The sequence below is a fragment of the Streptomyces sp. NBC_00207 genome (assembly GCF_045160965.1).
In the GTDB taxonomy this organism is placed as follows: Bacteria; Actinomycetota; Actinomycetes; order Streptomycetales; family Streptomycetaceae; genus Streptomyces.
The window spans coordinates 6,039,150-6,152,656 of record NZ_CP130715.1; the positions used below are offsets into that span (position 1 = coordinate 6,039,150).

Sequence of the window (113,507 nt, forward strand, 5' to 3'; positions counted from 1 at the left end):
CAGGGCAAACCGTGTCACTGCCGTCCTACCCGAAGCGGAAGAAAGGGAAACGGCCCGGTGGAATCAACCACCGGGCCGTTTGCGACAGTTCTCAGAGCGCGCCGAAGCCGACCTTGCGCACGCTCGGCTCACCCAGGTCGACGTACGACAGGCGGTCGGACGGCACCAGGACCTTGCGGCCCTTGTTGTCGGTGAGGCTCAGCAGCGGCACGTTGCCGGACAGCGCCGCGGTGACGATGCTCTCCAGCTCCTCGGCGCTCAGGTCGCTCTCCAGCACGATCTCCCGGGGTGCGTGCTGCACGCCGATCTTGACCTCCACGGCTATGTCCCTCCGACGATCCGGTTCGCGCGATCAGCCGCGCCGTACGCGGTCCACATTAGCCCGGAGAGGGGATGCGGACCGCGCAGAGCGGACACGCTGGCAGCGAACAGCGGCCCGCGACGGGCCGCGGGCCGGTCAGGCCTGGTCGGGGCTCGGCTCGGCGCCGTGCAGCGGGAAGCCGGCGATGCCGCGCCAGGCGAGCGAGGTCAGCAGACCGACCGCCGTGTCACGGGCGACCGGGCTCTCGCTGGAGAGCCAGTAGCGGGCCACGACCTGCGAGACCCCGCCCAGGCCCACGGCCAGCAGCATCGACTCGTCCCGGGACAGGCCCGTGTCCTCGGCGATGACCTCGCAGATGGCCTCGGCGCACTGCAGCGAGACGCGGTCGACGCGCTCGCGCACCGCCGGCTCGTTCGTCAGGTCGGACTCGAAGACCAGGCGGAAGGCGCCGCCCTCCTCCTCCACGTACGCGAAGTACGCGTCCATCGTCGCGGCCACGCGCAGCTTGTTGTCCGTCGTCGACGCGAGCGCGGTGCGCACGGCGAGCAGCAGGGCCTCGCAGTGCTGGTCCAGTAGCGCCAGGTACAGGTCGAGCTTGCCGGGGAAGTGCTGGTACAGCACCGGCTTGCTCACTCCGGCACGCTCGGCGATGTCGTCCATCGCCGCAGCGTGGTAGCCCTGCGCGACGAAAACCTCCTGGGCCGCGCCCAGGAGCTGGTTGCGCCGGGCTCGGCGCGGCAGTCGCGTGCCCCGCGGACGCGCTGCCTCGGTCTGCTCGATGGCTGTCACGCCGCCTCCCACTTTCTCTAAGAACACAGTGCGCTCTGCGCCGCGCCCGCCATCGTACTTTTCGGTAACCGAATCTGGAGGGTTCAAGCCGAGTTTTCTCGCGGTACGGACGGCCCGGAGGCGCTGGTCAGCGGTCGGTCGGAGGCCGGTCAGCGGTAGTCGTCCTCGTCCAGCGGCACCACCCGCGCCTGCTCGGCGGCATCGCCGTCCGCGGCCTCGCCCACATCCGCACCGGTGATCGGGTCGTCCTCGTCCGGCCGGAGACCGGCCAGCTGCTCCGCCACATCCGCCTCGGGCGCCTCAGGATCGAGGGTTTCCGGGAACGGCTCCCGGAAGGTGTCCGGCTCCGCAGGGTCGACAGTCATGCCGCTCCCCTCGCTTCCTTGCTCTCACCTATGAGCCTAGGAGGATCGAGGATGAGCCGCTATGCGGATCGGGATCCTGTTGTGTCTGTGACCGCGAACACAGGAAGTGGAACGTGATCGTCTCGTAACATTGCCCGCATGTCTTCGACCGAGCTGCCGGGCGTACGGTCCACCGCCGAGCCGTCCTCCCTGGTGGGAGCCGTCCGGGTGGCCGAGGGAGAGCAGCTGCGCACCGCCGCGCTGCCCGGGCTGGAACTGGCCGTGCGGGTGCGCCCGCCCCTGCGCACGGGCCTGCCGCCCGCGCTGTTCGTGCACGGACTGGGCGGTTCCTCGCAGAACTGGTCGGACCTCATGGCCCAGCTGGCCGACACCGTCGACGGCGAGGCCGTGGACCTGCCCGGCTTCGGCTGGTCCCCGCCGCCCGCCGACCGGAACTACTCCGTCACCGCGTTCGCCCGCGCCGTCATCCGTCACCTCGACGCCGCCGGGCGCGGCCCGGTCCACCTGTTCGGGAACTCCCTCGGCGGCGCCGTCTCCACCCGGGTCGCGGCCGTCCGGCCCGACCTCGTGCGCACCCTCACGCTGATCTCGCCCGCCCTGCCCGAACTGCGCGTGCAGAAGTCGGCCGTGCCGACCGCGCTGCTCGCCGTACCGGGGGTGGCGGGGCTCTTCAGCCGGCTGACGCGCGGACTCAGCGCCGAGCAGCGCACCCGTGGAGTGACGGAGCTCTGTTACGGAGACCCCTCCCGGGTGACGCCCGAGGGGTTCCGCAACGCCGTGGAGGAAATGGAGCGGCGGATGGCCCTGCCGTACTTCTGGGACGCGATGACCCGTTCCTCGCGCGGCATCGTCGACGCCTACACCCTCGGCGGCCAGCACGGGCTGTGGCGCCAGGCGCAGCGGGTTCTCGCGCCGTCCCTGCTGGTCTACGGTGGCCGGGACCAACTGGTCTCGTACCGTATGGCGCACAAGGCCGCCGCCGCCTTCCGGGGTTCGCGGCTGCTGACCCTGCCCGAGGCCGGGCACGTGGCGATGATGGAGTACCCCGAGGTGGTCGCCGCCGCCTTCCGGGAGCTGCTGCGCGACACCGGCACGGGCGAGGGCGGAACCGACCGAGATACCGAAGACGGCAGAGGCTGACGACCGTGGGACGACATAGTCGCAAGGCCCCGGGCACAGCCCCGGCCCCGGCTCCTGCCGAGGCCCCTGCCCCGCTCCCGCCCCGGGCGGAGCCGGCGCCGTGGCCGCACGAGGAACCGGCCGCCGCGTACTGGCCCGAGCCCACCGTGACCCACCAGGGGTACGTCTCCCAGGACGCGCCGTTCGCCGGTGCGCGGGCCGGCGGCCACCCCCAGCAGTACGAGCCCGGCGGAGCCTGGGGGGCCCGCCCCGACTCCGTGTACGGGGACTGGCACGGGGTACCGCGCCCCCGCCGCGCCACCCCCGGCGCGGCCCTCCTGGACTCCGACACCCCGGCCTTCGGCACCCCCGCGGTGGGCTTCCCGCAGGTGGTCCTGGAACCGCCGGCCCCGGCCCCGACCCGTGCCCCGGCCCCGGCCCCCGTGCCCGACCCCTTCACCTCCACCGGGTCGCACCGCCGCGTGCCCGGGCCGCGAAAACCGGTCGATCCCGTCGCGGAGCCGCCCGGCTCCGGCCGCGGCCACAAGGTCCGTACGTACACCGGCATGGCGGCCGCGGCCGTCACCACCGTCCTCGCCGTCGTCGTCGCGGGCCAGGTGCTCCCGGACGGCGACGCGGCCAAGACCGGCGCGGCGGCCGCCCCCGACGAGGGCCGGTCCGACACGGCCGCCTCCCGCTCGGACGGCCGCCCCACCCCGGAGGCCCCCGCGGCCGCGCCCGCGGCGCCCTCCGCCGCGCCCGCGCCGGAGCTGACGTACGAGCAGCAGATGGCCCAGCAGCTGCCGATGGACGCGAAGCTCGCCGGGCCCGGGAAGTTCGACACCGTGCCCGGCGTGGCCAAGGCCCCCGGCAAGGGCAAACTCGTGCGCTACCGCGTCGACGTCGAGCAGGGCCTGGGGCTGGACCCGCAGCTCTTCGCCGAGGCCGTCCAGCGCACCCTCAACGACCCGCGCAGCTGGGCCCACGGGGGCGCGATGACCTTCGAACGGGTGCCGGGCGGCGAGGCCGATTTCGTGATCACACTGGCCAGCCCCGGGACCACCGGGGTCTGGTGCGCCAAATCCGACCTCGACACCACCGTCGAGAACGTCTCCTGCGACTCCGCGTCGACCGACCGGGTCATGATCAACGCGTTCCGCTGGGCGCAGGGCTCCGCGACCTACGGCCCGGACCAGATGTTCGCCTACCGCCAGATGCTCATCAACCACGAGGTCGGCCACCGGCTCGGGCACGGGCACGTGAACTGCCAGACCCCGGGCGCGCTCGCGCCGATCATGCAGCAGCAGACGAAGTCCCTCGACATCGGCGGAATCGAGTGCAAGGCCAACCCCTGGGTGTTCCCCGGTAGTTGATATCCCGGACTGCCGCCGCGGCGGGAACCCGCGTTGACAATCCGTCCGATCATCGGCGATGGTTCTCCGCATGTCGCAGCACCACACCATGACCGCGAGCGCCGCCATTGAGCTGGCGCTGCTTGGTGTGACCGCGCACAGCGTGGCCGACATCTTCTGTCGCTGACGCCTGCCTGAAGCGCCGCGACCCTTTTCCGCAATTCGCCGCGCCCGGGTGTACGCATGCCCGCAGGCGCGGCTCTTTCGTTATCGGCGACCCCTTTTCCGGCGCCGACCGCTGCCCCTGGCGTGGCCTTTTCCTCCCTTTCTTCCTTCACGCCGAGAGGTCCTTCTCCGATGTTGCGTCAGTCCCACATATCGCGCCGCGTGGCCGCGGTCGCCGTCAGCCTCGTACTGGCCGGGGGCGCCGCCGCCTGCGGGCCCAAGGACGGCGCGGACAAGGCCGGTTCGGGCGACAAGCCGGGCGCAGCCGGGGGTGCGCCGCAGAAGGGCGGCACCCTGACCGTCCTCAACTCCGAGCCGCAGAGCGACTTCGACCCGGCCCGGCTCTACACCTCGGGCGGCGGAAACGTTCCCTCGCTGGTCTTCCGCACGCTGACCACCCGCAACCGCGAAGCCGGGGCGGCCGGCACCAAGGTCGTGCCCGACCTGGCCACCGACACCGGCAGGCCCAACGCCGACGCCACGGAGTGGACGTACACGCTCAAGGACGGACTGAAGTACGAGGACGGCACCCCGATCACCACCGCCGACATCAAGTACGGCATCGAGCGGTCCTTCGCCGGCGAGCTGTCGGGCGGCGCCCCGTACCTGCGCGACTGGCTGGTCGGCGGCGAGACGTACGAGGGCCCCTACAAGGACGGCGGCAAGGGCCTCGACTCGATCGTCGTACCCGACGCGAAGACGATCGTCTTCAAACTGCGCAAGCCCGAGGGCGAGTTCCCCTTCGTCGCCACCCAGACGCAGTTCGCGCCCGTCCCCAAGGCCAAGGACACCGGGGTCAAGTACGAGGAGCACCCCGTCTCCTCCGGCCCGTACAAGGTCGTCAAGAACGACAACGACGGCGAGCACCTCACCCTGGAGCGCAACGAGCACTGGGACGAGAAGACCGACGAGGAGCGCAAGGCCTACCCGGACAGGATCGACGTCCGCTCCGGGCTGGACTCCGCCGTCATCAACCAGCGCCTGTCCACCAGCTCCGGCCCCGACGCGGCGGCCATCACCACCGACACCAACCTCGGGCCCGCCGAGCTCGCCCAGATCGGCAGCAACAAGGAGCTCGAGGGACGCATCGGCACCGGCCACTTCGGCTACGTCAACTACCTGGCCTTCAACCCGAAGGTGGCCCCCTTCGACAACCCGAAGGTGCGCCAGGCCGTCTCCTACGCCATCAACCGCACCAGCGTGGTCAACGCCGCGGGCGGCTCCGCGCTCGCCGAGCCCGCCACCACCTTCCTGCCCGAGCGCGAGGCCTTCGGCTTCACCCCCTACGACCACTTCCCGGCGGGCAAGACCGGCGACCCGGCCAGGGCCAGGGAGCTGCTCAAGGAGGCCGGCTTCCCCGACGGCGTCACCGTCACCCTGACCCACTCCACCGCGCAGAACCGCCAGACCAGCCCCGAGGTCGCCACCGCCGTCCAGCAGGCGCTCGCCGCCGCCGGGATCACGGTCAAGCTGGAGGGCCTGGAGAACAACGCCTTCAACGAGAAGCGCTGGGACGCCAAGAACACCCCCGGCTTCTTCCTCTCCCGCTGGGGCGCCGACTGGCCGTCCGGCGGCCCCTTCCTCGCCCCGATCTTCGACGGCCGGCAGATCGTGGCCAACGGCTCCAACTACAACCACGCGCAGCTGAACGACCCGGCCGTGAACGCCGAGATCGACGAGATCGCCAAGCTCACCGACCTCGCGGCCGCCGGCAAGCGCTGGGGCGCCCTCGACAAGAAGATCGGCGAGCAGGCCCTCGACGTGCCGCTCTTCCACCCGGTCTACAAGCGGCTCGTCGGCAAGGACGTCAAGAACGTCGTGATCAGCGACTGGACGGGCGTCCTCGACATCTCGCAGGTCTCCGTCAAGTGACCGTCACCGCCGAACCGTCGGTGCCCGCGCCCGGGATCCTCACCCCGGGCGCGGGCACCGCGCGCCAGGTCGGGCGGCGCCTGCGCCGCCGCCCCGCGGCCCTCGCGGCCGCCGGCGTCCTCGCCCTGCTCGTCCTGCTCGCCCTCGCCGCGCCCCTGCTCGCCCAGCTCACCGGCCAGGACCCGAACGCGTACCACGACGACCTCGTCGACTCCGCGCGCGGCGGCGTCCCGTACGGCTCCTTCGGCGGGATCTCCGCCGACCACTGGCTCGGCGTCGAACCGGGCACCGGCCGCGACCTGTTCACCCGGCTCGTCCACGGCGCCCGGATCTCCCTGCTCGTCGCCCTCGGCGCCACCGCCGTACAGACCGCCGTCGGAGTGGCCGCCGGACTCGCCGCCGCCCTCGGCAACCGTTTCGCGGGACAGCTCATCGGCCGGTTCACCGACGTGATGATCGCCCTGCCCATGCTGGTGCTCGGCATCGCGCTCACCGCCGTCGTCCCGCCCGACTTCCCGCGGCCGCTGCTGCTGATCCTGATCATCGGACTGCTCGACTGGGGCGGCGTCGCCCGGATGGTGCGCGCCCAGACCCTCGCCCTGCGCGACCTGGACTTCGTGGACGCCGCCCGGCTCTCCGGCAACAGCACGCTGCGGATCGCCCGCCGGGAACTGCTGCCCTCGCTGGCCGCCCCCGTCATCACCCTCGCCGCGATCAAGGTCCCCACCGCCATGGTGGCCGAGGCCTCGCTGTCCTTCCTCGGGGTCGGCGTGAAACCGCCCACCCCCTCCTGGGGACAGATGCTGTCCAGCGCCCAGACCTGGTTCCGCGCCGACCCCGCCTACGTCCTGCTCCCCGCCGGGCTCCTCTTCGTCACCGTGCTCGCCTTCACCGTGCTCGGCGACGCCGTCCGCACGGCCCTCGACCCGCGCGAAGACTCCCGCCTGCGGGTCGGCACCGGAAAGGAGCGCAAGCAGTGACCCTCTTCGTGCTCAAACGGACCGGCGGCGCACTGCTCGTGCTGCTCACGCTGTCCGTCCTCGTCTACGCCCTCTTCTACCTCGCCCCCGGCGACCCCGCCCGGCTCGCCTGCGGGGAGCGCTGCAACCAGGCGCAGATCGCCCAGGTGCGCGAACAGCTCGGGCTGAACGAGTCGGCGGTCGCCCAGTACCTGCACTTCCTCCAGGGGCTGCTGGCGGGCCGGGACTACTCCGGCGGCGCCGGCCTCGTCCTGCACTGCGACGCGCCCTGTCTGGGATTCTCGTACCAGAACGACCAGCAGGTCACCGAGCTGATCCTGGAGCGGCTGCCCGCCACCCTCTCGCTCGCGCTGGGCGCACTCGTGATCTGGCTGGTGGTCGGCGTCGGCACCGGGCTGCTGTCCGCGCTGCGCCGCGGCGGCATCACCGAACGGGTGCTGACCGTCCTCACGCTCGCCGGGACCGGCACCCCCGTCTTCATCCTGGGGCTGCTGCTGCTCATGAGCGTCTGCGCCTACCTGCAGTGGCTGCCCTTCCCGACGTACGTGCCGCTGACCGAGGACCCCGAGCAGTGGGCGTGGAACCTGCTCCTGCCGTGGGTGACGCTCGGCCTCTTCGAGAGCGCCAAGTACGCGCGCCTGACGCGCAGTTCGACCCTGGAGACGCTCGCCGAGGACCACATCCGCACCTTCCGCGCCTACGGGGTGGGGGAGCGGGCCGTCGTCACCCGGCACGCGGTGCGCGGCGCCGTGGCCCCCGTGATCGCGCTCAGCGCCGTGGACTTCGGCACGATGATCGGCGGCGCCGTGCTGACCGAGTCGCTGTTCGGGATCCCCGGCCTCGGCAAGACCCTCATCGACGGGGTGCGGGTCGTGGACCTGCCCGTCGTGGTGGGCGTCGTCCTGGCCATCGGCACGGCCGTGGTCCTCGCGGGCGCGATCGCCGACCTGTTGTACGCCGCCGCGGACCGAAGGGTGACCCTCGCATGACGCAACCACTGGTGGAGGTCGACGGCCTCGTGGTCGACTTCGCGGTCGGCGGTGCGGGGAAGTACGTACGGGCCGTGGACGGGCTCTCCTTCACCCTGGACGCCGGACGCGCCCTGGGCATCGTGGGCGAATCCGGCAGCGGCAAGTCCACCGTGGCCGCGGCCCTGCTCGGACTGCACCGCGGAACGGGCGCACGACTGGCCGGGACCGTCCGGGTGGGCGGCACCGACGTGGCCGCGGCCCCGGCGGCCGAACTGCGCCGGCTGCGCGGCGGGACCGCCGCCATGGTCTTCCAGGACCCGCTGAGCTCCCTCGACCCGTACTACGCCGTCGGCGACCAGATCGCCGAGGTGTACCGGGTCCACGCGGACGTCTCCCGGCGGGCCGCCCGCGCGCGGGCCGTCGAGGTGCTGCACAGGGTCGGCATCCCGGACGCGGTACGCCGCTCCCGGGCGCGGCCGCACGAGTTCAGCGGCGGCATGCGGCAGCGGGTCCTCATCGCGATGGCGCTGGCCTGCGAGCCGCGGCTGCTGATCGCCGACGAGCCGACCACCGCGCTGGACGTCACCGTCCAGGCGCAGATCCTGGACCTGCTGCACGGGCTGCGGGAGGAGCGGGGGCTCGGGCTGCTGCTGGTCACCCACGACGTGGGGGTGGCGGCGGAGAGCGTGGAGGAGCTGCTGGTCATGCGGGGTGGTCACGCCGTGGAGCGGGGGGAGGTGGGGGCGGTGCTCTCCGCGCCCGCCGACCCCTACACCAAGGCCTTGCTGGCGGCGGTGCCGAGGCTGGACGGGCCGCGGGCCCCCCGGGCTCTGCCCGGACCCGCGCCTCAAACGCCGGCGGGGCTCAATGATCGGGGCTCCGCCCCGGACCCCGCGCCTCAAACGCCGGCGGGGCTCAATGATCGGGGCTCCGCCCCGGACCCCGCGCCTCAAACGCCGGCGGGGCTCAATGATCGGGGCTCCGCCCCGGACCCCGCGCCTCAAACGCCGGCGGGGCTGGATTTGGCGGGGCCGAAGGGCGCTGGGGAGCCCGTCGTCGAAGTGTTCGGGTTGCGGCGGGAGTTCGGGCGGGGGAAGCGGCGGGTCGTGGCCGTCGGCGGGGTGTCGCTCGCCGTGCGGGCCGGGGAGACGCTGGGGATCGTGGGGGAGAGCGGCAGCGGCAAGAGCACGCTCGGGCGGATGCTCGTCGGGCTGTTGGAGCCCACTTCCGGGCAGATCCGCCGGGACGGCGTGGAGGCCGGCGGGATCGCGGACGGCGTGCAGATGGTCTTCCAGGACCCGGTGTCCTCCCTCAACCCGCGCCGCTCCGTCGGCGAATCCATCGCCGACCCGCTGCGCGCGGCCGGCGAACGGGACGAGGCGGCCGTGCGGGCGCGGGTCGGCGAACTGCTGCTGCGCGTCGGCCTGGAGCCCGGGCACTACGACCGCTACCCGCACGAGTTCAGCGGCGGCCAGCGCCAGCGGGTCGGCATCGCCCGCGCCCTGGCGCCCCGCCCCCGGCTGATCGTCTGCGACGAGCCGGTCTCGGCCCTCGACGTGACCACGCAGGCGCAGGTCACCGCGCTGCTGGCGGAACTCCAGCGGGAGCTCGGCATCGCCCTGGTCTTCATCGCGCACGACCTGGCGGTGGTCCGGCAGGTCAGCGACCGGGTGGCCGTCATGCGGGCCGGCGAGGTCGTGGAGGAGGGACCGGTGGACGAGGTCTACGACCGCCCGGCCCACGACTACACCCGCCGGCTGCTGGCCGCCGTCCCGGCACTGGATCCCGTATTGGCCGCCGAGCGCCGCAGCTCCCGGCAGGAGGCCTTCGCCTAGGCCGTACTTCTAGCGTGCTCGAACGCGAGCCGTACGGGAAAGTTACGACTCTTCACCCCTTCCGGTGGCGCGACGGACAACCGTCCGTCGCGCCTTCGGCATATCCGCTTGAGTTCTCCCGCGGCGGGTCGCCTGACCGACGGCGACCGCCTGAACGGGAGATCGGGGGTGCCACTCGTGCGGATCGGACTGGTCACGGAAGGTGGTTATCCGTATGCGACGGGAGAGGCGAGGCTGTGGTGCGACCGGCTCGTGCGCGGGCTCCCGCAGCACGAGTTCGAGCTCTACGCCCTGAGCCGCAGCGCCGAGCAGGAACGCGCACGGGTCCCGCTGCCCGAGCACGTCACCCGCGTCCGGACGGCCCCCCTGTGGGCCCCCGCCGACGACGGACGGAGCTACTCCCGGCGCGAGCGCCGACGGTTCGGCGAGTGCTTCCGGGAGCTGGTCCACGGGATCTGCGCCGGTGCGCCCGACCCCTTCGCCTCCGGGCTGTACGGACTCGCCGAACTCGCCCGCGAACAGGGCGGGCTGTACGCGGCACTGCGCTCCGAGTCCGCGGTGCGCGCGCTGGAGTCCGCCTGCCGGGCGCCGGGCGCCAGCGGCACCGTACGGGCGGCGCAGGTGACCGACCTGCTGGAGTTCGTGGACGAACTGGAGCGGATGCTGCGGCCGTTGTCCCTCGACTGGTACGAGGATCCCGGCGGTCTCGGCGCAGCCGACATCTGCCACGCGGCGGCGGGCGGGCTGGCGGCCCTCCCGGGGCTGCTGGCCAAACGCTTCTGCGGAGTCCCGCTGCTGGTGACCGAGTACGGGGTCCAGCTCCGGGCCCACTACCTCGCCCAGCTCGACGCACGGCGCGAGCCGGCCGACCGCCCCGCCGTACGGGCCCTGCTCGGGGCCTTCCACCTGCGGCTGGCCGTCGAGATCTACGCCCGGGCCGACTTCCTCACCCCCGGGAACGCCCACGCCCGGCGCTGGCAGGAGAAGTGCGGAGCCACCCGGGAACGGCTGCGCACCGTCTACCCCGGGATGGAGGCGGACCGATTCGCCACCGTCGGCGAGGCCGTGGACTGCGGGGATCCCGACACGCTCGTGTGGGTCGGCCGGATAGAGCCCGCCAAGGACCTCATCGCCCTGCTGCACGCCTTCGCCGAGGTCCGCAGGGCCGAGCCCCACACCCGGCTGCGGATCTTCGCCACGGCCGCGGCTCCCGGCTACCTCGCCGACTGCCGCTCCCTGGCCGCCCAGCTCTTCCCCGACGAAGCCGCCGACGCGGTCACAGCCGGGGAGAACCCCGTCACCTTCGAGGAGATCGGCGGACCCGACGCGCCCTCCTCGGCCGAGGCGTACGGCGCCGGGCGCGTCGTCGTGCTGTCCTCCGTCATCGAGGGCTTCCCGGTCACCCTGGCCGAGGCGATGTTCTGCGGCCGGGCCACCGTCTCCACCGACGTGGGCGCGGTGTTCGAAGTCATCGGCGGCACCGGGCTCGTCGTCCCGCCGCGCAATCCCCGGGCGCTCGCCGACGCCTGCCTGTCGCTGCTGCGCGACCCCGAGCGGGCGCAGCGGCTGGGCGCGGCCGCCCGGGCGCGGGCCCTGGAGCTCTTCACCGTCGAGCAGAACGTGGCGGCCTTCCAGGAGATCTACCTGCGGCTGCTGGCCAAGGGCTCCGCCCGGCCGGCCGGGGAGGTCCCCTTCGCCCGGCCCCCGGAAGCGCGGGTACCGGGCCACTGGACCAGCCCCACGTGGGCCGAGCCCCTGCCGGACTCGACCCCGGAGGCCGCCGTATGACCACCGTCGACCCCCAGACCGCAGCCCCGGCCAACCCGGCTCCGCCAACGCCACCCGAGCCCTGGCCCCTCGCAGCCCCGGCAACTCCAGCCCCGCCGGCGGCACCTGAAGCCTGGCCCCTCGGAGCCTCGGCAATTCCAGCCCCGCCCACGGAACCAGAGGCCTGGCTCCTCGCAGCCCCGCCGGGGGCAAATCCAGCCCCGCCGGCGATTGAGGCGCGGGGTCCGGGGCAGAGCCCCGGCAGCGGAGCTGCAGGTGTGATGGGGTCCCCTGGTGCACGGTCCGGCGCGGCGCCGCTGCCAGGGGCGCTGCCCCCGGACCCCCGCGCCTCAAACGCCGGCGAGGCTGGATTTGCCCCCGGCGACGCTGAAAGTGCGGGCTCCCGCGCCATGAATGCCGATGAGGCCGAGTTGGCCCCCGGCGAGGCTGAGTTCGCGCCCGGCGGGGCTGGAGGCGCGGGAGGGCTGCGCGCAGCGGAGGTGGCTGCGAAGCCCGTGCGGCGGCGGGGCGGTGGGGATCCCGTCAAGGCCTTGCTGCACCGGCACCGGGAGTTGTGCGAGCGGGCCGTGGACCCGCTGGAGATCGCCGCCGGGCTGGAAGCCCACGGCATCACCGACCGCACCGCCGCCCGCTTCCGCCACCGCGACGTCTTCTCGCTCGCCGAGGAGCTGTACGCCCGGAGCCCGCGCGGGGAGCACCCCGGCGCCCGGCCCGGCCGGGCCCCCGCAGGGGCTTCCGCCGGGGCCCGCGCCTACCGGGGCTACGGCTACGCACTCCTGCCCGGGGCCCTCGCGTTCGGCGCGGCCGCCGCCGGGCAGGCATGGGCCGGGCCCGTCGCCGTGGCCGTCACCGTCGCCGCCCTGGTGTGGCCGGGGCGGACCGCCGGGGGCCGGTTCCCCTACGCCGCGCACCTGCTGGCCGCGGCCCTCGTGGCCTGGGCCGCGCACCGGCACGGCGCCGCCCTCGCCGTCGCCCTCGCGCTGGCCGTCGCCCCCGGGCACCTGCTCGCCGCCGCGTTCGCCGCGGGGGGCCGGGCCCGGCTCGGCGGGAGCCGCGCCCTGGAGGACTTCGCGGACCGGGCCCGGCCCCTGCTCGTCGCGGCCGTCGCCGTGTTCACCGCGGCCGCCGCGGGGGCGGCCGCGCTCGCCGGCACCCCACTGCGGGTGGCGGTGCCGCTCGCCCTGCTGCTGTTCCTGACCCGGCTCCTGCTCCGGCACGGCGCCCACCGCGGTCCCGTCGGAGCCGCACTCGCCCTCGCCCTGATCCCGGTCCCGCCGGCGGCACTCGCCGCCGCGGCCGGACTCCTCGTACACGCCGTCCTCGCCCTGTCCCGTGCATCCGCGCATGCGCGGCTCTGACGGCGCGGGGACGACCACCGACCTCCGGAGCCGACGCCGAGGCGCTTTACCCGTACCCCGCCCCATCCATCCACCCGTCCGCAAGGAGAAACAGACATGACCGGCCAGCCAACCAACCAAGGGGTCACGCGATGAGGGTGCTGCTGATCGGAGCCAACGGATACCTCGGCCGCTACGTCGCCGACCGGCTGCTCGCCGACCCCGCCGTCCAGCTCACCGCGCTCGGCCGCGGCGACGACGCCGACGTCCGCTTCGACCTCGCCACCGGCAGCCCCGGCGCGCTCACCCGCTTCCTGGACGCCGTCCACCCCGGCGTCGTCATCAACTGTGCCGGCGCCACCCGGGGCGGGGCCCGGGAGCTCACCCGGCACAACACCGTCGCCGTCGCCACGATCTGCGAGTCGCTGCGCCGCAGCGGCTGCGGGGCGCGCCTCGTCCAGCTCGGCTGCGCCGCCGAGTACGGGCCCAGCCAGCCCGGGTCCTCGACGGCCGAGGACGCCGTGCCGAGACCCGGCGGGCCGTACGGCGTCAGCAAACTGGCCGCCACCGAGCTCGTGCTCGGCTCCGGGCTGGACGCCGTCGTCCTGCGGATCTTCTCGCCCGTCGGCCCCGGCACCCCCGCCGGATCCCCCCTCGGCCGGCTCGCCGAGGCCATGCGCCGCGCGATGCAGTCGGGCGACGGCGAGCTGAAGCTCAGCGGGCTCGGCGTGCAGCGCGACTTCGTCGACGTACGGGACGTGGCGCGGGCCGTGCACGCCGCCTCCCTGTCCGCCGCCCAGGGCGTCGTCAACATCGGCACCGGCCGGGCGGTCCGGCTGCGGGACGCGGCCGCCGTCCTGGCCCGGGTCGCCGGGTACGGAGGCGCCCTGCACGAGCTGGACGTCCCGCACGGCGGATCCCCGCAGGGGCACCCGCATCCCGGCCGCCCGGCCGGGCTCGCCTCCATCGGATCCCCCCGCTCCGAGGCCACCGCGGAGCAGCTCTCGGCCGCTGCCCCCCAGCCGTACCCGTACCCCGACGGCTGCGGGGCCTGGCAGCAGGCGGACGTCCGTACCGCCCGAGACCGGCTCGGCTGGCGGCCCCGGATCAATCTGGAGGAATCCCTCGCGGACATCTGGATGGAGGCGGCGTGCCGCATCTGACCACGCCGCCAGGGGCGATGACCGCCGCCGCGACCGAGGCCGGCCGCCTCGGCCTCGGCATCCCCGGCTACGCGCACCCGCTGCTCGCGCCGGTCGAGTGGGCCGAGCTGACCCGCCCCGGCACCCCGCTGCACTGGGCCGTCCTCAACGTCACGGACGGTCCCGGCGGGCGGCCCGACCCGCACTGCACGGACGCGGCGGCGAAGCTGCGCGGCGCGGGCGGCACGGTCCTCGGTCATCTCGCGATGCGAGACGGATCGCGGTCCTTCGGGGAGCTGATCTCCGACGCCCACCGCTTCCGCGACTGGTACGGGGTCGGCGGTTTCTACCTGGCCGAGGCCCCGGCCGACAAGGCGGATCTGCCCTCGGTGTCCCGGGTCGTCGATTCCCTGCGGGGGCTCGGGGCGGACCTGCGGATCGTGCTCGGGCACGGCACGCACCCGTACGAGGGCTATGCGGAGGCCGCCGACCAGCTGGTCACCTTCTCCGGGGCCTGGGCCGACTACCGGTGGTCGCAGGTGGCGGAGTGGACAGCGGACCATCCGGCGGAGCGGTTCTGCCACCTGGTCCACGGGGTGCCGCGCACGCACCTGGAGGAGGCGATGCGGATCGCCCGCTGGCAGGGCGCGGGCACGATCTGGTTCACGGACCGGCGGGCCGTCGGCGACCGTGACCCGTGGGCTTCGATGCCCGGGTACTGGGACGAAATCGTCTCACGAATTGGGACAGGTGTCTTGGAATGAAGACGGGCGTGGCAGTGTTACGGAGAGAACCACCGTTAAGACGTAACCATCTACGGAGTCCCCGTGTCGCTGCCACCCCTGGTCGAGCCAGCTGCTGAGCTCACCGTTGACGAGGTCCGTCGGTACTCCCGCCACCTGATCATCCCGGACGTCGGGATGGACGGCCAGAAGCGCCTGAAGAACGCCAAGGTGCTGGCCGTGGGCGCGGGCGGCCTCGGCTCGCCCGCCCTCATGTACCTGGCCGCGGCCGGCGTCGGCACGCTGGGCATCGTGGAGTTCGACGAGGTCGACGAATCGAACCTGCAGCGCCAGATCATCCACAGCCAGGCGGACATCGGCCGTTCCAAGGCCGAGTCGGCCCGCGACAGCGTGCTGGGCATCAACCCGTACGTGAACGTGGTCCTGCACGAAGAGCGGCTCGAAGCCGAGAACGTGATGGAGATCTTCAGCCAGTACGACCTCATCGTCGACGGCACGGACAACTTCGCCACGCGCTACCTCGTCAACGACGCCTGCGTGCTGCTGAACAAGCCGTACGTGTGGGGCTCGATCTACCGCTTCGACGGCCAGGCCTCGGTCTTCTGGTCCGAGCACGGCCCGTGCTACCGCTGCCTCTACCCGGAGCCGCCCCCGCCGGGCATGGTCCCGAGCTGCGCCGAGGGCGGCGTGCTGGGCGTGCTCTGCGCGTCCATCGGGTCCATCCAGGTCACCGAGGCCATCAAGGTCCTCACCGGCGTCGGCGAGCCGCTGGTCGGCCGTCTGATGATCTACGACGCCCTGGAGATGCAGTACCGCCAGGTCAAGGTCCGCAAGGACCCCGACTGCGCGGTCTGCGGTCCGAACGCGACCGTCACCGAGCTCATCGACTACGAGGCCTTCTGCGGCGTCGTGTCGGAGGAGGCCCAGGAGGCCGCGCTCGGTTCGACGATCACTCCCAAGCAGCTCAAGGAGTGGATCGACAACGACGAGCCCATCGAGATCATCGACGTCCGCGAGATCAACGAGTACGAGATCGTCTCGATCCCCGGCGCGAAGCTGATCCCCAAGGGCGAGTTCCTGATGGGCACGGCCCTCCAGGACCTGCCGCAGGACAAGCGCATCGTCTTGCACTGCAAGACGGGTGTCCGTAGTGCGGAAGTCCTCGCGGTCCTGAAGTCCGCGGGCTTCGCGGACGCGGTGCACGTCGGCGGCGGCGTCATCGGCTGGGTCCACCAGATCGAGCCCGAGAAGCCGGTCTACTAGCAGTCACCCGGAGGGGCCGTACCGCGCGCGTCGCCCGGTACGGCCCCTCCGGCGTTCTCCGGCTCAGGCGCCCGCCGGATCCTCCGGCGCGACGGGCGTCCCCGTGGCGTCCGGGCTCGCGGTGCAGACGGTGCCCGTCTTCGGCGTCTTCCCGTCCAGCAGGTACGTGTTGACGGCCTCCTGCACGCAGGGGTCGCCGCTGTTGTACGCGCCGTGCCCCTCGCCCTTGTACGTGAGCTCCACGCCCACGCCGGGGCCGAGCCGCTCCACCATCTTGCGGGCGCCCTCGTACGGGGTGGCCGGGTCGCCGGTGTTGCCGATGACCAGGATCGGGGCGGAGCCGGGGGCGGAGACGTCCGGGGTCTCCCAGGTGCCGGGCACCGGCCAGCCGGTGCACGTCATCATGGCCCAGCCGAGGAAGTCCCCGAAGACGGGCGAGGCCGAACGGAACTCCGCCAGCTTGGCCTTGGTCTCCTCCAGGCTGTAACGGTCCTTGGAGTCCACACAGTTGATGGCGGTGTTCGCGGCGCCGATGTTGCTGTAACGCCCTTGCTGGTCACGGCCGTTGAGTGCATCGGACAGGGCCATCAGCAGCTGCCCCTGCCCGCCCTCCGCCTCGTCGAGGCCCTGCTCCAGCAGCGGCCACAGCTCCTTGGAGTACAGGGCCTGCGCGATGCCGTTGGTGGCGGCGCTCTCGGTGAGCTGCCGGTCCCCGATGCCCGGGATGGGCTTCGCGGCCAGCTCCTTCTGGAGCTTGATGATGTTGGCCTCGATCTCCTTGGGCGTGCTGCCCTGGAGCCGGCACTCGTCGCCGCGGTCCACGCAGTCCTGGGCGAAGTTGTCGAGGGCGAGCTGGAAGCCCTTGGCCTGGCCCATCGCCCCTTCCTCGGAGTTCTTGGTCGGGTCCACGACGGCGTCGAAGACGGCCCGGCCGACGTTCTTGGGGAAGAGGTGGGCGTAGACCCCGCCGAGCTCGGTGCCGTAGGAGACGCCGAAGTAGTTCAGCTTCTCGTCGCCGAGGGCCTGGCGGATGCGGTCCAGGTCGCGGGCGGCGTCCGGGGTGCCGACGCGGGGGAGGAGCTTGCCGGACTTGTCCTTGCAGGCCTGCTGGTACTTCTTGATGTTGTCGACGTAGGTCTTCTCCTCCTGCGGGGAATCCGGGGAGGAGTCCTGCGCGTAGTACACGTCCAGCTGCTTGTCGTCCTCGCAGTGGACGGGAGCGCTCGCGCCCACCCCGCGGGGGTCGAAGCTGACCAGGTCGTACCGGGCGCGCAGGGCCTCGTACTCCTTGGCGGCGCCGGGGAGGGTCGCGACGCCGGAGCCGCCGGGGCCGCCGAAGTTGAAGACCAGGGAGCCGAGACGATTCTTCTGGTCGCGGGCCTTGGCGCGGATCAGGGCGATCGGGATCGTCTCGCCGCCCGGGTCGGCGTAGTCGAGGGGGACGTCGAGAGTGGCGCACTGCCAGTCCTTGGGCGGGACCGGACCGCTGCCCTGCGCGGGGGTGGGGGCTTCGCAGTCACCCCACTTGAGGGGCTTGGCCGGCTGCGTGCCGTCGGCCTTCGGCTGCTTCCCCCCGCCGTCGTCGGAGCACGCGGCCGTGGAGAGCAGTGTGGCGGCGAGTGCGGCGGCGGCGGTGACCCGCCAGGCGTTTCTCGGCATGCCTCCATCCTGTGCGCCCTCCGCCACCCCCGCCCCCGCGCTGACCCAAACGGGTCCCCACCGCTCCGGCTGCGCCGCGCACATCCAGCCCCGCCGGCGTTTGAGGCGATCTTTCAGCCCCTCCGGCGTTTGAGGAGCGGGGTCCGGGGCGGAGCCCCGCTCTTGAAGCCCCGCCGACGTGTGAGGCGCGGGCGCGGAGCGCCGTAGGGTCCGGGGCGGAGCCCCGGTCTTCGAACCGCAGACCGAGCCGGAGGCTAGATGGCTTCCTTGCGGGTCAGGAAGTTGAACGAGATCCACCCCGGCAGCACCGGCAGCCAGAACGTCATCAGCCGGAACAACAGCACCGCCGAGATCGCGACCTCCTTCTCCAGCCCGGCCGCGATCAGCCCCAGCGTCAGCGTGGTCTCGACCGCGCCCATGCCGCCCGGCGTCGGAGCCGCCGAACCCAGCGCGTTGCCCGCCAGGAAGACCACCGCGATGCTCGCGTAGCTGATGGCCTCGCCGCCCCCGAACGCGCGGATCGACGCGTCCAGGCACATCACGAAGCAGCCGGTCAGCAGCAGCATCCCGCCGATGCCGGTCATCAGCTTCTTCGGCCGCTGGAGCACGTCCAGCATGCGCGGCACCACGCCCGCGAACAGCGCCCGCACCCGCGTCACGACGAACTTCCGCATGAACGGGACCGCCGTCACCACCAGCACGAGCACGGCGACCGTCAGGAGCCCCGCGATGACCGCCCGGGAAGGGGTCATCTCGGGGGTCTTCTCGGTTCCGGTCAGGTAGCCGAAGGACAGCAGCAGCAGGATGTGGCTGGCCAGCCCGAAGAGCTGGGAGGCTCCCACGCTCGCGACCGCCAGCCCCGGCCGGACCCCCGCCCGCTGCAGGAAGCGGGTGTTCAGCGCGACACCGCCGACCGCCGCCGGAGCCACCAGCTTCACGAACGAACCGGCCACCTGCGCGACCACGGTCCGCAGGAACGACACCCGCTCCGGCACGAAGCCCAGCAGGCTCATCGCGGCCGCGAAGTACGTCAGCGCCGAGAAGGCCAGCGCCGCCCCGACCCAGCCCCACTGCGCTTCGGCGATGATCGTCGCGAAGTCCACGTGGGCGAGCTGCGTGAGCAGGAAGTACGCACCGAACGCGCCCGCGATGAACGACACCAGCGTGCGCGGCCGGATCCGCTCCAGCCGGGCCGGCTCCACCGGAGCCTGCGGGCGGATCAGCAGCACCTGCTGGCGGATCTGGCTCAGCAGGTCCTCCTCGCGGGCCCCGTCCAGTGCGTCGTCCAGGGCCCTCTTCTCGGCCTTGCGGTCGGCCGCCGCCGAGGCGGGCACGGAGGTCGCGGACTCCGCCTCGCGCGCCGCCTTCGCCGCCCGCGAGGACTCCAGTACGGCCTCCCGCTGCCGCTCCGCCCGCTCCCGGGCCAGCTTGCGCAGCGTCGCCCGGGTGGAACGGCTCAGCGCGATCGGCTGCAGCAGCGGCAGGCAGTCCGCCACCGCGTCCGGGCCGAGCACCGACACCGCCGAGGCCACCGACCGTTCCGCGCCGACCCGCAGGCCGAGCGTGGTGAGCAGCTGCGCGATGTCCATCCGGAGCACCAGATCGCCCGCGGCGATCTCGCCGCCCCGCAGGTCGGTGAGGATGACATTGCCGGAACGATCCACCACCAGGGCGTCCCCGGTCAGCCGCCGGTGTGCGATCCGCCGCGACTGGAGGGCCCGTACCTGCTCCCAAGCGTTGCGGCTGAGCTCGTCGGTGATCTCCTCGTCGGGGACGGAGTCCAGGGTCCGGCCGCCCAGGTGCTCGTACACGAGCATCACCGCGTCCGGACCGAGCTCGGAGGTGGCGATCAGCTTCTGCGCGTTGGCGCCGGCCGCGATGGCCGCGTACGCGAGGAGCGCCTCCTGCTCCAGCGCCTGGCGCAGCGACTGCAGGCTGCGTCCCGTGGTGATGCCGCGCAGGGTGAGGCGGCGCCAGACCCGGTAGAAGAAGCCCTGGGCCTGCTGCTCGCGGTCGACGACGGTGACGTCGAGCGGCGGGCCGTCCTCCAGGGTGACGTGGTAGCGCCTGCCCCGGTCGCTCACCTCGGTCGCCTCGGGGCCCTCGGGCATCTCGGCGCGCATCGCGCTGACGGGCTGGAAGCCGACCCGGCGCAGTCCGGCGAGGAGGTTCTGCCCGGTGGGGCGCACGTTGGGCGAGCCGACGGCGTACAGGGTGCCGTAGGCGACGCTCCAGCCGATCAGCACGGTGAGGATGATCGAGAAGGGTGTGGTGTAGCCGTTGACCAGCATGGTGAGGGCGTTGAGCAGCAGGACCACCCACAGCGCCACGCGCCAGTGGGGTCTGCGGGTCATGCCGACGGCGGTCATGTACGCGATGACGGGCGCGAGGTAGCCGTGCACCGGGTCGGTGAGGGCCCCGCCGCCCGCGGGGCGGGTCAGGGCGTCCTGGATGGTGTCGGGGGCGGCCTGGGAGACCCACAGGTCGGTGGCGAGGGTGACGCCGTGCGCGAGGACGGCGGCGAGCACTCCGTCGGCGATGCGCAGCCCGTCGCGTTTGATCAGCCGCTCGATGGCGAAGGCGACGGGCAGCAGCAGCACCGCGATGCTGGACACCAGCGCCGCGACCTTGATCAGCAGGTCCGGCGCCTGGCCGGTGCCCTTGCTGATGTCCTCCTCGAGACCGACGGTCGTGCCGTGGGCGAAGGCGGCGATGGCGAGCAGGACGGCGATGCCGAGGATGCCGACGAGGAGGCGTACGAGGTCGGACGGCCGGTGCACACGGGCGGCGAGCAGCGGTTCGTCGACCTCGACGCGGTCGGCGGCCGTGGAGGCGTGGCCGTGCGGCCCCTCCGCGTCGCCGCTCTCGCCGTCGGTGCTGGTGTCACCCTCGGGGCGCGGGGCCTTCGGCGGGACCTTCGACAGAGCCTTCGGCGGGGTCTCCGGGCGGGTCGCCGGAACGGGGTCGGGGCGGGGGGCGGCGCCGTCGTCTGGGCGCGCGCCGTCGTCAGCCGCCGCGCCGTCCGGAGGGCTCACACCCTGCTCCTTCGTCGTCACATCCGTCTCTTCTTGATCACGTATCACCAGTCACCGCCCGGAAGATGGTGGCACGGACCGACGGGCCAGCGGGGCATCAGGGTGCGTGCCGGTCCGGAACCCCGACTTCCGCCGACCGGCCTCCGGCGTACTGCACCATGTGCTGAATGAGTGAGGAGCTGCCCGCGTATGCGGAGCACGTGCTTGAGGTGGCAGAGCGTATTCCGCCCGGCCGGGTGATGACATACGGGGACGTCGCCGAATGGCTCGGTGAGGGAGGCCCGCGCCAAGTCGGGCGTGTCATGGCCCTGTACGGGGGAGCCGTGCCCTGGTGGCGCGTGGTGCGGGCGGACGGCGTACCCCTGCCCGGCCACGAGCTGCGCGCCCTTGAGCACTACCGGGCCGAGGCCACTCCGCTGCGCCTGACGGCGGGCGGTGAGCCGCGGCTGGACATGCGCCGGGCGCGCTGGGACGGGGCCGCGGGAGACCCCGGACAGGACGGCACGCGCGACGAGGCTCACACCTGACAGCTTCGGCCATGTGCGGCCTGGACGGGCGATCGGGCGACCGTGCGAACGTCCGTACGGGCTACCCGGGGGGACTGCGCGGCGTCGGCCGGTTGCCGTAGCGTTGCCTCTTCGGCTTCTCCGCGAGCCGGCACGGCAGCACCCGCAGACCCACCAGGACCGGCACCCCACGTGATCACCTCTTCCTCCGAAAGCCGCCGCACCGAGCGGCGGCGTACGCGGACCCCGGACGCGTACCGCCTCGTGCGCACCGGGCCGGAACGGGTGGATCCCCCTGTGCTGGACGCAGCGCAACGGGCGGTGGTTGACCACGCCGGCGGACCACTCCTGGTGCTGGCCGGACCGGGCACCGGAAAGACGACCACGCTGGTCGAGGCCGTCACCGCCCGGGTGGAGGCGGGGGCGGACCCCGCCCGCATCCTCATCCTCACCTTCAGCCGCAAGGCGGCGGTGGAACTGCGCGACCGGGCCGCCCTGCGGCTGGGCGGTGCGCGGGCTCCGCAGGCCACCACCTTCCACTCCTTCTGCTACGGCCTGGTCCGCTCCCACCAGGACACCGACCTCTTCGCCGACCCGCTGCGGCTGCTGTCCGGCCCGGAGCAGGACGTGATGGTCCGCACCCTGCTGGAAGGCCAGCGCCGGATCCGGTCCATCCGCTGGCCCGACGACCTGCGCGCGGCGCTGACCACGCGCGGGTTCGCCGACGAGGTCCGTGCGGTGCTGGCCCGCGCCCGCGAACTGGGCCTCGGCCCGCAGGCCCTCTCCTCGTTCGCCGACCGGATCGGCCGCCCGGACTGGAAGGCGGCGGCGGCCTTCCTCTCCGAGTACCTGGACGTCCTGGACCTGCAGGGCACGCTGGACTACGCGGAACTCCTGCACCGTGCGGTCCTCCTGGCGGAAGGCACCCCTGCCCTGTCCTCCTCCTATGACGCGATCTTCGTGGACGAGTACCAGGACACGGACGCCTCGCAGCTGCGGCTGCTGCGGGCGCTGACCGGGCGCGGCGGCACGCTGGTCGCCTTCGGCGACCCCGACCAGTCGATCTACGCCTTCCGCGGCGCGGACATCAACAACATCCTGGACTTCGAGTCCGCCTTCCCGGGAGCGCAGGTCAAGGCCCTGACGGTGGGCCGCCGCTCCGGCGCGGCCCTGCTGACGGCGACCCGTCTCCTCACCACCCGGATGCCGGTCCCGCGGCTGCCGGCCGCGGCGGTACGCGCCCACCGCGGGCTCCAGGCCACCCGCGACGGCGGCCGGGTGGAGGTGTTCACGTACCCGACGGCCGGCGCCGAGCTGGACAACATCGCCGACATCCTGCGCCGGGCCCACCTGGAGGACGGCGTCCCCTGGCAGGACATGGCCGTCCTGGTCCGGGCCGGCGGCCGCACCCTCCCGGCGATGCGCCGCGCCCTGATCTCGGCCGGGGTCCCCGCCGAAACGGACGGCACGGACACCCCCCTCCGCCACGAACCCGCCATAGCCCCCCTGCTGACGGCCCTCCGCCTCACGGCCACGGCGACCCTGACCACCGAAGCACCGGCCGAGCCGGCCGCCACCGCCGAAGCCGACGCGACCGCCGGGGCCCCGGCCGGCGTGACCGCCGCAGCCGCAGCCGAGGCCGCCGCAGCCGAGCGGGAACCGGCCCCGAGCCCCGACGCGGCCGTCCCCGGCTCCGCCGGAGCGGGCGGGGCAGCAGCCCCCGGCGCGGCCGGCACGGGTGCCGCCGCGGACGGCGGGGAGCCGGGGCCCGGTGCGCCCGACGGGGCGGCCGAGGCCGGCGAGGCGGGACCGGGGCCGGGCCCCGACACCGCCGACCCCGCCGGAGGCGTCACCGTCGAGGCCGCCGTCACCTTGCTCACCTCCCCCCTCGGCGGCATGGACGCCGCCGACCTGCGGCGGCTCGGCCGGGCGCTGCGGGAGGAGGAGCGCGCCGCCGGCGTCAAGGTGCCCGCGCCCTCCGACGTGCTGCTCGCGCGCGCCCTGGCCGAGCCGGAGCGGCTCACCGCGCACGACCCCGCGTACGCCCGCGGAGCGCAGCGCCTCGGCCTGCTCCTGCGCAAGGCCCGCGAGCTGCTCCAGGGCGGCGGCACCGCCGAAGAGGCCCTGTGGATCCTCTGGGACGGCACCCCCTGGCCCCAGCGGCTGGAGCGCAGCGCCCGCCGCGGCGGCGCCGCCGGCCGCAACGCCGACCGCGATCTCGACGCCGTCTGCGCCCTCTTCGACACCGCCGCCCGCGCCGAGGAGCGCACCGGCGGCCGCGGCGCGCTCAACTTCCTCGAACAACTGGAGGCGGAGGACATCGCCGCCGACACGTTGACGGCCCGCGCCACCGGCTCCGAAGCCGTCCGCCTGATGACCGCCCACCGTTCCAAGGGCCTGGAGTGGTCCCTCGTCGTCGTCGCCGGTGTCCAGGAGGGCCTGTGGCCCGACCTCCGCCGCCGCGGCTCCCTCCTGGAGGCCGACCGCATCGGCCGCGACGGCCTCGCCGAGCCCCTCACCGCCGGCGCCCTCCTCGCCGAGGAACGCCGGCTCTTCTACGTCGCCGCCACCCGCGCCCGCGACCGCCTCGTCGTCACCGCCGTCAAGGCCCCCGCCGACGACGGCGACCAGCCCTCCCGCTTCCTGACCGAGCTCGGGGTCACCCCGAAGGACGTCACCGGCCGCCCCCGCCGTCCCCTCGCCGTCCCCGCACTCGTCGCCGAGCTGCGCGCGACCACCGTCGACCCGGACGCCTCGCCCGCCCTGCGCGACGCCGCCGCCCGGCGCCTGGCCCGCCTCGCCGCGCTCACCGACGACGAGGACCGCCCGCTGGTCCCGGCCGCGCACCCGCAGCGCTGGTGGGGCCTGTACGAGCCCACCCGCAGCAGCGTCCCGCTCCGCGACCGGGACCGGCCCGTCGCCCTGTCCGGCAGTGCCCTGGAGCAGCTCGCCAACACCTGCTCCCTGCAGTGGTTCCTCGGCCGCGAGGTCAAGGCCGACACCGCTTCCACCGCCGCCCAGGGCTTCGGCAACGTCGTCCACGTCCTCGCCGACGAGGTCGCCTCCGGCCGCACCCCCGCCGACCTGGCCGTCCTCATGGAACGCCTCGACTCGGTGTGGGACGCCCTCGCCTTCGACGCCCCCTGGAAGTCCCGCCAGGAGAAGGACAACGCCCGCGCCGCCCTGGAGCGCTTCCTGCGCTGGCACACCACCGACCGCGGCGGCCGCGAGGCCGTGGCCACGGAGCACGAGTTCGACGTCACACTCGAAGCCGGCGAGGTCGCCGTCCGCATCCGGGGTTCCATGGACCGGGTCGAATCGGACCCGCAGGGGCGCGCGTACGTCGTCGACTTCAAGACCGGCAAGTCCGCGCCCACCAAGGACGAGGTGGCCCGCCACCCCCAGCTCGCGGTCTACCAGCTCGCCGTGCGCGAGGGCGCCGTCGACGAGGTCTTCGACGGGCTGCGCCCCGCGCCCGGCGGCGCCGAGCTCGTCCAGCTCCGCCAGGGCGCGGCCCAGCGCGACGGCGGCGACACGGTCCCCAAGGTCCAGGCCCAGCAGCCGCTCGACGGGGAGTGGGTCGGCGACCTGCTCGCGACCGCCGCCGGCCGGGTGCTGGACGAGCGGTTCGCGCCCGCCACCGGCAAGCACTGCGACCACTGCTCCTTCCGCAGCGCGTGCAGCGCCCGTCCCGAGGGCCGCCAGACGGTCGAGTGAGCGGCCTCCCGGCCGGCCCCGGAGGGCCGGGACGGTCGGGGCTGTCGGTGGGGGCGGCTAGCCTTTTTACGTGTCCGCGCGTGCGCCCGTCCTCACCGATCCCGAGCAGCTCAAGGAGCTCCTCGGGATCCCCTTCACGCCCGAACAGATGGCCTGCGTCACCGCCCCGCCCGCCCCGCAGGTCATCGTCGCCGGCGCCGGATCCGGCAAGACCACCGTCATGGCCGCCCGCGTGGTCTGGCTGGTGGGCACCGGCGCGGTCGCACCCGAGCAGGTCCTCGGCCTGACCTTCACCAACAAGGCCGCCGGCGAACTGGCCGAGCGCGTACGGAAGGCCCTCGCGCGGGCCGGGATCACCGACCCGGACCCTTCCCCGGCCGAAGCGGGGGCCGAGGGAGCCGGCGGGGAGCCGCGCATCTCGACGTACCACGCCTTCGCCGGCCAGCTCCTGAAGGACCACGGCCTGCGCATCGGCCTGGAGCCCAGCTCCCGCCTCCTCGCCGACGCCACCCGCTTCCAGCTCGCCGCGAAGGTGCTGCGCGAGGCCCCCGGCCCGTACCCCTCGCTCACCAAGTCCGTCCCCGACCTGGTCGGCGACCTCCTCGCGCTCGACGGCGAGCTCTCCGAGCACCTGGTCGAGCCGGACCGGCTCCGCCTCCACGACACCGGGCTCCTGGACGTGCTCGCCGGCACCAGGCTCACCAACGAGGACCTGCGCAAGGTCCCCGAGGCCGTGCGCGGCCGCCTCGAACTGCTCGAGCTCGTCGTCCGCTACCGCGCCGCCAAACGCGCCCGCGACCTCTTCGACTTCAGCGACCAGATAGCCCTCTCCGCGCAGCTCGCCACCACCCGCCCCGAGGTCGGCGCACTGCTGCGCGAGGAATTCAAGGTGGTGCTCCTGGACGAGTACCAGGACACCTCGGTCGCCCAGCGCCTCCTGCTCTCCGGGCTGTTCGGCGCGGGCTCCGGCCACGCCGTGACCGCCGTCGGCGACCCCTGCCAGGCCATCTACGGCTGGCGCGGCGCCTCCGTGGCCAACCTCGACGACTTCCCCGAGCACTTCCCGCACGCCGACGGGAGCCCCGCCACCCGGCTCTCCCTCAGCGAGAACCGGCGCAGCGGCGGCCGGCTCCTGGACCTGGCCAACGGGCTCGCCGCCCCGCTGCGCGCCATGCACGAAGGCGTGGAGGCGCTGCGCCCCGGGCCGGGGGCCGAGCACGCGGGCCAGGTCCGCTGCGCCCTGCTGGAGACCCACGCCCAGGAGCTCGACTGGCTCGCCGACTCCGTCGCCCACCTGGTCCGCACGGGCACGGAGCCGCGCGAGATCGCGGTCCTGTGCCGTTCGGCCGGGGACTTCGCGCGGATCCAGGCCGTGCTGGTGGACCGGGACGTGCCGGTGGAGGTCGTCGGCCTGTCCGGGCTGCTGCACCTCCCCGAGGTCGCGGACCTCGTCGCCGTCTGCGAGGTCCTCCAGGACCCGGGCGCCAACGCCTCCCTCGTCCGGCTCCTCATCGGCCCGCGCTGGCGGATCGGCGCGCGCGACCTGGCCCTGCTGGGCCGCCGGGCGCGGCTCATGGTGGGCCGCTCGCCGGCCGGGGCGGACCCGGACGAACGGCTGGCGGCGGCCGTGGAGGGCGTGGACCCTGCGGAGATCGTGTCCCTGGCCGACGCGCTGGAGACCTTCCTCGACGGCGCCGGACAGGCCCCGGACGACCTCCCCTTCTCGGCGGAGGCCCGGGTCCGCTTCGCGCACCTCGCCCAGGAACTGCGCGACCTGCGCCGCTCCCTGGCCGATCCCCTCATGGACGTCCTGCACCGCGTGCTGTCCGCGACCGGCCTGGAGGTGGAGCTGTCCGCCTCCCCGCACGCGCTGGCGGCCCGCCGCCGCGAGACGCTCTCGAACTTCATGGACGTCGCGGCCGGTTTCGCCGCGCTCGACGGCGAGGCCTCGCTGCTGGCCTTCCTGGCGTTCCTGCGCACGGCCGCCCAGTACGAGAAGGGCCTGGACCACGCCCTGCCGGGCGGGGAGAACACGGTCAAGGTCCTGACGGCCCACAAGTCGAAGGGCCTGGAGTGGGACGTGGTCGTCGTCCCCGACCTGTGCGCGGGGTCCTTCCCGAAGGAGAAGGCGCCCGAGGCCTGGACCTCGTACGCCAAGGTGCTCCCGTACGCGCTGCGCGGCGACGCCCCCACCCTGCCGGCGGACCCGGACTGGACCTCGGCCGGCCTGAAGGCGTTCAAGACGGCCCTGAAGGACCACAAGGCGACGGAAGAGCTCCGCCTGGGCTACGTGACCTTCACCCGCCCCCGCTCCCTCCTCCTGGCCTCGGGCCACTGGTGGGGCCCGACCCAGAAGAAGCGCCGCGGCCCTTCCGGCTTCCTGTCGGCCCTCTACGAGCACTGCGCGGCGGGCTTCGGCGAGATCGAGGCCTGGGCGGACGAGCCGGACCCGGCCGCCGAGAACCCCTCCCTCGCCGACGCCTCCACCCCGGACCACTCCTGGCCCCTCCCGCTAGACCCGCATTCCCTCACCCTGCGCCGGGCGGCGGCCGCCCTGGTGGAGTCCTACCTGGCGACCCCGCCCCCGCCGGAGGACGAGTCCTACCTCTGGCCCCCGGACTGCGAGGAACCGTCCTACGAGGAGGAGCCCTGGCCGGACGACGACGCCTGGGCCGACACCGCGTGGGGCGAGGCCCCGGCGGCCCTGCCGGCCGGCGGCGCAGCCGTGCCCCTGCCCCAGCAGCCGCGGCCCGGCGCCGCCCACCCGGCGGCGGAGCAACCAACGGACACCCCCGCCCCGCAGGGCGATGCCGCAGCCGTGCCCGGCCGGGCACGGGGCGGAGCCGCGGATACGGCGGATCCGCACCCCGGCTCCCGGCCGGACGACGACGCCCGGGACCCCGCCGGCGTACCCGCGCCCAGGGCCGGAGGCCCGACCCCCCGCGGGGTCCGGGGCAGCGCCCCGGATGCGGGGAGGGGCGGGGCCGGGGAGGAATCCGGCCCGGCCGGCCCGGCCGGGCCGCTCGACGACGGCCTCCGGCCGGAGGCCCACGCCCGGCCCGCGTCCGGCGGTGGCGCAGCCGTGCCCGCGGGTACGGATCCCACCGCGGACCCGGTCCGGTCCACCGGCCCGGTTGACGACGAGCTGTGGCCGGAGGCGGCCCACTGGGCCGTCGCCGAGGACCAGGGCGGAGCCCGCCGCCCGGCGCAGCCGCGTACCGGCACCACCGCCCCGGAGGGCGATGACCCCTGGGCGGGCGAGGCGTGGGCCGGTGGGGCCGGGCCCGGGTCGCGGGGCGGAGCCCGCCGCCCGGCGCAGCCGCGTACCGGCACCACCGCCCCGGACGGCGATGACCCCTGGGCCGGCGAGGCGTGGGCCGCGGAGGCGCGGCCCGCCGCCCGCCCGGGCGGCGGCGCAGCCGGTCTCGCCCCCGAGGACGCGCGCGCCATCGCCTCCTGGGACCGGGACCTCGACGCCCTGGAGGGCGAGCTCCGCCGCGCCCGCGCCGCCGTCCGCGACGTCGAGCTGCCCGCCGCCCTCTCCGCGAGCCAGCTGCTCCGGCTCGCCGCCGACGAGCAGGGCTTCGTACGCGACCTCGCCCGCCCCATGCCCAAGCCCCCGCAGCCCGCCGCCCGCCAGGGCACCCGGTTCCACGCCTGGGTCGAGTCCCGCTTCGACGAGCTCCCGCTGCCCTTCCTCGACGTCCTCGACCCCGTCACCGACCTCCCCGGCGCCGGCTCCGACCAGGAGATCGCCGACGAGGCCGACCTCGACTCCCTCAAGGCCGCCTTCGAGCGCAGCCCGTACGCCGACCGGCCGCCCCACCGGATGGAGGCCCCGGTCCAGCTCACCCTCGCCGGCCGCGTCATCCGCGGCCGGATCGACGCCGTCTACAAGACCAGCACCGCCGAGGACGGCGACTCGTACGAGATCGTCGACTGGAAGACCGGCCGCACCACCGAGGCCGATCCCCTCCAGCTCGCCGTCTACCGCCTGGCCTGGGCCGAGGCCACGAACACCCCGCTCAGCCGGGTCACCGCCGCCTTCCTCCACGTCCGCAGCGGCCGCGTGATCCGGCCCCGCAACCTCCCCGACCGGGCCCGCCTTGAGCGGATCCTCCAAGGCAAAACGGACACCGGCGGTGCCCATCAGGCGGACGGCTAGGCTCGTGGGCATGAGCGACACCCCGCCGGACAACGTCGTCCGCACCTACATCGACACCCACCGCGGCGACTTCCTCGACGACCTCGCCGAGTGGCTCCGCATCCCCTCCGTCTCGGCCCAGCCCGAGCACGCGGGCGACGTGCGCCGCAGCGCGGAATGGCTCGCGGCGAAGCTCAAGGAGACGGGTTTCCCGGTGGCCGAGGTCTGGGAGACCCCCGGCGCCCCCGCCGTCTTCGCGCACTGGCCGAGCGAGGACCCGCAGGCCCCCACCGTCCTGGTGTACGGGCACCACGACGTGCAGCCCGCCGCCCTCGCCGACGGCTGGCACACGGACCCCTTCGAGCCGGTGGTCCGCGACGGCCGCATGTACGGGCGCGGCGCCGCCGACGACAAGGGGCAGGTGTTCTTCCACACCCTCGGGGTGCGCGCGCACCTGGCGGCCACGGGCGCCGCCGCCCCCGCCGTGAACCTCAAGCTGATCGTCGAGGGCGAGGAGGAGTCCGGCTCCATCCACTTCCGCGAGCTCGTCGAGGCCCGCGCCGGTGAACTCGCCGCCGACGTCGTGATCGTCTCCGACACCGGCATGTGGTCCGAGACCACCCCCACCGTCTGCACCGGCATGCGCGGCGTCGCCGACTGCGAGATCGACTTCCACGGCCCGGACCAGGACATCCACTCCGGTGCCTTCGGCGGGGCCGTGCCCAATCCGGCCGCCGTCGCCGCCCGCCTGGTCGCCGCCCTGCACGACGACGACGGACGCGTGACGATCCCCGGCTTCTACGACGGCATCGCCGAGCTCACCGAGGCGGAGCGCGCGCTCATCGCCGAGCTGCCCTTCGACGAGTCCGAGTGGCTCCGTACGGCCAGGTCCCACGCGGCCTACGGTGAGGCCGGCTACTCCACCCTGGAGCGCGTCTGGGCCCGCCCGACGGCGGAGGTCAACGGCATCGGGGGCGGCTACCAGGGCCCCGGCGGCAAGACCATCGTGCCCGCCTCCGCCCACCTGAAGCTGTCGTTCCGCCTGGTGTCCGGCCAGGACCCGTACGAGGTCGAGGCCGCGGTCAGGGACTGGGTCGCGGCCCGGATCCCGGACGGCATCCGGCACTCCATCACCTTCGGGGCCCCGACCCGGCCGTGCCTGACCCCGCTGGACCACCCGGCCCTGCAGTCGGTCGTACGGGCCATGGGCCGCGCCTTCGGCCAGAAGATCCGCTTCACCCGCGAGGGCGGCTCGGGACCCGCGGCGGACCTCCAGGACGTCCTGGACGCGCCCGTCCTCTTCCTCGGCATTTCGGTACCGTCCGACGGCTGGCACTCGCCGAACGAGAAGGTCGAGCTGGACCTGCTCCTCAAGGGCGTCGAGACGACCGCCTACCTCTGGGGAGACCTGGCCGCCACCCACCGCGCAACCGCCTGACACCCGACGCACGCACGCCTGCCTTGTCCCACCACCGGGGGAGTTGGAAGTACCTGTGAGCACCCATACCGAGCGACCTCTCGCCGAGCGGCCCCTCTCGCTCGCCGCGCCCAGCGGGATCGACCGCGCCGCGCACCACCGCCTCGACGAGGCGTGGCTCGCCGCCGCCTGGAGCCACCCGACGACCCGCGTCTTCGTCGTCTCGGGCGGTCAGGTCCTGATCGACGACACCCCCGACGGGGGCACCGCCATCGTGATGACCCCGGCCTTCGAGGCCCCGGTCACCGAGACCCACCGCTACTTCCTGGGCACGGACGAGGACGGCGTACGGTACTTCGCGCTGCAGAAGGACGCCCTGCCGGGCCGCATGGACCAGTCGGCCCGCCCGGCCGGCCTGCGCGAGGCCGGACTGCTGCTCTCCCCGCGCGACGCCGGGCTGATGGTGCACGCGGTGGCACTGGAGAACTGGCAGCGGATGCACCGCTTCTGCTCCCGCTGCGGCGAGCGCACGGTGGTCGCCGCCGCCGGGCACATCCGCCGCTGCCCGGGCTGCGGCGCCGAGCACTACCCGCGCACCGACCCGGCCGTGATCATGCTGGTCACGGACGAGCACGACCGCGCGCTGCTGGGCCGCCAGGTGCACTGGCCGGAGGGCCGCTTCTCGACCCTCGCCGGGTTCGTGGAGCCGGGCGAGTCGATCGAGCAGTCCGTCGTCCGCGAGGTGTGGGAGGAGGCGGGCGTCCGGGTCGGCGAGGTCGAGTACGTGGCCAGCCAGCCGTGGCCCTTCCCGTACAGCCTGATGCTGGGCTTCACGGCCCGCGCCACCACCTCCGAGATCACGGTGGACGGCGAGGAGATCCAGGAGGCCCGCTGGTTCTCGCGCGAGGAGCTGCGCGCCGCGTTCGAGACGGGCGAGGTGCTGCCCCCGTCGGGCATCTCCATCGCCGCCCGGCTGGTCGAGCTCTGGTACGGCGAGCCGCTGCCGAAGATGGCGGCGTAACGTTCGTCACAGCAGAAGGCCCCCGCCTCGGCGGGGGCCTTTCTGGTGCTCGCGGGTACCTGCGGGCGCTCGCGGGTGAGGCTGCCTCAGACGGCGAGGGCCTGCTTGACCTGGGCCAGGCTCGGGTTCGTCATGACGGACTCGCTGCCGGCGGCGGACTTCACGAGCACGGTGGGAACCGTCTGGTTGCCGCCGTTGGCCTTCTCCACGAACGCGGCGGACTCCGGGTCGAGCTCGATGTTGATCTCGTTGTACGCGATGCCTTCCCGGTCCAGCTGGGTCTTCAGCCGACGGCAGTAGCCGCACCAGGTCGTGCTGTACATCGTGACGGTGCCCGTGTCCTGCATGCTGCGCTCTCCTTCGTGAAGGCTCGGTGATCCGAGTACTCGAACGTACGGGACCCCGCCGCCATTCCCGTACGGCGCCCCCGCACGGCCGGTGTGACTGATACGACGGATACGTGCCGCCTGTGGACGGTTTTCCCGCCCGACCCACGAGACCTGGCAGCATGGCGGGGTGACATCAGCAACGCACTCCCCATCGTTCCCCGCCTCCGCCGACTCGGCCGACGCGGTGCTCCTGGGCCTGGACCCGGAGCAGCGCGAGGTCGCGACGACCCTGCGCGGGCCGGTGTGCGTGCTGGCGGGCGCCGGTACCGGCAAGACCCGCGCGATCACCCACCGCATCGCCTACGGCGTCCGGTCGGGCCAGCTCATGCCGGCCAGCGTGCTGGCCGTCACCTTCACCAACCGCGCCGCGGGAGAGATGCGCGGACGCCTGCGCACCCTCGGCGCGGGCGGGGTCCAGGCCCGGACCTTCCACTCCGCCGCCCTGCGCCAGCTCCAGTACTTCTGGCCCAAGGCGGTCGGCGGGGACGTGCCCCGGCTCCTGGAGCGCAAGATCCAGCTCGTCGCCGAGGCCGGCGCGCGCTGCCGCATCCGGCTCGACCGGGGTGAGCTGCGCGACGTCACCGGTGAGATCGAGTGGGCCAAGGTCACGCAGACGGTGCCGGCCGACTATCCGGCCGCCGCCCTCAAGTCGGGCCGCGAGGCACCCCGGGACATGGCCGAGATCGCCCAGATCTACGGGACGTACGAGCAGCTCAAGCGCGACCGGGGCATGATCGACTTCGAGGACGTGCTGCTCCTCACCGTCGGCATCCTCCAGGACCGCCACGACATCGCCGAGCAGATCCGCACCCAGTACCAGCACTTCGTGGTCGACGAGTACCAGGACGTCAGCCCCCTCCAGCAGCGGCTGCTGGACCTCTGGCTCGGCGAGCGCGACAGCCTCTGCGTCGTCGGCGACGCCAGCCAGACGATCTACTCCTTCACCGGCGCCACCCCCGACCACCTGCTGAACTTCCGCACCAAGTACCCGCAGGCCACCGTGGTCAAGCTGGTCCGCGACTACCGCTCCACCCCCCAGGTGGTCCACCTGGCCAACGGGCTCCTGAACCAGGCCAAGGGCCGCGCCGCCGAGCACCGGCTGGAGCTGGTCTCCCAGCGCGAGACCGGTCCCGACCCGGTCTACGCCGAGTACGCGGACGAGCCGGCCGAGGCCGAGGGCGTCGCCCACCGGATCCGGGACCTGATCGCCGCGGGCGTCCCGGCCGGCGAGATCGCCGTCCTCTACCGCATCAACGCCCAGTCCGAGGTCTACGAACAGGCGCTTGCCGACGCCGGGGTCCCCTACCAGCTGCGCGGGGCCGAACGGTTCTTCGAGCGCGCCGAGGTCCAGAAGGCGATCCTCGCGCTGCGCGGAGCCGCCCGCTCCGGCGGGAACGACCCGCTGCTCGACGACGTCGTGGAACTGGGCTCCCAGGTCCGGGCGGTGCTCAGCTCCACCGGCTGGACCTCCGCGCCGCCGGCCGGCTCCGGCGCCGTACGCGACCAGTGGGAATCCCTGGCCGCGCTGGTCCGGCTCGCCGAGGACTTCGCCCGGACCCGGCCGGGAGCCACCCTGGCGGACCTCACGGTCGAGCTGGACGAGCGCAAGGCCGCCCAGCACGCCCCGACCGTCCAGGGCGTCACCCTGGCCTCGCTGCACGCGGCGAAGGGCCTGGAGTGGGACGCCGTGTTCCTCGTCGGCCTCACCGACGGCATGGTGCCGATCACGTACGCGAAGACCGACGAGCAGGTCGAGGAGGAGCGCCGGCTGCTCTATGTCGGCGTCACCCGGGCGCGGCTGCACCTGACCCTCTCCTGGGGCCTCTCCCGGGCTCCGGGCGGCCGGGCCTCCCGGCGGCCCAGCCGCTTCCTGAACGGCCTGCGGCCGGGCTCCGCGGTGCCCCGCAGCGGGCCGGGCTCCGCGGCCGAGAGCGGGCCGCGCAAGCGCGGCCGCCGCGGCCCGGTGCGGTGCCGGGTCTGCGGCAAGACGCTGACCGAGGCCGGCGAGCTCAAACTGATGCGCTGTGAGGACTGCCCGTCCGACATGGACGAAGGGCTCTACGAGCGGCTGCGGGACTGGCGCGCGGGCCAGTCGAAGGAGCAGGGCCTGCCCGCCTACTGCGTCTTCACGGACAAGACTCTGATGGCGATCGCGGAGGCCGCGCCCACCGAGGCGGGCGAGCTCTCTATGATCTCCGGAGTGGGCGGGCGCAAGCTCGACCGGTACGGAGCCGAGGTCCTGGCCATATGCGCAGGTCAGGAGCCCGGGCCCGAGGATCCTGCCGACGCGTAGAAACTCGTCGGAAAAATAGTTTGCACATGCCCAGCGAAGACCCATAGGTTCTTAGCAACGGAAACGGTGGCTTCTCCGAAGCCCTGGATCCGTGCTGTACTTATCCGAATACGCATGGGACAGGCCCTCGGGCCGAGTCCCCGAGACGCCGAGAGGAGGCGAGACCAGTGACCAGCTTCATGACCTTCACCAAAATGACCGATCGCTCGGTCGACGCTTCCTGCCTGCTCGGTTCCGTCTCCCTTCTGGGTACCGGTGTGTCCGCGATTTCCGCCGACCGCCCCGCCCTGCTGGCGACCCTTCCGGTCAGTGAGCGCAATGAGCGACCGACCCAGGCACCGGTGGCAGTACTGGCAGCAGAAGCTCAGGCGCATGGCGCCTATGGCTTCGCGGCCGCAGCCGGTGCCGGAGCCAAGACGAAGCAGACGAAGCAGCAGCACCACCTGATGTGGGCCTTCCGTGGGCTCGAACCCTGGAGTGATCCAGTCTGATCGCATGATCAGGCCGGCGCCTTCAGGGCCGCGGAACCCCACCCGGGATCCGCGGCCCTTCTGTTTGCCCCCGAACGGGGGCGAACGCAGCAAAGGGGCCTCGGGACTGGCAGAAGCAGGTGACAGCCGAACCCGGCCGACCGGCCGGAACGACTAGCCGACCAAGACGACGAGGAAGAAACCACCGTGCAACTCGAAGCGCACGCCCCGTCCGTAACGCAGACCCACACGATCTCCCCGCCCGCAGTCCCGGAGGACCACGCCTTGACCCCGCTCACCGCGCTCACCGCGCTCGACGACGCCATCGAGAACCTCGGCGTACCCGTTCCCTGCCGCACCTTCGACCCCGAGGTCTTCTTCGCCGAGTCCCCGGCCGACGTCGAGTACGCCAAGTCGCTCTGCCGCACCTGCCCGCTGGTCGAGGCCTGCCTCGCCGGAGCGGTCGAGCGCCGCGAGCCCTGGGGCGTCTGGGGTGGCGAGCTCTTCGTCCAGGGTGTCGTCGTCGCCCGCAAGCGGCCCCGTGGCCGTCCGCGCAAGAACCCGGTTGTCGCGGCATGACCGCCATCGGAACCATCGACCGCCCCCTGACGCACGACCCCCTGAAGCAGGCCCTCATGACCTCCTACACCACGAGCGAGCAGCCCCACGGCGCCGCCCACGCAGACTTCATCACCGCCGGCGCGATGACCTCGCGTCAGAACAGGACCCGCGAAATGCAACTCATCCCAGAAGCCCTGGCTCGTGCCCATATGGACGAGCGCATGCGTGAGGTGGACGCCGAGCGTCACGCCGTGCGCCTGGTCGCCGCCCGCCGCATGCAGCGGCGTGCCGAGCGCGTCTCGATGCGCGCCCGCCGTGCGCTGGCCATGGCCGTCATGCACTAAGAGCTGAAAACAGCGTCCCCGGGGGGACCGGTCCGAACGGACCGGTCCCCCCGGTGCGTTGCGGACGGCAGTCCACCCCCTGCGGGGATATCGTCTGGAGGTGGACCAGCCGACTCCCCACCCCGTCCCGTCGGGATCCGAGGCCCAGCCCGTCGTCTGCGCGCGCTGTGGCACGGAGTCCCCCAACGGCGCCCCGCCCACCTGGACCTGCTCGGTGGAGAACGGGACCAGACAGTACTTCTGCGTCGACTGCGCGCGGGCCAACCTGCGGGCGATCGAAGGCAGGCTCGACTCGTCCTGGTGGTGACGCCGCGGACCCTACGGAGTCACTCGGCGGAAGCGAACCCGGGCAGCCATGCGTCCAGTTCGTCCCGCAGCCGCACCGTCGCGCCCAGCTGGCACAGCACCCCGATCGTGCTCAGCGTGACCCGGTGGATCAGCAGGTACGAGGGCGGCAGGTTGATCTGCCGGCCCAACTGGTGCGCGGGGGAGCGGGGATCGGCGATCCGCGCCGCCTGGCCGCGCAGCCACGGCCGGGTGAAGGTGAACTCCTCCGCCTCGGCCGGCTCGATGATCGGCTTGAGGTAGTCCAGCACCGCGTCGGGGTCCAGCTCTATGGACTCCTTCACGAACCCCTCGGCGCGCAGGTGCCCGTAGACCCCTTCGGCGTCACCGTCCAGGGTCATCCGCAGCGACCTGCCGATGGGCTTGGGCCAGCCGCCGGGCAGCCGGTCGACGGTGCCGAAGTCCAGGACGCCCAGCCGCATCCCGCCGTCCGCCCCCGGTATCAGCCGGAAGTTGCCCGGGTGCGGATCCGCGTGCAGCAGACCCGTGCGCGCGGGACCGGAGAAGAGGAACCGGGCCAGCAGCTGCCCGGCGCGGTCGCGCTCCTCCTGGGTGCCGTCGGCTATCACCTCCGACAGCGGGGTCCCCTCCATCCACTCGGTCACCAGCACCTGGTCGCCCTGGTGCACGACATCCGGCACGACCACGTCCGGATCGTCCACGAACGCGTCCGCGTGCGTCCGCTGGGCTTCGGCCTCCAGCTCGTAGTCGAGCTCCTCGGCGACCCGGTTGCGCAACTCCTTGATCAGCGGCTTGATCTCCATGCCGGGGATCAGCGGCCCCAGCAGCCCCGCGAACCGGCCCAGCTGCTTCAGGTCCGACAGCAGCGCCTCACCGGCCCCCGGGTACTGGACCTTGACCGCGACCTGCCGGCCGTCGTGCCACACCGCCCGGTGCACCTGCCCGATCGAGGCCGCCGCGGCCGGCTTGTCCTCGAACTCCTCGAACAGCTCACGCCAGTCCTCGCCGAGACGGTCCGCCAGCACCTGGTGCACCGTCGCCGCGGGCAGGGGCGGAGCCGCCTCCTGGAGCTTGGTCAGCGCCGCCCGGTAGGGCCCGGCGACCTCCTCGGGCAGCGCCGACTCGAAGACCGACAGGGCCTGCCCGAACTTCATGGCACCGCCCTTCAGCTCCCCGAGCGTGCGGAACAACTGCTCGGCGGTGCGCTTCTGGAGCTCGCTCGCCACGATCTCGGCCGACTTGCCCCCGAGCCGCTTGCCCAGCCCCCACGTGGCCCGTCCCGCGATGCCGAGCGGCAGCGCGGCCAGCTTGACGGTCCGGGTGACCGCCTTCCGGGGAAGATCAGACATACGCCCCTCCATTTCCCAGACAGCCGCGCCGCGAACGGCGGTTCAGGACACCCTCGGCCTCAACGCATCCTGTCATGGGCCTCCCGCCCGGTCCGCGCCCGATCCGCCTTCGGGGACCTGCCCTGCCGGACCGGTGTGCCGGAGCGGCGCCGCAGGCCCGGTGTCCGCGCCGCACGGGCAGTCCGGGTGGGGGCGGACCGGAGCGGGCTGCCAGTGGAGGGCGGGGAGGGCCGCCTCCCAGCGGGTGGCGGTGGACGCGGGCAGTTCACCGTCGAGGAAGGAGAGCGCATGGGCCGCGGCCAGCCCGGCCACCGCCGTGGACAGGCCCAGGTCGCAGGCGGCGCTCGCGCGGCGGCGGTGGGCCGAGCGCCACTGCACCAGCATCCGGGGCCAGGCCGCGTCCCGGTCCACGAGGTCGCGCTCCATGCACCCCGCGCAGGCCGTCACCCCCGGCAGGACCAGCGGACCCACCAGCCCCGTCCCCTCCAACACCCCGGCGTACAGGTGCGGGATGCCGGTGGCGACCCAGTCGGCCGCGGTGCCCGGATCGGGGGCCCAGGCGTGCAGCCCGTCCCGGGGCGCGACCACCACCAACGCCAGCCGCGGCTCCGAGCCCTCCTCCTCCCCGGCCCGCGGGGTGCGCCCCGGGGCCGATGAGCGCACCAGCTTCCCCGCGGCCTCCGCCCGCAGCCGGCCCACGCTTCCGGGATCCAGACCTCCCGGCGCCACGTCCGCAGGCTCCACCCGGCCCCCGTCGAGCACCTCGACCCGGCCGACACCGGCTCCCGCCAGGACCGCCGCGATCACGGCGCCCACCCGGCCGCTCCCGCGCACCCGGACCCGTATCGCCCTTCGCGCGGCGACACCCCGCAAGTCCCCGCCCGGCTCCCGGTGCACGAGGGAGAGCGAGCCCAGATCGGGCCCCAGCCTCTCCAGGGCCTCCGGCTGCCTGCGCACGGCCTGGGCCCGCGGACCTCCCGCTGTGGCGTCGTCGAGCAGACCGGCTCCCGCCAGCTGCCTGACCAGTGCGTCGGCCTGGCCGTCCGGGAGCCCCATCCCCGTGGCCTCGGCGCGCAGCAGCTCCATCCCCCGTGTGCCGTCGATCCGGTCGATGAGCGTGCCGGTCGCCGTGTCCACCGGCCCGAGCACCACCGCATGCGCGGGGGTCACCCCGAACTGCACCGTCTCCCGGTCCCGCCAGGCCCGCGCCAGCGCGGGCTTCACCTTCGGATACATGTCCGGTCCCCCTCGATTTCCCGTGCGGACTCGCGCCGCCCTTTTCCCGCTCTTCCGCAACAGTGCCCGTCCGCCGGAATCCGTGCGGGAATTTGTCCACAGGCGAGGGGTATTAGGCATATGAGATGAAGGGGAATGCCGTTCTCGATATCGGCTGCGCATCGCTCACGTTCGAACCGCGGACGCGCGGGACTTCCGCCGCCGCTACCGGGTACCTTCGTGGCGTGTCCGCCGACCCATCGCCGCGCGCCGTCGAAGTCCGCCGGAGCGCGCGCCGCCGCAGGACCGTGTCCGCCTATCGCGAGGGTGACCGTACGGTCGTCCTCATCCCTGCCCGGATGTCCGAGGCGGAGGAGCAGCGATGGGTGGGCGTCATGCTCGACAAGCTGGCCGCCCAGGAGAGCAAACGCACCCTCGGGGACGCGGAACTGACCGAGCGCGCCGAGCGTCTGTCCGAGCAGTACTTCGGCGGCCGCGCGCGCCCCCGCTCGGTCCGCTGGGTCACCAACCAGAACACCCGCTGGGGCTCCTGCACCCCGGCCGAGGGCAGCATCCGGCTCTCGCACCGCATCCAGGGCATGCCGGAGTACGTCGTCGACTACGTGCTCCTGCACGAGCTGGCCCACCTCCTCGTGCCCGGCCACGGGCCGCGCTTCTGGGAGCTGCTGGAGGCGTACCCGCGCACCGAGCGGGCCCGCGGGTACCTGGAGGGAGTGGTGGCGGCCGAGCGCCTTCCGAAGGTCCCGGCCGCCCGCGAGGAATGAGCAGGAAGGCCTCGTACCCGTCCGTCATGTCACACAGCGTGATATGTACCGGGTCGGTACCGACTTGGCCGGATGTCGGCAGTTGCCGTTAGCCTGAGCGGCACGCATTTCACAGTCGGGATGGGGGACGGTCGTTACGTATGGCCAGGGAATTCCAACGCGGCCACAAGGCCAAGATCAGTGATCTCACGGCGGGCACCGATCTGTACGTAGGCGTCCAGATCGCCGGGCCCGGACTCACCTTCGACATCAGCTGTTTCGGGCTCGACGCCAATGAGCAGCTGTCGGACGACCGCTACTTCGTCTTCTTCAACCAGCCGAAGTCGCCGGAAGAGTCCATTCAGCAACTCGGCGCGCAGTCCGGTGACACCGAATCCTTCCGGGTGACCCTGGATCGCATTCCGGCGTCCATCCACAAGCTCTCCTTCACCGCCACCATCGACGGTGCCGGCCAGATGTCGCAGGTCGGCCCGGGCTACATCCGGATCGTGGCCGGCGGCGAAGAGGTCGTCCGGTACGCCTTCACCGGCTCGGAGTTCACCACCGAGCGCGCCGTGATGCTCGGCGACTTCTACCTCAAGGACGTGTGGCGCTTCGCCGCCGTAGGCCAGGGCTTCGACGGCGGGCTCGACGCGCTGCTGAGGAACTTCGGCGGCGAGGTCGCCGAGGAGGCGCAGCCGCAGCAGCAGGCACCGGCCGCAGCCGCGCCCGGGTTCGCCCCGCCGCCGCAGGGCGCCGCGCCGGCCCCGGCCTTCGGCGCCCCGGCGCCCGCCCCGGCCGCCGCGCCCGCGCCGTCCTTCGGTGCGCCCGCGCCCGCCCCGGCCCCGCAGCCGCAGTACCAGCAGCCCGCCGCCCCGGCCCCGGTGCACGCCGCGCCCACCATGGCCGCGCCGCTCGCCCCGCAGGCCCCGGCGCCGTACGGGCAGCCGCAGCAGCCCTCGTACGGCCAGGTCCCCGGGCAGGTCCCGGGCCAGTACCCCGGCCAGGTCCCGCCGCCGGCCCCCGCCCCCGCGCCCTACGGGCAGCAGCCGGGCTACGGCCAGGTCCCGGGCCAGGTCCCCGGGCAGGTGCCGGGCCAGCAGCCCGGCTACGCGCCCCAGGCCGCCGCCCCCGTCGCGGCCGGACTCGCCGCCGCGCTCCAGCCGTACAAGGAAGCCCCCACGGGCACCCGATGGACCCCGCAGAACGCGCAGCTCATGCGCGTCGACCTGGCCATGGGCGGCCAGGCCGTCCTCGCCCGCCAGGGCAGCATGGTCCTGTACCAGGGCAAGGTCGACTTCAGCTACAAGGGCGCGGGCTTCGCCGGCCGCATCGTCGGCAACGCCACCGGCCAGGAGATGCAGCTCATGCGCTGCACCGGCCGCGGCCAGGTCTTCCTCGCCGAGAACGGCGCCCACCTGCACGCCATCGAGCTCCAGGGCGACGGGATCTGCGTCTCCGCCGAAGCCGTCCTCGCCTTCGACGAGTCGCTCCAGCACGAGGTCCGCCGCATCGAGGGCCACGGCATCCCTGGCGGCGCCCTGTTCACCATGCAGTTCCAGGGCACCGGCACGGTCATCGTCAAGACGCACGGCGTCCCGGTGGTCCTGCCCGTCACCCCGACCACCTTCGCGGACAGCAACGCCATCGTCGCGTGGTCCTCCGCGTCACAGGTCATCCTGTCCAGCCAGGTCCGGCTGCGGCGCAACGCCTACCCCGGCCACAGCGGGGAGACCGTGAACCTCCAGTTCCGCGGCGCTCCCGGCAACTTCATCGTCGTCCAGCCGTACGAGGTCTGAGGGAGCCCGACATGAACGCAATGAACCAGCAGCTCGCGGGCTACGCCCCGACCCCCGTCACGGCCCGCATGGAGAACCACGGCCGGGCCATGCTCAAGGTCGCCATGCAGAGCGGCCAGGACCTCTTCGCCCGCACCGGCTCGATGGTCGCCTACGAGGGCTTCGTGCAGTACGAGCCCAACCCGCCGGCCGTCCGCCAGATGGCCTCGCAGTGGATCACCGGCGAAGGCGCGCCGCTGATGAAGTGCACCGGCGACGGCCTGCTCTACCTCGCCGACTACGGCGCCGACGTCGTCGTCATCAACCTCAACAACGACTCGCTCTCGGTCAACGGCACCAACCTGCTCGCCTTCGACGCGCACCTCCAGTGGGGCGTCGAGCGGGTCAAGGGTCTCGCCAAGTTCGCCGGCCAGGGCCTGTTCAACGTGCAGATCGCGGGCACCGGGTGGGTCGCCCTGACCTCCCGTGGCACCCCGATCGTGGTCGACTGCGGCCGCGGCGAGGACGAGACGTACGTCGACCCGGACGCGCTCGTCGCCTGGTCGCCGAATCTCAAGGTCAAGGGCAAGCGCAGCTTCAAGGCCTCGTCGATGATCGGCCGGGGCAGCGGGGAGGCCTACCAGATGGCCTTCTCCGGCCAGGGCATCGTCGTCGTACAGCCCAGCGAGGACAGCACCGACCGGCTCCGGGTCCGGGGCTGAGGGGGAGCGGACACATCATGCAGAGCGCACTTTTCGCCCACGCCGAGGCCCAGTCCCAGGACCGGTACGCCATCCAGAACCCGCAGCTCCTGCGGGTCTCGCTGACCGGCTCCGACGACGTACTCGCCCGCAAGGGCGCCATGGTCGCCTACCAGGGCCTCATCGACTTCGACGGCGAGTACCAGAGCACCGGTCAGCGCAACGCCCGCCGCCGCACCGGCGAGGGCCTGGACCTCATGCGCTGCTCCGGGCAGGGCACGGTCTACCTGGCCAACCTGGCCCAGTACGTCCACGTCGTGGACGTGGACCAGGAAGGCCTCACGGTCGACAGCGGTTACGTCCTGGCCCTGGACTCCACCCTGCACACCGAGGTCATCGCGGTGGACAGCCAGTACGGAATCTCCGGATCCGGCAAGTACCAGCTCAACATCACCGGCCGCGGCAAGGTCGCGCTGATGACCTCCGGGCAGCCGCTGATGATGCACGTCACGCCCGACAAGTACGTCAACGTCGACGCGGACGCGATCGTCGCCTGGTCGACCTCGCTCCGGGTGCAGATGCAGGCCCAGACGCACTCCAGCGGAGTCTGGCGGCGGCGCGGCAACACCGGCGAGGGCTGGGAGCTCAGCTTCCTCGGCACCGGCTTCGCGCTGGTGCAGCCCAGCGAGGTGCTGCCGCCGCAGAACGCCCAGCTCGGCCAGGGCGTCGCCGCGCAGTTCGGCATGGGCCAGCACGGCGCCCACGCCCAGAACCAGAACAACGCCTGGAACTGATCCGGACCGGCAAAAGGGGCGGCCCCGCGAGGGACCGCCCCTTCGTCGTGCCCGGGCTCAGCCCCCGAGCCGCGCCAAGGTCGCCTCCAGCAGCCGTACCACCGAGGTGTCGGCCACCGCCGCCACCTCCGCGTACGGGAACCAGCGCAGGTCCAGCGACTCCTCGCTGATCTCCGCCACCGCGCCGGCCGGAGCCAGCGCCGCGTACTGCACGTCCAGGTGCCAGTGGCACGGCGCCGGGATCGGATGCCGGTCCAGGCGCACCGGGCCGCCCGGCAGCAGGCTCAGCCCGGACGCGATGCCCGACTCCTCCCGGGCCTCGCGCAGCGCCGCCTCCTCCAGGGTGCCGTCACCGGGCTCGCAGTGGCCGCCCATCTGCAGCCACAGGCCCAGCTTCTTGTGCAGGGTCAGCAGCACGCGCTCCCCGACCGGGTCGATCACCAGCGCGCTGCCGGTGATGTGCCCCGCCGTGCACGGCTTGTACACCCCGTCCGGATGGGCGGAGAGGTGCTCCAGATAGACGTCACGCAGCTCGGGCTGGTCCTCGTAGCCCTTCAGGACGAGGACCGCGTCTTCGTGCAGGCTCACTTCTTCTCGTCGCCGTCCTCGTCGCGCTTGTCACGCTGGTCGCGCTGCTCGGCGGCCTCGCCGAGCATCTTGTCGATCTCGGAGAAGTCCAGCTGCTCGCGGTGCACGAACCCGTCCGGGTCGTCCAGGTCGGAGGCCGTCGGCAGCATGTCCGGGTGCTCCCACAGCCCGTCGCGGCCGTCCACACCGCGCGCGTCCGTGAGCGAGGCCCACAGCCGGGAGGCGTCGCGCAGCCGGCGCGGGCGCAGCTCCAGGCCGATCAGCGTCGCGAAGGTCTGCTCCGCCGGGCCGCCCGAGGCGCGCCGCCGGCGCATCGTCTCGCGCATCGCGTCCGCCGAGGTCAGCCGGGGCTTGGCGGCCTCGTGCACCACCGCGTCGACCCAGCCCTCGACCAGCGCGAGCGCCGTCTCCAGGCGGGCCAGGGAGGCCTTCTGCTCGGGGGTGTCCTGCGGCTGGAACATGCCGCCCTGCAGCGCTTCCTGCAGCTGCTCCGGGTTCGACGGGTCCAGCTGGCCGACCACGTCCTCCAGCTTCGAGGTGTCGACCTTGATGCCGCGGGCGTAGCCCTCGACCGCGCCGAACAGGTGCGAGCGCAGCCACGGCACGTGCGCGAAGAGCCGGGCGTGCGCCGCCTCGCGCAGGGCCAGGTACAGCCGCACCTCGTCCGGGGGGACGCCCAGGTCCTTGCCGAAGGCCTCGATGTTCAGCGGCAGCAGCGCGGCCTTGCCGGCCGGCCCCAGCGGCAGGCCGATGTCGGTCGAGCCGACGACCTCGCCCGCGAGCGTGCCCACGGCCTGGCCGATCTGCTGGCCGAACATGGCCCCGCCCATGGAACGCATCATCCCGAGCAGCGGGCCCGCCATGGCCTGCATCTCCTCGGGCAGGACGCTGCCCATGGCCGCGCCGACGCGCTCGGCGACCGGGTCCACGAGCTCCTTCCACACCGGAAGGGTCGCCTCGACCCACTCGGCGCGGCTCCACGCCACGGAGGTGGTGGCGCCCGAGGGCAGCGAGGTCACGCCGTCCAGCCAGTGGTCGGCGAGGCGCACGGCCTCCTCGACGGCCGACTTCTCGGCGATGCCGACGCTCGTGTCCTTCACGCCGTCCGCCGTGCCCTGCGCGACGGTCTGGCGGGCGATGTCCTTGGCCATGCCCCAGTTCACGGGACCGCCCTCGTAACTCAGCATCTGGCCGAGCTGCTGGAAGGCCGCACCGAGGTCGTTCGGGTTCATCGAACCGAACATCGCGGCGAACGGATTGTCCGCGCCACCGGGACCGCCGGCGCCGCCCGGCAGGCCCATGCCGGGGAACCCGAACGGATTCGGGCCGCCCTGACCGCCCTGACTGCCCTTCTTCTTGCCCTCGTCGCCGTTCTCCGGCTCCTCCGGCGGAAGGCCGAATCCGAATGGGGTGTCGCTCACGGGTTTCCTCGGCTCGTAGGGCCGCCGGCGGGTGCCGACGGGCAATGGTCCGACAACACCACCCAGCGTAGACACCCGGCCCGCATACGGGCTCGGTGCTCCGCCGACTCCTGGGCTGCGGCAGGATGGACATCACCTGGTGGGTACGCGTCACGGCGCGTCCCTACTGAAGACAACCGCTGGAGACGCCCGGTGAGTTCCCCAGATCCGCAGTTTCGCGCGATGAACGACGACGAAGACCGCCCTGAGCACGGCGACAGCGCCCAGGGCGTTCGCCAGCCGCGAAACCCGGCCGTGCGAGGTCCCGTGATCGCCGTGACCGGCGCCGCGTCGGGGGTCGGCGCGGCCCTCGTGAGCCGGCTGGCCGCCTCCGACGAGGTCAAGCAGGTCGTCGCCATCGACGAGCGGCGGGGCGACTGCGCGGCCGCCCAGTGGCACATCCTGGACGTACGGGACCCCGCGATCGCCGAGAAGCTGCGCGGCGCGGACGTCGTCGTCCACCTCGCCCTCGACCTCGACCTCGAGACGGACCCCGCGGCCCGTACCGCGTACAACGTGCGCGGGACCCAGACCGTCCTCACCGCGGCCGCCGCGGCCGGGGTCCACCGGGTCGTGCTCTGCACCTCGGCGATGGTCTACGGGGCCCTGCCGGACAACGACATCCCGCTGTCGGAGGACTCCGAGCTGCGGGCGACCGCGGAGGCCACCGGTGTCGGCGACCTGCTGGAGATCGAGCGCCTCGGCCGCCGGGCCCCCCGCGCGCACCCGGGCCTGAACGTCACCGTGATCCGCCCGGCGGTCCTGGTCGGCGGCACCGACACCGCCCTGACCCGCTACTTCGAGTCCCCGCGGCTGCTCGTGGTGGCGGGATCCCGTCCCACGTGGCAGTTCTGCCACGTGGAGGACCTGGTCAGCGCCCTGGAGTACGCGGCGCTGGAAAAGGTCGAGGGCGAGCTGGCCGTGGGCTGCGAGGGGTGGCTGGAGCAGGAGGAGGTCGAGGAGCTGAGCGGCATCCGCCGCATGGAGCTCCCCTCGGCGGTCGCGCTGGGCGCGGCGGCCCGGCTGCACCGGATCGGCCTCACCCCGTCCCCGGCCGGGGACCTCGCGTACACGATGCACCCCTGGGTGGTCAGCGTCAGCGGGCTGCACGCGGCGGGGTGGCGGCCGCGCTGGACCAACGAGGAGGTGCTCGCCGAGCTCCTCCAGGAGGTCTCGGGACGCCACACGGTCGCGGGCCGTCGGCTGGGCCGCAGGGACGCCGCCACGGCCGCCGGTGCGGCGGGCGCGACGGTGGCCCTGCTGGGCGCGGCCGCCGCGGTCCGCCTGGCGCGCAAGCGGCGCGGGATCTGACCTGCGGTCGGCCGTCGGCCCGGTGCGGCACCGTTTCCGGGGGCCCGCCCCCGGGCCCCCGCGCCTCAAACGCCGGCGGGGCCGGATCGTGCCGGCGGGGCCGGATGGCGGGGCCCGATTGGTAGGAGGCTCCCAAGGCGGCGGGTCCGGCACGGGCGAAACTGCTATTTCGCCTCGTCAGCCACTAGGGCACGATGAAGGCATGGCACCGCACTTCGACCACCCCGGCGAGCAGGCCGCTCAGGACCCGATCCGGCTGCTCGAGATCCGTGAAACCCCGCTCTCGATCGACGAGGTCTTCCAGGCCGTCGGCGACGACGCGACGGGAGGGACGACGCTCTTCGTCGGCACGGTGCGCAACCACGACAGCGGGGCGGACGTCGATTCGCTCGGCTACTCCTGCCACCCGACGGCCGAGGCCGAGATGCGCCGGGTCGCCGAGCGCGTCGTGGCCAAGTTCCCCGTCCGTGCGCTGGCCGCCGTGCACCGCGTGGGCGACCTGGCCGTCGGCGACCTGGCCGTCGTCGTCGCCGTCTCCTGCCCGCACCGCGGCGAGGCCTTCGAGGCCTGCCGGATGCTCATAGACGACCTCAAGCACGAGGTCCCGATCTGGAAGCACCAGACCTTCGCCGACGGCAGCGAGGAGTGGGTCGGCGCCTGCTAGAAGAGTGGGTCGGAGCCTGCTGAACCCCGGTCGCGGAGCGGCCCCCGCAAGGGGGTAGCCTCGCACCCGTTCGGCCGCGCAACACGCCCTCGATTTGCGTAACCCCCCCACGGGCACGAGCGTTGAAGCCACCAACGAAACGTAGTTCGGGGTAGGGAGGCACGCCCATGGCGTCTTTGGCGTGGTTGCTGATTCCGCTGTTCGCCGCGATAGGTGCGGCGATATGGGGCAGCTGGGCGGCACGCGACCGCACGCAAGGTGACATATCCGAGCTCGCCGGCTACGCGCGGTTCCGCGAGGCCATGGCGAACGCCGATGGGGCCAGGGCGAAGGCAGAGGCCCATTCCGGTTCCGACGCCGTCTGACGGGACTCCGCTGAGAATCCCCTGAGAGTTTCGCGTACGGACCCCGTACGGACCGGCCCCGAGGGTCGCCCGCCGGGGCCGTCCCGTACTGTCGGATCCATGCCACGCCGCACTGCGACGATGCTCGCTTCCACCCTCGTGCTGTTCGCGCTGCTCTGCGCAGGGGTGTTCATCAAGGTCCCGTATTCCGAGATGAGCCCCGGCCCGACCGTGAACACGCTCGGCGACTCGCACGGTGCGCCCGTACTCAACATCTCGGGGCGCAAGACGTACCCGACCAGCGGCCACCTGAACATGACGACGGTCCGCGTCACCGGCGCGGACTACGACATGAACCTGGTGGAAGCGGTGTACGGGTGGCTGTCCGGCGACAACATCGTCGTGCCGCACGAGAACCTCTACCCGGACGGCAAGACGGACGCGGAATCCACTCAGGAGAACGCCGAGGAGTTCAGCCAGTCCCAGCAGAGCGCCAAGGTGGCGGCCCTGAAGGAGCTCGGCATCCCGGTCACCGCCCGTGTGATCGTCGCGTCCGTGGTCAAGGGCAGCCCCTCCGAGGGCAAGCTGCACGCCGGTGACGTGATCAAGGCCGTGGACGGCGCCCCCGTCACGGCCCCCGAGGACGTGGCCAAGCTCGTCACCAAGCACAAGCCCGGCGAGCCGGTCGATTTCACCATCGTGCCCGCCGCGGAGGCGGCCGAGGCGGCGAAGGCCAACCACGAGCCCGCCGGTTCCTCGAAGGTGACGATCAACGCGGGCAAGGCGGAGGGCGACGGCCACGCCATCGTCGGCATCCGGGCAGGATCCGACCACACCTTCCCGTTCACGATCGACATCAAGCTCGCGGACGTCGGCGGCCCCAGCGCCGGCCTGATGTTCGCCCTCGGCATCGTCGACAAGCTGACCCCGGAGGACCTGACCGGCGGCAAGTTCGTCGCGGGCACCGGCACCATCGACGACGGGGGCAAGGTCGGCCCGATCGGCGGCATCCAGATGAAGACCATCGGCGCCCGCCAGGCCGGCGCCGAGTACTTCCTGACGCCCGCCGAGAACTGCGCCTCCGCGGCCACGAACGTGCCCGACGGGCTGACCCTGGTGAAGGTCTCCACGATCGGCGACGCCACCAAGGCACTGGAGAAGATCAGCAAGGGGGACACGGCCGGGCTGACGCAGTGCAGCGCCAAGCCCTGACCGGTCCTCCCCCCTGCGGTCCTACGAGAAGGTCGCGGCCAGCGCCTCGGCCAGCCCGGGCACCAGGCCCCCGCCGGTGAGGACCTCGGTCGAGGAGTCCTTCTCGCGCAGGCGTACGGCCGACTCGCGCGAGCCGTCCCGCAGCACGGCCACGGTGAGGCGGACCTCCTGCCGCTCCGGGTGAGCGGCGACCCACTTCGACAGCTGCTTGTCGCTCAGCCCCTCCGGTACGGAGGCCTCCGCGGACGGCGGCAGCATCAGCCGCTCCACCGTCAGCGCGCAGCCGACGACGGCGTCGGGCCAGGCGATGGTGCCCAGGAACTTGTCGAGGGGGGTCCCGGCCGGGACCTCGTCCTGCTCGATCGGGGTGAGGGAGGCCTTGCCGGCGTCGTCCTGGTCGAGGCCGAGCTGGCTGGCGAGCCGGGGCTCCTGCTTCTTGAGCCGGGCGGTGTCGACCAGTGCGAACAGCCGCGCGGGCTTGTCCCAGCCGAGGCCGGCCGCGTACTCGTCGATCTCGAGACAGGCGCGGGTGAGCGGGCCGGCCGCCATGGGGGTGCCGGGGGAAGGCGAAACGTTGGACATGGACAACATCCTGCCTCCTTTCCGGCCCATACCGGGAACTGACCAGAGCCTCAGTAAGTTGCATGAATGGGCTCTACGATCGGGGGTCCGTTCAATACCAGTACTCAGCGACTTTCGAGGTGCGCACCTTGGCTTTCCAGATGCCGGACCGCGGCGGAGGCCCGTCCGGGCCACGGATGAGAGTCGGCCGACCTTCCCGGCGGGCCCGCACTCTCCTCATGACCCTGGGCGTGCTGGCCGTCCTCGCCATGCTCTTCATCATGTTCGCGGGGTTCTGGACGGACTGGCTCTGGTTCCGCTCCGTGAAGTACTCCACCGTCTTCACCACCACCCTGTGGACGAAGATCGGTCTCTTCGCCGTCTTCGGTCTGCTGATGGCCGGTGCCGTCGGGTTCAACATCTGGCTGGCCCACCGGCTGCGGCCGCCGCTCAGCGCCATGTCGATGGAACAGCAGAGCCTCGACCGCTACCGGATGAGCATCGCCCCGTACAAGAAGTGGCTGCTCCTCGGCATCGCCGTGCTCGTCGGGCTGATCGCGGGCGCCTCGGCGGCCGGTCAGTGGAAGACCTGGCTCATGTTCGTGAACGGGGTGACCTTCGGATCGAAGGACCCGCAGTTCCACATGGACGTGTCCTTCTACACCTTCGACCTGCCCTGGTACCGCTTCCTGCTCGGCTTCGGCTTCGCCGCCGTCGTGCTGTCGGTGATCGCCGCGGCCGTCGTGCACTACCTGTACGGCGGACTGCGCGTGACCAGCCCGGGCGCCCGGGCCACGGCCGCCGCCACCGGGCACCTGTCGGTGCTCCTCGGCCTCTTCGTCACGCTGAAGGCGGTCGCGTACTGGCTCGACCGGTACGGGCTGGCCGTGAAGTCCAGCGACTTCAAGGCGGCGGACAACTGGACGGGCCTGCGGTACGTCGACGCCAACGCCTACCTGCCGGCGAAGACGATCCTCGTCGCCATCGCCGCGATCTGCGCCGTGCTGTTCTTCGCGACGCTGTGGCGCCGCACCTGGCAGCTCCCCGTGATCGGCTTCGGCCTGATGGTGCTCTCGGCGATCCTCATCGGCGGGCTGTACCCGGCGATCGTGCAGAAGTTCCAGGTCCAGCCGAACGAGCAGGCCAAGGAATCGCCGTACGTCCAGAAGAACATCAAGGCCACGCGCGACGCCTACGGGATCGCCGGCTCCGAGGTCGCGGACTACCCGGGCTCCCCGCAGACGGCCGACCGGACCAAGCTGCGTCCGCAGGCCGACACCACGGCCAGCATCCGGCTCCTGGACCCGAACATCGTCTCGCCCGCGTTCCAGCAGCTCCAGCAGGTCAAGGGCTACTACGCCTTCCCGTCCACGCTCGCCGTGGACCGGTACAGCGCGCAGGACACGGTCATCGGGCTGCGCGAGCTGAACATCGGCGGCATCCCGAAGAACAACTGGATCAACGACCACTTCAAGTACACGCACGGCTACGGCGTGGTCGCGGCCAAGGGCACCACCGTCGGCGACCAGGGGGCCCCGGACTTCACCCAGTCCGACCTGCCCTCCAAGGGGATGTTCGGCACGGACTTCGAGCAGCGCATCTACTACGGCGAGCAGACGAAGCAGTACTCGATCGTCGGCGGGCCGCAGAAGGAGCTCGACTACTCGGACGACAAGGGCGAGAAGGAGACGAGCTACAAGGGCGACTCCGGCGTCAACCTCGACAACCCGGTCAACCGGGCCGCCTACGCGCTCTCCTTCAGCGAGCCGCAGATCCTCTACTCGGGCGCCATCGGCGAGGGCTCGCGGATCCTCTACAACCGCACGCCCAAGCAGCGCGTCGAGGCGGTCGCCCCGTGGCTGACCATCGACGGCGCGCCGTACCCGGCCGTGATCGGCAAGCGGGTCGTGTGGATCGTCGACGCCTACACGACGACCAACGGGTACCCGTACGCCTCGCGCACCACGCTGGGCCAGAGCACCGCCGACTCGCTGACCAACAGCCAGCGCACGGTGGTGGCCCAGGAGAACCAGGTCAACTACATCCGCAACTCGGTGAAGGCCACCGTCGACGCGTACGACGGCTCGGTCAACCTGTACCAGTGGGACACCGAGGACCCGGTACTCAAGACCTGGATGAAGGCGTTCCCCGGCACGGTGAAGCCCAAGAGCGACATCGCCAAGCCGCTCATGGACCACCTCCGCTACCCGCAGGACCTCTTCAAGGTCCAGCGCGAGCTGCTGACCCGGTACCACGTCACGGACCCGCAGACCTTCCTCAGCGGCAGTGAGGCCTGGGCGGTCCCGGACGACCCGACGACCAAGGCCGGCACGGCGGTTCCGCCGTACTACCTGTCGATGAAGATGCCGGGCCAGAAGGAGAAGGACCAGGTCTTCTCGCTCACCACGACGTTCACGCCGAACGAGCGGCCCAACCTGAGTGCCTTCATGGCGGTCAACGCCGATCCGGGCACCCCGGACTACGGCAAGATCAGAATCCTGAAGATGCCGACCAGCAAGCCGCCGGACGGCCCCGGTCAGGTGCAGAGCAAGTTCCAGTCCGAACCGAAGATCGCCGAGTCGATCCGCCTGCTGCGCGGTGGTGACTCGGAGATCGAGTACGGCAACCTGCTCGCGGTGCCGCTCGACGGCGGAATGCTCTACGTGGAGCCGGTCTACGTCCGCAGCTCCGGGCTGAAGTACCCGCTGCTGCGCAAGGTGCTGGTGACCTACGGCGGCCAGACGGCCTTCGAGGACACGCTGGAGAAGGCGCTGAACGTGGTCTTCGGGGCCGAGGCCCCGACCACGCCGGTGCCCCCGGCCCAGCCGCCGGGCGAGGGCACCGTCACGCCCCCGGTCAACCAGGACCCGACGGTCAAGGCGGCCCTCGCCGACGCGCAGAAGGCCATCGAGGACGCCGAGAAGGCCAGGCAGGCCGGCGACTGGGCGGCCTTCGGCAAGGCCCAGGACGAGATCAAGGCGGCGCTGAAGCGGGCGATCGACGCGGAGGCGAAGACGACGGCGCCCCAGCCGGGCGGCTGATGATCAATGGGTAATGGTTCCGTCCCGCGTCGTGATACTGTGGTTTCACCGACGCGGGGTGGAGCAGCTCGGTAGCTCGCTGGGCTCATAACCCAGAGGTCGCAGGTTCAAATCCTGTCCCCGCTACTGAAGATGAAGGCCCGGATCCATGGGATCCGGGCCTTCGTCATGTCCGGGGCGGACACGCGTTAGCTGGGGCGGGTGAGTTGGGGTAGGAGCGTGTTTGACTTGACCCACTGTGGGCATGTCGACAAAACGCTGTAGTGACCTCACTGGCTGCGACATACCAGGTGTACGCGGGTAGCAGGTGATGCGACGATGGGATTTATGGGGGACAGGTCAACTCTGCTGGAGACAGGGCGGTTTGTGAGGGCGGAGACCGAATCGGGCGCAGAGGCCCAGGGGGCGGTTCCGGTAGCCGACGCGCAGACCGCGCTGACCGATGCGGATTTCGCGCAGGAACTGTTCGCCGAGACCGACGCGGCGAGCGACGCCGAGCTGGAGGCCCGGCACCGGGTGGCCGCCGACAAGGGCGACCCCGGCGCCATGAGCGTGCTCGGTGCGCTGCTGCTGCGCCGCGGTGACCTCGACGGGGCCGAGCCGTACCTGCGGGGGGCCACCGGCGAAGGGGACCGGGCCGCCGCGAACAACCTCGGCGTGCTCCTGCACCAGCGCGGCTACCCCGAAGAGGCCGCGGGCTGGTGGCGGGTCGCGGCCGTGGCCGGATCCGCACCGGCCGCGCACGCCCTCGGCCGCCACTTCCGCGAGCGCGGGGACGAGCCCGCCGCCGAGTACTGGATGCGGCAGGCGGCGGAATCCGGCCATGCGCTGGGCGCGTACGGGCTGGCCGACCTGCTGGAGCACCGAGGCGACAAGGGCGTCGAGCGGTGGTTCCGCGCCGCCGCCGAACAGGGGCACCGCGAAGCCGCGTACCGGCTGGCGAGGCACCTGCGCAAGGGCGACCCCACCGAGGCCGAGCAGTGGTACCGGCAGGCCGCCGCGCGCGGGCACCGGCGCGCGGCCCTGCACCTGGGCGCCCTGCTGGAGGCACGCGGGGAGCTCAAGGAGGCCGGGCGCTGGTACCTGACCTCCGCCAAGCAGGGGGAGGCCCGCGCCGCGTGCGCGCTCGGCTTCCTGCTGCGCGACGCCGGGGACGAGGAGAGCGCGGCGACCTGGTGGCACCGCGCCGCCGAGGACGGCGACGGCAACGCCGCGAACGCGCTGGGCGCCCTGCACGCCGCGCGGGGGGAGACCCAGACCGCGGAGCGCTGGTACCGGACCGCCATGGACGCGGGCGACCAGAACGGGGCGTACAACCTTGCTCTGCTGTGCGCCGCACAGGACCGGACCGCGCAGGCCGAGCAGTGGTACCGGCGGGCGGCCTACGCGGGACACCGCGAGGCGGCCAACGCGCTGGCCATCATGCTGCTCCAGGTCGGGGACGCGGCGGGCGCCGAGCCGTGGTTCTCGAAGGCGGCCGAGGCGGGCAGCGTCGACGCCGCCTTCAACCTCGGGATCCTCTTCGCCAGCCGGGACGAGGACCGCACGGCGCTGAAGTGGTACGAGCGGGCCGCGTCGGCCGGACACACGGACGCGGCGCTGCAGGTCGGCATCGCGCTGGTGCGCGACGGCGAGGAGCGGGCGGCCGAGCGGCACCTGCGGTGTGCGGCGGGCGGCGGCAGCGCGGAGGCCGCCTTCCGGCTGGCCGCGCTGCTGGAGTCGCTGGCCCCGCCGCCGGAGCCGGTCGCGCTGGGCGAGCCGGTGGGCGGCGCCCCGCGCACCGAGAGCGAGGAGTGGTATGAGCGGGCCGCCGAGCTGGGGCACCGCCGGGCCCAGGTCCGGGTCGGCATGCTCGCCGCCGCCCGCGGTGACCTGGCGGTGGCCGCGCGGTGGTACCGGGAGGCGGCCGAGGCCGGTTCCCGCAACGGGGCGTTCAACCTGGGGCTGCTGCTCGCCCGCGAGGGGAGCGAGCCGGAGGCTGCGCTGTGGTGGACGCGGGCGGCGGTGGCGGGCCACGGCCGTGCGGCGCTGCGGCTGGGGCTGCTGGCTGCCCGCCACGGGGACCTGGCGGAGGGGCAGAAGTGGTGCGTTCGCGCCATGGAGCTGGGGCCGGCGGAGGTTTCGGAGCGGGCGGCGCGGCTGCGGGAGGCCCTGGCGGAGGAACTCTCGGCCTGACCCCGGCCGGGGGCTCGGCTGCCTTCGTGGCTGCAGCGCCGGCTGCCTGGGCTCCGCCCCGGACCCCGGGCCTCAGACGCCGGCGGGGCTGGAGTGGTGCGGCTGTCAGCGGTAGAGCCAGGTGGTGGCTGCTCCGGCGAGGGCACCTGGGCCGAGACGGTGACCGCTCTCCTGCCCCGTGAGCTGGCCGGTTAACCGATTTGCATCTGCCGGGGGGCCTCACGTAACGTTGGGTTTACCGACGCGGGGTGGAGCAGCTCGGTAGCTCGCTGGGCTCATAACCCAGAGGTCGCAGGTTCAAATCCTGTCCCCGCTACTGAAGGCCCAGGGCCCGGATCCAATGGATCCGGGCCCTGAGTCGTTTCCGGGGGTGAAGCGGCAAGCAGAAGGGCCCGGCCCCCCGTGGGGTCCGGGCCCTTCTCGCGTTTCGGGGGTCAGGTCGCCGCGCAGTTCGGGCAGACCCCGCGGTAGGTCACCTCGACCGCGGACACGACGAAGCCGAAGCGCTCCGCGTCCGGCAGGTCGGCCAGCGGGTTGCCCGCCGGGTGGACGTCGCGGATCGCGCCGCACTGGGCGCAGACCAGGTGCTGGTGGGGCCGGTGGGCGTTCGGGTCGTACCGCTTGGCGCGCCGGTCCGTGGAAACCTCCAGGACCTCGCCGAGGGTGACGAGCTCGCCCAGCGTGTTGTAGACGGTCGCCCGCGAGATCTCGGGCAGTTTGGCCACAGCGCGCGCATGCACCTCGTCGGCCGTCAGGTGCACGTGGTCACCGTCGAGCACCTCGGCCACGACACGCCGCTGCGCCGTCATGCGCCAGCCGCGTCCGCGGAGTCGTTCCAGCAGGTCACTCATAGACATCAGCCTAACAGTGAGGGGATTCGGTGTAACTCCCGAACCGGTGCGGACTTGGATGCTTACTTGACTTAGACAAAGTCCATCGTAGGATCGGGTACGGCGAACGCCAAGGACAGGACATCCGGGAATGACGCAGGAGGCGCACGTGACGCAGGGACCGCTCACCACGGAGGCCGGGGCTCCGGTCGCCGACAACCAGAACAGTGAGACCGCCGGCGTCGGAGGTCCCGTTCTGGTCCAGGACCAGCTGCTGCTGGAGAAGCTCGCGCACTTCAACCGCGAGCGCATCCCGGAGCGCGTGGTGCACGCCCGCGGCGCCGGCGCCTACGGCACCTTCACGCTGACCCGCGACGTCTCGCAGTGGACCCGTGCCAAGTTCCTCTCCGAGGTCGGCAAGGAGACCGAGACCTTCCTGCGCTTCTCCACCGTCGCGGGCAACCTCGGCTCGGCCGACGCGGTGCGCGACCCCCGCGGCTGGGCGCTGAAGTTCTACACCGAAGAGGGCAACTACGACCTCGTCGGCAACAACACCCCGGTGTTCTTCATCAAGGACGCCATCAAGTTCCCCGACTTCATCCACACCCAGAAGCGCGACCCGTACACGGGCTCGCAGGAGGCGGACAACGTCTGGGACTTCTGGGGTCTGTCGCCCGAGTCGACCCACCAGGTGACCTGGCTGTTCGGTGACCGCGGCATCCCGGCGTCCTACCGCCACATGAACGGCTACGGCTCGCACACGTTCCAGTGGAACAACGAGGCCGGCGAGGTCTTCTGGGTCAAGTACCACTTCAAGACCGACCAGGGCATCAAGAACCTCACCCAGGCCGAGGCCAACCAGCTCGCCGGTGAGGACCCCGACTCCCACCAGCGCGACCTGCGTGAGTCCATCGAGCGCGGCGACTTCCCGACCTGGACCGTGCAGGTCCAGATCATGCCGGCGGCCGAGGCGGCGACCTACCGCTTCAACCCGTTCGACCTCACCAAGGTGTGGCCGCACGAGGACTACCCGCCGATCGAGATCGGCAAGCTGGAGCTCAACCGCAACCCGGAGAACGTCTTCGCCGAGGTCGAGCAGTCGATCTTCTCCCCGGCGCACTTCGTCCCCGGCATCGGCCCCTCCCCGGACAAGATGCTCCAGGGCCGCCTCTTCGGCTACGGCGACGCCCACCGCTACCGCGTCGGCATCAACGCCGACCACCTGCCGGTGAACCGCCCGCACGCCACCGAGGCGCGCACCAACTCCCGCGACGGCTACCTGTACGACGGCCGCCACAAGGGTGCGAAGAACTACGAGCCCAACAGCTTCGGCGGCCCGCACCAGACCGACCGTCCGCTGTGGCAGCCCATCGACGTGACCGGCGGCACGGGCAACCACGCCGCCGCCGTGCACAGCGAGGACAACGACTTCGTCCAGGCCGGCAACCTCTACCGCCTCTACTCGGAGGACGAGAAGGCCCGTCTGGTCGAGAACCTGTCCGGCTTCATCGCCAAGGTCTCGCGTGACGACATCGTCGAGCGCGCGATCAACAACTTCCGTCAGGCGGACGGCGACTTCGGCAAGCGGCTGGAGGCCGCGGTCCAGGCCCTTCGCGGCTGAAACGGATCGCTTGCCGTTGCGTGACGCCGGGCCGGAATCCTCCTCGGAGGGTTCCGGCCCGGCGCCGTTTCGTGAAGAGATGCCTGCGTGTCTGCGTGCGCCTATGCGGAGACCGTGCGCCGTGCCGGTGCCCAGCAGCGGATGACGTCCCGTACGGACACGATGCCCACCGGCCCGCCGTTCTCCAGCACGATCAGGTGCCGGAAGCCGCCGTGCGCCATCGCCTCGGCAGCCTCCTGCACGGTGGCGTCGGGAGTGCAGAAGACGACGTTGTTGGTGGTGTGCGCGCCCACGGACTCCCGGTCGGGATCGTGGCCCGCGCCGATCGAGTTGAGGATGTCGCGCTCGGTCAGGATGCCGATTCCGCTGTGGTCGGGGTCGAGGACGACGGCCGCGCCGACGCGCCGGCCGGACATGAGGCAGGCCGCCTGCCGGAGGGTGTGTGCGGGTCCGAGGGTGAGGATCACGGTGCTCATTGCGTCACGGACGAGCATGAAGAGAGCCACCTCCTGGGGTGAGCCCCCCGCTTGGGTGGGTGTGCCCGTGAAGCCGTCCTTAGAGAAAGGCTTCACAAGCGCACAAGCGTGGGGAGTCTCAGATTCCCATGGACACGGAGGGTCAGCAAGAAGGCGCGCAAAGGAGCGTGCCGGCGCACAAATGTCCCCGGGTGCGGCCCCGGGCCCCCGGCGCGCAGGGGCCTCAGGAGCGCGCGGTCCCGGGAGCGCAGAGCCTCACGCGCGCGGGCGCAGCAGGCCGAGCATCTCCTCGTGGAGCAGCCCGTTCGAGGCCGCCGCGTTCCCGCCGTGCACGCCGTCCACCCCGTCGAGGCCGGTGAACCGGCCGCCCGCCTCCTGGACCACGACCGCGATGGCGGCCATGTCCCAGAGGTTCAACTCGGGCTCGGCGCACAGGTCCAGCGAACCCTCCGCGACCATCATGTACGGCCAGAAGTCCCCGTAGCCGCGGGTGCGCCAGCACGCCCGGGTCAGGTCAAGGAACCCGGCGAGCCGGCCCTGCTCCTCCCAGCCGCTCAGCGAGGAGTACGCGAACGAGGCGTCGCCCAGCCCGGACACCTTGGAAACACCGATCGCGGTGGTCTCGCCGAGCGCGCCGCCCGCGTACGCCCCCCGCCCCTCGGCCGCCCACCAGCGGCGGCCCAGCGCCGGCGCGGACACCACGCCGACCACCGGCCGGAAGACGCCGTCGGCGCCCTCGGCCATCAGGGAGATCAGCGTCGCCCAGACGGGCACCCCGCGCACGTAGTTCTTCGTGCCGTCGATCGGGTCCACCACCCAGCGGCGCGGACCGCTGCCCTGCAGGCCGTACTCCTCGCCCAGGATCGCGTCGCCGGGCCGCGCGGCCGCGATGCCCGCCCGGATGATCTCCTCGGCGGCCTGGTCCGCCTCGCTCACCGGGGTCATGTCCGGCTTCGTCTCGACCTTCAGGTCGAGGGCGCGGAACCGCTCCATCGTGGCGGCGTCCGCCGCGTCGGCGAGTTCGAGGGCAAAGCGCAGGTCATCGTCATACTCGGGCATGCCCGAACAGTATCGAGACTCCCGGACCCGGGCGAACGACGTCCACAGTGCGGCCCCGACGCGCCCTTGACAGGATCTGTCGGCCCGTCAACTCTGGCCGGAGAGCCGATCGGGGAGGCGAGGATGCCGGCAGCCCGGGAGTCCTTACTGGAGGCGGCGGGAGCCGCGCTCTGCGCGCGCCCCTGGCCGTCCGTGCGCATGGTCGAGGTGGCAGCGGCGGCCGGGGTGTCCCGGCAGACCCTCTACAACGAGTTCGGCGGCAAGGCGGGCCTGGGCAGTGCCCTGGTCCGGCGCGAGGCCGACCGGTACCTCGACGGCGTGGACCGGGCCCTGGCCGCCCCGGCGCAGGCCGCCGAACGGCTCGCCGCCGTCGCGGAGTGGACCGTACGCGCCGCCCGCGCGCAACCCCTCGTACGGGCCCTGCTCACCGGCAGCTGGGACGCGGACCTGCCCGCCGCGGGACGCCGGGCGCCCGCCCCCGGTGAGCTGGCCCGGGCCGTCCGCGACCGGGCGGCCGCCGCGCTCACGCCGGGGGAGGGCCCGCAGCGGTGCGAGCTCGCCGTGCGCCTCGCCCTCTCCTACGTGATCGCCCCGGGAGAGGAACCGGGGGCGGCCGAGCTGCTCAGGCTGCTCCGGGAGCTCAGTGCGCCGACCCGGACAGCTGGAGTCCGATGACCCCCAGGATGACCAGCGAGATCGAGACGAGCTTGAGGGTGGACACCAGGTCACCGAGGAAGACCATTCCGTAGATCGCGGTCCCGGCCGCGCCGATGCCCGTCCACACCGCGTACGCCGGTCCCACGTCCAGCTTCTTGAGGGCCAGCGTCAGCAGACCGAAGCTGCCGAGCGCGAAGCACGCGAAGGCGACGGTCGGCCACAGCCGGGTGAATCCGTGGGAGAGCTTGAGGCAGACCGCGAAACCGGTCTCCAGAAGTCCCGCGACCACGACCAGCAGCCACGCCATGTCGAATGCCTCCCCGCGTCACGTGACATCACGTCACTTGGTGGGATTATGCATTTATCCAGCCGGGACCCCCGACAAACACGGCACACCCCGCCGGACGGTCAGTCGCCTTCGCGCCGCTCCCGCGTCTCCAGCAGCCGCCGCAGCGAATACAGCCGCGCCGGGTCCGCGTGTCCGCCCTCCACCCACTTGTCGAGCGCGCAGTCCGGCTCGTCGTGGCTGCACGCGCGCGGGCACTCCTCCGTACCCGGCACCAGCTCCGGGAAGGCCAGGATCACCCGGGACGGGTCCACGTGGTGCAGGCCGAAGGAGCGCACGCCCGGGGTGTCGATGACCCAGCCGTCGCCGCCCGGCAGCGGCAGCGCGAGCGCCGAGGTGGTGGTGTGCCGGCCGCGGCCGGTCACCGCGTTGACCACTCCGGTGGCGCGCTGGCGGCCCTCGGCGACCAGCGAGTTCACCAGCGTGGTCTTGCCGACGCCCGAGTGGCCGACGAAGGCGGTGATCCGGCCGTTGAGGTGCTCGCGCACCCGGTCGGCCGCGTCTCCCGCCGCCAGCTCCTCGCGGTTGGTCACCACGTACTTCAGCCCGAACGTCGAGTAGATCTCCAGGATCTTGTCCGCGGAGGTCAGGTCGGACTTGGTGAGCACCAGCAGCGGCTCCAGGCCGGCGTCGTACGCCGCCACCAGGCAGCGGTCGATCATCCGGGGCCGCGGCTCCGGGTCGGCCAGGGCCGTGACGATGGCCAGCTGGTCGGCGTTGGCGACGACCACGCGCTCGTACGGGTCGTCGTCGTCGGCGGTGCGCCGCAGGACGGACTTGCGCTCCTCGATCCGCACGATGCGGGCCAGGGTGTCCTTCTTGCCGGTCAGGTCACCGACGATCCAGACCCGGTCGCCGACCACCGCGGCCTTGCGGCCGAGCTCGCGGGCCTTCATCGCGTGCACGGAACGGCCCTCGACCAGGCAGGTCAGCCGGCCGCGGTCGACGGTCAGGACGAAGCCCTCGGCCGCGTCCTCGTGCTTGGGCCGGATGCTGGTCCGCGGCCGGTTGCCCTTGGGGTTCGGGCGCTGCCGGATGTCGTCCTCGTCGGTGTGCTTGCCGTACCTGCGCATGACCGGCCCTACGCTCCCGCACCCGCTCCGGGCGTCCCGGAACCACCGGCATCCCCGGCGAGCATGTCCGCCCACATCTGCGGGAAGTCCGGCAGGGTCTTCGCGGTCGTCGCCACGTTCTCGATCTGTACGCCCTCCACCGCCAGGCCGATCACCGCGCCCGCGGTGGCCATCCGGTGGTCGTCGTACGTGTGGAACACGCCGCCGTGCATGCGGCGCGGCCGGATGCGCAGGCCGTCCGCGGTCTCGGTGACGTCGCCGCCGAGGGCGTTGATCTCCTTGGTCAGCGCGGCCAGCCGGTCCGTCTCGTGCAGCCGCAGGTGCGCGACCCCGCGCAGCACCGACTCGGAGTCGGCCAGGGCCGCCACCGCCGCGATGCCCGGGGTGAGCTCGCCGACCTCGCCCAGGTCCACGTCGATGCCGTGGATCTTGCCCGTGCCGGTGAAGACCAGGCCCGCGTCGGTCAGCTCGCAGGAGCCGCCCATCTCCGTGAAGATCCGGCGCAGCGCGTCACCGGGCTGCGTGGTGCGGCGCGGCCAGTCCGGGATGGTCACCGTGCCGCCGGTGATCAGAGCCGCGGCCAGGAAGGGCTGGGCGTTGGACAGGTCCGGCTCCACGACCAGGTCGCGGCCGAGCAGCGCGCCGGGGGAGACCCGCCACACGTTCTTCTCGCCGCCGGCCTCCGGGGTGTCGACCTGGGCGCCCGCAGCGCGCAGCATCTCCACGGTCATCCGGATGTGCGGCATCGACGGCAGGGTGGCGCCCACGTGCCGGACCTCGACGCCCTGGTTGAAGCGCGGGGCGGAGAGCAGCAGCGCGGAGACGAACTGCGAGGAGTTGCTGGCGTCGATCTCGACCGTGCCGCCCTCCAGGGCCCCGCCGCCCTGGACGGTCATGGGCAGCGCGCCCCGGCCGTCGTCGTCGATCCGGGCGCCGAGCGTGCGCAGGGCGCTGATGACCTGGCCGAGCGGGCGCTCGTAGGAGCGCGGGTCGCCGTCGAAGCGGATGTCCCCGTCGGCGAGGGTGGCGACAGGCGGCAGGAAGCGCATGACGGTGCCGGCGTTGCCGACGTCCACGGTCGTCGGGCCGTGCAGGGCCGCCGGGATGATCCGCCAGGCCTCGCCGCCCACTGCGCCGTTGGTGGCACCGGCGGAGCTGGAGGAGACCGTCTCCTCGATGCCGACGCCCAGCGCGCGCAGCGCGTCGGACATCAGCTGGGAGTCGCGCGAGCGCAGCGGGCGGCGCACCCAGCCCGGCTCGGCGGCCAGCGCGGCGAGCACGAGGGCGCGGTTGGTGACCGACTTGGAGCCCGGCACCGTGACGGTGGCGTGGACGGTCCCGTCGGCGAGCGGAGCGGGCCAGAGGGCAGGGAGCGCGGGGGTCTCGGTCATGGCCCCCACTTTAGTGGCTTCCTCCGGCCCCAGATCTTGATCGCGTCCCGGTCTCACGGGGTGGTCACAGGGCGAGCAGCCAGCGTCCGCCGCCGATCAGCGAGCACAGCGCGACGATGTGGAAGAACAGCAGCCACACCACCGGATGCAGGTGGGTGAGGCGGCCCAGCTGGTCGGCGTCGGAATCCGGGGCTCCGCCATTCCTCCGCTTGGCCCCCAGCTCGAAGACCGGCCGGACCCCGCCGAGGATCAGGAACCACACCACCAGGTAGGCGAAGGCGGCCTGCACCTCGGCCGGGGTCAGCCAGGACACCAGCAGGAAGGCCCCGCCCGTCAGCACCACGGTCAGCGCCCCGTACGCGTTCCGGATCATCACCAGCATCGCCACCAGCAGGGCGGTCGCCGCCCACAGCAGCAGCGTGATCCGGTGCGCGGAGAGCAGGGCCGCCCCGCCGAGCCCGAGCAGCGAGGGCGCCGTGTACCCGCCGGCGGCGGTCAGGATCATGCCGAGCCCGGTCGGCTTGCCCCGGCTGACGGTGACCCCGCTCGTGTCCGAGTGCAGCCGTATTCCGCTGAGGCGCCGCCCGGTCAGCAGCGCCAGGAGGCCGTGCCCGCCCTCGTGCGCGATGGTGATGGCGTTGCGGGAGAGCCGCCACAGGGGGCGGGGCCCCACGGCGGCCAGCGCGACCAGGCCGGTCACGATCACCAGCCACCGGTCGGGCGGGGTCTGTATGCCCGTGAGCCGGTCCCAGAGGCCGGCCGTCGTGCTGCTGTCCATGGGTTGGCGGACTCCTTGCGGTGATGACGGGGTGGCATGGCAGTGTGACAGCCATGTGCGGACGGTATGCGGCGAGTCGTGGACCCGAGGACCTCGTGGAGGCCTTCGGCATCGAGAAGTGGGAGCCGGAGGAGGCCCTGGCCCCCGACTGGAACGTGGCTCCGACCAAGGAGGTGCACGTCATCCTCGACCGTCCCCTGAAGGACGCTTCGCACCCGCGTCCGGTTCGCCAGCTGCGCACCCTGAAATGGGGCCTGGTCCCCTCCTGGGCGCAGAACCCCGACGGCGCCGCCCGGATGATCAACGCCCGGTCCGAGACCCTGCACGAGAAGCCGTCCTTCCGCCGCCCCTTCGCGCAGCGCCGCTGCATCGTCCCCGCCGACGGCTACTACGAGTGGGTCACCGCCCACGACGAGCGGCAGCTGGAGGTGGAGGGGAAGAAGAAGCGCGCCCGCAAGCAGCCCTACTTCGTGCTCCCCTCCGACGGCTCCGTCTTCGCGATGGCCGGGATATACGAGTTCTGGCGCGACCGGACCCTGCCCGACGAGCACCCGCTCGCCTGGTGGGTCACCTGCTCGGTGATCACCACCGAGGCCGAGACGGGACCTCTGGGCGTACCCCCGGCCGAAGGGCCGCGCTCGCTGTCCGAGATCCACCCGCGGATGCCGCTCATGCTGACCCCGGACCGCTGGGACGCCTGGCTGGACCCCGCGAACACCGACACCGAGGGATCCCTGCGGGAGCTGCTGGCGCCGCCGCCGGGCGGGCTGATGCGGGCCTACCCGGTGTCCACCGCCGTGAGCAACGTCCGCAACAACGGGCCCGAGCTGCTGGAAGAGCTGGCCGCACCGGAAGAGGCGACCCTCTTCTAGGCCCCGCCCCGGGCAGGATGGGGCGCATGACCACGCGTACCGAGAGCGTAGACACCCCGGCGGGCGAGGCCCGCATCACCTGGCACACCGCCCGCGCGGCGAAGCTCGTGCTCGCCGTGAGCCACGGCGCCGGCGGCGGCATCGAGGCCCGCGACCTCCAGGCGCTGGCCGCCGCCCTGCCCGCCCGCGGGATCACGGTCGCGCTGGTCGAACAGCCCTGGCGGGTCGCCGGGAAGAAGGTCGCCGCCGCGCCCAGGGTGCTGGACGAGGGATGGCGCGCGCTGTGGCCCGCGCTCGCGAAGCCCGGGCTGCCGGTCGTCGCGGGCGGTCGCAGCGCCGGGGCCCGGGTGGCCTGCCGGACCGCCGTCGAGCTGGGCGCCGCCGGGGTGCTGGCGCTGGCGTTCCCGCTGCACCCGCCGGGCCGGCCGGAGAAGTCCCGCGCCGCGGAGCTCACCGGGGCCGGCCGGCCCACGCTCGTGGTCCAGGGCGGCCGGGACCCCTTCGGGCGTCCGGAGGAGTTCCCGGAGGGAGAGCACGCGCTGGTGGAGATCCCGTACGGCGATCACGGTTTCGCCGTGCCGAAGAAGGCGGACCTCACCCAGGACGAGGCCCTCGGGAAGATCACCGGCGCGGTCGCGGAATGGCTGCTGAAGCTCCCGGCCGGGAAGTAGCGGGAGCGGGGAGGAAGCGGAAGGCCCGAAAACCCGTCCGGTGCGCGGGAATGCGCCGCCCGGCCCTTCTGTTGTCTCGGATGTCGGTACGTACGGGAACTTGTCGGAGGAGAGGGAGCGCATGACCCAGGTCATCAGTCAGAACCGTCGGCAGGCCGCTGACCTGGACTGGACTGTTCTTCCTGCCCCCAAGCGCAGCACGCTTCGGGCGGCGGAGGGCCGGGATGGTCGACTATTCTCCGATTCGAGCGGATCCGCTTTCGGAGCCGCCACGCAGTCGGAGGAGGTGGGTCCTGTCGCTGGGACCGACGAAGGCCACGCGGAGGAGACGACCCCGGAGCGCAATGCGCGCTTCGAGCGGGACGCCCTCGGCTACCTCGACCAGATGTACTCGGCCGCGCTGCGCATGACGCGCAACCCGGCCGACGCCGAGGACCTGGTCCAGGAGACGTACGCGAAGGCATACGCGTCCTTCCACCAGTTCCGCGAGGGCACCAACCTGAAGGCGTGGCTGTACCGCATCCTGACCAACACGTTCATCAACTCCTACCGCAAGAAGCAGCGCGAGCCCCAGCGCAGCGCCGCGGAGGAGATCGAGGACTGGCAGCTGGCACGCGCCGAGTCGCACATGTCGACCGGACTGCGCTCCGCCGAGTCGCAGGCGCTCGACCACCTGCCCGATTCGGACGTGAAGGAAGCGCTCCAGGCCATTCCCGAGGAGTTCCGCATCGCGGTCTACCTTGCCGACGTAGAGGGCTTTGCGTACAAGGAGATCGCGGACATCATGGGTACACCCATCGGTACGGTCATGTCACGACTGCACCGTGGCCGCCGTCAACTCCGCGGAATGCTGGAGGACTATGCCCGCGAGCGCGGGCTGGTTCCCGCGGGCGCGGGAGAGTCGAACGACAGGAAAGGCTCGGGCTCATGAGTTGCGGAGAGCCGCACGAGACAGAGTGCTCTGAGGTCCTGGACCACCTGTACGAGTTCCTCGACCATGAGATGCCCGACAGCGACTGCACGAAGTTCGAGACCCACTTCGGCGAATGCAATCCCTGTCTGGAGAAGTACGGCCTGGAGCAGGCCGTGAAGAAGCTGGTCAAGCGCTGCTGCGGGTCGGACGACGTGCCGAGCGACCTGCGGTCGAAGGTGATGGGCCGGATCGAGCTGATCCGGTCGGGGCAGGCGGTGCCCGATCACGACGTCACCGCCGACAACCCCGCCCCCGGCTGACCTGATCGGCGAAGCACGGAACAACCGCCCCCGGAAGGGCACTTCGTTCACCCGAATGTGCTAATCCGGGGGCGTCCACTTGGCGCAATACGAAAATGTGGCCCACCTCGCTCGGGGCCCCACTTATTCTCCCCATTCGGTACTGGTTTGATTCGGTACCCGGCTTGTACGGCCAAGGGGAGGAGAGTGCCATGCGGGTACTTCCGCCGATGGCGCGCGGATACATCCTGTGCGCCGTCCTCGCGGCCGCAGCGTGCGTCACTCCGGCCCTCACGGATTCCGGTACGCCCTGGGCGGCCGTCGTCCTGCTCGCCCTGCTCTACCCCGGCTGCGAACTCGTGAAGATCTGCCCGCTGCTGGGCGGCCGGGTGCCCGAGGGCATCGGCTCCTTCTTCCCCGTGGTGCTCGCCGCCGTCTTCCTCCTGCCGCCCGCCGCCGCCGCGCTCGTGGCGCTGCCCGGCGGATTCGCGGGGACTGTGGCCGAGCGGCCCGCCCGGGTGCGCCGCATCTGGCACGGCGCCCAGCAGGCCATGGCCGCCTGGGCCGCCGGCCAGGCGTACGGGCTGCTGCGGGGTCCGGCCGCCCTCGGCGGAGGGCCTTCCGTGGGGTCCGGTCCCCCCGGCCGGGTGGCGGACTTCCCCTACGTGATGCTCCCCGCGGCGGCCGCGGCCGTCGTCTTCTGCCTGGTGCTCACCGCCCTCGACGGCGGCATCCTGGCCACCGCCGAACGCCGTCCCGCCGCCACCGCCTGGCGCGGACTGCTCACCGCCTCCCTCGCCCCGCACTGCGTCCACGGGCTCGCCGGACTGATGATGGCCGTCATGTGGCGCAGTCCGTACGGGATCCCGGCCGCACTGCTCGTCCTGCTGCCGATGTACATCTCCTGCTGGGTCTTCGCCCAGTACCACCGCGAGCGCGCCGCCCACCGGGCCACCATCCGCGCCCTCGTCCAGGCCGTCGACATCAAGGACCGCTACACCCGCGGCCACAGCGAACGGGTCGGCCAGGCCTCCGCGATGATCGCCCGCGAGCTGGGCATGGCCGACGACCGGATGGAAGTCGTGCGGATCGCCGGGATCCTCCACGACGTCGGCAAACTGGGCGTCCCCACCCGGCTGCTGCGCAAGGACGGGCCGCTCACCCCGGAGGAACGCCGGATCATCGAGCTGCACCCCGAGTACGGGCACGAGATGGTGCGCGGCATCGGCTTCCTCGGCGAGGCCCGCTCCGCGATCCTGCACCACCACGAGCGGGTCGACGGCTCCGGCTACCCGTACGGGCTGACCGGCGAGCAGATCCCGGTACTGGCCCGGGTGGTGGCGGTGGCCGACGCCTTCGACGCGATGACCTCGACCCGCTCCTACAGCCGGGCCCGGCCGGTGCCGGTGGCCCTGGCCGAGCTGGACCGGTGTGCGGGGGCCCAGTTCGACCCGGCGATGGTGCGGGCCCTGACGGGCGCCATCGGCCGGCACGGCTGGCACCCGGTGGTCACCTCGGACGAGGACCTCCAGGTGATCAGCGCCGGCGCTCCCGCCGGGGCCGCGGGTACCGGGGGGCCGGGTCCGTCGGGCCTGCCGGGTCTGCCGGCGCAGGGCTCCGGTCCTGCCGACGGGACCGCCGGGCCCCCCGGGAGCGCCCGCGCGGCCGCGTCCCCCGCGAGGGCGGCGCTGAGCGTCCTTCCCGCGCAGGAAGCGGCGCCCGCCGGCGCGGACGGCCCGGGGAACACGGCTCCGCCCGCCGGCGGGACGCCCCCGGCCGCGGGGCCCGGTCGCGGTGCGGACGGCGCCGGGGCGGGCGGATGAGGGCCGCGGCCGTGTGGACGGTGCGGGGGGCCGCGGCCGTGCTGACCGTCGTCGCCCTCGGGCACACCCTGTGGAACGGTGTCGTCGAGCCCGGCGCCGCCCTGGCCTTCGGCGCGCTGATCGCCGTCGGCGAGCTCGCCCGCCGGGACCGGCAGGACGGCTCCGTCGACCGGCTGCCCGCGCCGCTCGGCTCCGCCGGCGCCCTCGCCTACGCCCTGCTCGGCCAGAACGCCGGCCAGCCCTCCCGCCACGGGGTGCTCCAGATCGTCGCGGTCGTCGTCGCGGCGGCCCTCGCCGGGATCGTCCCGCACATCGCCCGGGGCCGCGGCCCGGCCCTCGACCACCTGTCCCGCCGGGTGCTGACCGTCGGCTTCGCCGCCGTCTGTTTCCAGCCGCTCTACAATTCCGGCCGGCTGGAGGAACGGGTGGGCCAGGGCCCGTACCTCGTCGTCTTCCTGCTCTGCCTCCTCGGCCTCACCGCCCTGTGCGACGCCGTCCTCGCCGCCGCGCTGGCCGGGGCCCGCACCGGCTGGCCGTACGGACCCCTGCTGCGCGACGAACTGCGCGCCCAGCTCGGCATCGGTGCGGCGATCTGCGCCACCGGGGTCGTGATGGCGCTCGGCGCGGCCGTCGCGGGCCTGTGGGCCATCCCCGTCTTCAGCGTGCCCCTGCTGCTGACCCAGCTGTCCTTCCACCGGATCACCGCGATCCGCACCACCTACCGCCAGACGATCACCTCCCTGGCCCGCGCCACCGAGATCGCCGGCTACACCCGGCCGGGCCACTCCCGCCGGGTCGCTGCCCTGAGCTGCGCCGTCGGCCGGGAGCTGGGGCTGTCGGAGCGGGAGCTCACGGTGCTGGAGTACGCCGCCCTGATGCACGACATCGGCCAGCTCTCCCTCGTCGACCCGGTCCCGGACGGGGCCACCGCCGGGCTGCCCGCCCCCGAGGCCCGCCGGATCGCCGGGCTGGGCGGTGAGGTGGCCCGCCAGACCGGGGTGCCCGCCGAGGTCGCCGTGGTGGTGGAGCGGCAGGCGGACCCGTACCGGCAGCAGCCCGTGCTGGCCCGCATCGTGCGCACGGTGAACGCGTACGACGACCTGGGCGGCGGGAGCCGTCACCCGGGCGGCTCACTGGCCGCCATGGAACAGCTCCGCCTGGGCACCGGGCACGATTACCAGCCGGAGGTCGTGGAGTGTCTGGCGAGGGTTCTGGCCAGGGGTGGACGTGACAGAGTTGTTCCTGTCCGACCGGGGTAACCCATGGGTAATGAGCGGCCGTCCGAGTGGGCATGGTTGGATGCCAGTAAGAGTGTCCGCAAGGCTGCACCGTTGTCCCCCAGCCACCGCTGGGAGGGTGCCCCCAGGCAGGCGGGAATCGTGAGGATCTTCGGGAAGGTACGGCATCGGCCCTCCGCCTCGTGGCGGCAGGCCACCGACCGCGCGTTCACGCTGATCGGCGACGGTCGGTACGAGGACGCGGGTGCGCTCCTGACCAGAGCGGCGGACCTGGAGCCCTGGCTGTCCGAGTCCTGGTTCAATCTGGCCCTGCTGCACAAGTTCCGGCACGACTGGGAGCAGGCACGGTCCGCGGGACTGCGCGCCGTGGCCCTGCTGGACCGGGAGACCGGCGCCCCGGACTGGTGGAACGTCGGCATCGCCGCGACCGCCCTGCAGGACTGGCCGCTGGCCCGGCGGGCCTGGCAGGCGTACGGGCTGAAGGTGCCCGGCGACGCACACGGTGCGGGCGGCAAGGGCAGTGGCGAACCGGTCGGCATGGAGCTCGGCAGCGCCGCCGTGCGGCTCTCGCCGGAGGGCGAGGCCGAGGTGGTCTGGGGCCGTCGGCTGGACCCGGCCCGGCTGGAGGTCCTGTCGATCCCGCTGCCGTCCTCGGGGCGGCGCTGGGGCGAGGTCGTGCTCCACGACGGGGTCCCGCACGGTGAGCGGATCACCGCGGCCGGCCCCTCGTACCCCGTCTTCGACGAGATCGAGCTGTGGGCGCCGTCGCCGGTGCCGACCTGGGTGGTGCTGCTGGAGGCGGCCACCGAGGCGGACCGCGACGCGCTGGAGCAGCTGGCCTCGGACGCCGGCTTCGCCGCCGAGGACTGGTCCTCGTCGGTGCGGCTGCTGTGCCGGACCTGCTCGGAGAGCGAGATGCCCAGCGACGAGGGCGACGGCGAGCACCTGGATCCGCACGACCACAGCGAGCCGGGGCACCCCGGGCCGCTGGGGCACCGTACGGCCGGCTCCGGTTCCCTGTGGGTGCCGGAGCGCGAATGCGGTATCGCTGCGCCGGCCGGGCTGGTGCGCGGACTGCTCGACGGCTGGGTCGCGGACAGCCCGGGCACCCGTGAGTGGCGGGATCTCGAAGAAGTCTGCTGAGCCGGGCCGTAGGCTGTACGGGCACATCGGTGGCCATTGGCGACCACCGGTGACTTGGACTTACGGAAGGCGTACGGCGGACATGTCGCAGCAGGAGAACGAGGTTGTCGAGGTCGTGAACGACGGGTACGTAGTGGACACGGAGGACTGTGCGGAGCGCGAGCTCGCCCACCGTGAGCGCGGCACCGCCCGCCCGATCACCGTCGTCGGCAACCCGGTCCTGCACAGCGAGTGCAAGGACGTCACCGAGTTCGGCGACGAGCTGGCGCAGCTGATCGACGACATGTTTGCCAGCCAGAAGGCCGCCGAGGGCGTGGGCCTCGCCGCGAACCAGATCGGCGTGGACGCGAAGGTCTTCGTCTACGACTGCCCGGACGACGACGGCGTGCGGCACACCGGTGTCGTCGTCAACCCGAAGCTCGTCGAGCTGCCCGCGGGCACCCGGGTGCTGGACGACTCGAACGAGGGCTGCCTGTCGGTCCCGACGGCGTACGCCTCGCTGGCCCGCCCGGACTACGCCGAGGTCGAGGGCCAGGACGCCCAGGGCAACCCGATCAAGGTGCGCGGCACCGGCTACTTCGCCCGCTGCCTCCAGCACGAGACCGACCACCTGTACGGCTACCTCTACATCGACCGCCTCTCGAAGCGGGACCGCAAGGACGCCCTGCGGCAGATGGAAGAGGGCACCCCGCGCTACGAGACCGTCCCGAACGCGTAGCCCCTCGGCCGGCTAGGCGGCCTGCGGGCCCCGGAAGGTGCGCCGGAAGGAATTCGGCGTGGTGCCCAGGGTCCGCAGGAAGTGGTGGCGCAGGGCGGCCGCGTTGCCGAAGCCGGAGCGGCCGGCGATCGCGTCCACCGTCTCGTCGGTCGACTCCAGCATTTCCTGGGCCAGCAGGACCCGCTGCCGCAGCACCCACTTGTACGGGGTGGTGCCGGTCTCCTGGAGGAAGCGGCGGGCGAAGGTGCGCGGTGACATGTGCGCGCGCTCCGCGAGCTGTTCGACGGTGATCTCTTCCTCCAGGTGGCGGGCCATCCACTCGATCACCTCGCCCACGGTGTCGCAGGAGGTCCGCGGCAGCGGCCGCTCGATGTACTGGGCCTGCCCGCCGTCCCGGTGGGGCGGTACGACCATCCGCCGCGCGATGGTGTTGGCCACCTCGGCCCCGTGCTCCTGGCGCACGAGGTGCAGGCAGGCGTCGATGCCGGAGGCGGTGCCGGCGGACGTGATCACCGGGCCCGCGTCGACGTAGAGCACGTCCGGGTCGACCAGCGCCCGCGGGAAGCGCCGGGCCAGCGTCCCGGCGTGCATCCAGTGCGTGGTGCAGCGCCGGCCGTCCAGCAGCCCCGCAGCCCCGAGCACGTACGCGCCGCTGCACACGCTGAGCACCCGCGCTCCCCTGTCCACCGCGCGGCGCAGCGCCTCCAGGAGCGGTTCCGGGAACGTGCGGTCGCCCGCGTCGCGGAAGGCGGGCACGCAGATCAGGTCGGCGCTCTCCAGCCGCTCCAGCCCGTGTTCGGGGGAGACCGTGAAGCCGGTGCCGGACATGGCCAGCGGACCTTCCTGCGCCGCGCACACGGCGAAGTCGTACACCGGCAGTCCGTGATCGCTGCGGTCGATTCCGAAGACTTCGCAGAAGATCCCGAACTCGAAGGGGGCGATCTCGTCGAGGAGGGCCACGGCCACGTTGGTCAGCATGCCTCCAGTGTGGCAGTAATTCGCTCTTTCATGACAGTCCTGCCACTGTGCGAGTTTTCCCCAGAGGAGGAAAGTGGAGACATGAACACCTTCCTGAGCTACCTCACCGTCCTTGCCGTCGCCGCCCTGGTGCTCGCCCCCAGCCTGTACGGCGTTCTGCGCGACCGTCGGATCGACCGCCAGCTGCGGGCCGTCGAGACCCGGCTCGTGTGGCTGCCGCGCCAGAAGGCGGGCGGCCTGCCGCCCACCGTCCGCCGGCCCCGCGCCCGGCACGCCGGGATGCACTGGGGCCCCGTCGCCCACTGAGCCGGGGCGACCGTGCACAGGGGCAGCCGGACGACAGGGCGCCGGAAACGCGAGAAGCCGGGACGCGGTGGTGTACCGCATCCCGGCTTCGCGGCGTCACCGCGTCCCGACCGGGGACCCCGGAAGACCGGGGACCCCTAGAAGTCCTCTTAGAAGTCCTCGTCCAGGTCGACCGTGCCCTCGACCGCGACCTGGTAGGCCGACGGCCGGCGCTCGAAGAAGTTGGTCAGCTCCTGGACGCCCTGCAGCTCCATGAAGGAGAACGGGTTCTGCGAGCCGTAGACCGGGGCGAAGCCGAGGCGGACCAGACGCTGGTCCGCGACGCACTCCAGGTACTCGCGCATCGACTCGGTGTTCATGCCCGGCAGACCGTCGCCGCACAGGTCGCGGCCGAACTGCAGCTCCGCCTCCACGGCCTCCTTGAGCATGTCGGTGACCTGCTGCTGGAGAGCGTCGTCGAAGAGCTCCGGCTCCTCCTTGCGGACCGTGTCCACGACCTCGAAGGCGAAGTTCATGTGCATGGTCTCGTCACGGAACACCCAGTTGGTGCCGGTGGCCAGGCCGTGCAGCAGGCCGCGCGAGCGGAACCAGTACACGTACGCGAAGGCGCCGTAGAAGAACAGGCCCTCGATGCACGCGGCGAAGCAGATCAGGTTCAGCAGGAAGCGGCGGCGGTCGGCCTTCGTCTCCAGCCGGTCGATCTTCTCGACCGAGTCCATCCACTTGAAGCAGAACTGCGCCTTCTCGCGGATGGACGGGATCTCCTCGACCGCGTCGAACGCGGCCGCCCGGTCGTCCGGATCGGGCAGGTAGGTGTCGAGCAGCGTCAGGTAGAACTGGACGTGCACGGCCTCCTCGAACAGCTGGCGCGACAGGTACAGGCGCGCCTCCGGGGAGTTGATGTGCTTGTAGAGCGTCAGCACCAGGTTGTTCGAGACGATCGAGTCACCCGTCGCGAAGAACGCGACCAGGCGGCCGATCATGTGCTGCTCGGCGGGCGTCAGCTTCGCGAGGTCCGCGACGTCCGAGTGGAGGTCGACCTCCTCGACGGTCCACGTGTTCTTGATCGCGTCCCGGTAGCGCTCGTAGAAGTCCGGGTAGCGCATCGGGCGGAGCGTGAGCTCGAAGCCCGGGTCCAGGAGGTTCTTCTTGTCGGTGGAGCTCATTACTGGCAGGCCTCGCAGGACTCGGGGTTCTCAAGGGAGCAGGCGAGCGCTTCCGCGGCCGCGGCGTCGGCGGCGGCGTCGGCCAGCGGGAGCGCTGCGGGGGTGGCGGCCTGCGCGGCGCGGGCGATCTTCGTCGCGGGGCGCGAGCGCAGGTAGTACGTGGTCTTCAGACCCTGCTTCCAGGCGTACGCGTACATCGAGCTGAGCTTGCCGATGGTGGGCGTCTCCAGGAACAGGTTCAGCGACTGCGACTGGTCCAGGAACGGCGTACGGGCCGCCGCCATGTCGATCAGGCCGCGCTGCGGGATCTCCCACGCCGTGCGGTACAGCTCGCGGACCTCGGCCGGGATCCAGCCGAAGCCCTGGACCGAGCCGGAGGAGTCGCGCAGCGCCTCGCGGGTCTGGGCGTCCCACACGCCGAGCGCCTTCAGCTCCTCCACCAGGTAGCCGTTCACCTGGAGGAACTCACCGCTGAGCGTCTCGCGCTTGAAGAGGTTGGAGACCTGCGGCTCGATGCACTCGTACACGCCGGCGATCGAGGCGATGGTGGCCGTCGGGGCGATGGCGAGCAGCAGGGAGTTGCGCATGCCGGTCTCGGCGACGCGGGCGCGCAGCGCGTCCCAGCGCTCCGGCCAGTTCAGCTCGACGTCGTAGTGGTCCGGGTGCAGGACGCCGCGCGCGGTGCGGGTCTGCTCCCAGGCCGGCAGCGGGCCGCTGCGCTCGGCCAGGTCGCACGAGGCCTCGTACGCCGCGAGCATGATGCGCTCGGAGAGCTTGGTGGAGAGGGCCTTCGCCTCGGGGGAGTCGAAGGGGAGCTTCAGCTTGAAGAAGACGTCCTGGAGGCCCATCGCGCCCAGACCCACCGGGCGCCAGCGGGCGTTGGAGCGGCCGGCCTGCTCGGTCGGGTAGAAGTTGATGTCCACCACGCGGTCGAGGAAGGTCACGGCGGTGCGGACGGTCTCGTCCATCCGCTCCCAGTCGATGTCGCGACCGTCGGCCGTGTCGATGACGAACGCGCCCAGGTTGACCGAGCCGAGGTTGCAGACGGCCGTCTCGCCGTCGTTGGTGACCTCGATGATCTCGGTGCACAGGTTCGAGGAGTGCACGACCGTGCCCGGCTCGGCGGTCTGGTTCGCCGTGCGGTTGGAGGCGTCCTTGAAGGTCATCCAGCCCTGGCCGGTCTGCGCGAGGGTGCGCATCATCCGGCCGTACAGGTCACGGGCGGGCATGGTCTTGCGGGCCAGGCCGTCCGCCTCGGCCTTGCGGTAGGCGGCGTCGAACTCGTCGCCCCACAGGTCGACCAGCTCGGGCACGTCGGCCGGGGAGAACAGCGACCAGTCGGCGTCGGCGTTCACGCGGCGCATGAACTCGTCCGGCACCCAGTGGGCGAGGTTCAGGTTGTGCGTACGGCGCTGGTCCTCACCGGTGTTGTCGCGGAGCTCCAGGAACTCCTCGATGTCCGCGTGCCAGGTCTCCAGGTAGACGGCGGCGGCGCCCTTGCGGCGGCCGCCCTGGTTCACGGCGGCGACGGAGGCGTCGAGGGTCTTCAGGAACGGCACGATGCCGTTGGAGTGGCCGTTGGTGCCGCGGATCAGGGAACCGCGGGCGCGGATGCGGGAGTACGACAGGCCGATGCCGCCCGCGTGCTTCGACAGGCGCGCCACCTGGTGGTAGCGGTCGTAGATCGAGTCGAGCTCGTCCAGCGGGGAGTCCAGCAGGTAGCAGGAGGACATCTGCGGGTGCCGGGTGCCGGAGTTGAAGAGGGTGGGGGAGGAGGGCAGGTAGTCGAGGCGGCTCATCAGCCGGTACAGCGAGGCCACTTCCTCGACGGCCTGGACGCTCTCGTCCGCGGCGAGGCCACAGGCCACGCGCAGCATGAAGTGCTGCGGGGTCTCGATGACCTGACGGGTGATCGGGTGGCGCAGCAGGTAGCGGCTGTGCAGGGTGCGCAGGCCGAAGAAGCCGAAGCGGTCGTCGGCGCCCTCGGCGAGGGTGAGCTCGACGAGCGAGTCCAGGCGGCTCGCGTGCGTGCGCACGAACTCGGCCGTGCGGTCGGCGATGAGGCCCTCGCGGTGGCCGACCTCGACGGAGGCCGAGAAGGAGGTGGAGCCCTGGCTCGCGGCCTCGTCGCGCACGGCCAGCGTCAGCAGCCGGGCGGCGAGCCGGGAGTAGGCCGGGTCCTCGGAGATGAGGCCGGCGGCGGCCTCCGTGGCCAGCCCGCGCAGTTCGGCGTCGTCGGCGGCGGAGCTGCGGCCGCGCAGCGCGGAGGCGGCGACGCGCCCGGGGTCGGTGTCGGGGAGGTCCGCCGTCAGTTCGGTGAGGGTACGCAGCAGCGTGGCCCCCGGGCCCTCGGTGTTGTCGCCAGAAACGGACTCGGCGCGCGGTGCGGAAGGCGCGATGGTCACGGCGGGAGCTCTCCCTCGCTCGGCCCGGTCATCGGCGGAGCGGGGCGCGAGCGGGCGCATGCGGGCGTGGCAGGAACGCGTACGCACCGCATGGCGTCCACCGGCCCAACCGCGAGGCCCGGACGTGTCGGCACCCGGTTCGGTCGAGCCGGGCGCGCTGTCGGCAGGTCATCGGACTTGGTGTCCGGTGGGCGGACACTTCATACCGTTGCGGGACAGTTCCGGATTCACACCGGATTCCCCTGCGGGACAGCAGCCTTGAGCATACATGTGGGGGCGGCCGTATGCGGCAACCCCCACATGTAGTGTCGGCGCGGCTACAGCTTGAGCCGATACGCGAGGAGTGTCAGGCCCGGGATCGGCGCCCAGTCCCGCTCGGGAACGCGTACGAAGCCCAGTCGCGCGTAGATCCGGTGGGCGCCGGCCATGCTGCGCTGGGTGGAGAGCACGATGCCCGTGACCCCCTCGACGGCCCGCGCCCGCTCGATGCACGCCCGCACCAGAGCCTCGCCGGCGCCCTGCCCGCGCCCCTCGCGGGCCACGGCGAGCATCCGGAACTCGGCCTCGTGCGGGCCGGCGATGTCGGCGAGCGGGCTGCCGGGGGCGGCGAAGGTCACCCCGCCCAACACCCGCCCGTCCCGCTCGGCGACGAGCACCTCGGCCACGGCGGCCCGGCCGGCCACGTCGCGCAGCACGTTCAGGTAGTAATCGTCCTCGTTGGCGTCGAGATGCCCGTCGGCGAGGTAGGCCTGCGCCGTGATCTCACCCAGCTCCGCGTACTCGGCGGGCAGCGCCCTTCTGATCACCATGTCCATGCGGTCGAGTGTGCAGGACGGGTGTCGGCGGCGCTGTCGTCAAGGTCGGCACCGGCACGAAGGCCCCGCCGGAATCATCCGGCGGGGCCTTCGGTACGGGTGGGGCTCAGCAGCAGCGGAAGCCCTCGCGGGGGTCCGCCTCGCGGGCGTCCGTACGGGCGCGTTCGAAGGCGCGGCGGGTGAGGACCTCCGCGTCCGGGTCGTGGGAGCGGGCGTGGGCCACGTACCGGTCGTACGCGGCCTCCCCCGAGAACTCCCGTACGTAGAACCGGGCCCTGGCCAGTGCGCTCCGTACGGTGCTCACGCCACCGGCTCCTTGACGTGGCCGCCGCCCGCCTCCGGGCCCGCCGCCGCGGCGAGTTCCGCCCGCTCCTCGGCGGTCGCGATCAGTCCGGCCGGGGCGACGATCTTCGACTCGCTCCACGGGACCTCGGAGAGGGTCGCCGACTCCGGGTTGCGGACGGCCTTGAGGCAGGTCCGGGCCGCGTCCGCGAGGACCACGATGATCAGGACGGCGAAGAAGGCGCACAGCACGCCGTCGACCGTGGCGTTGGTGACCACGGTGTGCATGTCGTCCATGTTCTTCGCCGGCGGCAGGACCTTGTCGGCGTCGATTCCGGCCTGGTACTTGTCGCGCTGGGCGAAGAACCCGACCTTCACGTCCTCGGAGAAGATCTTCTGGTAGCTCGCGGTGAGGGTCACCGTGGCGTCCCACAACAGCGGAACGCCCGTCACCCAGGCCCACTTGAGCCGTCCGGACTTGACCAGCAGCGTGGTGCAGACGGCCAGCGCGACCGCGGCGAGCAGCTGGTTGGCGATGCCGAAGAGCGGGAAGAGCTGGTTGATGCCGCCCAGCGGGTCCTTGATGCCGACCCACAGGAAGTAGCCCCAGCCGCCGACGACGATCGCGCTCGCGAACCACACGCCGGGCTTCCAGCTGACGTCCTTGAAGGACTTGTGCACGTTGCCGAGGGTGTCCTGGAGCATGAACCGGCCCACGCGCGTGCCCGCGTCGAGCGTCGTCAGGATGAACAGCGCCTCGAACATGATCGCGAAGTGGTACCAGAACGCCTTCATGCCCGCGCCGCCGACCACGGCGGAGAAGATCTCCGACATCCCGAGTGCGAAGGTCGGCGCGCCGCCCGTGCGGGAGAGCAGGCTGGCTTCCTCGACGTCCTTGGCGGCCTGGGTGAGCGCCTCGGGGGAGATGGCGAAGCCGAAGTTCGTCACCGCCTGCGAGGCGGACTCGACCGTGGTGCCGATGACGCCGCCGGGGGAGTTGACCGCGAAGAAGAGGCCGGGCTCGATGATGCAGGCCGCGATGATCGCCATGACGGCGACGAAGGACTCGGTCAGCATCGCGCCGTAGCCGATCATGCGGACCTGGGTCTCCTTCTGGATCATCTTCGGGGTGGTTCCCGAGGAGACCAGGGCGTGGAAGCCGGAGAGCGCGCCGCAGGCGATGGTGATGAAGACGAAGGGGAACATCGAACCGGCGAAGACGGGTCCGTTGCCGCTCGCCGCGAAGTCGGTGACCGAGGGCATCTTCAGGGTGGGCATCGCGATGACCACGCCGAGCGCGAGGAGCGCGATGGTGCCGACCTTCATGAAGGTGGAGAGGTAGTCGCGGGGCGCGAGCAGCATCCACACCGGCAGTACCGATGCCAGGAAGCCGTACACGACCATCCAGATGACCAGCGTCTCCTTCTCGAGGGTGAAGGTGCCGGCGAAGGAGGACTCGGCGACCCAGCCGCCCGCGATGATGGCGAGCAGGAGCAGCGCGACGCCGATGACGGAGACCTCGGTGACCCGGCCCGGCCGCAGGACGCGCAGGTAGAAGCCCATGAAGACGGCGATCGGGATGGTCATGCCGATGGAGAAGACGCCCCAGGGGGAGTGCGCCAGGGCGTTGACGATGACCAGGGCGAGCACCGCCAGCAGGATGATCATGATGGCGAACACGGCGACCAGGGCGGCGGCTCCGCCGACGGGGCCGATCTCGTCCCGGGCCATCTGGCCGAGCGAACGCCCGTCGCGGCGGGTGGAGAAGAAGAGGGTGACCATGTCCTGGACGGCCCCGGCGAAGATGACGCCGGCGACGATCCAGATGGTGCCCGGCAGGTAGCCCATCTGCGCGGCGAGCACGGGTCCGACGAGCGGGCCGGCGCCGGCGACGGCGGCGAAGTGGTGGCCGAAGAGGACCCGGCGGTCGGTGGGGTGGAAGTCGACACCGTTGTCGAGGCGTTCGGCGGGGGTGGCCCGGGTCGCGTCGACCTTCAGTACGCGGTCCGCGATGAAGCGGGCGTAGAAGCGGTAGGCGATGGCGTACGAGCCCAGTGCGGCGGCGAGCAGCCACGCCGCGGAGATCTCCTCGCCGCGGGAGAGCGCGAGCACGCCCCAGCCGATGGCGCCGACGAGTCCGACGAGCACCCATACGGCGATGGACTTGGGAGAAGGCGAGCCGGGCGAGCCGGGCGTGGTGGTGCCCGGACTCGCCGCGTCCCGTTCTGTCCCTCTTGCTTCCGGTTCAGGCATGACCTCGTCCCCTCGTCGATCATCTGCGTAAGGGCAGGGAATCTACGGGGGATTGCCCGGTGAGCGTAAGGGTCCGTCCGCATTCCGGTATGTGAAGGAATTCGGTAGGCCGGGGTCCGGCGGGCGGGGCCGGACGGCCTCGGACGGGAGCCGAACGTGCGAGGTCAGACGGCGGGACGCTTGAGCCGGGCGACGAACTTGTACCGGTCGCCGCGGTACACCGACCGCACCCACTCCACCGGTTCCCCGTCGGCGTCCAGGGAGTGCCGCGACAGCATCAGCATCGGCAGGCCGACGTCGGTGCCGAGCAGCCCGGCCTCGCGCGGGGTGGCCAGCGAGGTCTCGATCGTCTCCTCGGCCTCGGCCAGGTGGACGTCGTAGACCTCGGCGAGGGCCGTGTAGAGGGAGGTGTACTTGGCGAGCGAACGGCGCAGTGCGGGGAAGCGCTTGGCCGACAGGTGCGTGGTCTCGATGGCCATCGGCTCGCCGCTGGCCAGGCGCAGCCGCTCGATGCGCAGCACCCGTCCACCGGTGGTGATCTTGAGCAGTCCGGCGAGGGTGTCGTCGGCCGTCACGTAGCCGATGTCGAGGAGCTGGGAGGTCGGCTCCAGCCCCTGGGCCCGCATGTCCTCGGTGTACGAGGTCAGTTGGAGCGCCTGGGAGACCTTGGGCTTGGCGACGAAGGTGCCTTTGCCCTGGATTCGCTCCAGTCGTCCTTCTACGACCAGTTCCTGGAGGGCCTGCCGGACGGTGGTCCGCGAGGTGTCGAATTCGGCCGCGAGCGTGCGCTCCGGCGGCACCGGGGTGCCGGGCGGCAGCGTCTCGGTCATGTCGAGCAAGTGCCGCTTGAGTCGGTAGTACTTGGGAACACGTGCCGTGCGGGTCGCTGCCCCGCCGTCCGGCTCCGTGGTCGCCCCTTCGGTGGCCATCGCCGCCCGCCTTCCCGACTCCAGTTTCGCTGCCGTCACCGGCTCCTCCGATATGTGCGGTCACATCGTGACACGAGTGGGGGGACAGGCCTTCTCTCTCCCCAGGTGTCGGTCCGATAACGGACCGGGCACCCGCTCATTAGACCCTTGACACCCCTAAAGGTCTAGGCCAAGCTCCAGCTACTGGTCTAAACCAATATGGATCAGATCCCGGCCCCACGGCAGTACTTCGCGTATGTCACCGCGGCGGGCGAGGGAAGTGCAGGCAGGCATCCCTGAGGAGGGTGGCGTGAAGCGCAAGCTCATCGCGGCGGTCAGTGTCGCGGGCATGATGGCCGGAGTCGCGGCGTGCGGCAACGGCGGCGACGACAAGGCGAAGACCGACGCGGGTGGCGCCAAGGAGATCACCGTCTGGGTGATGGACGGCTCCGCTCCCAAGGCCTGGATCGACGAGGTCAACAAGGAGTTCTCGGCCAAGCACCCCGGTGTCACGGTCAAGGTCGAAGAGCAGAAGTGGACCGGCATCCAGGAGAAGGTCACCACGGCCCTCTCCGAGAACAACCCGCCGGACGTCCTGGAGCTCGGCAACACGCAGACCGCCGGCTACGCGGTCACCGGCGGGCTCGCCGACCTGACGAAGGACAAGGCCAAGCTCGGCGCCGACGCCTGGCAGAAGAGCATGCTCCCCTCGGCCGAGATCGACGGCAAGCTCTACTCCGCTCCGTGGTACGCCGCCAACCGCGTCGTCGTCTACGACAAGAAGGCCTACGAGAAGGCCGGCGTCACCCCGCCGAAGACCCGCGACGAGTGGATCGCCGGTCTGGAGAAGCTGAAGGCGGCCGACCCGGCCTCGCAGCCGATCTACCTGCCCGGCCAGAGCTGGTACGTCCTCGCGGGCTTCATCTGGGACGAGGGCGGCGACCTCGCCGTCAAGGACGGCGCCAAGTGGAAGGGCGGACTGGGCACCCCGCAGGCCGCTTCCGCCGTGGAGTTCTACAAGAAGCTCCAGTCCTTCTCCACCGCCCCCAAGGACAAGGACGAGGCCAACCCGCAGCAGTCCACCGACATCGTTCCCAAGGGCGGCGTCGCCTCCTGGATCGGTCTCGGCTGGGAGGCCGGCGGTGCCGAGAAGGCCCTGAAGGACGCGGGCAAGGAGGCCGACTTCGGCTACTTCCCGATCCCGGGCAAGACCGCGGACAAGACCAGCACCGTCTTCCTCGGCGGCTCGAACCTCGCGATCGCCGAGCGCTCCAAGAACAAGGAGCTAGCCAAGGAGTGGCTGGCCCTCGCCGCAGGCAAGGACCAGATGACCAAGTACGCCGCCGAGACCAAGGGCGCCCTGCTGCCGAACCAGGCCGGCGCGAACTTCACCCCGGCCGCCGGCTCCTTCGCCGAGGCCATGGGCAAGGCCGGCGCCAACGGCAAGCTCACCCCGGTCACCGCGGGCTGGGCGAACGTCGAGACCGAGCCGAACCCCATCAAGGAGTTCATGACCAAGGTCCTGAACGGTGAGGACGCCGCCAAGGCGGGCGCGGACGCGGACAAGGAAATCGCGAGCCGCATCAACAAGTAGTCCCACCCCGCAGTTCCCGCACCACCCAGCAGTGTGATCGCACCGGGGGCACGGCAGGCGCCACGCCGCCTGCCGTGCCCCCGGTCGCGCATTTGACTCCACAGTCAACCGCGAGGAAGCCACGCCATGACCGTGCACTCCCAGGGAGCGATGACCGCCGCTCCACAGGACGCACCACAGAAGTCCGCCGGACGGCCCGAGAAGTCCGCGTCCCCGACCGGTCCCGGTCCCACGTCTCCTCGCGGGGGCAGAAAGTCGCTCCCCTCGGGGTGGCTGCCCTACCTGCTGGTCGCACCGGCGGTGCTCGCCCTCGCGACACTGCTGCTGTACCCGCTGATCAAGAACGTGATCCTGTCCTTCCAGGACATCAACAAGATCGAGTTCATCCAGCGGAAGTACCCCTTCGCGGGGTTCTCCAACTACACCGAGCTGATCGGTGACGCGGACTTCTGGACCGTGGTCGTCCGCAGCTTCGCCTTCACGGCGGCCAACGTCGTACTGATCATGGTGCTCGGCAGCCTCATCGGCATCCTGCTGAACCGGCTCGGCAAGAAGATGCGGCTGGTCCTGTCGATGGCGCTGGTGATGGCCTGGGCCATGCCGATCGTCGCCTCCGTGCAGGTCTTCAAATGGCTGTTCGACGAGCAGTTCGGCGTCATGAACTGGGTGATGCGCACCGCCGGCTTCGCCGGATACGAGCAGCACAACTGGATGCAGACGGGCCTCTCGACCCTGACGATCGTCACCGTCCTGGTGGTCTGGGGCTCCATCCCCTTCGTCGCCCTCAACATGTACGCCGGACTGACCACGGTCGGCGCCGAGCTGTACGAGGCCGCCCGGATGGACGGCGCCAACGGCTGGCAGACCTTCTGGAAGATCGTCTTCCCGAACCTCAAGCCGTTCTTCCTCATCACCACGTTCCTCGAGGTGATCTGGGTGTTCAAGGCCTTCACCCAGGTCTACGCGATGAACAAGGGCGGCCCCGACCGCGCCTCCGAGATCCTCCCGGTCTTCGCCTACGTCGAGGGCCAGAGCCAGGCCCACTACGGCCTCGCCGCCGCGATCTCCGTCCTGACGATCCTGATCCTCGTCGTCGTCATGTCCTTCTACTTCCGCCTGATCCTGAAGCAGGAGGAGGAGCAGTGAGCAGCACCACCACCACCACCGCGCCGAAGCCCGCGCAGCAGCTCCGCAAGCGCCGGCCGGTCCGTCCCGCCGCCGTGGCCAAGAACCTCGGCGCGCTCCTCCTCGCCCTGGTCTTCGTCTTCCCCGTGTACTGGATGTTCTCCTCGGCCCTCAAGCCGTCGAGCCAGATGCTCACGAAGGACCCGGTCTTCGTCTTCACCCCGACGCTCGACAACTTCACCAAGGCCACCGGGGTCTCCAACTTCTGGACGTACGTCACCAACAGCGTCCTGGTCACCGTCGGCGCCGTCGCGCTGGCCCTGCTCGTCGCCCTCGCCGCGAGCTTCGCCATCGCCCGGATGAGGTTCAAGGGCCGCAAGGGCCTCGTCCTCACCGTGATGATGGCCCAGATGGCCCCCTGGGAGGTCATGGTCATCGCGATGTACATGATCGCCCGCGACGGCGAGATGCTGAACAGCCTCCCGCTGCTCACCGCGATCTACTTCGTGATGATCCTCCCCTTCACCATCTGGACCCTGCGCGGCTTCATCGCCGCCGTCCCGGTGACCCTGGAGGAGGCGGCGCAGATCGACGGCTGCACCCGCGGCCAGGCCTTCCGCAAGGTGATCTTCCCGCTGCTGGCCCCCGGCCTGATGTCCACCTCGCTCTTCGGCTTCATCACCGCCTGGAACGAGTTCGCCATGGTCCTGATCCTCAACAAGGACAAGAGCGCGCAGACCCTGCCGCTGTGGCTGACCGAGTTCATGTCGGCCTTCGGCAACGACTGGGGCGCCACCATGGCCGCGTCCTCGCTCTTCGCGGTCCCGGTCCTGCTCATCTTCATCTTCCTCCAGCGCAAGGCCGTCGGCGGCATGACCGCCGGCGCCGTGAAGGGATAACGGCCGCCATGACTGTCCTTGCGCACCGCACCACGCCGTCCGACGGGAAGGACGGCCTCGCCCGGGACGCCCTCGCGGTCCTCCAGCCCGGCTTCGAGGGCACCACGGCCCCCGCCTGGCTGCTCCGCCGGGTCGGCGAAGGCCTCACCGCGGTCGGCCTGTTCGGCCGCAACATCACCTCGCCCGAGCAGCTCGCCGCGCTGACCGCGCAGCTGCGCACCGAGCGCGACGACGTCCTGGTCGCCATCGACGAGGAAGGCGGCGACGTCACCCGCCTGGAGGTCCGCGGCGGCTCGTCCTTCCCCGGCAACCTGGCCCTCGGCGCCGTCGACGACACCGGCCTCACCCGGGACGTCGCCCGCGAGCTGGGCCGCCGCCTCGCCGAGTGCGGGGTCAACCTCAACTGGGCCCCGTCCGCGGACGTCAACTCCAACCCGGACAACCCCGTCATCGGCGTACGGTCCTTCGGCGCCGACACCCGGCTCGCCGCCCGGCACACCGCCGCCTACGTCGAGGGCCTCCAGGCCGCAGGCGTCGCCGCGTGCACCAAGCACTTCCCGGGCCACGGCGACACCAACGTCGACTCGCACCACGCCCTGCCGCGCATCGACGTGGACCTGGACACCCTCCAGGCCCGCGAGCTCGTCCCCTTCAAGGCGGCCATCGAGGCCGGCACCAAGGCCGTGATGAGCGCGCACATCCTGGTGCCCGCCCTCGACCCGACCCGCCCGGCCACGCTCAGCCCGCAGATCCTGACCGGCCTGCTGCGCAAGGAGCTCGGCTACGAGGGCCTCATCGTCACCGACGGCATGGAGATGAACGCCATCGCCGGGACGTACGGGATCGAGCGCGGCTCGGTCCTCGCCATCGCGGCGGGCGCCGACGCCATCTGCGTCGGCGGCGGACTCGCCGACGAGGCCACCGTCCTGCGGCTGCGCGACGCGCTGGTCGCGGCCGTCCGCGAGGGCACGCTCCCCGAGGAGCGCCTCGCCGACGCCGCCGCCCGGGTCCGCGAGCTCGCCGCATGGACCCTCGGGGCCCGGCCGGACGCGCGGCCGGAGGGGAGCCGCGCGTCCGGCATCGGCCTGACGGCGGCCCGCCGCGCCCTGGTCGTCACCGGCTCGGCGGGCCCGGTCCGGAACCCGTACGTCGCGACCCTGACCCCGGTCGCGAACATCGCGGTGGGCGACGAGACCCCGTGGGGCGTGGCCGGCGAACTGGCCGCACTGGTACCCGCAACCGCCTCGGGCCGCTACCCGGAGGGCGCCGCGGCCGCGGACATCCTGGCGGCGGCGGGGGACCGTACGGTCGTCGCGGTGGTCCGCGACGCGCACCGCCACCCGTGGATGACCGAGGCCCTGGACGCACTGGTCGCGGCCCGCCCGGACACGGTCGTGGTCGAGATGGGCCTGCCGCAGGCCGCTCCGCGCGGAGCCCTGCACATCGCCACGCACGGCGCCTCGCGCGTCTGCGGCCGTGCCGCCGCCGAGGTCATCGCAGGGGTGTGACCCGGTCCGAGCGCGCACCACGGTGCCCCCGCCCCTCAGGGCCGGGGGCACCGCTGTGTCAGGGCATCTCCCACAGGGTCAGCCTGGTCTGGAAGTCGGGCCGGCCCTCGTTGTCGCTCACGCTGGTGACCTCCATCATCGCGAGCTTGTTCTGCTGGGTGATGCCGCACAGCACCAGACCCGGCACGATCTGCTTCTTCACCTGCTCGGCGTCCGGTTTGGGGGACAGGGCGTTGGCGCCCGCCGCCATCCGGCAGCGCTCCGGCGAGGGGTCCTCGCTCGGCCCCATGGGCCTTTCGAAGAGCAGCTCGTAGCTGTCCCTGACCCCGCCGAGGTGCGAGTACACGATCTCCGTCTGGCCGCTGTCGGCGCCCAGCGGCATGGCCTTGGGCGTGTCCAGGTCGAACTGCGTGTACCCGGTGGAGGGATAGCGCAGGGCGAAGGCCTCGCCCTGGAAGACGACCTTGTAGCTGCCGGCCTTCGGCGCGGCGGGCGTGCCGGCGGCCTCGGACTGCGAAGGAGCGGAGGACGGGGCGGACGACCGGGCCGGGCAGCCAGCCGCCGAAGTCCCGCAGCTGCCGCCCGCTCAGCTCCTGGCACAGGTCGGCCAGTCCCGACGGGGTGGGCCGGGCCTGCGGATCGGCGGCCAGGCAGTGCTGCAGGACGGTCCGCAGCGGTTCCGGATGGTCGGTGAGGTCCGGCGGCCGCGTCTCGGTGTTGGCGATCTGCGTGGCCGCCGTGATGGCGCCGGAATCCCCGTACGGATGGCGGCCGGTCGCGCAGACCGCGGCGATCAGGCCGAGGGAGAAGATGTCCGTCGCGGGTGTCAGCGGCAGGCCGTTCGCGTGCTCCGGCGACATGTACTGCGGGGGTGCCGATGAAGCCGCCGCTGCGGGTCAGCTGCGTGGCGTCCGCGGCCCGCGCGATCCCGAAGTCGATGACCCAGGGGCCCTCCGAGCCGATGAGCACGTTGCTCGGCTTCAGGTCGCGGTGGATCACCCCGGCCTTGTGCACCGAGTTCAGCGCTTCCGCCGCGCACCCGGTGAGCTGGAGGGCCGCGGCCAGCGGCAGCGGACCGTGCAGCGCCGGTACGTCGTCCAGCGCCAGGCCGGGGATGTACGTGGTGGCCAGCCACGGCTGCGGCCCGTTCGTGTCGTGGTCGACGACGGGCACGATGTGATAGCCCTGCACCTTCCGGGCCGACCGCGCCTCCTGCTCGAAGCGGCGCCGGAACTCCGGATCCTGCGCGTACTCCCGCCGGATCAGCGGATGCGGGGCGGCGCCGGCACGCAAGGGCCGGGCGCCCCCTGACGGAGGAGCCCGGCCCTTGCCGGTCCCGGGTCTGCGGACCCGGTGCTTACAGACCCTGCCAGGCGGGCTTGTTGGCGTAGGTGTGCCGGAAGTAGTCCGCCAGCTTGAGCTTCGCCGCGGCGGCCTCGTCCACGATGACGGTCGCGTGCCGGTGCAGCTGCAGCGCGGACGCCGGGACCAGAGCGGACAGCGGGCCCTCGACGGTCTGCGCGACCGCCTCGGCCTTGCCCTCGCCGGTGGCCAGGAGGACCAGGTGGCGGGCGTCGAGGATGGTGCCGATGCCCTGGGTGATGACGTGGTGCGGCACCTGGTCCAGGTCGTCGTCGAAGAAGCGCGCGTTGTCCACGCGGGTCTGCTCGGTCAGCGTCTTGATGCGGGTGCGGGAGGCGAGGGAGGAGCACGGCTCGTTGAAGCCGATGTGGCCGTCCGTGCCGATGCCGAGCAGCTGGAGGTCGACGCCGCCGGCCTCGGCGAGGGCCCGGTCGTATGCCTCGCACGCGCCGACGAGGTCCTCCGCCGAGCCGTCGGGGCCCATGAAGGAGGCCTCGGACAGGCCGAGGGGCTCGACGACCTCGCGCAGCACGACGGCGCGGTAGGACTCCGGGTGCCCGGCCGGCAGGCCGACGTACTCGTCGAGCTGGCAGATGCGGGCCCGGGAGGCGTCGACCTGGCCTGCCTTGACCTTGGCGGCGAGGGCTTCGTAGATGGGCAGCGGGGTAGAGCCGGTCGCCACGCCGAGCAGGGCGTCGGGCTTGCGGCGTACCAGGGCGGCCATGGCCTCCGCGATGAGCTCGCCGCCTGCCTTGGCGTCCGGGACGATGACAACTTCCACGCGGGGCCTGCCGATCTGGAGTGGTGGTGTGGTATAGACCAATCTAGCAGAGGCCGGCGCGGTCGGCGGGGGTCTCGCCGTTATCCATCGTGATCCGGATCCTGGCGCCCGGCCCGCCGGGCGACCGCCCTGCCGGAGCGCGGTGCGACGGCCTCGACGGGACCCCCGGGAGGCCGGTCGCACTCCGAAAGGGACGGCCTAGATCAGCGAGAGCTGCAGCCCGCCCGTCGCGTCCAGGTGCTGGCCCGTGACCCAGCGGGAGTCGGCCGAGGCCAGGAAGGCCACCACGTCCGCGACCTCCTCCGCCGTGCCCACCCGGTGGAAGACGGAGCGGGAGGCCAGGTGGGCACGGGTCGCCGGGTCCGCGAGCAGGCCCGCGTTCAGGTCCGTCTCGATGATTCCGGGGCCCACGGAGTTCACGGTGATCCCGCGCGGGGCCAGCTCGGCGGCGAGCGAGCGGGTCATCGCGTTCGCCGCGCCCTTCGCCATGACCGTCGCCAGGATCGCGGGCAGGGCGATCTCGGGGGTGCCGGTCACGTTCACGATCCGGCCCCCGTCCCGCAGCCGCGCCAGCCCGTGCTTGATCACGAAGAACGGCGCCTTGGCGTTGAGGGCGTGCGCACGGTCGTAGGTCTCCTCGTCCGTCCCCTCGATCCCCGCGAAGGTCACCCCGCCCGCGTTGTTGACCAGGATGTCCACGCCCTCGGTGTGCGCGGGATGGGCCTCGTACGCGGCCCACAGGGCCTGTGCGTCGCCGGGGACCCCGAGCTCGGCCCCGATGGCGAAGGCCCGTCCGCCGGCGGCCCCGATCGCCTCCACCGTCTCCTTCGCCGCCGCCTCGTTGCGCCCGTAGTGCACGGCGACCAGCGCCCCGTCCCGCGCCAGCCGCTCGGCCACGGCCCGCCCGATGCCCCGGCTGCCGCCCGTGACCAGTGCCGTCTTCCCCTTGAGCACGCCCATGACGCGCCCCCCTTCGCAATCAATAGTGGTCGCTACAGAAAGGACCGTATCAGATTCCCTAGCGCCCGCTATAGAATGCGGGCATGGTGACCGGACAGCGCGGCAGACCCCGCTCCTTCGACCGCGACGCCGCCCTCGACAAGGCGATGACCGCCTTCTGGGAGCGGGGGTACGAGGCGACCTCCATTTCCGACCTGACCGCCCTGCTCGGCATCAGCGCGCCCAGCCTGTACGCGGCCTTCGGCGACAAGCGCAAGCTCTTCGACGAGGTCGTCGTGGTGTACGGCGGCCGGTACGGGGACTTCGCGAGCGTGGCGCTCGCCGAGGAGCCCACCGCCCGGGCCGCCGTCGAGCGCATCCTGCGCGAGGCCGCCGAGGTCTACACCGACCCGGCCCACCCGCGCGGCTGCATGGTGATCAGCGCCGCGATCAACACCACCTCGGACGAGGTGGCGGAGGCCCTGCGCGAGCGCCGCAACGCCAACCTGGAGATGTTCGAGAGCCGGATCCGTGCCGACGTGGCCACCGGAGTGCTGCCCGCGGACACGGACGCCCGGGCGCTGGCCCGGTATGCCGGGGCCGTGCTTCAGGGGATGTCCCAGCAGTCGCGCGACGGGGCGAGCCGGGAGGAGCTGGAGGCGGTGGCGGCGCGGGCCCTGCTGGCCTGGCCGCCGGCGTAGTCGCCGGCCGGGGCGTACGGCTTGGAAATCCGCCCAAAAATTCCTCTGGGCCACGGTGCAGGACGGGACCCTCAGCCCATCCGGCACCGTAGCCCGGAGTACTTACGGCCGACAGGTGTGCGGTTCCCGACGGCCGGTGGGAGGTGCCTGCGCGGTCAGGGCAGAGCGCGCGGCTTACCTCGATCCGTCCTCCTGTGCGGGGAGGGCGGAAGCTTACTCAATTGTGGACTAGACCATTCTGTTCTGTCCATCCAATGACGGGACGTGGAAACCCGTCGCTTCCTCCAACAGTACGCGGCCTGCGCCCCTCCTGGATACTCCTGAGTACCGTCGTGGGGAAAGTCATCGCGTGTACCCGGGGTACGCTCGCAACGTGCCCTCCATGAACGACCTCGTACGCCAGCACACCGCTCTCGGTGAAACCGACCTGGAGTGGCTCCACCTGCTGGTCTCGGAGTGGCAACTGCTCTCCGACCTGTCCTTCGCCGACCTCGTGCTGTGGGTGCCCACCCTCGACGGCACGCGGTACGTCTCCGTCGCCCAGATGCGCCCGAACACCGGCCCCACCTCGTACCAGGACGACATGGTCGGCCACCTGGTTCCGCGCGGCCGCCGTCCGCTGCTGGACGCCGCCCTCGACGAGGGCCGGATCGTCCGCGAGGGTGACCCGGAGTGGCGCGAGGAGGTGCCGGTCCGCGTCGAGTCGATCCCCGTCCGCCGTGAGGGGCGGGTACTGGGAGTGATCGCGCGCAACACCAACCTGCTCACGGTGCGTACACCGAGCCGACTGGAGCTGACCTACCTCCAGTCCGCCTCCGACCTGGCCCAGATGATCGCCGCGGGCTCCTTCCCGTTCCCCGGCCAGCAGGTCGACATGGACGCCTCCCCGCGCGTCGGGGACGGCCTGATCCGCCTCGACGCCGACGGCGTGGTCACCTACGCGTCCCCGAACGCGCTCTCCGCCTACCACCGGCTCGGCCTCGCCTCCGACCTGGTCGGGCAGCACCTCGGCAACACCACCGCCGAACTCGCCCCCTCCCGCGGCCCGGTGGACGAGGCCCTGGTCAAACTCGCCAGCGGCTGGGCCCCCAGGGAGACCGAGATCGAGGGGAACGGCGGGGTCATCCAGCTGCGCGCGATCCCGCTCAAGCCGAAGGGGACCCGGATCGGCTCCCTGGTCCTCTGCCGCGACGTCACCGAACTGCGCCGTCGCGAACGTGAACTCATCACCAAGGACGCGACCATCCGGGAGATCCACCACCGGGTGAAGAACAACCTCCAGACGGTGGCAGCGCTGCTGCGGCTCCAGGCGCGCCGAATGGATTCTCCGCAGGGCCGCGAGGCGCTCAACGAGGCCGTGCGCCGCGTCGGTTCGATCGCGATCGTGCACGAGACGCTCTCTCAGAACCTGGACGAGCGGGTCGAGTTCGACGAGATCGCCGACCGCGTGATCGCGATGGTCTCGGAGATCTCCCCGGGCAAGGTCGACTGCCGGCGCACCGGCAGGTTCGGGATCCTGGACGCGGAGGTCGCCACTCCGCTGTCCATGGTGCTCACCGAGATCCTCCAGAACGCCCTGGAGCACGCCTTCACCCAGGGCGAGCGGGGCACCGTGGAGGTGGCCGCGACCCGTACCGGAACCGGCCGCACCGACGGGCGACTGCTGATCACCGTGCTCGACGACGGCAGCGGCCTGCCCGAGGGATTCGATCCCCAGCGGGCCGGCAACCTCGGGCTGCAGATCGTACGGACCCTCGTGGAGGGGGAGCTCGGCGGAACGTTCGACATGGTCCGGGCGCAGCCGCGCGGGACCAAGGTCGTCCTCGACCTGCCGTCGAGCCCGCAGAAGTAGCCGCAGCGGTAACGCTCCGTCACCTCGAGTGGCGTGCGGCAGTCGGCGGGAACATCACTCGGTGTGATCAGGAAAGCACTGAGCCCCGGACCGAATGGTGATCGGTCCGGGGCTCAAGAGCACGTTGCTGAGCGCTTATTCGGGTACTACGCGCTGCGCGTCGAGGCTCGAAAGTCGTTGTCAGGCGCTGGCGTTGCGCGCCCGGTTGCGAGCGGCACGGCGCTTCATGGCGCGGCGCTCGTCCTCGCTGAGACCGCCCCAGACGCCGGAGTCCTGACCGGACTCGAGCGCCCACTGCAGGCACTGCTCCATGACGGGGCAACGGCGGCAGACGGCCTTGGCTTCCTCGATCTGCAGCAGCGCAGGACCGGTGTTGCCGATGGGGAAGAAGAGTTCCGGGTCTTCCTCGCGGCAAACGGCGTTGTGACGCCAGTCCATGGCTGCTCCATCTCCTTGTATTGCGGGCACTTTGCTTGTGAATGTGAACGCTTTCACGAATCCCCCCGTGAGGGAAGGTCGACCGCCCGGTTTCACGCGGGTGATCAGTCAGAGATTCGTGGAGGGGTTCTGGCGATCTGTGTGGGTGCCGGGTTGTGCGGGCTGTCCCGATCGCCATGAAGAGATTCGCAAACCTCGGACGGGGATACAACCCCTTCCGGAAAGTTTTTTTTGATTCGTCGGTGTCTACTAGGTCACAGCCCTACATCGTGAGGGTGGACCGGCGTGTAAACGTTCGAGTGAAAGGCCTTCAGGCCCTTCCACTCACACAATCACACGCAGTGCACGGCGTACGCCTGTGAACCGAACGCTGGTGCGCAGTCCGAGGTGGTCTCCGTCCATCTGGAACGGAAGCGGCACCTTCGAATGCAAGGTGAAGTCGGTCAGATCGTGCAGAGACACTGCGTGCTTGCCGTGCGGACCCCGCTCAGGAGTGGAGGTCAGGAGCTGTGTCGCGTAGCGGGCGACGGCCGGAGTTGACAAACGGTCGAGCGCCAATACGTCAAGCGCGGTATCGAACGATGCCTCCGGCGAGGCATAAAGCGGACGATTGCCCAGATACGTCCACGGTGAGGTATTGCACACTATCGACAGCACCAGATCCGTCACAGGATCGGCGCCGGGGCGCTCCAGCGTGACCGTGCCGTGCCGCCGGTTCGGCTCCTCCCAGAACTGGCGCATCAGCTGTCGTACATACAGGGCGTGCGTCGAACGCTTGCCGCGCTCCCGCTGCTGCTCGACCCGCCCCACCACGCCCGCGTCGAAGCCGAAGCCCGCGCAGAAGGTGAACCAGCGCGCCGGGACCGACTCGTCCTCCGTGCCCGGGGTGCCGGCCGCCAGGCCCAGCCCCACCGTCCGCTCCCGTTGCTCGCGCAGCGCGTCCAGCAGGGCGCCGGTCGCCTCGACCGCATCGTTGGGCAGTCCCAGGGCGCGCGCGAACACATTGGTGGAGCCGCCGGGCACCACCGCCAGCCGGGGCAGCCGGTCCGGATCGGGGCCGTTGTGCAGGAGCCCGTTGACCACCTCGTTGACCGTGCCGTCACCGCCGAGGGCGACGACGAGGTCGATCCCCTCGTGCGCGGCCTTGCGACCCAGGTCCCGGGCGTGCCCGCGGTACTCGGTGGTCACCGCCTCCAGCTTCATCTCGCTGGCCAGGGCATGGGTCAGGACGTCGCGCGTGCGCGCACTGGTGGTCGTCGCTGCTGGGTTGGCCACGAGAAGTGCACGCATGAGCGCCAGACTACCCACCCCTTCACATGCCGACCCTACTGCCCGTCCCCTCCGGGGTCCGGGGCCCGCCGCTACCCTGCTGGAGTGAGTAAGAAGCAGCCTGCGCAGGCCCCCGCCCCCACCGCCGCACCGCCCGCCGGGCTGCCCGGCCGGCTGACCGCCGCCGCCGCGCTCACCGCGCTGGAAGGCCTGGCGCTGGCCGGCCTCGGTGTCTACATGCTGTTCGTGGGCATCGCCGGCGACCCCGACTCCCCGCAGCAGGCCGAGACGGGCGGGCTCACCGTGCTCGCCCTCGCCGCGCTGCCGCTGATCGCGGCCCGCGGGCTGCGCCTGGGCCGCCGCTGGAGCCGCGGCCCGGCACTGATCACCCAGCTGATGGCGCTGCCGGTGGCCTGGACCCTCTACAGCACCGGCGGCCCGATGGTCGCCGCCGCGGTGGCGCTGGCCTTGGCCGCGGTGGCCGTCGTGGCGCTCCTGGTGAACCCGACGGCGACCGAGGCGCTCGGTATCGGGCCCGGCGAGCAGGCCCGATAACCGGACGTCCGGCGTCTGGTCCTACTCCTCGACCAGCAGCTTCTCGCGGAGCTGGGCCAGGGTGCGGGCCAGCAGCCGGGAGACGTGCATCTGGGAGATGCCCACCTCCTGGGCGATCTGCGACTGGGTCATGTTGCCGAAGAACCGAAGCAGCAGGATCCGCTTCTCCCGCGGCGGCAGCCCCTCCAGCAGCGGCTTGAGGGACTCGCGGTACTCGACGCCCTCCAGGGCCTCGTCCTCCGCGCCCAGGGTGTCCGCGACCGCCGGCGACTCGTCGTCGGTGTCCGGGACGTCCAGCGAGAGCGTGCTGTAGGCATTGGCCGATTCCAGCCCCTCCAGCACCTCCTCCTCTGAGATCCCCAGCCGTTCGGCCAGTTCGTGCACCGTGGGGGAGCGCCCGTGCTGCTGGGAGAGCTCGGCCGTGGCCGTCGTCAGCGAGAGCCGCAGCTCCTGCAGGCGCCGGGGCACCCGAACGGCCCAGCCCTTGTCACGGAAGTGGCGCTTGATCTCGCCGACCACCGTGGGCGTGGCGTACGTGGAGAACTCGACCCCGCGGTCGGGGTCGAACCGGTCCACCGATTTGATGAGGCCGATCGTGGCGACCTGGGTCAGGTCGTCCAGCGGCTCGCCGCGGTTGCGGAAGCGCCTGGCCAGGTGTTCGACCAGCGGCAGGTGCATCCGTACGAGCCGGTTGCGCAGCTCCGCCTTCTCCGCCGACCCGTCGGGCAGCGCCCGCAGCTCGATGAAGAGGGCCCGCGCGCCGCTGCGGTCACGCGGATCCGGCAGCGCCGGGGTCACCGGGAACACCGGCGCCGCCGGTGCCGCCGGTGCCGCCGGCGCCACGGGGGCCGTGGCCTCCGGTGGCTGTGGTTGGTCGTGCTGGTTCTCGCTCATAGGGCCCGCCCGTCGCTCCGCCGAGTCCAAAAAGCCGTCTTCCGCATCCGCGTCAGCCGGGTGCGGCCGGGCGTGCTGCTGCTCCGGGATGCCGCCGTCGACCTCGTGCCGTACCCGGGGCCGATCCCCGCCCCGCACCGGGATCTCCCCGCCGCTCACGCCGGGCCTGGTCCCGCGCCGCGCTGTTTGTAGAGGCTGATGCTCACCGTCTTGTTCTCCTCGACCGTGGCCTCGACCTTGCCGGCCAGCGCCGACAGGACCGTCCACGCGAACGTGTCACGCTCCGGTGCGCGCCCGTCGGTGGTCGGTGCCGAGACGGTCACCTCCAGCGAATCGTCGATCAGCCGGAACACGCAGCTGAGGACGGAGCCCGGCACGGCCTGCTGGAGCAGGATCGCGCAGGCCTCGTCCACCGCGATGCGGAGGTCCTCGATCTCGTCGAGGGTGAAGTCCAAACGTGCTGCGAGACCGGCCGTGGCCGTGCGCAACACCGACAGGTAGGCACCCGCAGCGGGCAGCCGGACTTCCACGAAGTCCTGAGTCCCGGGCTCGCCTGCGATCTGGGACACCCTCACCTCCAAGGTGGTACGAGCTCTGTTCGCCGGTGACGCTATCGCGATCCGGGCGATCGTGTCGCGGCACCCCTCTTGGCGCCCGCTTGGACACCCGCCTACGGCCAGTGACTGATGGTAAGCCCATGGGTACGCACAGTGGCTAGGGGTCTGCGGGGCCCAAATCGGGGGAACCGGCGGAGGGTTGACCTACCCCGCCTCAGACGATCGAACCGTCGACAAAACACCATCGCCAGGTCTCGCCCGGTTCGAAGCTCCGCATCACCGGATGGCCGGTCTCCTGATGGTGCGCGGTGGCGTGCCGGAAGGGGGAGGAGTCGCAGCAGGCGACGTTCCCGCACCAGAGACACATCCGCAGTTGCACGGGATGGCTGCCGAGCGCCAGACATTCGGGACAGGTCTGCGCAGAGGGGATCGGCTCGGGGCGCGGCAGTTCGGCAACATGGGTGCACTCGCTCATGATGACCAGCGTAAAGCCGCGGTGCGGGCACGTGACGGATGAGGTGGATCTTCGATGGAGGTATTGCCGCTGGTGGCGCTCGTCGCGGGCAGCGCGGCCGTCGCGGGGCTGGCCCGGCGTACGCCCGTGCCCGCGCCGCTGCTGCTCGTCGCCGCGGGCCTGCTGGCCGCGTACCTCCCGGGCGTGCCCTCGTACACCCTCGACCCGCACATCGTGCTGCCGCTGCTGCTGCCGCCCCTGCTGTACACGGCCGCCGTGGACAGCTCGTACCTGGACCTGCGGGCCAACATCAGGCCGATCGCGATGCTCTCGGTGGGCTACGTGCTCTTCGCGACGCTCGCCGTCGGGTACGCGGCGTACCTGCTGGTGCCGGGGCTGTCCGTGCCGGTGGCCCTGGTGCTGGGCGCCGTGATCGCGCCGCCCGACGCGGTCGCCGCGACCGCGATCGCCCGCAAGCTCCGGCTGCCGAACCGGATCACGACGATCCTCCAGGGCGAGTCCCTCGTCAACGACGCCACCGCGATCACCGCCTACAAGGTGGCGCTGGCGGCGGCGGTCGGGGTGAGCGCCGGCTGGGCGGGCGGGATCGAGGAGTTCCTGCTGGCCTCGGTCGGCGGAATCGCCGTGGGCCTGCTGCTGATGGTGCCGATCCACCACCTGCGCACGCGGCTGAAGGAACCGCTGCTCCAGAACACCCTCTCGCTGCTGATCCCCTTCGTGGCGTACGCGGCGGCCGAGCGGGTGCACGCCTCCGGGGTGCTGGCCGTGGTCGTGGTCGCGCTGTACCTCGGACACCGGAACTGGCAGGTCGACTTCGCCACCCGGCTCCAGGAGGAGGCGGTGTGGAAGGTGGTCGCCTTCGTGCTGGAGTCGGTGGTCTTCGCGCTGATCGGGCTCCAGCTTCCGGTGGTCCTGAAGGGGCTGGGGGAGTACGAGGACCTGCACGCGGCCTGGTACGCGATCGCCGTGTTCCTCGCGGTGGTGGTGGCCCGGTTCCTGTGGGTGTTCCCGGCGACCTTCGTACCGCGCTGGATCTCCCCGCGGATCCGGTCGAGGGAGCCGGACACCGACTGGAAGGCCCCGGTGATCGTGGGATGGGCCGGGATGCGCGGAGTGGTCTCGCTCGCCATCGCCTTCTCCGTGCCGGTCACGGTGCCGCACCGGAACCTGATCCTCTTCCTGACCTTCACGACCGTCATCGGGACGCTGGTGGTGCAGGGGTTGACGCTGCCGCCCCTGATCAGGGTGCTGAAGCTGCCGCCCAAGGACGTGCAGGCCGAGACGCTGGCGGAGGCGCAGGCCCAGAGCGAGGCCTCGCGGGCGGCGGAGGAGCGGCTGGCGGAGCTGCTGGAGGAACCGGAGAACAGCACCCTGCCGCCCCCGCTGGCGGAGCGGCTGCGCACGGTGCTGGAGCGGCGGCGCAACGCCGTGTGGGAACGGCTGGGCGAGGTCAACCCGCTCACCGGGGAGTCGGCGGACGACATCTACCGCAGGCTCGCGCGGGACATGATCGAGGCGGAGCGGGAGGTCTTCGTCGCGCTGCGGGACCGCCGGCGGATCGACGACGAGATGCTGCGGGCCCTGCTGCGCAGGCTGGACCTGGAGGAGGCGGCGGCGTACCGCGAGTCGACGTAGCCCCTGCGGGGTGCCCGGCAGGTCCCCCGGCACGGCCGCGCCGGGCGCCACCGCGCAGGGGTGCGGCACCGTTGCGCGGGGCTCCGCCCCCGGCCCCCGGCGACCACTGGGAGTGCCCCCGGTGCCTCGAACTCCCCTGGCCACCGCCGGTAGGGGCCCCGGCGGGGCTGAGACGTCCGGCTACGGGCGGCCCGTGACGATCGCGGCCAGGACGGTGCCGTGCGGGAAGGCGCCGGAGGAGGTGAGGGCGGTGAGGGCCCACAGGAGCTTGGCCACGTAGATCCGCTCCACCGGGAGGCCGTGCCGGGACTCGAAGTCGGCGGCGAAGGCCTCCAGTGCGGCCGGGACGCGGGCGTAGCCGCCGTGGTGGAAGTCCTCGGCCAGGGACCAGTCGCCGACCGGGCCGCCGTACGCCTCGCTCTGGAGGGAACGTATCTCCGCAGTCAGGAAGCCGCCCGCCAGGACGGGGACGCCCAGCGCCCGCTGGCCGGGGGCGAGGCCGGCCGCGAGGCCCGCCAGGGTCCCGCCGGTGCCGCAGGCCACGGCCGCCACGTCGGCGGCGCCCCGCAGCTCGTGGCCCAGCTCCGCGCAGCCCGCCAGGGCGAGGGCGTTGCTGCCGCCCTCCGGGACGACGTACGCGCGGCTCGCGCCCGCCTCGTCCAGCAGCAGTGCCAGCGCCTGCGGGTCGGCCTTGGCGCGGTAGCGCGACCGGGACACGAAGTGCAGCCGCATGCCGTCCGCCGCGCAGCGGGCGAGGGAGTCGTTCAGGGGCCGGCCGGCGAGCTCGTCGCCGCGCACGACGCCGACGGTCCGCAGGCCCAGCAGCCGCCCGGCGGCCGCGGTGGCCCGCAGGTGGTTCGAGTAGGCCCCGCCGAAGGTGATCAGCGTGTCGTGCCCCGCCTCCACCGCGGCCCGGAGGTTCGGCGCGAGCTTGCGCCACTTGTTGCCGGGCAGTTCCGGGTGGACGAGGTCGTCCCGTTTCAGGAGCAGCCGTACGCCGTGCGCCGCGAACCGCTCGTCCGCCGCCTCGACGAGCGGGGACGGCGGGCGCGGCTGCAAGAAGGCGTCGAGGTTCGCGGGCCGGTCCACCCGTCCATTGTGGGGTGCCCCTCCCCGCGCCGCCGCACCTCACGGCACGACGGGCGCGGTCCGGCCCCGAGGGGTCTCCACGTGCCGTGCGGAGCCGGTGGCAACGCTCCGCCGTCGTCCCCGGCGCGGCTCCGGGGACGACGGTCCGGAGCCGCGGCCGGGCCGGCTACTTCAGGCGCTCGGCGATGCGGTTGCGCATGGAGTCCATCGTGAAGCCCCGGGGGTCGACCTTGCCGGGCTGCCATTCGCGGTGGCCGATCACCGAGCGCGCCGTCCAGCGGTGGATCCGGCAGACGGCCGCCGAGGCACGGGCGATGGCGTCGAGCTGGACCGCCGGCCAGGGGTCCTCGCCGTCGCCGAGGTTCTCGCACTCGAAGCCGTAGAAGTGGCGGTTGCCGTCGGTGTCGGCCTGGTTGTCCGGTGGGAGCCGCTTCTCCGCGATCACCGCCGCGAGGACGTCGGAGTCGCCGAGGCCGGCGTGGTTGGCGCGGCCGTAGCCGACCAGGTGGACCCGGCCGTCCTTGGCGATCACGCCGTGGCAGAGCGGGCCCGGCAGGGCGCTGTGGCCCTCCCGGCAGAGCTGGACGGTGTACGGGGTGCCGCGCGTGACGGTGTGGTGGATCATCACCCCGTGCACCGGGCCCCAGGGGCCCTTGTGGTTGCGGTTGTGGGTGCGCCAGGCGCCGACCTCGACGACGGTCAGACCCTCGCGCCGCAGTGCGTCGATGAACCGGTCCGCGGACATGGGTGCGGCCATGGCCGCCTCCTTCGTTGCGGTGCGGGACGGACACCCTGTGTGTTCGTCCCATCACGCTACGGTTTAGTGGAGGCGACCCTTCCGCGGCTAGTGTTTTCGTACGGCGAGCGAGCCGATCCGGACACGGCTCACGCGGAAGCGAGCCACAGGTCGGGGCCGAACACCTCGTAGTGGATGTCGGCGGCCGGCACGCCCCCGGCGATCAGCTGCTCGCGCACGGAGCGCATGAAGGGCAGCGGCCCGCACAGGTAGGCGTGGGTGCCGGGGGCGACGGGGACGGCCGAGAGGTCCATGAGGCCCTCGCCGTCGCCCGGCTCCGCCGCCTCCTCGTACCAGAACCGGGCCGAGGCGTCGGCCAGTTTGTGCGTCAGGGCCCGGTGGTCGTCCCGCATCGGGTGGTCGGCGGGGGAGCGGTCGGCGTGCAGCACCGTCACCGGGGCGGCGTGCCCGGTGTCGGCGAGGTGCTCCAGCATCGAGAGCATCGGGGTGCAGCCGATCCCGGCCGAGGCGAGCAGGACCGGGGCCGTCGAGTCCCGCAGGACCAGGTCGCCGTACGGGGCCGAGACCCGCAGGGTGTCGCCGGTGCGGACGCGGGCGTGCAGGTGGTTGGAGACCTCGCCGTCGGGGCCCGCGGCGGCCGGGCCGTGGACCCGCTTGACGGTGATCGTGCGGACCGGGGAGCCGGGCGGGCAGGACAGGCTGTACTGCCGGATCTGGCGGGCGCCGTCGGGGAGTTCGACCTGGACCGACACGTACTGTCCGGGCTTGAACCCGGGTGCGGGGGCGCCGTCCGCGGGGGCCAGCCGGAAGGTGGTGCAGTCGGCCGTCTCCTCCACCCGGCCGGTGACGGTCCACTCGCGCCACACGTCCCCGGCGGTGACCTGCTGTTCGGCGTACAGGCGCTCCTCGATGGCGACGAGGGCCCCCGCCATCAGCCAGTAGACCTCGTCCCAGGCCTGAGCGACCTCGGGGGTGACGGCCTCGCCGAGGATCTCCGCGATGGCCGCGAAGAGGTGCTCGTGGACGACCGCGTACTGCTCGCGGGTGACGCCGAGGCTGGCGTGCTTGTGGGCGATGCGGCCGAGCATCACGTCGGGGCGGGTGTCGGGGTGCTCCAGGAGGTGGACGGCGAAGGCGGCGATGGACCCCGCGAGGGCCTGCTTCTGGAGGCCCGCGTTCTGGTTGCCGCGGTTGAAGAGGTCCCGGATCAGCGCCGGGTGGGCCGCGAAGAGCTTCGTGTAGAAGAGCTCCGTGATCTCGCCGATCGCCGCCCCGACGGCGGGAAGGGTGGCGCGTACGGTCGCGGTCGACTTCTCGGAAAGCATCATGACTCCTCGCGTGAGCGTGAATGAATTGGTATGTGAGATGCGTATTTATGGTCGCGGAAATGTGCGGCCGGTGGGGGCCCGGGCTCGTGCGGACTTCTGTTCGGACGTCTTGGCGGGGCCGGTCCCGTCGGGTCGCCGGGCGGTGTGAACCGGCCATCCGGCCGGGCCGTCAGGGCCCGCCGGCCCCCGACGGCGCCCGGCCGGAAATGCCCAGCAGGAGCGGTCCGGTCGGGGTTGCCACCAGGTCGTTCACCGTCAGCGGGTCCAGTGCGGCGAAGAAGGCCTCCTGGGCCCTGCGCAGCGCCCCGCGCAGCAGGCAGGCCCCGCGCAGTGGGCAGGGGGTGGTGCCGTCGCAGTCCACGACGTCGCCCGCACCCTCCAGCTCGCGCACCACTGCGCCCACCGAGGCGGCCCGCCCCGCGGAGGTCAGGGTGAGCCCGCCGCCGCGGCCGCGCCGCGCTTCCACCAGCCCGAGGTGCTGCAGCCTGGCGACCACTTTGGCCGTGTGGGTGTACGGGACCTCCATGGTCGCCGCCACGTCGCGGGTGGTCGGGAGTTCGGTCTCCTCGACCGCCAGGCGCATCAGGACGCGCAGCGCCAGGTCGGTGAATCGGGTCAGCCGCATGGGGTCACCGTAGGAAACTTGCATCTCGTCTGCAAGTTTTGACGCCCGCGCGGGGGCTGCCTGGCCGAAATTCATGGGGTGTGAGGGGCGTGTGGGGTGCCTGGGAGAGGGAGGAGGCCTGAAAGGGTGCCCCGCACCCGGACGGACTAGTCCCACCCTTTTGTGTAATGGTCCCATCACGTTCTGTACTGAAAGGCTGATCCCGCAGATCCATGGAGTGATCGAAAGGGAAATACATGTCGGTCCAGGCGGGTTCCGAACCCGAGGCCCAGGCACCACAGCGCAGTCTCGGGACGACGGCCGCGCGGAACTTGGCAACCACCACCAAGTCGGCGCCGCAGATGCAGGAGATCACCTCGCGGTGGCTCCTGAAGATGCTGCCGTGGGTGTCGGTGCAGGGCGGCACGTACCGCGTCAACCGCCGGCTGAGCTACTCGGTCGGCAACGGCGTCGTCGAGTTCATCAAGACCGGTACCCAGGTCCAGGTGATCCCCGCCGAGCTCGGCGAGCTCCCGCTGCTGCGCGACTACGAGGACCTCGACGTCCTCGGTGAACTGGCCCAGCGGTGCCGCCAGATCGACTTCGAGGCGGGCCAGGAGCTGACAGCATTCGGCAGCCCCGCCGACCAGGTGTTCCTTCTCGCCCACGGGCGCATCGACCAGATCGGCCCGGGCCCCTACGGCGACGACGCCGTCCTGCAGACCGTGGCCGACGGCGCGTACTTCGGCGAGGACTCCCTCGTCGATGAAGAATCGATTTGGGAGTACACCGCCCGCGCCGCCACCGCCGGCACCGCGCTGGTCCTGACCCGCCAGGACTTCCAGCTGCTCGCCGACCGGGTCGACTCGCTGCGCGAGCACCTGGAGAACGTACGGACGCTGCCCGCCCAGCGCACCAACAAGTACGGCGAGGCCGCGATCGACCTCTCCGCCGGCCACCAGGGCGAGGCCGTCCTCCCCGGCACATTCGTGGACTACGAGGCGCGCCCGCGCGAGTACGAACTCTCCATTGCACAAACGGTCCTGCGGGTACACAGCCGCGTCGCGGACCTCTACAACCACCCGATGAACCAGACCGAGCAGCAGTTGCGGCTCACGGTCGAGGCGCTGCGCGAGCGCCAGGAGCACGAGATGCTCAACAACCGCGACTTCGGCCTGCTCCACAACGCCGACTACGACCAGCGCATCCAGCCCCACGACGGCGCGCCCAGCCCCGACGACATGGACCAGCTGCTCAGCATGCGGCGCGGCTCCAAGCTCTTCCTGGCCCACCCCAAGGCGATCGCCGCCTTCGGCCGCGAGTGCAACAAGCGGGGGCTCTACCCGGAGTCGGTGGAGATCGACGGCAACCGGGTGCCGTCCTGGCGCGGAGTGCCGATCTTCCCGAGCAACAAGATCCCGATCAGCGACGCCCGGACCACGTCCATCCTGTGCATGCGCACCGGCGAGGACGAGCAGGGCGTGATCGGACTGCACCAGCCCGGCATCCCGGACGAGATCGAGCCGAGCCTGTCGGTCCGCTTCATGGGGATCAGCGAGCAGGCGATCATCTCGTACCTGGTCACCGCCTACTTCTCCGCCGCCGTGCTGGTGCCGGACGCGCTCGGCGTGCTGGAGAACGTCGAGATCGGCCGCTGGCGCTGAGCACGGTGAACGCCACCGCGACCGGTGAGGGCCAGGAGGCCGCGGCCCTCCTGGAACAGACGAGGGAAACGGTCAACCCCGAGCTGCGCCGGACGGTCGAGACCCTGCCCGGGGGGATGCGCCGCGTGGCGATGTACCACTTCGGCTGGGAGCGCGAGGACGGCACCCCGGCCGAGGGCGGCGCAGGCAAGGCCATCCGGCCGGCCCTGGTCCTGGCCGCCGCCCAGGCCCTCGCCGGGCCGGGGGCGGGCAAGGGCGACGAAGCCGTACGGGCGGCGGTGGCGGTGGAGCTGGCGCACAACTTCACGCTGCTGCACGACGACGTCATCGACAAGGACGTCCGGCGGCGCGGCCGCCCCACCGCATGGACCGTCTTCGGCATTCCGGACGCGATCATCACGGGCGATGCCATGATGGCGCTCGCACTGCGCCAGCTCGCGGAGGATCCGCATCCGGCTTCCGCGGCAGCCTCGTCCCGGCTCGCCGCGTGCATCATCGAGCTGTGCGCCGGCCAGCAGGCGGACTGCGCCTTCGAGCGGCGCCCGCACGTCTCCCTCGACGAGTGCCTGGCCATGGCCACGGCCAAGACCGGGGCGCTGCTGGGCTGCGCGTGCGCGCTCGGCGCGCTGTACGCGGGAGCCGGGCCGGACGAGGTCGACGCCATGGACGCCTTCGGCCGGGAGGCCGGGCTGGCCTTCCAGCTCATCGACGACCTGATCGGCATCTGGGGGGATCCGGGGCACACCGGCAAGCCCGCCGGGGCCGATCTGATCGCCCGCAAGAAGTCCCTCCCGGTCGTGGCCGCCCTCACCTCGGGCACCGCGGCGGGGGAGGAGCTGGCCGCCCTGTACGCGGGCCCCATGACCGGGGGCGACGTGCGCGCCGCGGCGGACGCGGTGGACCGGGCCGGCGGGCGCGACTGGGCGCAGACCCATGCCGCGGACCGGATGGGGCGGGCGGTCCAGCAGCTGTCCCGCGCCGTGCCGGACCTCGCGGCGGCGGGCGGGCTGCTGGCACTCGCGGAGTTCGTGACGCGCCGCACGCGGTGAGCCCGGCGCCGTCGGCAGGACAGGGCCGGGGCCTGTTCCGGCACGGCACGGTGCCGGAACGGGCCTTACCGCGGGTCCGCGTCAACTCTAGGATCGCTCACGGTTGTTGACGCGTGAGCGAAGGGTGTGACCAGTGGTGCTGGAGATACGTCAGGCGGGTCAGTCGGACCGGGACGCGGTGGCCCGGCTGCTCGACGAGGCCTTCCGTACGGACCCGGTGAGCAGCTGGGTCTTCCCGGACCCGGAGCACCGGGCCGCGGTGCACGGGAAGTTCCTCGGCGTCTTCGTGGACGTGGCGCTGGCCGAGGGCCGGATCGACTACGCGGTGGACGGCTCGGCGGCGGCGCTGTGGCTGCGGATCCCGGAGGGTGAGCCCGAGGGGGAGGACGAGGTCCCGGCGCGGATGCGCGCGGTGGCCGACCCGGACAACGAGCGGTGCGAGCTGGTCGGCCGGCTGACGGGCGCGGTGCACCCGACGGCGGAGGAGCACGAGTACCTGCTGATGATCGCGGTGGCCCCGGGCCGGCAGGGGCAGGGGCTGGGCAGCGAGCTGATGCGGCCGGTGCTGGAGCGCTGCGACCGCGAGGGCGTGCCGGCGTACCTGGAGGCGAGCAGCGAGCGCAGCAAGGGGCTGTACGAGCGGCTCGGGTGGGAGTTCACGGGGGAGGCGGTGCGGCTGCCGGAGGGGCCGCTGATGTGGCCGATGTGGCGCAAGCCGCGCGGGTAGGAGGGTCGGACCTCGCGGGGGACCGGGCCGCAATCGGGCCGGATCCGGACGGGAATCGCGCAGGAGGCGTATGGGGGGCTTGCGTAACCACTTCAAGTGAAGTACTTTCCTCGACGTGCCTTCGATGCGGGGGCACTGTCGAACGGAAGAGAATCGCTTGCGCAAGCTCACGTACTTCATCGCCACGTCGGTCGACGGCTTCATCGGGGCCCCGGACGGCGACGGCGATTTCTTCTACGCACACCTCGATGCCGAGTTCATCGACTTCCTCAAGGCCGAGTACCCGGAGACCATCTCCGCCCAGGGCCGTGTGGCGCTGGGGCTGGCCGACGCCGAGCCGAAGCGCTTCGACGCGGTGCTCATGGGCCGCAACACGTACGAGCCCGGCGTCAAGCAGGGCATGACCAGCCCCTACGGCCACCTGCCCGGGCAGTACGTCGTCTCCCGCACCCTCACCACCCCGCCCGACCCGCAGGTCGAGCTGATCTCCGGGGACGTCGCGGCCAGGGTCCGCGAGCTCAAGGCCCGGGACGGGCTCGACATCTGGCTCTGCGGCGGGGCCGACCTCGCCACCCAGCTGATCGACGAGATCGACGAGTTCATCGTCAAGACCTACCCCGTCCTCGTGGGCACCGGCATGCCGATGTCGCGGGCCGGATTCGGGGTGCGCCCGCTGGAGCTCACCGGGGTCAAGGTCCTCGGCGGCGGCCAGACCGTCACCTCGTACGCCGTCAAGCGCTGACCTCGCCGGTCCCCGGGGCTCTCCGGCCCCAAACGCGCCGAACCGGCCTACCGTGGAGGTATGGCCGGTGAACAGCAGCAGCGCGCACACGAGACGATCGCCCCGCAGGCCGGGCACGAACAGCAGACGTGCCCGGCGTGCGGGCGCCGCGTCGACACGGTGGTCAGACGGCGCAAGTCACTCGGGATCTTCATTCCGGTGTGGGGCCGCGGCCCCTGCCGGAATCCGGGATGCCCCGATTACGCGGGCCCCGAGGAGCGGTGACTCAGCCCTTGGAGGCGAGCTCCTTCGTGCCCAGGCCGGAGGCGAAGCCGTTGGCCCAGAGCTGGTTGACGCGCGCCCGCTCGGCGGAGTTCGGGGTGGCGTTCTGGCACGAGGTGCCCGGTCCGCCGCCCGACATCAGCTCGGAGCACGGGCCCGAATAGTGGTCCGGAAGGCCCAGCACGTGGCCGGTCTCGTGCGCGGTCACGCGGGTGGAGTTGTACTGCTGGTTCTGCCGGTAGTCGAGGAAGATGTAACCCCGGCCGTGCCCGTCCGTGCTCGCGTACGAGCCGCGTGAGTCGTTGCCCTCGCGGTACGAGAAGTTCCCGCCGGAGGACACCTCCTGGAGCTTGACGTTGCTCACCGAGCTGTTCCAGATCTGCGTGGAGCGGGCTATCTGGCTGCGGAAGCTGGGTGCGCTGCGGGTGTTGTACGTGACGGTCACGGCCAGGACGCCGGGGTTCGCGGCGCGCTGCTCGGCGACCGAGCGCTGCACGGCCTCGAAGAAGGCGCGGTTGGCGGCCTCGTTCTCCTGCGAGCCCGCGTACGCGGCGTAAGTGGCGGCATTGCCGACGGGGGCGGGAGCGGCGCTGGCGGTGGGGGTGACACCGAGGGCGGCGGCGAGGCCGAGGCCGACGGTCGTGGCCAGAACGGCCTTACGGGAGTGGCGCATGTGGGGGAGCTCCTACTCGTCCGGTGCGGTGGGGGGTGGGTCGTTCGGTACCGGAGTCTGCGGGAGTTCACTGGCCCGGCGGATGATGTCACTCCCCGATAGCGCCGGCCTATCGGGAAGATTTCGACAGCCCAACTAGCGTGAGAATGGCGGGATTCGGGGGGCTATCAGTGGCTGGTGCGGTCCACCGGGACCGGCCTACTCTCGGGTCATGGAGCTTGAGGTCAGGCACCTGCGCGCGCTGTGCGCCATCGCCGACGCCGGCAGCCTGCACAAGGCCGCCCGGCAACTCGGCGTGAGCCAGCCCTCCTTGACGACCCAGCTGCGCCGCATCGAACGGGCCCTGGACGGCGAGCTGTTCCTGCGCGAGCGGACCGGCTGCCGGCCCACCCCCTTCGGCCGGACCGTACTGGGCCGGGCCCGGCCGCTGCTCGCCGAGATGGCCGCGCTGGTGGCCGAGGCCCGGGCGCAGGCCCGCGGACCGCGGCTGCGCATCGGCTCCACGGCCAGCCGGGCGCTGCCGGGATGGCTGCGCCGGCTGCACCGGCGGATGCCGGACACCGAGACCTCGCTGGTGGTGGACGTGTCCGCCAACGCGCTCCTGCGGATGGTGGCCTCGGGGCAGCTGGACGTGGCGTTCGTGCACGAGGTGGAGGGCAGCCCGCTGCGGGTGCCGTCCGGGCTGCAGATGCACGTGCTGATGGAGCGGGAGCCGCAGTTCGTGTCGATGTCCCGGGACCATCCGGCCGCCGGGCAGTCGGTGGTCTCCTTACGGGACCTGGCCGCCGACCGGTGGATGGTGGACCCCTCGGTCGACGGCGAGTGGGACGGGCTGCGGCGGGTCTTCGCCGGGGCCGGGCTCGACCCGCCCGTCCTCCACGCCGACTACCACACGGCGACCTCGCTGATCATCTCCGGCGAGGCGGTCGCGCCCTGCCAGCCGACGTCCGGGCCGCGCGAGGACATGGCGATCCGGCCGCTGTCGGGGGACCCCCTCGCCGTCCGGCTGCTGCTGGCGACCCGGCCCGGCGCCCACGCGGAGGTCTACGAGGACCTCCGCGCCGCCTATCGCGAGGCGGCCCTGCGCACGCCCCCGTACCGCGCCTGGCTGCACCACCACGCGAGCCCCCTGCTGGCGGCCTGACGGAGTCCGGGCCCGGCCCCGACCCGCCCCCGGACTCCGTCCGGAGCCCCACCCCCGAACGCCGGCGCCGCTGGAACACCCGGCCGCGCCGGCGTTCCGGCGTGCCCGCGCACCCGCTTGACTTCCCTTGGCCGCGATATATCGTGTTGTTCAGAAGACGCGATATGTTGCGTGCGTCGAGCCCGGTCCGTGAACGCACGAGGAGGATCAGCACCATGGCAGAGCAGTCGTCCCGGCCGTCGCCTTCGCAGTCGACCTGGCACATCGCCGAACCGCAGAAAGTCGCCTTCGAGGCGCCGGTGACCGAGCTGCGCGTGCGCGTCGTGAGCGGCACGGTGAACGTGGTCGCCGCCGAGGCGGGCCCGGCCCGCCTGGAGGTGACCGAGGTCGACGGACCGCCGCTGTACGTGGTGCAGGACGGCGACACCCTCACCGTCTCCTACGAGGACGTGCCCTGGAACGGCTCCCAGGGCCTCAAGCAGTGGTTCGAGTCGAAGCCCTGGAAGGCCTGGTCCTCCGGTTCGTCCGCCGGCCGCAAGGCCTGGGAGCGCAGCGCCGCGATCACCCTCACCGTCCCCGCGGCCACCCGGGTCCAGGTGGCCGCGGTCGACGCCACCGCCTTCGTCTCCGGCATCTCCGGCGGCACCGAGGTCACGGGGGTCTCCGGCGACGCCACGCTGGTCGGGCTCTCCGGCCGGGTCAAGGCGCACACCGTCTCCGGCGGCGTCGAGGCCCAGTCCGTCACCGGCGACCTCCGCTTCCATTCGGTGTCCGGCGGCCTGACGGTCGTCGACGGCGCGGGCGTGAGCGTACGGGCCGACTCGGTCAGCGGTGACATGCTCCTCGACCTGGACCTCGGCCCGGCGGCCGCGCGCCCCGTCGACATCGCGCTGAACTCCGTGTCCGGCCAGGTCGCGATCCGCCTCCCGCACCCCGCCGACGCCCGCGTGGAGGCCAACACCGCCACCGGCGGCGTCTCCAACGCCTTCGAGGACCTGCGGGTCTCCGGCCAGCTGGGCGCCAAGCGGATCACCGGCACGCTCGGCTCCGGCTCCGGCACTCTGCGGGCCACCACCGTCTCCGGCGGCATCGCGCTGCTGCGCCGCCCGCAGGCCGATGCCGGTGCCGACGCCCCCGCCGCCGCTCCGCTCGCGCTCGACAAGAAGGTGCTCTGACATGCCGCCCGTCTTCGCCCACGGCCGCCTCCGCCTCTACCTCCTCAAGCTGCTGGACGAGGCCCCGCGCCACGGGTACGAGGTGATCCGGCTGCTGGAGGAGCGCTTCCAGGGCCTGTACGCCCCCTCCGCGGGCACCGTGTACCCGCGGCTGGCCAAGCTGGAGGCCGAGGGCCTCGTCACGTACGCCACCGAGGGCGGGCGCAAGGTCTACTCCATCACCGAGGCGGGCCGCGCGGAGCTGGCCGACCGCAGCGGCGAACTCGCCGACCTGGAGCTGGAGATCCGCGACTCGGTCACCGAACTGGCCGCGGAGATCCGCAACGACGTCCGGGGCGCGGCGGGTGACCTGCGGCGCGAGATGCGGGCGGCGGCCTCGGCGTCCGCGACCCAGGTCGAGGACGAGTCCTGGAAGGCGGCCAAGGAGGAGCTGCGCAAGGCGAGGCAGGAGTGGAAGGAACAGGCGCGCCGGGCGAAGGACGAGAGCCGCCGGGCCCGCGAGGAGGCTCAGCAGGCCCGCCGCCAGGCCAAGGAGGCCCAGGACCGGGCCCGCGAGGAGGTCCAGCGCATCGCGGTCCAGCTGCAGGAGCAGTTCGCCAAGTCCGGCGGCGTCCTGGGGAGTCTGGCCGGCGCGTGGCTCGGCGGCGGTGCGGCGCAGTCCGGGCCGTCGGCCGGTCCCGCCGCCGGGACCGCGGCCGCGCCGTCGGCCCCGGCGGCGGACGCCGAGGCCGATGCGGACTGGGCCGAGGACCTGGCGCCCAGCGGTGATCCGGCGCGCGATCTGGACCGGCTGCTGGACCGCTTCCGCGACGAGGTGCGGGATGCCGCGCGGGACCACGGGGTGAGCTCGGCGCAGGTGGCCGAGGTCCGGGTGGGGCTCGCGGCGGCGGCCGCCCGGCTGAGGGCGACGCTGCGGGCCGGGTAGGCGGGGCCGGATCCGTCAGGCGGCCAGGCCGGCTTCGGCTGTTCCGTAGGTGATGCCGTGGTCCGTCAGGACCTCGGACACCGTGCCGGGGCGGGAGAGGAGGGCCAGCAGGAGGTGCAGGGTGCCGATGTGGTTGTCCTTGCGGCCCAGGGCGATGCGGAGGGACTGTTCCAGCACCTTCTTCGAGCCCGCGGTGAAAGGGACCCGGTAGCTGCCGGCGCGGTCGTCCGGCTCGTCGCGGCCGAGGGCCGAGCGCAGTGAGGCGCGCAGGGTCCGCCTGCGCGGGGCGGGGGTCGCGAGCGCCCCCTGGCCGTGGGTCTCCTCGATGCGGGAGACGATCTCCGTGAGGTCGATCCCGAGTCCGGCCAGCGCCTCCTCGTCCGCCCGGGACATGCCGCCCCGGCGGCGAGCCGCCGTCAGGTCGGCGGCGACCGCGGTGCGGTCCACGCCCAGCCGGTCCAAGGCTCCCAGTTCCAGCAGGGAGAGCAGCAGGTGCTCCTCGGTGACGGTCGCGGCCCCGGCCCGCCGGGCCTCGGTCACCGCCCCCGTCACGGTGTTCCGGGCGTCGGTCGTGAAGCGTTCGAACATCAGAGCCTCCCGTACTTCTTGTGCACGGCCTGCCGGCTGACGCCCAGCTCGGCCGCGATCTCCTGCCAGGACCACCCCTGCGCGCGGGCACTGCGTACCTGTACCGCCTCCAGCTGCTCCAGCAGTCTGCGGAGGGCGGCCACGGCACGCAGGCCCACGCGCGGGTCGCGGTCACCGGCCCGCTCGGCGAGATCGGTTGCTTCCGTCATGCCTGTCAATTTAGGTTGACGCGGGAGGTGTTGTCAACCTTCATTGACGCGTGCGGGTCTACGGGGTGAGGACGATCTTCCCGAAGAGGTCACCCGCCTCGAGCTTCTCGAAGCCCTCGCGCGCCCGCTCCAGCGGCAGCACCTCGTCGATGACCGGCCGGAGCCCGGTCGTGGCACAGAACGACAGCAGGTCCTCCAGCTCGTCCTTCGATCCCATCGTCGAGCCGACCACCTTCAGCTCCAGGAAGAAGATCCGGGTCAGCTCGGCGTGCGCCGGGCGGTCGCCGCTCGTGGCGCCGGAGATCACCAGGGTGCCGCCGGGGCGCAGGGACTTCACCGAGTGGGACCAGGTGGCCGCGCCCACCGTCTCGATCACCGCGTCCACCCGCTGCGGCAGCCGCGCGCCCGGCTCGTACGCCTCCACGGCGCCCAGCTCCACGGCCCGCTTGCGCTTGGCCTCGTCCCGGCTGGTGGCGAAGACCCGCAGGCCCGCCGCCTTGCCGAGGGCGATCGCGGCGGTCGCCACCCCGCCGCCGGCGCCCTGGACGAGCACGGAGTCCCCGGGGCGGACCCCGGCATTGGTGAACAGCATCCGGTACGCCGTCAGCCAGGCCGTCGGCAGGCAGGCGGCCTCCTCGAAGGTCAGCTCGGCGGGCTTGCGCAGGACGTTCCACGCGGGGACGGTCACCTGCTCGGCGAAGGTCCCCTGGTAGCGCTCGGTCAGGATCGAGCGGGGCTCGTCGGGGCCGACCCCGTGGCCGCTCTGGCCGATCACGGAGTGCAGGACGACCTCGTTGCCGTCCTGGTCGATCCCGGCGGCGTCGCAGCCGAGGATCATCGGGAGTCTTTCCTCGCCGAGGCCCACCCCGCGCAGCGACCACAGGTCGTGGTGGTTGAGGGAGGCGGCCTTGACGTTCACGGTCACCCAGCCGGGCCGGGCCTCCGGTGCCGGGCGGTCGCCCAGTACAAGGCCGTTCAGCGGCTGGTCACGGTCGATTCGGGCGGCGTAGGCAGCGAACATGCCGCGACGCTACCGCTCGGTAGGGCCGGGTTCCAGCCCTCTCGTGACCGTGGCGGTGAGGCCTTCGTCGCACCGTCGCGAAGCCGGTGCGGCCCCGGGGCCGCACCGCGCGAACGGCGCGTGAAAAAGCAGAGGCCCGGCCGGAGGGATCCGGCCGGGCCTGTTGCCCGTACAAGCTCGCGCGGCGGTCAGGCCAGGCGGGCCACGCCGTCGGCCTTCGCGGCGGCGGCGACGGCCGTGGCGACGGCCTCCGCGACGCGCTCGTCGAACGGCGAGGGGATCACGTAGTCGGCGGCGAGCTCGTCACCCACGACGCCGGCGATGGCGTCGGCGGCGGCGATCTTCATGCCCTCGGTGATCCGGGTCGCGCGCACCTTGAGGGCGCCCGCGAAGATGCCCGGGAACGCCAGCACGTTGTTGATCTGGTTCGGGAAGTCCGAGCGGCCCGTGGCCACGACCGCCGCGTACTTGTGCGCGACGTCCGGGTGGACCTCCGGGTTCGGGTTGGCCATGGCGAAGACGAAGGCGTCCTTCGCCATCGAGGCCACCGCCTCCTCCGGGACCGTACCGCCGGAGACGCCGATGAAGACGTCCGCGCCGGCGAGGGCCTGCTCCAGCGAACCGGTCTGGCCGGTCTTGTTGGTCAGACCCGCGATCTCCGCCTTGACGTCCGTCAGGTCGGAACGGTCCGCCGACACGACGCCCTTGCGGTCGGTGACGCAGACGTCGCCGATGCCCGCGTCCACCAGGATCTTGGCGATGGCGATGCCCGCCGCGCCCGCGCCCGAGATCACGGCACGCAGGTCGCCGAGGGTGCGACCCGTGAGCTTCGCGGCGTTGCGCAGCGCGGCCAGCGTCACGATGGCCGTGCCGTGCTGGTCGTCGTGGAAGATCGGGATGTCCAGCGCCTCCTGGAGGCGCCGCTCGATCTCGAAGCAGCGGGGGGCCGAGATGTCCTCCAGGTTGACCCCGCCGAAGGACGGGGCGAGCCGGATGACCGTCTCGATGATCTCGTCCGTGTCCTTGGTGGCGAGCGCGATCGGAACCGCGTCCACCCCACCGAACTGCTTGAAGAGAATGGCCTTGCCCTCCATGACGGGGAGGGATGCCTCGGGGCCGATGTCACCGAGTCCGAGCACGGCCGTGCCGTCGGTGACGACGGCGACCACGTTGGACTTCCAGGTGTACTCGTTCACCAGCTCCGGCTGCTCGGCGATGGCGCTGCACACCTTCGCCACGCCGGGCGTGTACGCGAGGGACAGGTCGTCCTTGTTGGTGACGGGCACCGTGGCCTGGATGGCCATCTTGCCGCCCCGGTGCAGCGCGAACACCGCGTCCGGGTTGTTGTCCGTGACGCTGTCGCTGCGAGGGTTGATGATCTCCGCTGCCACTGTGTGTGACCCCTTAAGTCCTTTGAATCGTTGAGGGTGGCCACTCCTGGTTAAGGGGTGGGCGGGCACCGCGTCCGTACTCCGCATCGACGGTTGGCCCGTCTCCGCGGAGGGGAGGTTCGTACGCGCGGGCGCGCCGCACGCGCGCCCTGAGCCCCGGATGAGGGGTGTAAGGATCTGTTCTACCCGAAGAACGCTCGCCCAGACGAGTCGATTCCCGCTCAATCGTAGGTCGCTTGCCCCGCTTTTGGCGAAAAGTCCAAACCTTGTCGTCCGATGGGCGAGACGCCCCGGAGAAACTGCGGCCAAAAGGCCAGGTCACAGCAGTATCTGCGGCCTCGAACGCCCTTCTCCGCAGTCCTGTTGGGCTACCCCCACCGCCCGTTATGCGATTTTGACCTGACGGGCACCCTGAATGTCTCAGTCCGAATGGCAAGATGCCGTAATCACACAAGGTCGCGACACTCGATGGTGCGTGTCCGACCCTTTTTCGATGCTTTTCCACCAGTGCCGGAGGAACCAAGCCATGACCGCTAGCACCACCCGTCGTACGACCGCCGCACGGTCCCGGATCGCCGCGGTCGGCGCGATCGCGGTCGCGGGCGCCCTGATCCTCACCGGTTGTGGTGACCAGACCGACAAGGCCTCCACCAGCCCGTCGGGTGCGGCGAACAACAGCGCGCCGCTCTTCTCGAAGCTCCCGAAGAAGATCCAGGACGCCGGTGTCATCAAGGTCGGCACGGACGCGACCTACGCGCCGATGGAGTTCACCGAGGGCGGCAAGATCGTCGGTGTCGACCCCGACGTCGCGGCGGCCCTGAGCAAGCAGCTCGGCGTGCAGTTCAAGTTCGAGTCCGGCACCTTCGACACCCTGATCGGCAGCATGCAGACGGGTCGCAGCGACCTGGTCATGTCCTCGCTCACCGACACCAAGGCCCGTCAGGAGGGCCTGGACGACAAGGGCGCCAAGACCGGTGCCGGTGTCGACTTCGTCGACTACTTCTCCGCCTCGACCGGCATCCTGGTCAAGAAGGGCAACCCCCAGGGCATCAAGACCCTCGACGACCTGTGCGGCAAGACGGTCGCCGTGCAGCGCGGCACCACGTACGAGGAGTCCGCCAAGACCCAGGCCGAGAAGTGCAAGACGGACGGCAAGGGCGAGCTCAAGATCGAGTCCTTCCCGACCGACGCCGAGGCCCAGACCCGCGTCAAGGCCGGCGGCGCCGCCGCGGACCTGAACGACTCCCCGGTCGCCGCGTACATCGCGCAGACCGCCGGCGGCGGCAACGACTTCGAGGCCATCGCCAACCCGACCGACGCCGGCCTCTTCGGCATCGCGGTGGACAAGAAGAACACCGAGCTGCGCGACGCGCTCAAGGAAGCCCTTGACGCGGTCATCAAGGACGGCACGTACAAGGCTGCCCTCGACAAGTGGAACGCGGGCTCCGGCGCCGTGACCGAGGCCAAGATCAACGCCGGTTCCTGACCTCCGCGTACCACCGCAGCACACTGAAGGGCAGTCACTGTGACTGACAAGCTCGACAAGGTCCCGGGCCCGGCGGACACCCCGCCGGCCGGGGCCGTACCCCCCGAGGCGATCCGCGCCATTCCGGTCCGCCACTACGGCCGCTGGATCAGCGCCGTGGTCGTCATCGGCCTGGTCGTGGCGCTCGTGATCGCCTTCTCGCAGGGCAACGTTCGCTGGGCGACCGTGCCGGAGAAGCTGTTCGACCCCACCATCCTCCGTGGTGTCGGCAACACCATCTGGATCAGCATCACCGCGATGGCCCTGGGCCTGGTGCTCGGTGTCCTCTTCGCGGTGATGCGGCTCTCGAAGAACCCGGTGACCAGCACCATCGCCTGGTTCTACATCTGGCTGTTCCGCGGCACCCCGGTGTACGTGCAGCTGCTCATCTGGTTCAACCTCGCCCTGATCTTCCCGATCCTGAACCTCGGGTTCTACAAGGACGAGATGACCCAGGTCATGACGCCCTTCCTGGCCGCCCTGCTGGGCCTCGGCCTCAACGAGGGCGCGTACATGGCGGAGATCGTCCGCGCCGGCATCCAGTCGGTCGACGAGGGCCAGACCGAGGCCTCGCACGCGCTCGGCATGACCCGTACGCAGACCATGCGCCGGGTCGTGCTGCCGCAGGCCATGCGGGTGATCGTGCCGCCGTCCGGCAACGAGTTCATCAACATGCTCAAGACCTCGTCGCTCGTCGTCGCCGTGCAGTACTTCGACCTGCTGCGCGCGGCCCAGGACATCGCGTCCACCTCGTTCGCGGTGATGGAGATGTTCTTCGTCGCCTCGATCTGGTACCTCGCCCTGACCAGCGTGTTCAGCGTCGGCCAGTACTACCTGGAGCGCCGCTACGCCCGTGGTGCGCTCCGCTCGCTGCCGCCCACGCCGCTGCAGAAGATCAAGGCGAAACTGTCCAGCTTCTCGAACCGCAAGGCGGTGGCCTGATGACGACTGCCATGGTGAAGGCCGAGGGCGTCCACAAGTCCTACGGTGCGGCGCACATCCTCAAGGGCATCGACCTGGAGGTCGCCCCGCGTGAGGTCTTCTGCCTCGTCGGCCCGTCCGGCTCCGGCAAGTCGACCTTCCTGCGGTGCATCAACCACCTGGAGCA

104 protein-coding genes, 2 tRNA genes, 2 pseudogenes and 1 riboswitch (1 of these 109 only partly in view) are annotated in these 113,507 nt (G+C 72.1%); of the genes and pseudogenes, 64 read left to right on the forward strand and 44 right to left on the reverse strand.

Annotated elements, in window-relative coordinates; all coding sequences use genetic code 11:
• Positions 1-91: 91 nt before the first annotated feature.
• The 3 genes from OG472_RS28735 to OG472_RS28745 form a co-directional block, all read right to left on the reverse strand.
• Positions 92-319, reverse strand: a complete 228-nt coding sequence (locus OG472_RS28735; RefSeq protein WP_365474907.1) for a DUF3107 domain-containing protein — start codon at positions 317-319, stop codon at positions 92-94.
• Positions 320-457: 138 nt separating this feature from the next.
• On the reverse strand, positions 458-1,111 hold the full coding sequence (locus OG472_RS28740; RefSeq protein ID WP_383562639.1) for a TetR family transcriptional regulator: 654 nt from the start codon (positions 1,109-1,111) through the stop codon (positions 458-460).
• Between the two features lie 149 nt (positions 1,112-1,260).
• Positions 1,261-1,476: a hypothetical protein gene (locus OG472_RS28745; protein ID WP_319724817.1), complete on the reverse strand. Its 216-nt coding sequence runs from the start codon at positions 1,474-1,476 to the stop codon at positions 1,261-1,263.
• A gap of 138 nt (positions 1,477-1,614) precedes the next feature.
• On the opposite strand from OG472_RS28745, the gene OG472_RS28750 reads away from it, so the two are divergent.
• From OG472_RS28750 to moeZ, 12 genes are all read left to right on the forward strand, one after another.
• The gene (locus OG472_RS28750; protein ID WP_401606732.1) at positions 1,615-2,616 is read left to right on the forward strand and encodes an alpha/beta fold hydrolase; all 1,002 of its coding nucleotides are present in this window, start codon (positions 1,615-1,617) and stop codon (positions 2,614-2,616) included.
• Positions 2,617-2,621: 5 nt separating this feature from the next.
• Positions 2,622-3,968, forward strand: a complete 1,347-nt coding sequence (locus OG472_RS28755; protein ID WP_405831878.1) for a DUF3152 domain-containing protein — start codon at positions 2,622-2,624, stop codon at positions 3,966-3,968.
• Between the two features lie 70 nt (positions 3,969-4,038).
• Positions 4,039-4,134 (forward strand): Ms4533A family Cys-rich leader peptide, encoded by a 96-nt coding sequence (locus OG472_RS28760; protein WP_319729120.1) that lies wholly within the window; start codon positions 4,039-4,041, stop codon positions 4,132-4,134.
• A gap of 170 nt (positions 4,135-4,304) precedes the next feature.
• Positions 4,305-6,044 (forward strand): ABC transporter substrate-binding protein, encoded by a 1,740-nt coding sequence (locus tag OG472_RS28765; protein ID WP_405831880.1) that lies wholly within the window; start codon positions 4,305-4,307, stop codon positions 6,042-6,044.
• Positions 6,041-7,024: an ABC transporter permease gene (locus OG472_RS28770; RefSeq protein WP_405831882.1), complete on the forward strand. Its 984-nt coding sequence runs from the start codon at positions 6,041-6,043 to the stop codon at positions 7,022-7,024. The genes OG472_RS28765 and OG472_RS28770 overlap by 4 nt, the downstream gene beginning before the upstream one ends.
• Entirely contained in the window at positions 7,021-8,013 is a 993-nt protein-coding gene (locus OG472_RS28775) for an ABC transporter permease (protein ID WP_405831884.1), read from the forward strand. The genes OG472_RS28770 and OG472_RS28775 overlap by 4 nt, the downstream gene beginning before the upstream one ends.
• Positions 8,010-9,830, forward strand: coding sequence for a dipeptide ABC transporter ATP-binding protein (locus tag OG472_RS28780; RefSeq protein WP_405942207.1), 1,821 nt, complete (start codon positions 8,010-8,012; stop codon positions 9,828-9,830). The genes OG472_RS28775 and OG472_RS28780 overlap by 4 nt, the downstream gene beginning before the upstream one ends.
• Positions 9,831-10,007: 177 nt before the next feature.
• Positions 10,008-11,618, forward strand: a complete 1,611-nt coding sequence (locus OG472_RS28785) for a DUF3492 domain-containing protein (RefSeq protein WP_405831888.1) — start codon at positions 10,008-10,010, stop codon at positions 11,616-11,618.
• A 389-nt stretch (positions 11,619-12,007) separates the two neighbouring features.
• Positions 12,008-12,976 carry a hypothetical protein gene (locus OG472_RS28790; RefSeq protein ID WP_405831890.1) on the forward strand — a complete coding sequence of 323 codons (969 nt, stop codon included), beginning with the start codon at positions 12,008-12,010 and terminating at the stop codon, positions 12,974-12,976.
• 131 nt (positions 12,977-13,107) lie between these two features.
• Positions 13,108-14,118, forward strand: coding sequence for an NAD-dependent epimerase/dehydratase (locus OG472_RS28795; protein ID WP_327416196.1), 1,011 nt, complete (start codon positions 13,108-13,110; stop codon positions 14,116-14,118).
• The gene (locus tag OG472_RS28800) at positions 14,106-14,861 is read left to right on the forward strand and encodes a spherulation-specific family 4 protein (RefSeq protein WP_401606718.1); all 756 of its coding nucleotides are present in this window, start codon (positions 14,106-14,108) and stop codon (positions 14,859-14,861) included. The genes OG472_RS28795 and OG472_RS28800 overlap by 13 nt, the downstream gene beginning before the upstream one ends.
• Before the next feature lie 63 nt (positions 14,862-14,924).
• Positions 14,925-16,103: an adenylyltransferase/sulfurtransferase MoeZ gene (moeZ, locus tag OG472_RS28805; protein WP_030709977.1), complete on the forward strand. Its 1,179-nt coding sequence runs from the start codon at positions 14,925-14,927 to the stop codon at positions 16,101-16,103.
• A gap of 63 nt (positions 16,104-16,166) precedes the next feature.
• Here moeZ and OG472_RS28810 read toward each other — a convergent pair whose 3' ends face one another.
• Together OG472_RS28810 and OG472_RS28815 are read right to left on the reverse strand one after the other, a co-directional pair.
• A complete protein-coding gene (locus OG472_RS28810; protein ID WP_401606716.1) occupies positions 16,167-17,762 on the reverse strand; it encodes an alpha/beta hydrolase in 1,596 nt (531 codons plus the stop codon).
• Between the two features lie 254 nt (positions 17,763-18,016).
• Complete coding sequence (locus tag OG472_RS28815) at positions 18,017-20,797, reverse strand: lysylphosphatidylglycerol synthase domain-containing protein (RefSeq protein WP_405942208.1); 2,781 nt, start codon at positions 20,795-20,797, stop codon at positions 18,017-18,019.
• A gap of 167 nt (positions 20,798-20,964) precedes the next feature.
• Between OG472_RS28815 and OG472_RS28820 the strand changes: the two genes are divergently transcribed.
• From OG472_RS28820 to nudC, 5 genes are all read left to right on the forward strand, one after another.
• A complete protein-coding gene (locus OG472_RS28820) occupies positions 20,965-21,324 on the forward strand; it encodes an MGMT family protein (RefSeq protein ID WP_401606711.1) in 360 nt (119 codons plus the stop codon).
• 174 nt (positions 21,325-21,498) lie between these two features.
• On the forward strand, positions 21,499-25,020 hold the full coding sequence (locus OG472_RS28825) for an ATP-dependent helicase (protein WP_405834953.1): 3,522 nt from the start codon (positions 21,499-21,501) through the stop codon (positions 25,018-25,020).
• A gap of 70 nt (positions 25,021-25,090) precedes the next feature.
• Positions 25,091-29,185 carry a UvrD-helicase domain-containing protein gene (locus OG472_RS28830; RefSeq protein WP_405831896.1) on the forward strand — a complete coding sequence of 1,365 codons (4,095 nt, stop codon included), beginning with the start codon at positions 25,091-25,093 and terminating at the stop codon, positions 29,183-29,185.
• A gap of 10 nt (positions 29,186-29,195) precedes the next feature.
• Positions 29,196-30,602 carry a dipeptidase gene (locus OG472_RS28835; protein WP_401606706.1) on the forward strand — a complete coding sequence of 469 codons (1,407 nt, stop codon included), beginning with the start codon at positions 29,196-29,198 and terminating at the stop codon, positions 30,600-30,602.
• A gap of 43 nt (positions 30,603-30,645) precedes the next feature.
• Positions 30,646-31,602, forward strand: a complete 957-nt coding sequence (nudC, locus tag OG472_RS28840) for an NAD(+) diphosphatase (RefSeq protein WP_401606703.1) — start codon at positions 30,646-30,648, stop codon at positions 31,600-31,602.
• 86 nt (positions 31,603-31,688) lie between these two features.
• Here nudC and OG472_RS28845 read toward each other — a convergent pair whose 3' ends face one another.
• On the reverse strand, positions 31,689-31,949 hold the full coding sequence (locus OG472_RS28845; RefSeq protein ID WP_030011087.1) for a mycoredoxin: 261 nt from the start codon (positions 31,947-31,949) through the stop codon (positions 31,689-31,691).
• Between the two features lie 169 nt (positions 31,950-32,118).
• Between OG472_RS28845 and OG472_RS28850 the strand changes: the two genes are divergently transcribed.
• The 5 genes from OG472_RS28850 (at position 32,119) to OG472_RS28870 (ending at position 35,966) form a co-directional block, all read left to right on the forward strand.
• Positions 32,119-34,284: an ATP-dependent DNA helicase UvrD2 gene (locus OG472_RS28850; protein ID WP_401606702.1), complete on the forward strand. Its 2,166-nt coding sequence runs from the start codon at positions 32,119-32,121 to the stop codon at positions 34,282-34,284.
• A gap of 179 nt (positions 34,285-34,463) precedes the next feature.
• Entirely contained in the window at positions 34,464-34,775 is a 312-nt protein-coding gene (locus OG472_RS28855; RefSeq protein ID WP_319732482.1) for a hypothetical protein, read from the forward strand.
• A 186-nt stretch (positions 34,776-34,961) separates the two neighbouring features.
• Positions 34,962-35,333: a WhiB family transcriptional regulator gene (locus OG472_RS28860; protein ID WP_361752963.1), complete on the forward strand. Its 372-nt coding sequence runs from the start codon at positions 34,962-34,964 to the stop codon at positions 35,331-35,333.
• Entirely contained in the window at positions 35,330-35,659 is a 330-nt protein-coding gene (locus OG472_RS28865; RefSeq protein WP_383562692.1) for a hypothetical protein, read from the forward strand. The genes OG472_RS28860 and OG472_RS28865 overlap by 4 nt, the downstream gene beginning before the upstream one ends.
• A 100-nt stretch (positions 35,660-35,759) precedes the next feature.
• On the forward strand, positions 35,760-35,966 hold the full coding sequence (locus OG472_RS28870) for a hypothetical protein (RefSeq protein ID WP_401606699.1): 207 nt from the start codon (positions 35,760-35,762) through the stop codon (positions 35,964-35,966).
• 19 nt (positions 35,967-35,985) lie between these two features.
• Here OG472_RS28870 and OG472_RS28875 read toward each other — a convergent pair whose 3' ends face one another.
• Complete coding sequence (locus OG472_RS28875; RefSeq protein ID WP_401606696.1) at positions 35,986-37,314, reverse strand: ABC1 kinase family protein; 1,329 nt, start codon at positions 37,312-37,314, stop codon at positions 35,986-35,988.
• Between the two features lie 72 nt (positions 37,315-37,386).
• A complete protein-coding gene (locus OG472_RS28880) occupies positions 37,387-38,550 on the reverse strand; it encodes a ThiF family adenylyltransferase (protein WP_405831900.1) in 1,164 nt (387 codons plus the stop codon).
• A 125-nt stretch (positions 38,551-38,675) separates the two neighbouring features.
• Here OG472_RS28880 and OG472_RS28885 point away from each other — a divergent pair, with 125 nt between their 5' ends.
• From OG472_RS28885 to OG472_RS28900, 4 genes are all read left to right on the forward strand, one after another.
• Positions 38,676-39,314, forward strand: a complete 639-nt coding sequence (locus tag OG472_RS28885) for a M48 family metallopeptidase (protein WP_401606691.1) — start codon at positions 38,676-38,678, stop codon at positions 39,312-39,314.
• A 140-nt stretch (positions 39,315-39,454) separates the two neighbouring features.
• Complete coding sequence (locus OG472_RS28890) at positions 39,455-41,092, forward strand: TerD family protein (RefSeq protein ID WP_405831902.1); 1,638 nt, start codon at positions 39,455-39,457, stop codon at positions 41,090-41,092.
• 20 nt (positions 41,093-41,112) lie between these two features.
• Positions 41,113-41,793 (forward strand): AIM24 family protein, encoded by a 681-nt coding sequence (locus OG472_RS28895; RefSeq protein WP_401607839.1) that lies wholly within the window; start codon positions 41,113-41,115, stop codon positions 41,791-41,793.
• A 17-nt stretch (positions 41,794-41,810) separates the two neighbouring features.
• Positions 41,811-42,566, forward strand: a complete 756-nt coding sequence (locus OG472_RS28900) for an AIM24 family protein (protein WP_401606686.1) — start codon at positions 41,811-41,813, stop codon at positions 42,564-42,566.
• Between the two features lie 57 nt (positions 42,567-42,623).
• On the opposite strand, the gene OG472_RS28905 is transcribed toward OG472_RS28900, so the two are convergent.
• Together OG472_RS28905 and OG472_RS28910 are read right to left on the reverse strand one after the other, a co-directional pair.
• Entirely contained in the window at positions 42,624-43,154 is a 531-nt protein-coding gene (locus OG472_RS28905) for an NUDIX hydrolase (protein WP_401606683.1), read from the reverse strand.
• Entirely contained in the window at positions 43,151-44,575 is a 1,425-nt protein-coding gene (locus tag OG472_RS28910; protein ID WP_401606682.1) for a zinc-dependent metalloprotease, read from the reverse strand. Before OG472_RS28910 ends, OG472_RS28905 begins: the two co-directional genes overlap by 4 nt.
• Positions 44,576-44,767: 192 nt before the next feature.
• Here OG472_RS28910 and OG472_RS28915 point away from each other — a divergent pair, with 192 nt between their 5' ends.
• The 4 genes from OG472_RS28915 to OG472_RS28930 all read left to right on the forward strand — a co-directional run bounded on the left by OG472_RS28915 (position 44,768) and on the right by OG472_RS28930 (position 48,145).
• Positions 44,768-45,925, forward strand: coding sequence for an SDR family oxidoreductase (locus tag OG472_RS28915; protein ID WP_361752983.1), 1,158 nt, complete (start codon positions 44,768-44,770; stop codon positions 45,923-45,925).
• 202 nt (positions 45,926-46,127) lie between these two features.
• Positions 46,128-46,589, forward strand: a complete 462-nt coding sequence (locus OG472_RS28920) for a molybdenum cofactor biosynthesis protein MoaE (RefSeq protein ID WP_361752985.1) — start codon at positions 46,128-46,130, stop codon at positions 46,587-46,589.
• Between the two features lie 167 nt (positions 46,590-46,756).
• A complete protein-coding gene (locus OG472_RS28925) occupies positions 46,757-46,954 on the forward strand; it encodes a hypothetical protein (RefSeq protein WP_401606678.1) in 198 nt (65 codons plus the stop codon).
• A gap of 99 nt (positions 46,955-47,053) precedes the next feature.
• Positions 47,054-48,145 (forward strand): PDZ domain-containing protein, encoded by a 1,092-nt coding sequence (locus OG472_RS28930; RefSeq protein ID WP_401606677.1) that lies wholly within the window; start codon positions 47,054-47,056, stop codon positions 48,143-48,145.
• A 21-nt stretch (positions 48,146-48,166) separates the two neighbouring features.
• On the opposite strand, the gene OG472_RS28935 is transcribed toward OG472_RS28930, so the two are convergent.
• Positions 48,167-48,736: a PPA1309 family protein gene (locus OG472_RS28935; protein ID WP_383562726.1), complete on the reverse strand. Its 570-nt coding sequence runs from the start codon at positions 48,734-48,736 to the stop codon at positions 48,167-48,169.
• A gap of 131 nt (positions 48,737-48,867) precedes the next feature.
• On the opposite strand from OG472_RS28935, the gene OG472_RS28940 reads away from it, so the two are divergent.
• From OG472_RS28940 to OG472_RS28955, 4 genes are all read left to right on the forward strand, one after another.
• Positions 48,868-51,747 carry a UPF0182 family protein gene (locus tag OG472_RS28940; RefSeq protein ID WP_405834955.1) on the forward strand — a complete coding sequence of 960 codons (2,880 nt, stop codon included), beginning with the start codon at positions 48,868-48,870 and terminating at the stop codon, positions 51,745-51,747.
• A 52-nt stretch (positions 51,748-51,799) separates the two neighbouring features.
• A tRNA-Met gene (locus tag OG472_RS28945) sits at positions 51,800-51,873 on the forward strand.
• A 192-nt stretch (positions 51,874-52,065) separates the two neighbouring features.
• Positions 52,066-53,922, forward strand: coding sequence for a tetratricopeptide repeat protein (locus OG472_RS28950; RefSeq protein WP_383562729.1), 1,857 nt, complete (start codon positions 52,066-52,068; stop codon positions 53,920-53,922).
• A gap of 242 nt (positions 53,923-54,164) precedes the next feature.
• Positions 54,165-54,238 (forward strand) — tRNA-Met (locus tag OG472_RS28955).
• Positions 54,239-54,356: 118 nt separating this feature from the next.
• On the opposite strand, the gene OG472_RS28960 is transcribed toward OG472_RS28955, so the two are convergent.
• Positions 54,357-54,773 (reverse strand): Fur family transcriptional regulator, encoded by a 417-nt coding sequence (locus OG472_RS28960; protein WP_401606673.1) that lies wholly within the window; start codon positions 54,771-54,773, stop codon positions 54,357-54,359.
• A gap of 130 nt (positions 54,774-54,903) precedes the next feature.
• Here OG472_RS28960 and OG472_RS28965 point away from each other — a divergent pair, with 130 nt between their 5' ends.
• Positions 54,904-56,373 carry a catalase gene (locus OG472_RS28965; RefSeq protein ID WP_401606671.1) on the forward strand — a complete coding sequence of 490 codons (1,470 nt, stop codon included), beginning with the start codon at positions 54,904-54,906 and terminating at the stop codon, positions 56,371-56,373.
• Between the two features lie 101 nt (positions 56,374-56,474).
• On the opposite strand, the gene OG472_RS28970 is transcribed toward OG472_RS28965, so the two are convergent.
• Together OG472_RS28970 and hisN are read right to left on the reverse strand one after the other, a co-directional pair.
• The gene (locus OG472_RS28970) at positions 56,475-56,867 is read right to left on the reverse strand and encodes a cyclic nucleotide-binding/CBS domain-containing protein (RefSeq protein ID WP_383562736.1); all 393 of its coding nucleotides are present in this window, start codon (positions 56,865-56,867) and stop codon (positions 56,475-56,477) included.
• 237 nt (positions 56,868-57,104) lie between these two features.
• The gene (gene hisN / locus OG472_RS28975; protein WP_405831907.1) at positions 57,105-57,908 is read right to left on the reverse strand and encodes a histidinol-phosphatase; all 804 of its coding nucleotides are present in this window, start codon (positions 57,906-57,908) and stop codon (positions 57,105-57,107) included.
• 123 nt (positions 57,909-58,031) lie between these two features.
• Here hisN and OG472_RS28980 point away from each other — a divergent pair, with 123 nt between their 5' ends.
• Positions 58,032-58,583: a TetR/AcrR family transcriptional regulator gene (locus OG472_RS28980; protein WP_405831909.1), complete on the forward strand. Its 552-nt coding sequence runs from the start codon at positions 58,032-58,034 to the stop codon at positions 58,581-58,583.
• Here OG472_RS28980 and OG472_RS28985 read toward each other — a convergent pair.
• The 4 genes from OG472_RS28985 to OG472_RS29000 form a co-directional block, all read right to left on the reverse strand.
• Positions 58,549-58,872, reverse strand: a complete 324-nt coding sequence (locus OG472_RS28985) for a multidrug efflux SMR transporter (RefSeq protein ID WP_030011402.1) — start codon at positions 58,870-58,872, stop codon at positions 58,549-58,551. The two genes, OG472_RS28980 and OG472_RS28985, sit on opposite strands and share 35 nt — an antisense overlap.
• Positions 58,873-58,973: 101 nt before the next feature.
• Positions 58,974-59,984, reverse strand: coding sequence for a ribosome small subunit-dependent GTPase A (gene rsgA, locus OG472_RS28990; RefSeq protein ID WP_401606663.1), 1,011 nt, complete (start codon positions 59,982-59,984; stop codon positions 58,974-58,976).
• 8 nt (positions 59,985-59,992) lie between these two features.
• On the reverse strand, positions 59,993-61,375 hold the full coding sequence (aroA, locus tag OG472_RS28995; RefSeq protein ID WP_401606661.1) for a 3-phosphoshikimate 1-carboxyvinyltransferase: 1,383 nt from the start codon (positions 61,373-61,375) through the stop codon (positions 59,993-59,995).
• 64 nt (positions 61,376-61,439) lie between these two features.
• Positions 61,440-62,153 (reverse strand): M50 family metallopeptidase, encoded by a 714-nt coding sequence (locus OG472_RS29000; protein ID WP_405831911.1) that lies wholly within the window; start codon positions 62,151-62,153, stop codon positions 61,440-61,442.
• Positions 62,154-62,206: 53 nt separating this feature from the next.
• On the opposite strand from OG472_RS29000, the gene OG472_RS29005 reads away from it, so the two are divergent.
• The 8 genes from OG472_RS29005 (at position 62,207) to def (ending at position 69,830) form a co-directional block, all read left to right on the forward strand.
• A complete protein-coding gene (locus OG472_RS29005; protein ID WP_401606658.1) occupies positions 62,207-63,025 on the forward strand; it encodes an SOS response-associated peptidase in 819 nt (272 codons plus the stop codon).
• Positions 63,026-63,051: 26 nt separating this feature from the next.
• Positions 63,052-63,696, forward strand: coding sequence for an alpha/beta family hydrolase (locus OG472_RS29010; protein WP_405831913.1), 645 nt, complete (start codon positions 63,052-63,054; stop codon positions 63,694-63,696).
• Between the two features lie 286 nt (positions 63,697-63,982).
• Positions 63,983-64,627 carry a sigma-70 family RNA polymerase sigma factor gene (locus OG472_RS29015; RefSeq protein ID WP_030709911.1) on the forward strand — a complete coding sequence of 215 codons (645 nt, stop codon included), beginning with the start codon at positions 63,983-63,985 and terminating at the stop codon, positions 64,625-64,627.
• Positions 64,624-64,929: a mycothiol system anti-sigma-R factor gene (gene rsrA, locus OG472_RS29020; RefSeq protein ID WP_030032336.1), complete on the forward strand. Its 306-nt coding sequence runs from the start codon at positions 64,624-64,626 to the stop codon at positions 64,927-64,929. Before OG472_RS29015 ends, rsrA begins: the two co-directional genes overlap by 4 nt.
• A 191-nt stretch (positions 64,930-65,120) precedes the next feature.
• Complete coding sequence (locus tag OG472_RS29025; protein ID WP_405831915.1) at positions 65,121-66,731, forward strand: HD-GYP domain-containing protein; 1,611 nt, start codon at positions 65,121-65,123, stop codon at positions 66,729-66,731.
• Complete coding sequence (locus tag OG472_RS29030; RefSeq protein WP_405942209.1) at positions 66,728-67,990, forward strand: HD-GYP domain-containing protein; 1,263 nt, start codon at positions 66,728-66,730, stop codon at positions 67,988-67,990. The genes OG472_RS29025 and OG472_RS29030 overlap by 4 nt, the downstream gene beginning before the upstream one ends.
• 120 nt (positions 67,991-68,110) lie before the next feature.
• The gene (locus tag OG472_RS29035) at positions 68,111-69,112 is read left to right on the forward strand and encodes a hypothetical protein (protein WP_351291610.1); all 1,002 of its coding nucleotides are present in this window, start codon (positions 68,111-68,113) and stop codon (positions 69,110-69,112) included.
• 82 nt (positions 69,113-69,194) lie between these two features.
• Positions 69,195-69,830 carry a peptide deformylase gene (gene def / locus OG472_RS29040; RefSeq protein WP_319722992.1) on the forward strand — a complete coding sequence of 212 codons (636 nt, stop codon included), beginning with the start codon at positions 69,195-69,197 and terminating at the stop codon, positions 69,828-69,830.
• Between the two features lie 12 nt (positions 69,831-69,842).
• Here def and OG472_RS29045 read toward each other — a convergent pair whose 3' ends face one another.
• A complete protein-coding gene (locus OG472_RS29045) occupies positions 69,843-70,808 on the reverse strand; it encodes a helix-turn-helix domain-containing protein (RefSeq protein WP_401606649.1) in 966 nt (321 codons plus the stop codon).
• A gap of 81 nt (positions 70,809-70,889) precedes the next feature.
• Here OG472_RS29045 and OG472_RS29050 point away from each other — a divergent pair, with 81 nt between their 5' ends.
• Complete coding sequence (locus tag OG472_RS29050) at positions 70,890-71,114, forward strand: hypothetical protein (protein WP_405831918.1); 225 nt, start codon at positions 70,890-70,892, stop codon at positions 71,112-71,114.
• Between the two features lie 149 nt (positions 71,115-71,263).
• Here OG472_RS29050 and OG472_RS29055 read toward each other — a convergent pair whose 3' ends face one another.
• The 6 genes from OG472_RS29055 to OG472_RS29080 all read right to left on the reverse strand — a co-directional run bounded on the left by OG472_RS29055 (position 71,264) and on the right by OG472_RS29080 (position 78,964).
• Positions 71,264-72,280 (reverse strand): ribonucleotide-diphosphate reductase subunit beta, encoded by a 1,017-nt coding sequence (locus tag OG472_RS29055; RefSeq protein WP_383562773.1) that lies wholly within the window; start codon positions 72,278-72,280, stop codon positions 71,264-71,266.
• Positions 72,280-74,685, reverse strand: a complete 2,406-nt coding sequence (locus tag OG472_RS29060) for a ribonucleoside-diphosphate reductase subunit alpha (RefSeq protein WP_405942210.1) — start codon at positions 74,683-74,685, stop codon at positions 72,280-72,282. The genes OG472_RS29055 and OG472_RS29060 overlap by 1 nt, the downstream gene beginning before the upstream one ends.
• Before the next feature lie 144 nt (positions 74,686-74,829).
• A riboswitch (cobalamin riboswitch) is annotated at positions 74,830-74,961 on the reverse strand.
• A gap of 41 nt (positions 74,962-75,002) precedes the next feature.
• Positions 75,003-75,500 carry a GNAT family N-acetyltransferase gene (locus OG472_RS29065; RefSeq protein ID WP_405942211.1) on the reverse strand — a complete coding sequence of 166 codons (498 nt, stop codon included), beginning with the start codon at positions 75,498-75,500 and terminating at the stop codon, positions 75,003-75,005.
• A 106-nt stretch (positions 75,501-75,606) separates the two neighbouring features.
• Entirely contained in the window at positions 75,607-75,804 is a 198-nt protein-coding gene (locus tag OG472_RS29070) for a CstA-like transporter-associated (seleno)protein (protein ID WP_397729155.1), read from the reverse strand.
• Positions 75,801-78,035, reverse strand: a complete 2,235-nt coding sequence (locus OG472_RS29075; protein ID WP_405942212.1) for a carbon starvation CstA family protein — start codon at positions 78,033-78,035, stop codon at positions 75,801-75,803. The genes OG472_RS29070 and OG472_RS29075 overlap by 4 nt, the downstream gene beginning before the upstream one ends.
• A 164-nt stretch (positions 78,036-78,199) precedes the next feature.
• The gene (locus tag OG472_RS29080) at positions 78,200-78,964 is read right to left on the reverse strand and encodes a GntR family transcriptional regulator (protein ID WP_030709888.1); all 765 of its coding nucleotides are present in this window, start codon (positions 78,962-78,964) and stop codon (positions 78,200-78,202) included.
• A 289-nt stretch (positions 78,965-79,253) separates the two neighbouring features.
• Between OG472_RS29080 and OG472_RS29085 the strand changes: the two genes are divergently transcribed.
• The 4 genes from OG472_RS29085 to OG472_RS29100 all read left to right on the forward strand — a co-directional run bounded on the left by OG472_RS29085 (position 79,254) and on the right by OG472_RS29100 (position 84,069).
• Positions 79,254-80,537 carry an extracellular solute-binding protein gene (locus OG472_RS29085; protein WP_401606638.1) on the forward strand — a complete coding sequence of 428 codons (1,284 nt, stop codon included), beginning with the start codon at positions 79,254-79,256 and terminating at the stop codon, positions 80,535-80,537.
• Between the two features lie 126 nt (positions 80,538-80,663).
• Complete coding sequence (locus tag OG472_RS29090; protein ID WP_405831924.1) at positions 80,664-81,683, forward strand: carbohydrate ABC transporter permease; 1,020 nt, start codon at positions 80,664-80,666, stop codon at positions 81,681-81,683.
• Complete coding sequence (locus OG472_RS29095) at positions 81,680-82,561, forward strand: carbohydrate ABC transporter permease (protein ID WP_404956667.1); 882 nt, start codon at positions 81,680-81,682, stop codon at positions 82,559-82,561. Before OG472_RS29090 ends, OG472_RS29095 begins: the two co-directional genes overlap by 4 nt.
• Positions 82,562-82,569: 8 nt before the next feature.
• Positions 82,570-84,069: a glycoside hydrolase family 3 protein gene (locus OG472_RS29100; protein WP_405942213.1), complete on the forward strand. Its 1,500-nt coding sequence runs from the start codon at positions 82,570-82,572 to the stop codon at positions 84,067-84,069.
• Between the two features lie 58 nt (positions 84,070-84,127).
• On the opposite strand, the gene OG472_RS29105 is transcribed toward OG472_RS29100, so the two are convergent.
• From OG472_RS29105 to OG472_RS29125, 5 genes and pseudogenes are all read right to left on the reverse strand, one after another.
• Positions 84,128-84,451: a hypothetical protein gene (locus OG472_RS29105; protein ID WP_405835054.1), complete on the reverse strand. Its 324-nt coding sequence runs from the start codon at positions 84,449-84,451 to the stop codon at positions 84,128-84,130.
• Between the two features lie 292 nt (positions 84,452-84,743).
• Positions 84,744-84,929 (reverse strand): annotated as a pseudogene (locus OG472_RS29110) (serine/threonine protein kinase); the annotation flags it as partial.
• A gap of 94 nt (positions 84,930-85,023) precedes the next feature.
• Positions 85,024-85,260 (reverse strand): annotated as a pseudogene (locus OG472_RS29115) (protein kinase domain-containing protein); the annotation flags it as partial.
• A gap of 166 nt (positions 85,261-85,426) precedes the next feature.
• Entirely contained in the window at positions 85,427-86,212 is a 786-nt protein-coding gene (gene nagB, locus OG472_RS29120; protein ID WP_405831929.1) for a glucosamine-6-phosphate deaminase, read from the reverse strand.
• 198 nt (positions 86,213-86,410) lie between these two features.
• Positions 86,411-87,172 (reverse strand): SDR family oxidoreductase, encoded by a 762-nt coding sequence (locus OG472_RS29125; protein ID WP_405831931.1) that lies wholly within the window; start codon positions 87,170-87,172, stop codon positions 86,411-86,413.
• Positions 87,173-87,255: 83 nt separating this feature from the next.
• Here OG472_RS29125 and OG472_RS29130 point away from each other — a divergent pair, with 83 nt between their 5' ends.
• Positions 87,256-87,852, forward strand: coding sequence for a TetR/AcrR family transcriptional regulator (locus tag OG472_RS29130; RefSeq protein WP_405831932.1), 597 nt, complete (start codon positions 87,256-87,258; stop codon positions 87,850-87,852).
• Positions 87,853-88,234: 382 nt separating this feature from the next.
• The gene (locus OG472_RS29135; protein WP_361753242.1) at positions 88,235-89,704 is read left to right on the forward strand and encodes a PAS domain-containing sensor histidine kinase; all 1,470 of its coding nucleotides are present in this window, start codon (positions 88,235-88,237) and stop codon (positions 89,702-89,704) included.
• Between the two features lie 180 nt (positions 89,705-89,884).
• On the opposite strand, the gene OG472_RS29140 is transcribed toward OG472_RS29135, so the two are convergent.
• Positions 89,885-90,142, reverse strand: coding sequence for a WhiB family transcriptional regulator (locus OG472_RS29140; protein ID WP_003953983.1), 258 nt, complete (start codon positions 90,140-90,142; stop codon positions 89,885-89,887).
• 324 nt (positions 90,143-90,466) lie between these two features.
• The gene (locus OG472_RS29145) at positions 90,467-91,432 is read right to left on the reverse strand and encodes a diacylglycerol/lipid kinase family protein (protein WP_401606625.1); all 966 of its coding nucleotides are present in this window, start codon (positions 91,430-91,432) and stop codon (positions 90,467-90,469) included.
• 84 nt (positions 91,433-91,516) lie between these two features.
• Between OG472_RS29145 and OG472_RS29150 the strand changes: the two genes are divergently transcribed.
• The gene (locus tag OG472_RS29150; RefSeq protein WP_405831934.1) at positions 91,517-91,966 is read left to right on the forward strand and encodes a hypothetical protein; all 450 of its coding nucleotides are present in this window, start codon (positions 91,517-91,519) and stop codon (positions 91,964-91,966) included.
• 21 nt (positions 91,967-91,987) lie between these two features.
• On the opposite strand, the gene OG472_RS29155 is transcribed toward OG472_RS29150, so the two are convergent.
• The 3 genes from OG472_RS29155 to OG472_RS29165 all read right to left on the reverse strand — a co-directional run bounded on the left by OG472_RS29155 (position 91,988) and on the right by OG472_RS29165 (position 93,892).
• Positions 91,988-93,004, reverse strand: coding sequence for an RNA polymerase sigma factor SigF (locus OG472_RS29155; RefSeq protein ID WP_405834956.1), 1,017 nt, complete (start codon positions 93,002-93,004; stop codon positions 91,988-91,990).
• An 11-nt stretch (positions 93,005-93,015) separates the two neighbouring features.
• Positions 93,016-93,429: an anti-sigma regulatory factor gene (locus tag OG472_RS29160; RefSeq protein WP_033218654.1), complete on the reverse strand. Its 414-nt coding sequence runs from the start codon at positions 93,427-93,429 to the stop codon at positions 93,016-93,018.
• Positions 93,430-93,631: 202 nt separating this feature from the next.
• Positions 93,632-93,892, reverse strand: coding sequence for a UBP-type zinc finger domain-containing protein (locus OG472_RS29165; protein ID WP_383562818.1), 261 nt, complete (start codon positions 93,890-93,892; stop codon positions 93,632-93,634).
• A 54-nt stretch (positions 93,893-93,946) separates the two neighbouring features.
• Here OG472_RS29165 and OG472_RS29170 point away from each other — a divergent pair, with 54 nt between their 5' ends.
• A complete protein-coding gene (locus OG472_RS29170) occupies positions 93,947-95,527 on the forward strand; it encodes a Na+/H+ antiporter (RefSeq protein WP_401606620.1) in 1,581 nt (526 codons plus the stop codon).
• 180 nt (positions 95,528-95,707) lie between these two features.
• Here the strand turns inward: OG472_RS29170 and OG472_RS29175 are convergent, their stop codons facing one another.
• The 4 genes from OG472_RS29175 to OG472_RS29190 form a co-directional block, all read right to left on the reverse strand.
• Complete coding sequence (locus OG472_RS29175) at positions 95,708-96,616, reverse strand: 1-aminocyclopropane-1-carboxylate deaminase/D-cysteine desulfhydrase (protein WP_405831937.1); 909 nt, start codon at positions 96,614-96,616, stop codon at positions 95,708-95,710.
• A gap of 166 nt (positions 96,617-96,782) precedes the next feature.
• Complete coding sequence (locus OG472_RS29180; RefSeq protein ID WP_401606616.1) at positions 96,783-97,373, reverse strand: N-acetylmuramoyl-L-alanine amidase; 591 nt, start codon at positions 97,371-97,373, stop codon at positions 96,783-96,785.
• 128 nt (positions 97,374-97,501) lie between these two features.
• Entirely contained in the window at positions 97,502-98,698 is a 1,197-nt protein-coding gene (locus tag OG472_RS29185; RefSeq protein ID WP_401607830.1) for a globin domain-containing protein, read from the reverse strand.
• 172 nt (positions 98,699-98,870) lie between these two features.
• Positions 98,871-99,326 (reverse strand): RrF2 family transcriptional regulator, encoded by a 456-nt coding sequence (locus OG472_RS29190; RefSeq protein WP_405831939.1) that lies wholly within the window; start codon positions 99,324-99,326, stop codon positions 98,871-98,873.
• A gap of 236 nt (positions 99,327-99,562) precedes the next feature.
• Between OG472_RS29190 and OG472_RS29195 the strand changes: the two genes are divergently transcribed.
• The 5 genes from OG472_RS29195 (at position 99,563) to OG472_RS29215 (ending at position 103,751) form a co-directional block, all read left to right on the forward strand.
• The gene (locus OG472_RS29195) at positions 99,563-100,969 is read left to right on the forward strand and encodes a family 2B encapsulin nanocompartment shell protein (RefSeq protein WP_401606611.1); all 1,407 of its coding nucleotides are present in this window, start codon (positions 99,563-99,565) and stop codon (positions 100,967-100,969) included.
• Between the two features lie 5 nt (positions 100,970-100,974).
• Positions 100,975-102,018 carry a family 2 encapsulin nanocompartment cargo protein polyprenyl transferase gene (locus OG472_RS29200; RefSeq protein WP_405831941.1) on the forward strand — a complete coding sequence of 348 codons (1,044 nt, stop codon included), beginning with the start codon at positions 100,975-100,977 and terminating at the stop codon, positions 102,016-102,018.
• A gap of 133 nt (positions 102,019-102,151) precedes the next feature.
• Positions 102,152-102,745 carry a GNAT family N-acetyltransferase gene (locus OG472_RS29205; protein ID WP_405831943.1) on the forward strand — a complete coding sequence of 198 codons (594 nt, stop codon included), beginning with the start codon at positions 102,152-102,154 and terminating at the stop codon, positions 102,743-102,745.
• 157 nt (positions 102,746-102,902) lie between these two features.
• Positions 102,903-103,487 (forward strand): dihydrofolate reductase family protein, encoded by a 585-nt coding sequence (locus tag OG472_RS29210; RefSeq protein WP_401606606.1) that lies wholly within the window; start codon positions 102,903-102,905, stop codon positions 103,485-103,487.
• A gap of 60 nt (positions 103,488-103,547) precedes the next feature.
• Positions 103,548-103,751: a hypothetical protein gene (locus tag OG472_RS29215; protein WP_401606603.1), complete on the forward strand. Its 204-nt coding sequence runs from the start codon at positions 103,548-103,550 to the stop codon at positions 103,749-103,751.
• 1 nt (position 103,752) lies between these two features.
• On the opposite strand, the gene snpA is transcribed toward OG472_RS29215, so the two are convergent.
• Entirely contained in the window at positions 103,753-104,421 is a 669-nt protein-coding gene (snpA, locus tag OG472_RS29220; RefSeq protein ID WP_401606601.1) for a snapalysin, read from the reverse strand.
• Positions 104,422-104,632: 211 nt separating this feature from the next.
• Between snpA and OG472_RS29225 the strand changes: the two genes are divergently transcribed.
• The 3 genes from OG472_RS29225 (at position 104,633) to OG472_RS29235 (ending at position 107,665) form a co-directional block, all read left to right on the forward strand.
• On the forward strand, positions 104,633-105,565 hold the full coding sequence (locus tag OG472_RS29225; RefSeq protein ID WP_383562851.1) for a LysR family transcriptional regulator: 933 nt from the start codon (positions 104,633-104,635) through the stop codon (positions 105,563-105,565).
• A gap of 215 nt (positions 105,566-105,780) precedes the next feature.
• Positions 105,781-106,740: a DUF4097 family beta strand repeat-containing protein gene (locus OG472_RS29230; protein WP_401606597.1), complete on the forward strand. Its 960-nt coding sequence runs from the start codon at positions 105,781-105,783 to the stop codon at positions 106,738-106,740.
• A gap of 1 nt (position 106,741) precedes the next feature.
• Positions 106,742-107,665, forward strand: a complete 924-nt coding sequence (locus OG472_RS29235) for a helix-turn-helix transcriptional regulator (RefSeq protein ID WP_405831945.1) — start codon at positions 106,742-106,744, stop codon at positions 107,663-107,665.
• A gap of 15 nt (positions 107,666-107,680) precedes the next feature.
• Here OG472_RS29235 and OG472_RS29240 read toward each other — a convergent pair whose 3' ends face one another.
• From OG472_RS29240 to OG472_RS29255, 4 genes are all read right to left on the reverse strand, one after another.
• A complete protein-coding gene (locus OG472_RS29240) occupies positions 107,681-108,253 on the reverse strand; it encodes a Clp protease N-terminal domain-containing protein (protein WP_401606591.1) in 573 nt (190 codons plus the stop codon).
• Entirely contained in the window at positions 108,253-108,462 is a 210-nt protein-coding gene (locus tag OG472_RS29245; protein WP_030013034.1) for a helix-turn-helix domain-containing protein, read from the reverse strand. Before OG472_RS29245 ends, OG472_RS29240 begins: the two co-directional genes overlap by 1 nt.
• A 58-nt stretch (positions 108,463-108,520) precedes the next feature.
• On the reverse strand, positions 108,521-109,483 hold the full coding sequence (locus tag OG472_RS29250) for a zinc-binding dehydrogenase (protein ID WP_405831947.1): 963 nt from the start codon (positions 109,481-109,483) through the stop codon (positions 108,521-108,523).
• Between the two features lie 188 nt (positions 109,484-109,671).
• Entirely contained in the window at positions 109,672-110,874 is a 1,203-nt protein-coding gene (locus OG472_RS29255; RefSeq protein WP_319722788.1) for an NADP-dependent malic enzyme, read from the reverse strand.
• 526 nt (positions 110,875-111,400) lie between these two features.
• Between OG472_RS29255 and OG472_RS29260 the strand changes: the two genes are divergently transcribed.
• The 3 genes in view from OG472_RS29260 to OG472_RS29270 are tightly spaced (at most 39 nt apart) and all read left to right on the forward strand, a layout consistent with a single transcriptional unit that may run on beyond the window.
• On the forward strand, positions 111,401-112,360 hold the full coding sequence (locus OG472_RS29260) for an ABC transporter substrate-binding protein (RefSeq protein WP_401606586.1): 960 nt from the start codon (positions 111,401-111,403) through the stop codon (positions 112,358-112,360).
• A gap of 39 nt (positions 112,361-112,399) precedes the next feature.
• A complete protein-coding gene (locus OG472_RS29265; RefSeq protein ID WP_383562870.1) occupies positions 112,400-113,341 on the forward strand; it encodes an amino acid ABC transporter permease in 942 nt (313 codons plus the stop codon).
• Positions 113,341-113,507: the beginning of an amino acid ABC transporter ATP-binding protein gene (locus tag OG472_RS29270; protein WP_383562873.1), read on the forward strand. The gene runs 598 nt beyond the window's last position; only the first 167 of its 765 coding nucleotides appear in the window; it begins with the start codon at positions 113,341-113,343; its stop codon lies beyond the right edge, outside the window. Before OG472_RS29265 ends, OG472_RS29270 begins: the two co-directional genes overlap by 1 nt.

Coding starts and splice junctions, on each gene's coding strand:
- OG472_RS28745 (WP_319724817.1), bottom strand. CDS start 1,476: ATGACTGTCGACCCTGCGGAGCCGGACACCTTCCGGGAGCCGTTCCCG.
- OG472_RS28750 (WP_401606732.1), top strand. CDS start 1,615: ATGTCTTCGACCGAGCTGCCGGGCGTACGGTCCACCGCCGAGCCGTCC.
- OG472_RS28760 (WP_319729120.1), top strand. CDS start 4,039: ATGTCGCAGCACCACACCATGACCGCGAGCGCCGCCATTGAGCTGGCG.
- OG472_RS28765 (WP_405831880.1), top strand. CDS start 4,305: ATGTTGCGTCAGTCCCACATATCGCGCCGCGTGGCCGCGGTCGCCGTC.
- OG472_RS28780 (WP_405942207.1), top strand. CDS start 8,010: ATGACGCAACCACTGGTGGAGGTCGACGGCCTCGTGGTCGACTTCGCG.
- OG472_RS28790 (WP_405831890.1), top strand. CDS start 12,008: ATGAATGCCGATGAGGCCGAGTTGGCCCCCGGCGAGGCTGAGTTCGCG.
- OG472_RS28795 (WP_327416196.1), top strand. CDS start 13,108: ATGAGGGTGCTGCTGATCGGAGCCAACGGATACCTCGGCCGCTACGTC.
- OG472_RS28810 (WP_401606716.1), bottom strand. CDS start 17,762: ATGCCGAGAAACGCCTGGCGGGTCACCGCCGCCGCCGCACTCGCCGCC.
- OG472_RS28820 (WP_401606711.1), top strand. CDS start 20,965: ATGAGTGAGGAGCTGCCCGCGTATGCGGAGCACGTGCTTGAGGTGGCA.
- OG472_RS28835 (WP_401606706.1), top strand. CDS start 29,196: ATGAGCGACACCCCGCCGGACAACGTCGTCCGCACCTACATCGACACC.
- OG472_RS28845 (WP_030011087.1), bottom strand. CDS start 31,949: ATGCAGGACACGGGCACCGTCACGATGTACAGCACGACCTGGTGCGGC.
- OG472_RS28855 (WP_319732482.1), top strand. CDS start 34,464: ATGACCTTCACCAAAATGACCGATCGCTCGGTCGACGCTTCCTGCCTG.
- OG472_RS28865 (WP_383562692.1), top strand. CDS start 35,330: ATGACCGCCATCGGAACCATCGACCGCCCCCTGACGCACGACCCCCTG.
- OG472_RS28875 (WP_401606696.1), bottom strand. CDS start 37,314: ATGTCTGATCTTCCCCGGAAGGCGGTCACCCGGACCGTCAAGCTGGCC.
- OG472_RS28880 (WP_405831900.1), bottom strand. CDS start 38,550: ATGTATCCGAAGGTGAAGCCCGCGCTGGCGCGGGCCTGGCGGGACCGG.
- OG472_RS28885 (WP_401606691.1), top strand. CDS start 38,676: ATGAAGGGGAATGCCGTTCTCGATATCGGCTGCGCATCGCTCACGTTC.
- OG472_RS28890 (WP_405831902.1), top strand. CDS start 39,455: ATGGCCAGGGAATTCCAACGCGGCCACAAGGCCAAGATCAGTGATCTC.
- OG472_RS28895 (WP_401607839.1), top strand. CDS start 41,113: ATGAACCAGCAGCTCGCGGGCTACGCCCCGACCCCCGTCACGGCCCGC.
- OG472_RS28900 (WP_401606686.1), top strand. CDS start 41,811: ATGCAGAGCGCACTTTTCGCCCACGCCGAGGCCCAGTCCCAGGACCGG.
- OG472_RS28920 (WP_361752985.1), top strand. CDS start 46,128: ATGGCACCGCACTTCGACCACCCCGGCGAGCAGGCCGCTCAGGACCCG.
- OG472_RS28925 (WP_401606678.1), top strand. CDS start 46,757: ATGGCGTCTTTGGCGTGGTTGCTGATTCCGCTGTTCGCCGCGATAGGT.
- OG472_RS28930 (WP_401606677.1), top strand. CDS start 47,054: ATGCCACGCCGCACTGCGACGATGCTCGCTTCCACCCTCGTGCTGTTC.
- OG472_RS28935 (WP_383562726.1), bottom strand. CDS start 48,736: ATGTTGTCCATGTCCAACGTTTCGCCTTCCCCCGGCACCCCCATGGCG.
- OG472_RS28940 (WP_405834955.1), top strand. CDS start 48,868: ATGCCGGACCGCGGCGGAGGCCCGTCCGGGCCACGGATGAGAGTCGGC.
- OG472_RS28950 (WP_383562729.1), top strand. CDS start 52,066: ATGGGATTTATGGGGGACAGGTCAACTCTGCTGGAGACAGGGCGGTTT.
- OG472_RS28960 (WP_401606673.1), bottom strand. CDS start 54,773: ATGAGTGACCTGCTGGAACGACTCCGCGGACGCGGCTGGCGCATGACG.
- OG472_RS28965 (WP_401606671.1), top strand. CDS start 54,904: ATGACGCAGGAGGCGCACGTGACGCAGGGACCGCTCACCACGGAGGCC.
- OG472_RS28970 (WP_383562736.1), bottom strand. CDS start 56,867: ATGCTCGTCCGTGACGCAATGAGCACCGTGATCCTCACCCTCGGACCC.
- hisN (WP_405831907.1), bottom strand. CDS start 57,908: ATGCCCGAGTATGACGATGACCTGCGCTTTGCCCTCGAACTCGCCGAC.
- OG472_RS28980 (WP_405831909.1), top strand. CDS start 58,032: ATGCCGGCAGCCCGGGAGTCCTTACTGGAGGCGGCGGGAGCCGCGCTC.
- OG472_RS28985 (WP_030011402.1), bottom strand. CDS start 58,872: ATGGCGTGGCTGCTGGTCGTGGTCGCGGGACTTCTGGAGACCGGTTTC.
- rsgA (WP_401606663.1), bottom strand. CDS start 59,984: ATGCGCAGGTACGGCAAGCACACCGACGAGGACGACATCCGGCAGCGC.
- aroA (WP_401606661.1), bottom strand. CDS start 61,375: ATGACCGAGACCCCCGCGCTCCCTGCCCTCTGGCCCGCTCCGCTCGCC.
- OG472_RS29000 (WP_405831911.1), bottom strand. CDS start 62,153: ATGGACAGCAGCACGACGGCCGGCCTCTGGGACCGGCTCACGGGCATA.
- OG472_RS29005 (WP_401606658.1), top strand. CDS start 62,207: ATGTGCGGACGGTATGCGGCGAGTCGTGGACCCGAGGACCTCGTGGAG.
- OG472_RS29010 (WP_405831913.1), top strand. CDS start 63,052: ATGACCACGCGTACCGAGAGCGTAGACACCCCGGCGGGCGAGGCCCGC.
- rsrA (WP_030032336.1), top strand. CDS start 64,624: ATGAGTTGCGGAGAGCCGCACGAGACAGAGTGCTCTGAGGTCCTGGAC.
- OG472_RS29025 (WP_405831915.1), top strand. CDS start 65,121: ATGCGGGTACTTCCGCCGATGGCGCGCGGATACATCCTGTGCGCCGTC.
- OG472_RS29030 (WP_405942209.1), top strand. CDS start 66,728: ATGAGGGCCGCGGCCGTGTGGACGGTGCGGGGGGCCGCGGCCGTGCTG.
- def (WP_319722992.1), top strand. CDS start 69,195: ATGTCGCAGCAGGAGAACGAGGTTGTCGAGGTCGTGAACGACGGGTAC.
- OG472_RS29045 (WP_401606649.1), bottom strand. CDS start 70,808: ATGCTGACCAACGTGGCCGTGGCCCTCCTCGACGAGATCGCCCCCTTC.
- OG472_RS29050 (WP_405831918.1), top strand. CDS start 70,890: ATGAACACCTTCCTGAGCTACCTCACCGTCCTTGCCGTCGCCGCCCTG.
- OG472_RS29055 (WP_383562773.1), bottom strand. CDS start 72,280: ATGAGCTCCACCGACAAGAAGAACCTCCTGGACCCGGGCTTCGAGCTC.
- OG472_RS29065 (WP_405942211.1), bottom strand. CDS start 75,500: ATGGACATGGTGATCAGAAGGGCGCTGCCCGCCGAGTACGCGGAGCTG.
- OG472_RS29075 (WP_405942212.1), bottom strand. CDS start 78,035: ATGCCTGAACCGGAAGCAAGAGGGACAGAACGGGACGCGGCGAGTCCG.
- OG472_RS29080 (WP_030709888.1), bottom strand. CDS start 78,964: ATGGCCACCGAAGGGGCGACCACGGAGCCGGACGGCGGGGCAGCGACC.
- OG472_RS29090 (WP_405831924.1), top strand. CDS start 80,664: ATGACCGTGCACTCCCAGGGAGCGATGACCGCCGCTCCACAGGACGCA.
- OG472_RS29100 (WP_405942213.1), top strand. CDS start 82,570: ATGACTGTCCTTGCGCACCGCACCACGCCGTCCGACGGGAAGGACGGC.
- OG472_RS29105 (WP_405835054.1), bottom strand. CDS start 84,451: ATGCCGCTGGGCGCCGACAGCGGCCAGACGGAGATCGTGTACTCGCAC.
- OG472_RS29125 (WP_405831931.1), bottom strand. CDS start 87,172: ATGGGCGTGCTCAAGGGGAAGACGGCACTGGTCACGGGCGGCAGCCGG.
- OG472_RS29130 (WP_405831932.1), top strand. CDS start 87,256: ATGGTGACCGGACAGCGCGGCAGACCCCGCTCCTTCGACCGCGACGCC.
- OG472_RS29135 (WP_361753242.1), top strand. CDS start 88,235: ATGAACGACCTCGTACGCCAGCACACCGCTCTCGGTGAAACCGACCTG.
- OG472_RS29140 (WP_003953983.1), bottom strand. CDS start 90,142: ATGGACTGGCGTCACAACGCCGTTTGCCGCGAGGAAGACCCGGAACTC.
- OG472_RS29145 (WP_401606625.1), bottom strand. CDS start 91,432: ATGCGTGCACTTCTCGTGGCCAACCCAGCAGCGACGACCACCAGTGCG.
- OG472_RS29165 (WP_383562818.1), bottom strand. CDS start 93,892: ATGAGCGAGTGCACCCATGTTGCCGAACTGCCGCGCCCCGAGCCGATC.
- OG472_RS29170 (WP_401606620.1), top strand. CDS start 93,947: ATGGAGGTATTGCCGCTGGTGGCGCTCGTCGCGGGCAGCGCGGCCGTC.
- OG472_RS29180 (WP_401606616.1), bottom strand. CDS start 97,373: ATGGCCGCACCCATGTCCGCGGACCGGTTCATCGACGCACTGCGGCGC.
- OG472_RS29185 (WP_401607830.1), bottom strand. CDS start 98,698: ATGCTTTCCGAGAAGTCGACCGCGACCGTACGCGCCACCCTTCCCGCC.
- OG472_RS29190 (WP_405831939.1), bottom strand. CDS start 99,326: ATGCGGCTGACCCGATTCACCGACCTGGCGCTGCGCGTCCTGATGCGC.
- OG472_RS29195 (WP_401606611.1), top strand. CDS start 99,563: ATGTCGGTCCAGGCGGGTTCCGAACCCGAGGCCCAGGCACCACAGCGC.
- OG472_RS29215 (WP_401606603.1), top strand. CDS start 103,548: ATGGCCGGTGAACAGCAGCAGCGCGCACACGAGACGATCGCCCCGCAG.
- snpA (WP_401606601.1), bottom strand. CDS start 104,421: ATGCGCCACTCCCGTAAGGCCGTTCTGGCCACGACCGTCGGCCTCGGC.
- OG472_RS29225 (WP_383562851.1), top strand. CDS start 104,633: ATGGAGCTTGAGGTCAGGCACCTGCGCGCGCTGTGCGCCATCGCCGAC.
- OG472_RS29230 (WP_401606597.1), top strand. CDS start 105,781: ATGGCAGAGCAGTCGTCCCGGCCGTCGCCTTCGCAGTCGACCTGGCAC.
- OG472_RS29235 (WP_405831945.1), top strand. CDS start 106,742: ATGCCGCCCGTCTTCGCCCACGGCCGCCTCCGCCTCTACCTCCTCAAG.
- OG472_RS29240 (WP_401606591.1), bottom strand. CDS start 108,253: ATGTTCGAACGCTTCACGACCGACGCCCGGAACACCGTGACGGGGGCG.
- OG472_RS29245 (WP_030013034.1), bottom strand. CDS start 108,462: ATGACGGAAGCAACCGATCTCGCCGAGCGGGCCGGTGACCGCGACCCG.
- OG472_RS29250 (WP_405831947.1), bottom strand. CDS start 109,483: ATGTTCGCTGCCTACGCCGCCCGAATCGACCGTGACCAGCCGCTGAAC.
- OG472_RS29260 (WP_401606586.1), top strand. CDS start 111,401: ATGACCGCTAGCACCACCCGTCGTACGACCGCCGCACGGTCCCGGATC.